At 71.7% G+C, this 113864-nt stretch carries 107 protein-coding genes and 3 pseudogenes (2 of these 110 cut by a window edge); 74 read left to right on the forward strand and 36 right to left on the reverse strand.

Features of this window, described 5'->3' with window-relative positions:
* Window positions 1-935, forward strand: the final stretch of a protein-coding gene (locus AC3CF1_RS25905; RefSeq protein WP_488451469.1) for an endonuclease/exonuclease/phosphatase family protein. Its footprint begins 994 nt before the window's first position; the window shows 935 of its 1929 coding nt (coding positions 995-1929); the start codon falls outside the window, past its left edge; it ends in the stop codon at window positions 933-935.
* Between the two features lie 25 nt (window positions 936-960).
* Here AC3CF1_RS25905 and AC3CF1_RS25910 read toward each other — a convergent pair whose 3' ends face one another.
* Genes AC3CF1_RS25910 through cofC form a run of 5 tightly spaced genes read right to left on the reverse strand, consistent with a single transcriptional unit; the run spans window position 961 to window position 6651 of the window.
* Window positions 961-1839 carry an NUDIX hydrolase gene (locus AC3CF1_RS25910; protein ID WP_088946575.1) on the reverse strand — a complete coding sequence of 293 codons (879 nt, stop codon included), beginning with the start codon at window positions 1837-1839 and terminating at the stop codon, window positions 961-963.
* On the reverse strand, window positions 1827-3347 hold the full coding sequence (locus tag AC3CF1_RS25915) for a CYTH and CHAD domain-containing protein (RefSeq protein ID WP_488451470.1): 1521 nt from the start codon (window positions 3345-3347) through the stop codon (window positions 1827-1829). The genes AC3CF1_RS25910 and AC3CF1_RS25915 overlap by 13 nt, the downstream gene beginning before the upstream one ends.
* 24 nt (window positions 3348-3371) lie before the next feature.
* On the reverse strand, window positions 3372-5726 hold the full coding sequence (locus AC3CF1_RS25920) for an RNA degradosome polyphosphate kinase (protein WP_354981178.1): 2355 nt from the start codon (window positions 5724-5726) through the stop codon (window positions 3372-3374).
* A 54-nt stretch (window positions 5727-5780) separates the two neighbouring features.
* Window positions 5781-5978, reverse strand: coding sequence for a cold-shock protein (locus tag AC3CF1_RS25925; RefSeq protein WP_030335323.1), 198 nt, complete (start codon window positions 5976-5978; stop codon window positions 5781-5783).
* A gap of 22 nt (window positions 5979-6000) precedes the next feature.
* On the reverse strand, window positions 6001-6651 hold the full coding sequence (cofC, locus tag AC3CF1_RS25930; RefSeq protein ID WP_488451471.1) for a 2-phospho-L-lactate guanylyltransferase: 651 nt from the start codon (window positions 6649-6651) through the stop codon (window positions 6001-6003).
* 127 nt (window positions 6652-6778) lie between these two features.
* On the opposite strand from cofC, the gene AC3CF1_RS25935 reads away from it, so the two are divergent.
* The 5 genes from AC3CF1_RS25935 to AC3CF1_RS25955 all read left to right on the forward strand — a co-directional run bounded on the left by AC3CF1_RS25935 (window position 6779) and on the right by AC3CF1_RS25955 (window position 11578).
* Window positions 6779-7516 (forward strand): lysophospholipid acyltransferase family protein, encoded by a 738-nt coding sequence (locus AC3CF1_RS25935; RefSeq protein ID WP_354981176.1) that lies wholly within the window; start codon window positions 6779-6781, stop codon window positions 7514-7516.
* A complete protein-coding gene (locus AC3CF1_RS25940) occupies window positions 7513-8520 on the forward strand; it encodes an NAD(P)H-dependent glycerol-3-phosphate dehydrogenase (protein WP_354981175.1) in 1008 nt (335 codons plus the stop codon). Before AC3CF1_RS25935 ends, AC3CF1_RS25940 begins: the two co-directional genes overlap by 4 nt.
* Window positions 8521-8528: 8 nt before the next feature.
* A complete protein-coding gene (locus AC3CF1_RS25945) occupies window positions 8529-9659 on the forward strand; it encodes a cystathionine gamma-lyase (protein ID WP_354981174.1) in 1131 nt (376 codons plus the stop codon).
* Window positions 9656-10444: a putative protein N(5)-glutamine methyltransferase gene (locus AC3CF1_RS25950; protein ID WP_354981173.1), complete on the forward strand. Its 789-nt coding sequence runs from the start codon at window positions 9656-9658 to the stop codon at window positions 10442-10444. Before AC3CF1_RS25945 ends, AC3CF1_RS25950 begins: the two co-directional genes overlap by 4 nt.
* A gap of 84 nt (window positions 10445-10528) precedes the next feature.
* Window positions 10529-11578, forward strand: coding sequence for an ROK family protein (locus AC3CF1_RS25955; protein ID WP_099851147.1), 1050 nt, complete (start codon window positions 10529-10531; stop codon window positions 11576-11578).
* A gap of 171 nt (window positions 11579-11749) precedes the next feature.
* Here the strand turns inward: AC3CF1_RS25955 and AC3CF1_RS25960 are convergent, their stop codons facing one another.
* Both AC3CF1_RS25960 and AC3CF1_RS25965 read right to left on the reverse strand, forming a co-directional pair.
* Window positions 11750-11950 (reverse strand): DUF397 domain-containing protein, encoded by a 201-nt coding sequence (locus tag AC3CF1_RS25960; protein WP_088946584.1) that lies wholly within the window; start codon window positions 11948-11950, stop codon window positions 11750-11752.
* Window positions 11951-11955: 5 nt separating this feature from the next.
* The gene (locus AC3CF1_RS25965) at window positions 11956-12801 is read right to left on the reverse strand and encodes a helix-turn-helix domain-containing protein (protein ID WP_141908195.1); all 846 of its coding nucleotides are present in this window, start codon (window positions 12799-12801) and stop codon (window positions 11956-11958) included.
* Window positions 12802-13079: 278 nt separating this feature from the next.
* Between AC3CF1_RS25965 and AC3CF1_RS25970 the strand changes: the two genes are divergently transcribed.
* Window positions 13080-13298 carry a hypothetical protein gene (locus tag AC3CF1_RS25970; protein ID WP_088946586.1) on the forward strand — a complete coding sequence of 73 codons (219 nt, stop codon included), beginning with the start codon at window positions 13080-13082 and terminating at the stop codon, window positions 13296-13298.
* A 195-nt stretch (window positions 13299-13493) separates the two neighbouring features.
* The gene (locus tag AC3CF1_RS25975) at window positions 13494-14594 is read left to right on the forward strand and encodes a D-alanine--D-alanine ligase family protein (RefSeq protein WP_088946587.1); all 1101 of its coding nucleotides are present in this window, start codon (window positions 13494-13496) and stop codon (window positions 14592-14594) included.
* Window positions 14595-14670: 76 nt separating this feature from the next.
* On the opposite strand, the gene AC3CF1_RS25980 is transcribed toward AC3CF1_RS25975, so the two are convergent.
* Window positions 14671-15330 carry a DUF3515 domain-containing protein gene (locus tag AC3CF1_RS25980; RefSeq protein WP_435794515.1) on the reverse strand — a complete coding sequence of 220 codons (660 nt, stop codon included), beginning with the start codon at window positions 15328-15330 and terminating at the stop codon, window positions 14671-14673.
* 9 nt (window positions 15331-15339) lie between these two features.
* Complete coding sequence (locus tag AC3CF1_RS25985; RefSeq protein ID WP_007456453.1) at window positions 15340-15573, reverse strand: Lrp/AsnC ligand binding domain-containing protein; 234 nt, start codon at window positions 15571-15573, stop codon at window positions 15340-15342.
* 96 nt (window positions 15574-15669) lie between these two features.
* Here AC3CF1_RS25985 and AC3CF1_RS25990 point away from each other — a divergent pair, with 96 nt between their 5' ends.
* Entirely contained in the window at window positions 15670-16659 is a 990-nt protein-coding gene (locus tag AC3CF1_RS25990) for a thiamine-phosphate kinase (protein WP_355160730.1), read from the forward strand.
* A gap of 29 nt (window positions 16660-16688) precedes the next feature.
* Window positions 16689-17150: a GNAT family N-acetyltransferase gene (locus AC3CF1_RS25995; RefSeq protein ID WP_355160731.1), complete on the forward strand. Its 462-nt coding sequence runs from the start codon at window positions 16689-16691 to the stop codon at window positions 17148-17150.
* A gap of 200 nt (window positions 17151-17350) precedes the next feature.
* Here AC3CF1_RS25995 and rpmB read toward each other — a convergent pair whose 3' ends face one another.
* Entirely contained in the window at window positions 17351-17542 is a 192-nt protein-coding gene (gene rpmB / locus AC3CF1_RS26000) for a 50S ribosomal protein L28 (protein WP_007456456.1), read from the reverse strand.
* A gap of 288 nt (window positions 17543-17830) precedes the next feature.
* On the opposite strand from rpmB, the gene AC3CF1_RS26005 reads away from it, so the two are divergent.
* Together AC3CF1_RS26005 and recG are read left to right on the forward strand one after the other, a co-directional pair.
* Complete coding sequence (locus AC3CF1_RS26005; RefSeq protein ID WP_354981170.1) at window positions 17831-19444, forward strand: DAK2 domain-containing protein; 1614 nt, start codon at window positions 17831-17833, stop codon at window positions 19442-19444.
* A complete protein-coding gene (recG, locus tag AC3CF1_RS26010; protein WP_099851154.1) occupies window positions 19441-21639 on the forward strand; it encodes an ATP-dependent DNA helicase RecG in 2199 nt (732 codons plus the stop codon). Before AC3CF1_RS26005 ends, recG begins: the two co-directional genes overlap by 4 nt.
* 129 nt (window positions 21640-21768) lie before the next feature.
* Here the strand turns inward: recG and AC3CF1_RS26015 are convergent, their stop codons facing one another.
* Window positions 21769-23277: a cell wall anchor protein gene (locus AC3CF1_RS26015; RefSeq protein WP_488451472.1), complete on the reverse strand. Its 1509-nt coding sequence runs from the start codon at window positions 23275-23277 to the stop codon at window positions 21769-21771.
* Between the two features lie 305 nt (window positions 23278-23582).
* On the opposite strand from AC3CF1_RS26015, the gene rsmD reads away from it, so the two are divergent.
* The 9 genes from rsmD (at window position 23583) to AC3CF1_RS26060 (ending at window position 31508) form a co-directional block, all read left to right on the forward strand.
* Window positions 23583-24146 (forward strand): 16S rRNA (guanine(966)-N(2))-methyltransferase RsmD, encoded by a 564-nt coding sequence (rsmD, locus tag AC3CF1_RS26020; RefSeq protein ID WP_088946594.1) that lies wholly within the window; start codon window positions 23583-23585, stop codon window positions 24144-24146.
* Window positions 24143-24625, forward strand: a complete 483-nt coding sequence (coaD, locus tag AC3CF1_RS26025) for a pantetheine-phosphate adenylyltransferase (protein ID WP_088946595.1) — start codon at window positions 24143-24145, stop codon at window positions 24623-24625. Before rsmD ends, coaD begins: the two co-directional genes overlap by 4 nt.
* A gap of 226 nt (window positions 24626-24851) precedes the next feature.
* Entirely contained in the window at window positions 24852-25349 is a 498-nt protein-coding gene (locus tag AC3CF1_RS26030) for an SPFH domain-containing protein (RefSeq protein WP_088946596.1), read from the forward strand.
* Between the two features lie 109 nt (window positions 25350-25458).
* Window positions 25459-26022 (forward strand): YceD family protein, encoded by a 564-nt coding sequence (locus AC3CF1_RS26035; protein ID WP_088946597.1) that lies wholly within the window; start codon window positions 25459-25461, stop codon window positions 26020-26022.
* 5 nt (window positions 26023-26027) lie between these two features.
* The gene (gene rpmF, locus AC3CF1_RS26040; protein WP_030335284.1) at window positions 26028-26201 is read left to right on the forward strand and encodes a 50S ribosomal protein L32; all 174 of its coding nucleotides are present in this window, start codon (window positions 26028-26030) and stop codon (window positions 26199-26201) included.
* 111 nt (window positions 26202-26312) lie between these two features.
* Window positions 26313-27299, forward strand: coding sequence for a hypothetical protein (locus tag AC3CF1_RS26045; protein WP_088946598.1), 987 nt, complete (start codon window positions 26313-26315; stop codon window positions 27297-27299).
* Window positions 27296-28216 (forward strand): ribonuclease III, encoded by a 921-nt coding sequence (gene rnc, locus AC3CF1_RS26050; RefSeq protein ID WP_247671329.1) that lies wholly within the window; start codon window positions 27296-27298, stop codon window positions 28214-28216. The genes AC3CF1_RS26045 and rnc overlap by 4 nt, the downstream gene beginning before the upstream one ends.
* Window positions 28209-29066, forward strand: a complete 858-nt coding sequence (gene mutM, locus AC3CF1_RS26055; protein ID WP_141908204.1) for a bifunctional DNA-formamidopyrimidine glycosylase/DNA-(apurinic or apyrimidinic site) lyase — start codon at window positions 28209-28211, stop codon at window positions 29064-29066. Before rnc ends, mutM begins: the two co-directional genes overlap by 8 nt.
* 222 nt (window positions 29067-29288) lie before the next feature.
* On the forward strand, window positions 29289-31508 hold the full coding sequence (locus AC3CF1_RS26060; protein WP_327649464.1) for an MMPL family transporter: 2220 nt from the start codon (window positions 29289-29291) through the stop codon (window positions 31506-31508).
* Window positions 31509-31725: 217 nt separating this feature from the next.
* On the opposite strand, the gene AC3CF1_RS26065 is transcribed toward AC3CF1_RS26060, so the two are convergent.
* Window positions 31726-32568 carry an endo alpha-1,4 polygalactosaminidase gene (locus AC3CF1_RS26065; RefSeq protein WP_488451473.1) on the reverse strand — a complete coding sequence of 281 codons (843 nt, stop codon included), beginning with the start codon at window positions 32566-32568 and terminating at the stop codon, window positions 31726-31728.
* Between the two features lie 117 nt (window positions 32569-32685).
* The gene (locus tag AC3CF1_RS26070) at window positions 32686-33834 is read right to left on the reverse strand and encodes a CAP domain-containing protein (RefSeq protein ID WP_488451474.1); all 1149 of its coding nucleotides are present in this window, start codon (window positions 33832-33834) and stop codon (window positions 32686-32688) included.
* 373 nt (window positions 33835-34207) lie between these two features.
* Here AC3CF1_RS26070 and AC3CF1_RS26075 point away from each other — a divergent pair, with 373 nt between their 5' ends.
* From AC3CF1_RS26075 to AC3CF1_RS26085, 3 genes are all read left to right on the forward strand, one after another.
* Window positions 34208-34402, forward strand: coding sequence for a hypothetical protein (locus AC3CF1_RS26075; RefSeq protein ID WP_007456482.1), 195 nt, complete (start codon window positions 34208-34210; stop codon window positions 34400-34402).
* Between the two features lie 358 nt (window positions 34403-34760).
* Window positions 34761-38375 (forward strand): chromosome segregation protein SMC, encoded by a 3615-nt coding sequence (smc, locus tag AC3CF1_RS26080; protein ID WP_488451475.1) that lies wholly within the window; start codon window positions 34761-34763, stop codon window positions 38373-38375.
* The gene (locus tag AC3CF1_RS26085) at window positions 38375-38995 is read left to right on the forward strand and encodes an HAD-IA family hydrolase (protein WP_488451476.1); all 621 of its coding nucleotides are present in this window, start codon (window positions 38375-38377) and stop codon (window positions 38993-38995) included. The genes smc and AC3CF1_RS26085 overlap by 1 nt, the downstream gene beginning before the upstream one ends.
* A gap of 13 nt (window positions 38996-39008) precedes the next feature.
* Here the strand turns inward: AC3CF1_RS26085 and AC3CF1_RS26090 are convergent, their stop codons facing one another.
* A complete protein-coding gene (locus tag AC3CF1_RS26090; RefSeq protein WP_488451477.1) occupies window positions 39009-39956 on the reverse strand; it encodes an SMP-30/gluconolactonase/LRE family protein in 948 nt (315 codons plus the stop codon).
* A gap of 77 nt (window positions 39957-40033) precedes the next feature.
* Here AC3CF1_RS26090 and AC3CF1_RS26095 point away from each other — a divergent pair, with 77 nt between their 5' ends.
* Entirely contained in the window at window positions 40034-41005 is a 972-nt protein-coding gene (locus AC3CF1_RS26095; RefSeq protein WP_488451478.1) for an ArsR/SmtB family transcription factor, read from the forward strand.
* 13 nt (window positions 41006-41018) lie between these two features.
* Here AC3CF1_RS26095 and AC3CF1_RS26100 read toward each other — a convergent pair whose 3' ends face one another.
* From AC3CF1_RS26100 to AC3CF1_RS26120, 5 genes are all read right to left on the reverse strand, one after another.
* The gene (locus tag AC3CF1_RS26100) at window positions 41019-41549 is read right to left on the reverse strand and encodes a DinB family protein (RefSeq protein ID WP_488451479.1); all 531 of its coding nucleotides are present in this window, start codon (window positions 41547-41549) and stop codon (window positions 41019-41021) included.
* Window positions 41550-41591: 42 nt separating this feature from the next.
* A complete protein-coding gene (locus tag AC3CF1_RS26105) occupies window positions 41592-42086 on the reverse strand; it encodes a universal stress protein (RefSeq protein ID WP_488451480.1) in 495 nt (164 codons plus the stop codon).
* A gap of 11 nt (window positions 42087-42097) precedes the next feature.
* The gene (locus tag AC3CF1_RS26110; RefSeq protein ID WP_099851178.1) at window positions 42098-43717 is read right to left on the reverse strand and encodes an MDR family MFS transporter; all 1620 of its coding nucleotides are present in this window, start codon (window positions 43715-43717) and stop codon (window positions 42098-42100) included.
* 144 nt (window positions 43718-43861) lie between these two features.
* Window positions 43862-44302 (reverse strand): MarR family winged helix-turn-helix transcriptional regulator, encoded by a 441-nt coding sequence (locus tag AC3CF1_RS26115; RefSeq protein WP_231927243.1) that lies wholly within the window; start codon window positions 44300-44302, stop codon window positions 43862-43864.
* A gap of 9 nt (window positions 44303-44311) precedes the next feature.
* Window positions 44312-46039: an alkaline phosphatase D family protein gene (locus AC3CF1_RS26120; protein WP_488451481.1), complete on the reverse strand. Its 1728-nt coding sequence runs from the start codon at window positions 46037-46039 to the stop codon at window positions 44312-44314.
* Between the two features lie 215 nt (window positions 46040-46254).
* On the opposite strand from AC3CF1_RS26120, the gene ftsY reads away from it, so the two are divergent.
* From ftsY to AC3CF1_RS26165, 9 genes are all read left to right on the forward strand, one after another.
* Window positions 46255-47442, forward strand: coding sequence for a signal recognition particle-docking protein FtsY (ftsY, locus tag AC3CF1_RS26125; RefSeq protein ID WP_088946610.1), 1188 nt, complete (start codon window positions 46255-46257; stop codon window positions 47440-47442).
* A gap of 6 nt (window positions 47443-47448) precedes the next feature.
* Window positions 47449-48312, forward strand: a complete 864-nt coding sequence (locus AC3CF1_RS26130) for an aminoglycoside phosphotransferase family protein (protein ID WP_488451482.1) — start codon at window positions 47449-47451, stop codon at window positions 48310-48312.
* 276 nt (window positions 48313-48588) lie between these two features.
* Window positions 48589-49998, forward strand: coding sequence for an ammonium transporter (locus tag AC3CF1_RS26135; RefSeq protein ID WP_488451483.1), 1410 nt, complete (start codon window positions 48589-48591; stop codon window positions 49996-49998).
* Between the two features lie 25 nt (window positions 49999-50023).
* A complete protein-coding gene (locus AC3CF1_RS26140; protein WP_172862163.1) occupies window positions 50024-50362 on the forward strand; it encodes a P-II family nitrogen regulator in 339 nt (112 codons plus the stop codon).
* A 16-nt stretch (window positions 50363-50378) separates the two neighbouring features.
* Window positions 50379-52655: a [protein-PII] uridylyltransferase gene (locus tag AC3CF1_RS26145; protein WP_488451484.1), complete on the forward strand. Its 2277-nt coding sequence runs from the start codon at window positions 50379-50381 to the stop codon at window positions 52653-52655.
* 477 nt (window positions 52656-53132) lie between these two features.
* A complete protein-coding gene (locus AC3CF1_RS26150) occupies window positions 53133-54296 on the forward strand; it encodes a sensor histidine kinase (RefSeq protein ID WP_488451485.1) in 1164 nt (387 codons plus the stop codon).
* The gene (locus tag AC3CF1_RS26155; RefSeq protein ID WP_354978966.1) at window positions 54293-54949 is read left to right on the forward strand and encodes a response regulator transcription factor; all 657 of its coding nucleotides are present in this window, start codon (window positions 54293-54295) and stop codon (window positions 54947-54949) included. Before AC3CF1_RS26150 ends, AC3CF1_RS26155 begins: the two co-directional genes overlap by 4 nt.
* 114 nt (window positions 54950-55063) lie before the next feature.
* Complete coding sequence (ffh, locus tag AC3CF1_RS26160) at window positions 55064-56626, forward strand: signal recognition particle protein (protein ID WP_088946615.1); 1563 nt, start codon at window positions 55064-55066, stop codon at window positions 56624-56626.
* Between the two features lie 65 nt (window positions 56627-56691).
* Window positions 56692-57771, forward strand: coding sequence for an amidohydrolase family protein (locus tag AC3CF1_RS26165; protein WP_328366248.1), 1080 nt, complete (start codon window positions 56692-56694; stop codon window positions 57769-57771).
* A gap of 167 nt (window positions 57772-57938) precedes the next feature.
* On the opposite strand, the gene AC3CF1_RS26170 is transcribed toward AC3CF1_RS26165, so the two are convergent.
* Window positions 57939-58541 carry a TetR/AcrR family transcriptional regulator gene (locus AC3CF1_RS26170; protein WP_099851194.1) on the reverse strand — a complete coding sequence of 201 codons (603 nt, stop codon included), beginning with the start codon at window positions 58539-58541 and terminating at the stop codon, window positions 57939-57941.
* 241 nt (window positions 58542-58782) lie between these two features.
* On the opposite strand from AC3CF1_RS26170, the gene proS reads away from it, so the two are divergent.
* From proS to AC3CF1_RS26230, 12 genes are all read left to right on the forward strand, one after another.
* Entirely contained in the window at window positions 58783-60189 is a 1407-nt protein-coding gene (proS, locus tag AC3CF1_RS26175; RefSeq protein ID WP_488451486.1) for a proline--tRNA ligase, read from the forward strand.
* Between the two features lie 83 nt (window positions 60190-60272).
* Window positions 60273-60920, forward strand: a complete 648-nt coding sequence (locus AC3CF1_RS26180) for a ribonuclease FAU-1 family protein (protein ID WP_488451487.1) — start codon at window positions 60273-60275, stop codon at window positions 60918-60920.
* 229 nt (window positions 60921-61149) lie between these two features.
* Window positions 61150-61680, forward strand: coding sequence for a 30S ribosomal protein S16 (gene rpsP / locus AC3CF1_RS26185; protein WP_488451488.1), 531 nt, complete (start codon window positions 61150-61152; stop codon window positions 61678-61680).
* The gene (locus tag AC3CF1_RS26190) at window positions 61655-61915 is read left to right on the forward strand and encodes an RNA-binding protein (protein ID WP_172862164.1); all 261 of its coding nucleotides are present in this window, start codon (window positions 61655-61657) and stop codon (window positions 61913-61915) included. The genes rpsP and AC3CF1_RS26190 overlap by 26 nt, the downstream gene beginning before the upstream one ends.
* Window positions 61915-62505 (forward strand): ribosome maturation factor RimM, encoded by a 591-nt coding sequence (gene rimM, locus AC3CF1_RS26195; RefSeq protein ID WP_141908221.1) that lies wholly within the window; start codon window positions 61915-61917, stop codon window positions 62503-62505. The genes AC3CF1_RS26190 and rimM overlap by 1 nt, the downstream gene beginning before the upstream one ends.
* 12 nt (window positions 62506-62517) lie before the next feature.
* Window positions 62518-63291 carry a tRNA (guanosine(37)-N1)-methyltransferase TrmD gene (gene trmD, locus AC3CF1_RS26200; protein ID WP_099851201.1) on the forward strand — a complete coding sequence of 258 codons (774 nt, stop codon included), beginning with the start codon at window positions 62518-62520 and terminating at the stop codon, window positions 63289-63291.
* 142 nt (window positions 63292-63433) lie between these two features.
* Entirely contained in the window at window positions 63434-63790 is a 357-nt protein-coding gene (gene rplS / locus AC3CF1_RS26205) for a 50S ribosomal protein L19 (RefSeq protein ID WP_088946622.1), read from the forward strand.
* A 181-nt stretch (window positions 63791-63971) separates the two neighbouring features.
* The gene (gene lepB, locus AC3CF1_RS26210; RefSeq protein WP_354981154.1) at window positions 63972-64841 is read left to right on the forward strand and encodes a signal peptidase I; all 870 of its coding nucleotides are present in this window, start codon (window positions 63972-63974) and stop codon (window positions 64839-64841) included.
* A gap of 10 nt (window positions 64842-64851) precedes the next feature.
* Window positions 64852-65487 carry a signal peptidase I gene (lepB, locus tag AC3CF1_RS26215; protein ID WP_354981153.1) on the forward strand — a complete coding sequence of 212 codons (636 nt, stop codon included), beginning with the start codon at window positions 64852-64854 and terminating at the stop codon, window positions 65485-65487.
* 54 nt (window positions 65488-65541) lie between these two features.
* Complete coding sequence (locus tag AC3CF1_RS26220; RefSeq protein WP_488452133.1) at window positions 65542-66075, forward strand: NUDIX hydrolase; 534 nt, start codon at window positions 65542-65544, stop codon at window positions 66073-66075.
* Entirely contained in the window at window positions 66069-66881 is an 813-nt protein-coding gene (locus AC3CF1_RS26225; protein ID WP_088946626.1) for a ribonuclease HII, read from the forward strand. Before AC3CF1_RS26220 ends, AC3CF1_RS26225 begins: the two co-directional genes overlap by 7 nt.
* The gene (locus tag AC3CF1_RS26230; RefSeq protein WP_007075222.1) at window positions 66878-67201 is read left to right on the forward strand and encodes a DUF2469 domain-containing protein; all 324 of its coding nucleotides are present in this window, start codon (window positions 66878-66880) and stop codon (window positions 67199-67201) included. Before AC3CF1_RS26225 ends, AC3CF1_RS26230 begins: the two co-directional genes overlap by 4 nt.
* 120 nt (window positions 67202-67321) lie before the next feature.
* Here the strand turns inward: AC3CF1_RS26230 and AC3CF1_RS26235 are convergent, their stop codons facing one another.
* Window positions 67322-68449 carry a sulfite oxidase gene (locus AC3CF1_RS26235; protein WP_488451489.1) on the reverse strand — a complete coding sequence of 376 codons (1128 nt, stop codon included), beginning with the start codon at window positions 68447-68449 and terminating at the stop codon, window positions 67322-67324.
* A gap of 161 nt (window positions 68450-68610) precedes the next feature.
* Here AC3CF1_RS26235 and AC3CF1_RS26240 point away from each other — a divergent pair, with 161 nt between their 5' ends.
* Together AC3CF1_RS26240 and AC3CF1_RS26245 are read left to right on the forward strand one after the other, a co-directional pair.
* Window positions 68611-69057: a DUF4240 domain-containing protein gene (locus AC3CF1_RS26240; RefSeq protein WP_488451490.1), complete on the forward strand. Its 447-nt coding sequence runs from the start codon at window positions 68611-68613 to the stop codon at window positions 69055-69057.
* Between the two features lie 119 nt (window positions 69058-69176).
* The gene (locus tag AC3CF1_RS26245) at window positions 69177-69887 is read left to right on the forward strand and encodes a murein hydrolase activator EnvC family protein (RefSeq protein ID WP_488451491.1); all 711 of its coding nucleotides are present in this window, start codon (window positions 69177-69179) and stop codon (window positions 69885-69887) included.
* Here the strand turns inward: AC3CF1_RS26245 and AC3CF1_RS26250 are convergent.
* The 4 genes and pseudogenes from AC3CF1_RS26250 to AC3CF1_RS26265 form a co-directional block, all read right to left on the reverse strand.
* Window positions 69808-70989 carry an aminotransferase class V-fold PLP-dependent enzyme gene (locus tag AC3CF1_RS26250; RefSeq protein WP_328366228.1) on the reverse strand — a complete coding sequence of 394 codons (1182 nt, stop codon included), beginning with the start codon at window positions 70987-70989 and terminating at the stop codon, window positions 69808-69810. The genes AC3CF1_RS26245 and AC3CF1_RS26250 overlap by 80 nt on opposite strands.
* Before the next feature lie 43 nt (window positions 70990-71032).
* Complete coding sequence (locus tag AC3CF1_RS26255; protein WP_354981151.1) at window positions 71033-72091, reverse strand: tyrosine recombinase XerC; 1059 nt, start codon at window positions 72089-72091, stop codon at window positions 71033-71035.
* Between the two features lie 295 nt (window positions 72092-72386).
* Window positions 72387-73598, reverse strand: a complete 1212-nt coding sequence (locus AC3CF1_RS26260) for a DNA-processing protein DprA (protein ID WP_354981150.1) — start codon at window positions 73596-73598, stop codon at window positions 72387-72389.
* Window positions 73595-74293 (reverse strand): annotated as a pseudogene (locus AC3CF1_RS26265) (ATP-binding protein); the annotation flags it as partial. The pseudogene AC3CF1_RS26265 and the gene AC3CF1_RS26260, both read right to left, overlap by 4 nt.
* A gap of 39 nt (window positions 74294-74332) precedes the next feature.
* Here AC3CF1_RS26265 and AC3CF1_RS26270 point away from each other — a divergent pair.
* The 8 genes from AC3CF1_RS26270 (at window position 74333) to AC3CF1_RS26305 (ending at window position 81863) form a co-directional block, all read left to right on the forward strand.
* Window positions 74333-74896 carry a helix-turn-helix domain-containing protein gene (locus AC3CF1_RS26270; RefSeq protein WP_488451492.1) on the forward strand — a complete coding sequence of 188 codons (564 nt, stop codon included), beginning with the start codon at window positions 74333-74335 and terminating at the stop codon, window positions 74894-74896.
* The gene (locus tag AC3CF1_RS26275; RefSeq protein ID WP_488451493.1) at window positions 74893-75084 is read left to right on the forward strand and encodes a hypothetical protein; all 192 of its coding nucleotides are present in this window, start codon (window positions 74893-74895) and stop codon (window positions 75082-75084) included. Before AC3CF1_RS26270 ends, AC3CF1_RS26275 begins: the two co-directional genes overlap by 4 nt.
* Entirely contained in the window at window positions 75081-75752 is a 672-nt protein-coding gene (locus AC3CF1_RS26280; protein ID WP_488451494.1) for a DUF2637 domain-containing protein, read from the forward strand. Before AC3CF1_RS26275 ends, AC3CF1_RS26280 begins: the two co-directional genes overlap by 4 nt.
* Complete coding sequence (locus tag AC3CF1_RS26285) at window positions 75749-77485, forward strand: type IV secretory system conjugative DNA transfer family protein (RefSeq protein WP_488451495.1); 1737 nt, start codon at window positions 75749-75751, stop codon at window positions 77483-77485. Before AC3CF1_RS26280 ends, AC3CF1_RS26285 begins: the two co-directional genes overlap by 4 nt.
* Window positions 77486-78773: 1288 nt before the next feature.
* Window positions 78774-79205 carry a hypothetical protein gene (locus tag AC3CF1_RS26290; protein WP_488451496.1) on the forward strand — a complete coding sequence of 144 codons (432 nt, stop codon included), beginning with the start codon at window positions 78774-78776 and terminating at the stop codon, window positions 79203-79205.
* 358 nt (window positions 79206-79563) lie between these two features.
* Window positions 79564-80436, forward strand: coding sequence for a hypothetical protein (locus tag AC3CF1_RS26295; protein ID WP_488451497.1), 873 nt, complete (start codon window positions 79564-79566; stop codon window positions 80434-80436).
* Window positions 80437-80613: 177 nt separating this feature from the next.
* Complete coding sequence (locus AC3CF1_RS26300) at window positions 80614-80907, forward strand: hypothetical protein (protein WP_488451498.1); 294 nt, start codon at window positions 80614-80616, stop codon at window positions 80905-80907.
* Between the two features lie 107 nt (window positions 80908-81014).
* A complete protein-coding gene (locus AC3CF1_RS26305) occupies window positions 81015-81863 on the forward strand; it encodes a hypothetical protein (RefSeq protein ID WP_488451499.1) in 849 nt (282 codons plus the stop codon).
* A 430-nt stretch (window positions 81864-82293) separates the two neighbouring features.
* On the opposite strand, the gene AC3CF1_RS26310 is transcribed toward AC3CF1_RS26305, so the two are convergent.
* From AC3CF1_RS26310 to AC3CF1_RS26330, 5 genes and pseudogenes are all read right to left on the reverse strand, one after another.
* Window positions 82294-82434: a hypothetical protein gene (locus AC3CF1_RS26310; protein ID WP_488451500.1), complete on the reverse strand. Its 141-nt coding sequence runs from the start codon at window positions 82432-82434 to the stop codon at window positions 82294-82296.
* 182 nt (window positions 82435-82616) lie between these two features.
* Window positions 82617-82706 (reverse strand): annotated as a pseudogene (gene thyX / locus AC3CF1_RS26315) (FAD-dependent thymidylate synthase); the annotation flags it as partial.
* Between the two features lie 356 nt (window positions 82707-83062).
* Entirely contained in the window at window positions 83063-84580 is a 1518-nt protein-coding gene (locus tag AC3CF1_RS26320) for a recombinase family protein (RefSeq protein WP_488451501.1), read from the reverse strand.
* A pseudogene (locus AC3CF1_RS26325) lies at window positions 84549-85520 on the reverse strand (YifB family Mg chelatase-like AAA ATPase); the annotation flags it as partial. The gene AC3CF1_RS26320 and the pseudogene AC3CF1_RS26325, both read right to left, overlap by 32 nt.
* Before the next feature lie 32 nt (window positions 85521-85552).
* Window positions 85553-85912, reverse strand: a complete 360-nt coding sequence (locus AC3CF1_RS26330; RefSeq protein WP_099851219.1) for a YraN family protein — start codon at window positions 85910-85912, stop codon at window positions 85553-85555.
* A 196-nt stretch (window positions 85913-86108) separates the two neighbouring features.
* Here AC3CF1_RS26330 and AC3CF1_RS26335 point away from each other — a divergent pair, with 196 nt between their 5' ends.
* The 8 genes from AC3CF1_RS26335 to AC3CF1_RS26370 all read left to right on the forward strand — a co-directional run bounded on the left by AC3CF1_RS26335 (window position 86109) and on the right by AC3CF1_RS26370 (window position 95139).
* On the forward strand, window positions 86109-87179 hold the full coding sequence (locus AC3CF1_RS26335; RefSeq protein WP_435794741.1) for a hypothetical protein: 1071 nt from the start codon (window positions 86109-86111) through the stop codon (window positions 87177-87179).
* 391 nt (window positions 87180-87570) lie between these two features.
* Window positions 87571-88476: a 30S ribosomal protein S2 gene (rpsB, locus tag AC3CF1_RS26340; protein ID WP_179782555.1), complete on the forward strand. Its 906-nt coding sequence runs from the start codon at window positions 87571-87573 to the stop codon at window positions 88474-88476.
* A gap of 133 nt (window positions 88477-88609) precedes the next feature.
* Window positions 88610-89437 (forward strand): translation elongation factor Ts, encoded by an 828-nt coding sequence (gene tsf / locus AC3CF1_RS26345; RefSeq protein ID WP_088946656.1) that lies wholly within the window; start codon window positions 88610-88612, stop codon window positions 89435-89437.
* A 161-nt stretch (window positions 89438-89598) separates the two neighbouring features.
* Window positions 89599-90366: a UMP kinase gene (gene pyrH, locus AC3CF1_RS26350; protein ID WP_088946657.1), complete on the forward strand. Its 768-nt coding sequence runs from the start codon at window positions 89599-89601 to the stop codon at window positions 90364-90366.
* An 83-nt stretch (window positions 90367-90449) separates the two neighbouring features.
* Complete coding sequence (gene frr, locus AC3CF1_RS26355; protein WP_488451502.1) at window positions 90450-91007, forward strand: ribosome recycling factor; 558 nt, start codon at window positions 90450-90452, stop codon at window positions 91005-91007.
* Window positions 91008-91399: 392 nt separating this feature from the next.
* Complete coding sequence (locus tag AC3CF1_RS26360; protein WP_354981148.1) at window positions 91400-92680, forward strand: phosphatidate cytidylyltransferase; 1281 nt, start codon at window positions 91400-91402, stop codon at window positions 92678-92680.
* Window positions 92681-92783: 103 nt separating this feature from the next.
* Complete coding sequence (gene rlmN / locus AC3CF1_RS26365; protein ID WP_488451503.1) at window positions 92784-93941, forward strand: dual-specificity RNA methyltransferase RlmN; 1158 nt, start codon at window positions 92784-92786, stop codon at window positions 93939-93941.
* A 31-nt stretch (window positions 93942-93972) separates the two neighbouring features.
* The gene (locus AC3CF1_RS26370) at window positions 93973-95139 is read left to right on the forward strand and encodes a DivIVA domain-containing protein (RefSeq protein ID WP_099851225.1); all 1167 of its coding nucleotides are present in this window, start codon (window positions 93973-93975) and stop codon (window positions 95137-95139) included.
* 85 nt (window positions 95140-95224) lie between these two features.
* Here the strand turns inward: AC3CF1_RS26370 and AC3CF1_RS26375 are convergent, their stop codons facing one another.
* Window positions 95225-95446, reverse strand: coding sequence for a DUF2631 domain-containing protein (locus AC3CF1_RS26375; protein WP_088946662.1), 222 nt, complete (start codon window positions 95444-95446; stop codon window positions 95225-95227).
* A gap of 199 nt (window positions 95447-95645) precedes the next feature.
* On the opposite strand from AC3CF1_RS26375, the gene AC3CF1_RS26380 reads away from it, so the two are divergent.
* Complete coding sequence (locus AC3CF1_RS26380; protein WP_488451504.1) at window positions 95646-97226, forward strand: Rieske 2Fe-2S domain-containing protein; 1581 nt, start codon at window positions 95646-95648, stop codon at window positions 97224-97226.
* Window positions 97227-97317: 91 nt separating this feature from the next.
* On the opposite strand, the gene AC3CF1_RS26385 is transcribed toward AC3CF1_RS26380, so the two are convergent.
* Complete coding sequence (locus AC3CF1_RS26385) at window positions 97318-98913, reverse strand: phytoene desaturase family protein (protein ID WP_488451505.1); 1596 nt, start codon at window positions 98911-98913, stop codon at window positions 97318-97320.
* 11 nt (window positions 98914-98924) lie between these two features.
* Window positions 98925-99764: a YhjD/YihY/BrkB family envelope integrity protein gene (locus AC3CF1_RS26390; protein WP_488451506.1), complete on the reverse strand. Its 840-nt coding sequence runs from the start codon at window positions 99762-99764 to the stop codon at window positions 98925-98927.
* Between the two features lie 51 nt (window positions 99765-99815).
* On the opposite strand from AC3CF1_RS26390, the gene AC3CF1_RS26395 reads away from it, so the two are divergent.
* The 3 genes from AC3CF1_RS26395 to AC3CF1_RS26405 all read left to right on the forward strand — a co-directional run bounded on the left by AC3CF1_RS26395 (window position 99816) and on the right by AC3CF1_RS26405 (window position 104432).
* Window positions 99816-100367, forward strand: a complete 552-nt coding sequence (locus AC3CF1_RS26395) for a GNAT family N-acetyltransferase (protein WP_488451507.1) — start codon at window positions 99816-99818, stop codon at window positions 100365-100367.
* 373 nt (window positions 100368-100740) lie between these two features.
* A complete protein-coding gene (locus AC3CF1_RS26400; protein ID WP_488451508.1) occupies window positions 100741-103464 on the forward strand; it encodes a CARDB domain-containing protein in 2724 nt (907 codons plus the stop codon).
* A complete protein-coding gene (locus AC3CF1_RS26405) occupies window positions 103437-104432 on the forward strand; it encodes a right-handed parallel beta-helix repeat-containing protein (RefSeq protein ID WP_488451509.1) in 996 nt (331 codons plus the stop codon). The genes AC3CF1_RS26400 and AC3CF1_RS26405 overlap by 28 nt, the downstream gene beginning before the upstream one ends.
* 155 nt (window positions 104433-104587) lie before the next feature.
* Here AC3CF1_RS26405 and AC3CF1_RS26410 read toward each other — a convergent pair whose 3' ends face one another.
* Window positions 104588-104995: a hypothetical protein gene (locus tag AC3CF1_RS26410; RefSeq protein ID WP_354981143.1), complete on the reverse strand. Its 408-nt coding sequence runs from the start codon at window positions 104993-104995 to the stop codon at window positions 104588-104590.
* A gap of 859 nt (window positions 104996-105854) precedes the next feature.
* Here AC3CF1_RS26410 and AC3CF1_RS26415 point away from each other — a divergent pair.
* Genes AC3CF1_RS26415 through ispG form a run of 4 tightly spaced genes read left to right on the forward strand, consistent with a single transcriptional unit; the run spans window position 105855 to window position 110186 of the window.
* Entirely contained in the window at window positions 105855-106499 is a 645-nt protein-coding gene (locus tag AC3CF1_RS26415) for a Uma2 family endonuclease (RefSeq protein ID WP_488451510.1), read from the forward strand.
* Window positions 106500-106542: 43 nt separating this feature from the next.
* Window positions 106543-107754, forward strand: a complete 1212-nt coding sequence (dxr, locus tag AC3CF1_RS26420) for a 1-deoxy-D-xylulose-5-phosphate reductoisomerase (protein WP_099851237.1) — start codon at window positions 106543-106545, stop codon at window positions 107752-107754.
* Window positions 107754-109004: a M50 family metallopeptidase gene (locus AC3CF1_RS26425; RefSeq protein WP_354981139.1), complete on the forward strand. Its 1251-nt coding sequence runs from the start codon at window positions 107754-107756 to the stop codon at window positions 109002-109004. Before dxr ends, AC3CF1_RS26425 begins: the two co-directional genes overlap by 1 nt.
* Before the next feature lie 9 nt (window positions 109005-109013).
* Window positions 109014-110186 (forward strand): flavodoxin-dependent (E)-4-hydroxy-3-methylbut-2-enyl-diphosphate synthase, encoded by a 1173-nt coding sequence (gene ispG, locus AC3CF1_RS26430; RefSeq protein ID WP_088946672.1) that lies wholly within the window; start codon window positions 109014-109016, stop codon window positions 110184-110186.
* A gap of 159 nt (window positions 110187-110345) precedes the next feature.
* Here the strand turns inward: ispG and AC3CF1_RS26435 are convergent, their stop codons facing one another.
* A complete protein-coding gene (locus tag AC3CF1_RS26435; RefSeq protein ID WP_488451511.1) occupies window positions 110346-110936 on the reverse strand; it encodes a PadR family transcriptional regulator in 591 nt (196 codons plus the stop codon).
* Between the two features lie 112 nt (window positions 110937-111048).
* Here AC3CF1_RS26435 and AC3CF1_RS26440 point away from each other — a divergent pair, with 112 nt between their 5' ends.
* Complete coding sequence (locus AC3CF1_RS26440; RefSeq protein ID WP_488451512.1) at window positions 111049-112389, forward strand: MFS transporter; 1341 nt, start codon at window positions 111049-111051, stop codon at window positions 112387-112389.
* Complete coding sequence (locus tag AC3CF1_RS26445; protein WP_210792180.1) at window positions 112319-113158, forward strand: GNAT family N-acetyltransferase; 840 nt, start codon at window positions 112319-112321, stop codon at window positions 113156-113158. The genes AC3CF1_RS26440 and AC3CF1_RS26445 overlap by 71 nt, the downstream gene beginning before the upstream one ends.
* Before the next feature lie 359 nt (window positions 113159-113517).
* On the opposite strand, the gene AC3CF1_RS26450 is transcribed toward AC3CF1_RS26445, so the two are convergent.
* Window positions 113518-113864: the final stretch of a DDE-type integrase/transposase/recombinase gene (locus tag AC3CF1_RS26450; RefSeq protein WP_354981520.1), read on the reverse strand. Its footprint extends 823 nt past the window's final position; the window shows 347 of its 1170 coding nt (coding positions 824-1170); its start codon lies off the right edge, out of view; its stop codon occupies window positions 113518-113520.

Consider the following 113864-nt stretch of genomic DNA (forward strand, 5'->3'; position numbering starts at 1 on the left):
GGGCGGTCGGGTACTACTCCGCCTACGACCTCGGTTACCCCAACGCGGCGGTGCCCGTGCTGGTGGCCGGGCTCGTCGCCGTCGTGGCGTTCGCCGCCCGTCCCGTCGTGCACCGGCTCCCCGGGCCGTTTCCGCCACTACGGGCCGCCGCCGCGGTCACCGCGCTGGCCCTGCTGGCGCCGGTGCTCGCCGACGACATCCCGGTGGCCAGCAACCGGGACGGCCCGCCGGAGCGGCTGACCGTGGTGGCCTACAACATCCGGATGGGTTTCGGGCTGGACGGTCGGTTCGACCTGCCCGGTCTCACCGAGGTCGTCGAACGGCAACGACCCGACGTGGTGCTGCTCAGCGAGGTGGACCGCGCCTGGCTGCTCAACGGTGGGCACGACACCCTGGACCTGCTGGCCGGCCGGCTCGGTATGCCGTACGTCTTCGGGCCGGCCGCCGACCCGGTCTGGGGTGACGCGGTGCTCAGCCGTTGGCCGATGCGCGACCCGCGCAGCCTCCCGCTGCCGGCCGTCGGTGCGCCCACCGGTGCGCAGGCCCTCGCCGTCACGCTGGACCTGGGTGACGGTGTCCGTACCGCCGTGGTCAGCACCCACCTGCAACCGCCACCGGGGCGGGGCCCTGTGGTGCAGGCCCGCGCGGTCGCGGACTTCGCCACCCGGTACGCGGCCGGCCGACCCCTGGTTGTCGCCGGCGACCTGAACACCGAGCCCGGCGACGAGGCGTACGCGGAGTTCACCGACGCCGGCCTGACCGACGCGTTCGCGGCCGCCCGACCGCTGGCGACCAGCCCGGCGGACGACCCGCGCCAGCAGATCGACCACATCTTCGTCTCGCCCGGCCTGACTCCCGGCGACCCGGTGGCGCCCCGCAGCACGGCCAGCGACCACCTGCCGGTCGCGGTGACCCTGACCCTCCCGCCCCGCTGAAACGCCCTACAGTCGGTCGACGGCCCTACAGGCGGTCGACGGCCAACAGGCGGTCGGCGGTGAAGGCAAGCAGCCAACCGCCGCCCTTGGGCGTCGTGAAGTCCTCGTCGGTGCGGCCGGTGAGCTGCTCCAGGGCGCCCGGCAGCACCTTGCCCTGGCTGCACACCGCCACCTGCCCACCGGCGTTGGCCAACTCCAGCAGCCGGGCGGCGGTGGCTAGGATCTGCTCGTCGCTCTGCTGGCCGGGCTGGGGTTCGTCCAGGTCGCCGCAGATCTCGATCGGCAGGTCGAGCAGCGCCGCCGCCGGGTCCAGTGTCTGCACGCACCGTCGCGGTGACGCCGACACCAGCCGGGACGGCCGGATCAGGGCGACCAGGTCGGCCAGGGCGCTCGCCTGGGCCCGTCCCTCGGCGTCCAGGGGCCGCCCGACGTCCGGGCCGGACCAGGTGGCCCGCTTGCCTGCGTGCGCGTGCCGGACCAGCGCGACAGTCGCGGTCACCGGCGGCAGCGCGGCGAACGCCGCCAGGACCTCGGCGTCGTGCGGGTAGCTGACCAACCGGATCGCGTCGTCCACCGCGAGCCAGCGCATGTCGTCCACCTCGGTGTCCGGTTGGAAACCGCCGCTGGCCACAGCGAGCATCGACCAGTAGTCGACGAGCTTGGCCTGCCCCTCGCTGCGGTATCGCACCGACGGCAGCCGGACCTGCGGTACGCCCCGCACGTCGGACTCCTCGGCCACCTCACGGACCGCCGCTGCCAGCGCGTGCTCACCCGGCTCCAGCTTGCCCTTCGGCAGCGTCCAGTCACCGTAGCGGGGGCGGTGCACCACACAGACGCGTACGCCGTCGGGGGTCGGCCGCCAGGCCACCCCGCCCGCCGCCCGGATGCCGATCACGGCAGCCAACTGGTCCGCCGTCGTCGGGTCGCCCGGTGCCAGGCGGCCGGTAGGAGGCCGCGTGTGCGGCGTACGGACCCGCGTTCCCGTTCGGCGAGCCGCCCGGCGGTGACCGCCAGCTCGTGGTCGTCCGGCCGCTCGGCGGCGATCTCCAACCAGGTGTCCGCCGCGACTGCCGCATCCTGGTGCTCGCCGAGCACGTCCTGCACCCGGGCAAGGGCGCGGGACAGTCGACGCGCACCCTTGCCGACCGTCGGTGCCACGGCGTTGACCGCGTAACGGGCCTGTTTGGCCTCCTTGCGAACGGCGTGCCAACTGTCGTCCGGCGACTGTGCGTCGAGCCCGTCGACCCCGTCCGGCCCGGCCAGCCGTGCCCACGGCCGGGCCACCAGCGCGGGCAGCGCCTCACCCGCGGGCGCGGCCGCCCTGCGGGTGAGCCGGGGCGCGCGGGCGGCCAGCACCAGGGAATCCACCAGGGCCAGGTAACGCGCGGAGCGCAGCGCCTCGTCGATGGCGGCGTGCGCCGTCCGCTGCCGTTGGGCGAGCACCTCGTCCAGCCGGTCCACCGCCCCCTGGTCGAGCGGGCTGAGCGGGTCGGCGTCGGCGGTGCGGCGCAGCCGTGCGCGCAGCACCTCGGCGTCGCGGGCCGCGCCGAGGACACCGGCCAGCCAGCGCAGCTCGTCACGCAGCGGACGGGACCACGTCTTGCGGAGCAGTGGCCTGAAGGTGCGCAGGTCACTGCGCAGGCGTCGACAGGCGACCCGCATCTGGTGCACGGCGGTGTCGCCACCGGCGGCCGGGGCGCGCAGCCGGACCAGTGGGTCGTGCGCCAGCAGCCGGCGGATCTCCTTGCGGACCGCTTCGGTCACCACGTCACCGGCGCTCGCCTCGGCGGTCAGCCCGGCCGGCGCGACCAGGTCCGGATCGGCCTGCGCCGTCTCGCCCAGCGCCCGTACGTGCTTCGGGGTGAACGACCCACCCCGGGCACCAGCCTCGCGCAGCACCGCGCCGATCCGGTCGAGCAACTCGCTGTCGCCGGCCTTGCGCTCCGCCTCCACCTCGCGGAACGTGTCGGTGGTGGCGCCGGAGTCGTCCAGGACGGTCACCCGGTCGTCCACCACCTCGGCGAGCACCGCGCCGGCCTTGTCACACACCTCGTACGCGTGCCGCACCGTCCGCACCACAGTCACCGGGGCCAGCGGCGCCCCCCGGTGCAGGACGGTGACCAGCTCCACCAGCTCCGGTGGTGGCCGCCCCTTCGGCCCTGGACGGGAGATCTCGTGCCGGACACCCGGTGTCCCGGTCGGCAGTTTCACCGTCCAGGGCAGCTCGTCGCCCTTGCGGTGGCGCAGTGAGGCACCGGCGCGGGCCAGCCGCAGGTCGACGGTGTCGAGATAGCGGGCGACCAGCGTCACCGGTGGCAGCGCCCGGACCCGACCCCCGGCCGGGGCCGTGGCGGTCAGGTCCGGCAGCACGTAGGCGTCGTCCACCTCGTACTTCTGCTCCTCCTCGACCATCAGCTCAGCCTATGCGCTGATCGTTCAGCCGGCCGTGCCACCGACGCGGCGCAACAACAGTTCCTGCAGATGCACCCGGGCGTTGTCGTCGGCGCTGGTCCGCCGGGTCCAGCTGCCGTCGCCGGCCAGCTCGAACGCGTCAACGTCCGGGCTCATCGCGGCGGTCAGCACGTGGTCCAGCTCGGCACGGGCGATCGGGTCGGTCACCTTCACCAGCGCCTCCACCCGACGGTCCAGGTTGCGGTGCATCAGGTCGGCCGAGCCCATCCAGAACTCCGCCTCGCCGTTGTTGCCGAAGCGGAAGACCCGCGAGTGCTCCAGGAAACGGCCGAGGATCGAGCGGACGCGGATGTTCTCCGACAGCCCGGGCACCCCGGGACGCAGCGTGCACATGCCCCGGATGAGCAGGTCGACGTGGACGCCGGCCTGGGAGGCCCGGTACAGGGCGTCGGTCACCCCCTCGTCGACCAAAGAATTGACCTTGAATTGGACCAGGCCGGGCATGCCCAGTCGGACGTGCGAGATCTCTCGCTCGATCCGCTCGATGAGGCCGGTGCGGATGCCCTGCGGGGCGACCAGCAACCGCCGGTAGGCGGTCTGCCGGCTGTAGCCGGTGAGGACGTTGAACAGGTCGGTGAGGTCGGCGCCGATCTCCGGGTCGGCGGTGAGCATCCCGAAGTCCTCGTAGAGTCGGGCGGTCTTCGGGTGGTAGTTGCCGGTGCCGATGTGGCAGTAACGGCGGATCTGGTTGCCCTCCTGGCGGACCACCAGCGCGGTCTTGCAGTGCGTCTTCAGGCCCACGAGGCCGTACACCACGTGGCAGCCGGCGCGTTCCAGCGTCCGGGCCCAGCCGATGTTGGCGACCTCGTCGAAGCGGGCCTTCACCTCCACCAGCACCACCACCTGCTTGCCGGCGGCGGCCGCGTCGACCAACGCGTCGACGATCGGGGAGTCGCCGCTGGTGCGGTAGAGGGTCTGCTTGATGGCCAGCACGTTCGGGTCGGCGGCGGCCTGCTCGATGAAGCGCTGCACGCTGGTCGCGAACGAGTGGTACGGGTGGTGCACCAGGATGTCCCCGTCGCGCAGTGTGGAGAAGACGCTGCGCGGCACCTCGCCCTCGGCGAGCCGGGGGTGGGTGGAGGGCACGAACGGTGGGTCCTTGAGGTCCGGCCGGTCGGCCTCGCCGTACACCTGCCACAGCGCGGACAGGTCCAGCAGTCCGGGCACCCGGAGTACGTCCTGGTCGTCCATGTCCAACTCGCGGACGAGCAGCTCCAGCACGTGGTCGGAGATGGACGCGGCCACCTCCAGCCGGACCGGTGGACCGAACCGCCGCCGGGCCAGCTCCCGTTCCAGGGCCTGCAGCAGGTCCTCGTCGCGGTCCTCGTCGACCTCCACCTCGGCGTTGCGGGTGACCCGGAACAGGTGGCACTCGACCACCTGCATGCCGCTGAACAACTGCCCCAGGTGCACCGAGATCAGGTCTTCCAGGGGCAGCATCCGCACGCCCGGCTGACCCCTGTCGACCCGGACGAAGCGGGGCACGTTGTTGGGCACCTTCACCCGCGCGAACAGCTCGGAACCGCCGTTCGGGTCGCGGACCGCCACCGCCAGGTTCAGCGAGCGCCCCGAGATGTACGGAAACGGGTGCGCCGGGTCCACCGCGAGCGGGGTCAGCACCGGGAAGATGTGCTCCCGGAAGTAGGTGCGCAGGCGTTCCCGCTCCGGGTCGCCCAGCTCGCCCCAGCGCAGGATGCGGATGCCCTCGTCGGCGAGCTTGGGCAGCACGTCGTCGACGAAGCAGGCGGCGTGCCGGGCACCCAGTGCCGCGGTGCGCTCGGCGATCAGCTCCAACTGGGTACGCAGGGGCAGCCGGTCCCCGCCGCGCACCGGCAGGCCGGCGGAGAGTCGCCGCTTCAGCCCGGCGATCCGCACCATGTAGAACTCGTCCAGGTTGCTGGCGAAGATCGCCAGGAACTTGGCCCGTTCCAGCAGCGGGGTGCGCTGGTCCTCGGCCAGGGTGAGCACGCGGGCGTTGAAGTCGAGCCAGGAGAGCTCCCGGTTGAGGAACCGGTCCTCCGGCAGCGGCGCCGGCGGCTCGTCGTCCTCGTCATCGGCGCCGGTCGGTAGGTCGCCGGGCAGGACCTGGTGGACGCCACCGGCGGTCGGGCCGGCAGCCTCGACGCTCGGCGTGGGGTCGAGGACCTCGTCCAGCCCGGAGGAGGCGGCAGCCGGGTCGTCGGCGAGGGTGTCGGCGCGGGCGGCGCTGGCCCTCTCCGCGCGGGACGGGCGGAAGCGGCCGTCGGTGCCGCGCGCGCGGGAGCCGTTGCGGAGGTCGGTGGTGGGCGGGTGGGCCGGTTGCTCGCGAGGGGTGCTCACACGCTCATAATCACCCGATTACGGTGAACGCAAAATGAACTTGGGCTCGCCGGCTCAGATCATCGTCGGCAATGTCACCCGGACGACCTCTCCGTCGGGATCGGTGTCGATGCGGACCCGCTGGCCTAGCCGGAGCAACCGCAGCCCGGAGGCGTCGAAGGCCCGCGCGGGGAAGCGCATCTCGGTGCCGTCGTCGAGCAGCAGCACACCGCTGCGTGTTGCCGCGTCATAGCTGGCCACCGTGCCCTGCATGCTGGCACCGTACACCCGGGGGTCACCCGGCGGAGCGGGCCGGACGGCTGGTGGCGGCGACGAGCGCGGCGGTGCGCGGCCCCAGTCCGAGCCGGGCGGCGGCGGCCAGGTCCGCGGCGGTGTCCACGTCCCGGCGCAGGCTGGGCCAGTCGCCGGTCAGGGGCAGTGCCCCGCTCGCCGCGTGCGCGAGCGCCGAGCCCACCCCGAAGCGAGGGTCCAGCGGCACACCCGGCGGGGCGGCGAGCAGCACAGTGCCGGTGCCGGGCGCGTCCGGCACGAACCGGCGTACCCCTTCCCGGCCGTTCTGCGCCGCGAGCAGCGCGCCGGCCAGCTCGGCCGGGCGCAGCGCCGGCAGGTCCGCGGTGAGCCCGGCCACCCAGCCGGCGGTGGTCCCGGCCGCGCCGTGCCGGAACGCCGCGTTCAGGCCGGCGTCCGGCCCGTCGGGCAGCACCCGCGCGCCGGCGCCCAGCCCCGCCGCCGCGACCCGGGCGTCGTCGGTGACCACCAGGACCTCGGCGACCGCCGGGCAGGCCAGCACCGCGCGGAGGGTGTCGGCCGCCAGGGCCAGCGCCAGCTCCTCGTGCGGTACGCCGGACAGCGCGCCCCGCAGCCGGCTCTTGGCAGCGGCCAGATGCTTCACCGGCACCACCACGGCCCACCTCGGCTGACTCACGCCCGCAATCCTGCCAGCCGCACGGCGGGACCCTCGCTGGCCGTACCGGGGGCGAGCAGGCATGATTTCCGCTGCGGGTGTCGCGGGCGGGATTCGCGGCGGGGTTGGGGCGCGACGAGGAGGCACAGTGGCACGGCGGAGGCTGGGGTTCTGGCAACGGTTCGCCGTGTGGCTGGTCAAGCCGGTGATGACCGTGTGGACCCGGCGCACCTGGCGGGGCCAGGAACACCTCGGCGGCGACGGTGGCGTGATCATCGTGGCGAACCACATCTCGCACGCCGACCCGCTGGTCTCCGCGCACTTCATCTACGACTCCGGGCGTTGGCCGCAGTACCTGGGCAAGGCCAGCGTGTTCCGGGTGCCGGTGGTCGGCTGGATCCTGCACCGGTGTTTACAGATCCCGGTCGAGCGGGGCAGCGTCGACGCGGTCCGCTCGCTGGACGCACTGGTCGCCGCGCTCGATCAGGGCGGTGCCGTGGTGATCTACCCGGAGGGCACCACCACCCGACAGCCGGAGCTGTGGCCGATGAAGGCCAAGACCGGTGCCGCCCGGCTGGCCCTGGCCACCGGCGCACCCGTCGTACCGGTGGTGATGTGGGGACCGGAGCGGATCTTCGACCCCCGGACCAGCCGCGTCAACCTGCGCCCCCGGGCCCCGGTGACCGTCGTCGCCGGAGACCCGATCGACCTGAGCCGGTGGGCGGACGCCCCGCCGACCCGGGCCACCCTCGAGGAGATGACGGACACCATCATGTTGCGGCTGCGGGACATGCTCGCCGAGATCCGTGGCGGCACCCCGCCGCCGCTGTGGGAACGACCGGCCCGGTCCTCCGTCCGGCACGAGCAGCAGGGCGACCTGGCATGACCGGCCACGTCGCGGTGCTCGGCGCCGGTTCCTGGGGCACCGCGTTCGCCAAGATCCTTGCCGACGCGGGGCGTGACGTGACCGTGTGGGCCCGCCGTGCGCCGGTTGCCGAGAGCATCCGGGCCGAGCGCCGCAACCCGGAGTACCTGCCCGACCTGCTGTTGCCCGCCCGGGTCACCGCCACCGCCGACGCGACCGAGGCGATCACCGGCGCGGAGCTGGTGGTGCTGGCGGTGCCGTCGCAGACCCTGCGCGGCAACCTCGCCGAGTGGGTCGGACACCTGCACCCCGACTCCACCCTGGTGTCGCTGATGAAGGGCATCGAGCTCGGCACCACCAAGCGGATGAGCGAGGTCATCGTGGAGACCGCCGGGGTCGCCGCGGACCGGGTGGTCGTCGTGTCCGGCCCGAACCTCGCCCCCGAGATCGCCGCCGAGCAGCCCGCCGCGACAGTCGTCGCCGGGACGAACAGCCACCGCACCGCGCTCGTGCAGGCGTCGATCCGGACGCCCTACCTGCGCCCGTACACCAACGACGACGTGATCGGCTGCGAGCTGGGCGGGGCGGTCAAGAACGTGATCGCCCTGTCGTACGGCATCGCCACCGCGATGGGTTTCGGCGACAACACCCGGGCCATGCTGATGACCCGAGGGCTGGCCGAGACCGCCCGGCTGGGCGTGGCGCTCGGCGCGGACCCGATCACCTTCGCCGGCCTCGCGGGAATGGGCGACCTCGTCGCCTCCTGCTCGTCCCCGCTGGCCCGCAACCGCACCTTCGGCGAGCACCTGGGCCGGGGCGAGACGCTGGAGCAGGCCCAGACGGCCACCCGGCAGACCGCCGAGGGTGTGAAGAGCTGCCTGGCGATTCGCGACCTGGCCCGCGCGCACGGTGTGGAGATGCCCATCACCGAGCACGTCGAGCGGATCTGCCACGAGGGGATGGACCCACGCCTCGCCGTGGAAGCCCTGATGAGCCGCACCGCAAAACCCGAGTCGTACGAGTGAGGAATCCGATGAGCGAGTTGGGAGACGGCACCCGCTGCGTACGCGCCGGCCTGCCCGAGCCGGCACCAGGGGACCCGTTCCTGCCCGGGCCGGTCTTCGCCGCGCCGTACCACCTCGACCCGTTCCAGGGCCAGGGCACGTCGCCGAACGGCTACGGTCGCCCCGACAACCCGACCCGGCGGCTCCTGGAGGCGGCCGTGGGCGAGTTGGAAGGCGGCGACTGCCGCGTCTTCGCCACCGGTCAGGCGGCCATCACCGGCCTGCTGCTCACCCTGCTGCGCCCGGGGGACACGGTGGTGCTGCCCTCCGACGGATACTTCCCGGTCCGGGCGTTCGCCACCGACGTGCTGGAGGGCATCGGCGTCCGGGTGCTGTTCGCGCCGACCGCCGGGCCGTACCCGTCGTTCGAGGGCGTCCGGCTGGTGCTGGTGGAGACGCCGGCCAACCCGGGCCTGGACGTGGTCGACGTGGCGGCCCTGGCGGAGAGGGCGCACGCCGCGGGCGCGCTGCTCGCGGTGGACAACACCACCGCCACCCCGCTCGGTCAGCGCCCACTGGACCTCGGCGCGGACCTGGTGGTCGCCTCGGGCACGAAGGCGCTCACCGGCCACTCCGACCTGCTGCTGGGTTACCTGGCCAGCCGGTCCACCGAGCTGATCGGGGCGGTGACGACCTGGCGTACGACCACCGGGGCGGTGCCCGGAGCGTTCGACGCCTGGCTGGCACACCGGTCGCTGGCCACCCTCGATCTGCGGCTGGCCCGGCAGAGCGCGAACGCCGCCGCGGTCGCCGACCTGCTGGCCGGCCGGCCGGACGTGACGGGCCTGCGCTGGCCGGGGCGGCCGGGCGATCCCGCGTACGCGGTGGCCTCGGTTCAGATGCGTCGGATGCCGGGGGTGCTCTCGTTCGACCTGGGTAGCGCCGACCGGGTGGGCCGGTTCATCGAGGCCGCCCGGCTGGTGGCGGCGGCGACCTCCTTCGGTGGCCTGCACACCACGGCGGACCGGCGGGAGCAGTGGGGCGACGACACCACACCCGGCTTCGTCCGGCTCTCCTGCGGTGCGGAGGACACGGCCGACCTGGTGGCCGACATCTCCGCCGCCCTGGACGCGGCCGGGTCGGTCCGAGGAGGCTCGTGACGTCAGCGCCCCTGGCCGACCGGTCCGCGCTCGTGGGCCGGCTGCGTGCCGCCGGCTGCGTGTACGCAGAGGACGAGGCCGACCTGCTGTTGGCCGCCGCGGACACCCCGGCGGCGTTGGCTGAGCTGACCGACCGCCGGGTGGCCGGTGAACCGCTGGAGTATCTGCTCGGCTGGGCCGAGTTCTGCGGGCTGCGGATCGCCGTCGACGCTGGCGTCTTCGTGCCGCGTGGGCGGACCGCGCTGCTGGTCGAGGTGGCAGCCGAACTGACCGGCCCGGCCCCGGCCGTGGCCGACCTCTGCTGCGGCTCCGGTGCCACCACCGTCGCGTTGGCGCACCGGCTCGCCCCGCGCTGGCTGGCCGGTGCCGACATCGACCCGGCGGCCGTGGCGTGCGCACGCCGCAACCTCGCCGGGCTGGACGCCGAGGTGTACGAGGGTGACCTCTTCACACCGCTGCCCCGGCAGTGGCGGGGTCGGCTGGACCTGGTGGTCGCCAACGCCCCGTACGTGCCGACCGACGCGGTGGCGCTGATGCCCGCCGAGGCGCGGCTGCACGAGGCCCCGGTGGCGCTCGACGGCGGGCCGGACGGGCTCACCGTGCTGCGCCGGGTGGGCGTCGGTGCCGCCTCCTGGCTGGCCCCTGGCGGACACCTGGTGGTCGAGGCCAGCGACGCCCAGGCGGACGTGCTCTGCGCGGCGCTCGCCGCCGCCGGGCTGGTGCCGAGCGTGCGACACGACGAGGACCTGGACGCCACAGCGGTGACCGCCCGCCGCCCCGACTGAGCCCGCTCGGGTGGCCGGGCGTAGCGGGGGAGGAGGGTTGGCACTAGCCTCGGCTCACACTCATGACGGCGGGAGGCGGTATCGGTGGGCAGCGCAGGTGTGCCGGTGGTCGTCGGGCTGGACAACGGCGGCACCAGCAACAACGCCACCGTGCTGACGGTGGATGGCCGCTTCCTGGTGGACGGGCTGTTGGAGATCCCCAGCGAGGTACGGGCCGGGCCGGAGGCGGCGATCGAGGCACTCGCCCAGGCGCTGGACGGCGCCCTGGCGCAGACCGGGGTGCCGCGCGACCTGGTCCAGGCGGTCGGGCTGGACACTCCGGGCCCCGCCAGCGCCGACGGCGTCATCTCGTCGCGGGGCTCCACCAACTTCTCCCAGCCGGCCTGGCGGGGCTTCGACGTCCGGGGCGCACTGGAACGACGGCTCGGCCTGCCGGTCGTCTATCACAACGACGGCAACGCGGCGGCGCTCTACGCCCACCACGTGCACTTCGGCGCCGACGCGATGGGCCGCTCGTCGGTCTCCGCGATCGTCGGCACCGGCCTCGGCGGCGGTGTGGTCGAGAGCGGTCGGGTGATCGCCGGTGCGGCCGGAATGGCCGGGGAGCTCGGTCACGTGCACATCCCGCTGAACGGGCTGCTCAGCCCGGGGCAGCAGGAACCCACCTGTGCCTGCGGCTTTACCGGTGACGTCGAGAGCGTGGCCTCGCTGACCGGCATCGAGCGCAACCTGCTGCCGTACTGGCTGACCCGCTACCCCGACCACCCGCTCGCCGCCGAGCCGTTGGCTCGGGCGGCCAAGCTGGTTCGCGGGTACGGCGAACGGGGAGACGCCCTCGCACGGGACCTCTTCACCCAGCAGGCGATGGCGCTGGGCCGGCTTTTCACCGTTGCGGCGAACTTCACCGACCCGCACGCGTACTTCGTCGGTGGCGGGGTGGTCGAGGCGGCACCGGAGTTCCGCGACTGGTTCCTGGCGACGGTCCGCGAACACACAGTGCTCCGCGAGGAGCAGGCCGCGGTGGCCACCTTCGCGCTGGTGCCGGACCGGGACATGGCCGGTGCCCGGGGCGTGGCGATCGCCGCGCTGGAAGCCCTGCGCGCCGTCCCGGAGCCCCGCCCGCTGGTCGCCTGAGCCCGCAGCACCTGGTCCTGGCACGCCTCGCTATACCGTGCCTGGGCCTGCCACGTCTGCGGCCTGGCCCGCCGCGCGCCCTGATCGGCGGCGCGGCGGGCGGTCAGCAGGGGGCAGTGCCCGGTCCGGGCTGCGGTGGCCCCAGGTCGGGTCAGCGGTGCGACGGCCTGGTCAGCGGCGAGGTGGCGCCTGAGCGAAGGCGGCCCAGGCGCCCGTTGCGAACAGCAGAGCCGGGCCGGCCGGGTCCTTGGAATCGCGGACGGCCACCAGCCGTGGCAGCGCGGCAACCTCGACGCAGGCACCCTCGTCGCCGCTGCGGCTGCTCTTGCGCCACGCCGCCGCGGCCAAGGCCGCTGTGATTGTCGGTGTCATCGGTCCTACCGTCCCTTCAGGACTGACAGGAGCATCTCGCGGCTGTCCGCCGGGCTGAGCGCCACGCTTCGGAGATGCTCCATGATCTTGGTGCAGGTACGCGTCTCGCCGGCCCGGTCGAGGATCATCTGACCTGCCACGGTCTCCACCGAGGCGATGATCGGGTCCTCCGGGTCGGCGAACTCCAGGATGTGCAGCGAACCCCGCGTGCCCCGGTGGTAGCCGGCGGAGAGCGGGATCACCTGGACGCTGATGTTGGGCAGCTCGGCCATCTTGACCAGGTGACGCAGTTGCCCGTCCATCGCCGACTTGTCGCCGACGGGACGCAGCAGCGCGCCCTCGTCGATGATCGCGTCGAAGATGGGCGGGTTGTCGGCGGTGAGCCGTTGTTGACGGTCCAGCCGGATCTTGACCCGTTGCTCCACCAGGTCGTCGCCCAGGGTGTGCGGCCCGCCGCGCATCACGCCACGGACATAGTCCGCGGTCTGCAGCAGGCCGGGCACCACCGAGGGCTCGAAGTTGGCGATGGCCGTCGCCTCGGCCTCCAGCGCGATGAAGTCGATCGTGCGCGGATCCAGCAGGTACGAGTACGACACCCACCAGCCCGGCTTGCGGGCGTCCTTCGCGAGCTGCACCGCCGCAGCCACCTCCTCGGCACCCACCCCGTACGACGTGAGCAGGGCGCGCACGGTGGCCGGGCTGATCAGGGTCTGGGCGTTCTCGTACCGGGAGAGGGTGCTGCGGGTGCTGTTGATCTCATCCGCCGCGGTTTCCAGCGTCAGGCCGGCGGCTTCCCGGTGATGGCGCAGGGCGATGCCGAGCCGGCGGGCGCGGGCGGTCTTGGGGGCCATGCATCGATGGTCGCACACATTTGCGGGAACGTCTGCATGAGAAAACGTCGATGAGAGTTGCATTCACGGCTGTACACGTGTCAATCTGTTACCGCGTCCTCACCGCCGGTTGTCGTGGCGACGGTGGTGGTGAGCGACCGGAGGGGATGGGGCGCGCGGCGATCGGGTTTCTCCCCCGTGCCCGATCGTCGCGTGCCGCCCCGCCATCCCGTCCCGCCGGAAGGAGACGACGTGCGAACCTGTCCGGAGCCCTCCGCCGTGCACCCGGGCGGCTGTCGATGACCCGCTTCCTCGTGGTGCTCACCGACGTGCGCCCCGTCGAGGGCATCGACCGCAACGAGAGGGTCGCACCCGAGCGGCGCCGACAGGTGGTCGGTGCCAGCAGTCGGGAGGCCGCCGACCGGATCGCCGGAGCGTTCATGGCGCTGGGCATGGTGCGGGCCGGCCGGCAACGGGTCAAGGTGATCGCGGTCGGTCGCCGGCACTCCCGGGACTGAGCAGGCCCAGGTCACCGGCCTGCGACACCGCGACTGTCCCGTCACGCACCGTACATCCTCTGTTGACCGATTGCCGTGTCGTGCTGTGGCTCGCCGGGTATCGCCTCGCCCTACCGCCACGCACAGTAAGGTCAACCGGGTGAGCGCCACCGGCGAGCACGACCAGCCGCAGTCGCGTACGAAGAGGTGACCGGAGTGACCACCCCAGGCAAGACCCGCGTGGCGATCGTGTTCGGCGGCCGCAGCCCGGAGCACGGCATCTCCTGCGTCAGCGCCGGCAGCGTCTTCGGCGCGCTCGACCCCGACGAGTTCGAGGTGGTGCCCGTCGGCATCACCCGGGCCGGCCAGTGGGTCCTGACCAGCGGAGATCCCGCCCAGCTCGCGATCAACGCCCGTCAGCTGCCGGAGATCACCGCCGACTCCGGCGACGACATCGTGCTGCGCGCCGACCCCACCGGCAACGGGCTCATGGTGCTCGACCCGACCGAGGGCCCCCGGGTGCTCGCCGACGTCGACGTGGTCTTCCCGGTGCTGCACGGCACGTACGGCGAGGACGGCACCATCCAGGGCATGCTGGAGATGGCCGGCATCCCCTACGTCGGGGCGAACGTGTTCGCGTCCGCAGCGGCGATGGACAAGGAGTTCACCAAGAAGCTCTGCGCCGTCGAGGGCATCCCGGTCGGCTCGTACGCCGTGCTGCGCAACGGCATGACGCTCAGCGAGCAGGACAAGGAGCGGCTTGGTCTGCCGGTCTTCGTCAAGCCGTCCCGGGCCGGGTCGTCGTTCGGCATCACCCGGGTCACCGACTGGGCGCAGCTCGACGACGCGGTCGCCGCCGCCCGGCAGTTCGACCCGAAGGTCATCATCGAGGCCGCGATCATCGGCCGCGAGGTCGAGTGCGGTGTGCTGGAGGGCGAGGCCGGCGGTGCGCCCGAGGCGTCCGTGCTGGCCGAGGTGCGGGTCGTCGCCGACCACGACTTCTACGACTTCGAGGCGAAGTACCTCGACGACTCCTGCGAGTACGACATCCCGGCCGGCCTGCCGGACAAGGTGACCCGCCAGGTGCAGGAGTACGCCGTCCGCGCGTTCACGGCGCTGGACTGCGCGGGCCTGGCCCGGGCCGACTTCTTCGTCACCCCCGAGCTGGACGTCTACCTCAACGAGATCAACACGATGCCCGGGTTCACCCCGACGTCGATGTTTCCCCGGATGTGGGCGGCCTCCGGCCTGGAATATCCGAAGCTGGTCAACCGCCTGATCCGCACCGCCCAGCGGCGCGGCGTCGGCCTGCACTGAGCCACCCGGCCCAGGAGCGTCAGCCAGCTGAGCCGCCCGGCCCCGCCCGACGTGCGTCAGGCGGCGCGGGATCGGGTCAGCGCTGGCAGCCGGACGGGATGGCGCCGCCGGAGGGCACTGTCGCCACGATCGTGCTGGAGATGGTCGTCAGCCACTGCAACGGCTGCTCGTAGGAGCGCGGGACACGCACCGTGATCAGCGTCTCCCGGTCGACAGTGCTGAGCACCGCCGCGTCGGCCCGCTCGGCCAGGTGCCAGCAGACCCGGTTCACCGTCCAGACCTCGTCGGTGCTGGGGAACTCCGGCTCGGTGCCGCCGCAGGCCACGGTGAGAGCGGGGTCTCCGTACGCCGCGTTCTGCTCCGGGCCGGCGGTGACCGGCCGCTGGGTCAGGTCGCGGATGGTCGCCGGCAGTTGGGAGAGCAGGGCCCGGCAGACAGTGGCCGGGCGGGCGGCCAGCGCCGGGGCGGCCATCTCCACCGGGGCGGTGGACTGCACCCGGGGAGTCGTCGCGGACGGGGTCGGCGCGGCCGCGGGTGCGCCCGGGCTGAGCTTGTTGAAGGCCAGCACGGCCACCAGCAGCGTGATCGGCAGCGCGATCACCGTGGCCAGTAGCGCGGCGCCGCGAATGGTCCGGTCCCGGCCGGCCGGCGCGGCGGCGGCGGTGTCGGCCGGGTCGCGGTTACCGTCAGCCGGCTCACGCGTCCGGTCGTCGTCACGTGCAGAGGAGGCCGTCATCTCGTCCACTTACAGCCGCACCACCGAACACGTGAGGGTGCGGGTGATGCCAGGCACCATCTGCACCTTGCTGACGATGAGCTTGCCGAGCTCGTCGACGGTGTTCGCCTCGGTGAGGACGACCACGTCGTACGGCCCGGTGACGGCGTCGACGCGCACCACGCCGGCGATGTCCGCGATGAGACCCGCCACGTCACGTGCGCGGCCGACCTCGGTCTGGATGAGGATGTACGCCTGTACCACGACTCGACCTCCGTCCGTCGCCGCCCGGGAGCGGCCCGAAGGGTGAAACTACCTTACGGACCAGGTCTGATCCCTATCGGTCGTCAAGGAGCAGCGGTGAGCGAGCACGGCGGAGCCGGGCAGCACGGGCAGAACGCCGGCAGTGGTGCCAGTGTGTCCGGGATCGGGGAGTTCGGGTTGATCGGGAAGATAACTGCCCGACTCTCGTTCGGGCCCACGACCCTGCTCGGCCCCGGCGACGACGCAGCGGTGGTGGCCGCCCCGGACGGCCGGGTGGCGGCCTCCACCGACGTGCTCGTCGACGGTCGGCACTTCCGGCGGGACTGGTCCTCGGCGCGCGACGTCGGGCACCGGGCGGCGGCGGCCAACCTGGCCGACATCGCGGCGATGGGCGCCACGCCGACCGCCCTGCTGGTCGCGCTCTGCATGCCGGCTGACCTGGAGACCGGCTGGGCGGAGGAGCTGGCCGACGGGCTCGCCGCCGAGGCGGCGACGGTCGGCGCCAGCGTCGTCGGCGGGGACATGTCGGCGAGCCCCACCCTGACCGTGGCGGTCACCGCGCTGGGCGACCTGGAGGGCCGCCCACCCGTGCTGCGCTCCGGCGCCCGTCCCGGTGACGTGCTCGCCCTGGCCGGGCGCAGCGGGTACGCGGCTGCCGGGCTGACCGTGCTCACCCGCGGTTTCCGCACCCCCCGCCTGCTGGTCGAGGCGTACCGGCGGCCGCAGGTGCCCTACCAGGCCGGCCCGCAGGCCGCCCGGCTCGGCGCCACCTCGATGATCGACGTGTCGGACGGGCTGCTCGCCGACCTCGGCCACGTGTCGGCGGCCAGCGGGGTGGCCATCGACGTGCGGCGGGACGCGTTCGAGGTGCCCCGGCAGATGGCTGACGCGGCGCAGGCACTCGGCGTCGACCCGTACACCTGGATCCTGGCGGGTGGCGACGACCACGCGCTGGCCGCGACCTTTCCCCCGACGGTCGTACTGCCGCCGGACTGGCGGCCGGTGGGCCTGGTCACGGAGGGTGCCGGGGTGACGGTCGACGGCGCGCCCCACGACGGCCCGACCGGCTGGGACCATTTCCGGTGAGGCCTGGGGCCCGCCGTACCCTGGACACCGTGAGTGAGATCGAGATCCGGACGGTGCGGTTCGACGCACCGGTGGCACAGCAGTTGATCCAAGCCGCACTGGCCGACCTCGGCGCCCGCTACGGCGGCACCGGCGACGACACCCCGGTGGACGCGACCGAGTTCGAGCCGCCGGATGGCGCGTTCCTGGTCGCCTACGTGGCGGGCGAGCCGGTCGGGTGCGGTGGCTGGCGCAGCCACGGCGCGGACACCGCGGAGCTGAAGCGGATGTACACGGCCCCGGCTGCGCGTGGGCGGGGCGTGGCCCGCACGGTGTTGGCGGCCGTCGAGCGCTCGGCCCGGGAGCAGGGCCGCAAGCGGGTGGTCCTGGAGTGCGGGGACAAGCAGCCCGAGGCGATCGCGATGTACAGCTCCGCCGGTTACGAGCGGATTCCGAACTTCGGCTTCTACAAGGACGCGGAGGGCTGCGTCTCCTTCGGCCGCACCCTCTGACTCCGTTGCGGTGATCGACTCGGGTTTCTTGAAGTCGGGCTGTCCGCAGCGCCGGACACCCCGACTCCCGGAAAACCGAGTCGATCAAGGCGGCACGCCACAGCTCAAGTAGCACAGCTCAGGCGGCGACCGGACGCGACAGAGCCGGCGGACCTCAGGGTCCGCCGGCTCCGCCGTACGAGAAGGTGGGTGCTACCGCGTCAGGCGCGGGTGACCTTGCCGGCCTTGATGCACGAGGTGCAGACCTGCAACTTCTTGGTGTTGCCGCCACCGGCCGGGGTACGCACCGACTGGATGTTCGGGTTCCAGCGGCGGTTGGTCCGCCGGTGCGAGTGGGACACGTTGTGGCCGAAGCCCGGTCCCTTGCCACAGACGTCGCACACGCTAGCCACGGGATACTCCTGGGATTGATACGTTCATGGGGTCGCCGGCAGGTGCTGCCCGGGCAACCTGGTCAGGTTACCCGATGACTCGCCGACCCGGCCAACCGGCCCGGTCCGGCGCTCGCCCGTGCCCCGGCTTGTGCCTGGTCGTGGGCCCGCCCGCCCGTGGGTGGGACCGGCCCGGCGGCAAGGGTACCGGAGGAGTTCGCCCGTGTTACGGCCACCGCCGGAGCGGTGCGCGGGGGACACGCGGGACGAGTCCGACGCGTGTCGGTGCGCGCCAGTAGGCTTCTGGCCGTGCTGGACACCCTCGACGCCGCCGCGGTCCGCCGCTGGTGTGCGAGCGGGTTGGCCGCGCTCAAGCGTCACCAGGGCGAGATCGACCAGCTCAACGTCTACCCGGTGCCCGACGGCGACACCGGCACCAACCTGGTGCTCACCCTCACCTCGGCCCAACAGGCCCTCGCCATGAACCTGGACACCCTCCCCGACAGCGGGCCGACCGCGCACGGGCACGCGCTGCGGCTGATGGCGCAGGGCGCGCTGCTCGGCGCGCGGGGCAACTCCGGGGTGATCCTCTCGCAGATCCTGCGGGGGTTCGCCGACGAGGTCGCCGGGGTGCCGGCGGTGCGCGGTCGGGAGTTCGCCGCCGCGCTGCGATCCGGCGCCGCCGCGGCGTACACCGCGGTTGCCCGGCCGGTCGAGGGCACAGTGCTCACGGTGGTCGCGGCGGCGGCCACGGGCGCCGAACGGGCGGACAGCGACGACCTGCCGGCGGTGGTCCGCGCCGCGGCCCGGGCCGCCGCCGAGGCGCTCTCCCACACCCCGGAGCAACTGCCGGCGCTGGCCCGCGCGGGCGTGGTCGACGCGGGTGGCCGAGGGCTGTGCGTGCTGCTCGACGCCCTGGTCGCGGTGCTCACCGGGGAGAGCACCGCTCAGCCCGCGCCGACGCCGCGCTCCGCCCGACCGGCGGCCACCGTCGCCCGGGAGACCGGTTCCGACGAGTACGCGTACGAGGTGCAGTTCCTGCTCGACGCCGGGGCGGAGGCGGTCGACGGGTTGCGACGGGCGCTGGACGCGCTGGGGGATTCGCTGGTCATCGTCGGCGACGGGCGTGAGCCCGAGGGCACCTGGAACGTGCACGTGCACGTCAACGACGTGGGCGCCGCGGTCGAGGCGGGGGTCGCCGCCGGTCGCCCGTACCGGATCTCGGTGACCCGCTTCGCCGACCAGCCGGAGCCGCCCTCGGGCCCGGTGACGGCCGGGCGGGCCGCGGTGGTGGTCGCCACCGGCGGAGGCATCGCCGAGTTGTTCGCCGCCGAGGGCGCCACAGTGGTGCCGGGCAACCCGTCCACGGGTGAGCTGCTGGACGCCGTGCGCAGCACCGGCGCGGCCCGGGTGGTGGTGCTGCCCAACGACGCCAACACCGAGGCGGTGGCGAGCGCGGCGGCCCGCGAGGCCCATCGGCACGGCATCAAGGTCAGCGTGGTGCCGACCCGATCGCCCGTGCAGGCGCTGGCCGCCCTCGCGGTCCGCGACGGCGACCGCCGCTTCGAGGACGACGTGATCGCGATGGCCGAGGCGGCCGGCGCCTGCCGCTACGCCGAGGTCTGCCACGCCAGCCGGGAGGCGCTGACCGTCGCCGGCCCGTGCCGTCCCGGCGACGTGCTGGCACTGGTCGAGGGGGAGGTGCACCTCATCGGCACCGACCTCACCGACACCTGCGCCGCCGTGGTCGACCGGATGCTCGGCGGCGGTGGCGAGATGGTCACCCTGCTGGCCGGGGCGGACGCCCCGGCCGGGCTCACCGATGCCGTCCGCGCGCACGTCGCGAGACGCTGGCCGTTCGTCGAGGTGCACGCGTACCCGGGGGGCCAGCCGTTTTATCCGCTCCTGGTAGGGATCGAATGAGCGAACCAGCCACGGTGGACACTCCGCTGAAGAAGCTGGTCGGGGACAAGACGGCCAAGGCGCTGGCCACGCACCTCGACCTGCACACCGCGGGTGACCTGGTCTACCACTTCCCCCGTCGCTACGACGAGCGCGGCGAGCACACCGACATCCGCTCCCTGGACGTCGGCGAGCAGGTCACCGTGCTGGCCCAGGTGCAGCGCACCGCGGTGCGCCCGATGCGGCAGCGGCGGGGCAACCTGCTGGAGGTGACCGTCGGCGACGGCTCCGGCGGGGTGCTGACACTGACCTTCTTCGGCAACCAGGCATGGCGCGAACGGGAGCTGCGCCCCGGCCGGTGGGGGCTGTTCGCCGGCAAGGTCACCGAGTTCCGGGGCAAACGGCAGCTCAACGGCCCGGAGTACGTCCTGCTCGGCGAGGGTGGCGACGGCGAGGCGGCGGTCAGCGACGAAATCGAGGAGTTCGCTGGCGCGCTGATTCCGGTCTACCCGGCCGCCGCGGCCGTGCCGACCTGGGTGATCGCGCGCTGCGTGCGAGTCGTTCTGGACACGTTCACCCCTCCGGACGATCCACTGCCGGGCACCGTGCGCGCCAGCCGCAAGCTGGTCGGGTTGGGCACCGCGTTGACCGAGATCCACCGGCCGTCCAGCAAGGAGGAGCTGCACCGGGCGCGGCGGCGGCTCAAGTGGGACGAGGCGTTCGCCGTCCAGCTGACCCTTGTGCAGCGCAAACACCGGGCAGCCGACTGGCCGGCGCGGCCCCGCCCCGCACGGTCAGGTGGGCTGCTGGACGCCTTCGACGCCCGACTGCCGTACGAGCTGACCGCCGGTCAGCGCGACGTCGGCGTGGAGATCGCCGCCGATCTGGCCGCGCCGCACCCGATGCACCGGTTGTTGCAGGGCGAGGTCGGCTCGGGCAAGACCGTGGTGGCGCTGCGGGCGATGCTCCAGGTGGTCGACGCGGGCGGGCAGGCCGCGCTGCTGGCGCCCACCGAGGTGCTGGCCGCCCAGCACTACCGCGGCATGCTCGACCTGCTCGGGCCGCTCGGGCGGGCCGGCGAGCTGGGTTCCGCCGAGCACGCCACCCGGGTCGAGCTGGTCACCGGCTCGCTGGGCGCTGCCGCCCGACGGCGGGCCCTCGGTGAGGTCGCCAGCGGCGCCGCCGGCATCGTGCTCGGCACCCACGCCCTGCTCTACGAGGGGGTCGACTTCGCCGATCTCGGCCTGGTGGTCGTCGACGAGCAGCACCGTTTCGGTGTGGAGCAACGCGACGCTCTGCGCTCCAAGGCCGACCAGCCGCCGCACGTGCTGGTGATGACGGCCACCCCGATCCCACGAACGGTCGCGATGACCGTCTACGGCGACCTGGAGGTCTCCACCCTCTCCCAGCTGCCCCGGGGCCGGTCGCCGATCGCCTCGCACGTGGTTCCCGCCGCCGAGAAACCTGCCTACCTGGACCGGGCCTGGCGTCGACTGCGCGAGGAGGTCACGGCCGGCCACCAGGCGTACGTGGTGTGTCCTCGGATCGGTGAGGGGCCGGCCAGCGAGGAGGAGCCGCCACCGGTGGACGACAACGGCCGCCGGCCCCCGCTGGCGGTCACCGAGGTGGCCCCGCTGCTGGCCGAGGGGCCGTTGCACGGGCTGCGGATCGGGGTGCTGCACGGCCGCCTGCCGGCCGACGAGAAGGACGCGGTGATGCGCTCCTTCGCGGCCGGTGACCTGGACGTGCTGGTGGCGACCACCGTGATCGAGGTCGGCGTGGACGTGCCGAACGCGACCGTGATGATCGTGCTGGACGCCGACCGCTTCGGTGTCTCCCAGCTGCACCAGCTCCGTGGCCGGGTCGGCCGGGGCTCCGCCGCCGGGCTCTGCCTGCTGGTCAGCGAGGCGGCCGAGGGTTCGTCGGCGCGCGAGCGGCTGGATGCGGTGGCGTCCACGAGCGACGGCTTCAAGCTCGCCGAGCTGGATCTGGAGCAGCGCCGCGAGGGTGACGTGCTGGGTGCCACCCAGTCCGGGCACCGCTCACACCTGCGGTTGCTGTCTCTGAAACGCGACACGGAGCTGATCCGCGACGCCCGTGCCGAGGCGATCACCCTCGTCGAGGACGACCCGGAGCTGACCCGCAATCCCGCCCTGGCCGCCTCGGTGGCCGCGCTGGTGGACGAGGACCGCGCGGAATACCTGGAGAAGGGCTGACGGTCGCCCGGTCCGTGATCCCTCCGGTACAACCGATCTCGAATCGGCCTGACGCCTCAGTCAGCCGAAACGGACCGAGGGCGCGTCGACCGGATGGTCGACGCGCCCTCGGGTTCAGCGCAGGTCAGGTCAGGCGGTGAAGGTCACCCGACGCCGACGGGCGATGACGAAGAGCACCGCGCCCGCGATGAGCAGGGCGATCGCGCCAGCGGCGATGCCGCCTGCCGCCGCACCGGTGACCGGAAGGCCCGGCTCCTCGCCGCCGGCGCCACCGCCACCGCAGTTGCCCTCCGGCGTGTAGACGGCTTCCATCTCCAGGTCCAGCTCCGGCAGCGCGACGAGCGCCGTCTCGTCCTTACCGGCCTTGAAGGTCACCGTCTCCGACGCGCCGGCCGCGACCGTACGGGTCTCGGTCTTGCCGCCGTAGGTGAACGCCGCCTTGACCGGGAGCCCACCCTCGGGGTTGGTCACGGTGAGGGCGAAGTCCTTGCAGTCGGCCTTGGTGGTGACGGCCGGCAGCGGGCAGTCCTCGGGGCGCTGCCACGAGTAGGTGCCCTTCTCGATGACCTTGCCGTCGACCAGCACCTCGATCTTGCCGGCGTTGGCAGCCGGCACCACGATGCTGCTGTCAGCCTTGCCAGCCGCGACGGAGACCTTCTTGGAGAAGCCGTTCTCGCCCTTGACCTCGAACTCGACGGCGTACTTGCTGATCTTGCCGTCGTTGCTCAGCGAGACGGCGACCGAACCGTCGCAGTTGGACGCGAAGGTCGAGGCCGGGGTGACGCAGCTCTTGTCGCCGCCGTTGTACCAGCCCTGCGGGCCCTTGGACCGGTTACCCGGAGCGCCCGGCGAGCCCAGCTTCTTGTTGTCGTAGCGCTTGCCGCCGTCGACCAGCTCGCCGATGACCTCGTCCTTACCGCCCCAGATCAGGTCGACCTGGGTGTGGCAGTCCGGGATCTCGACGTTCAGCTTGATCTCGGTCTGGGTGCCACCGATCCAGTTGCTGTCCGGCGTGCCGTACACGTACTGCGGAGTGGCGAACTGCGGCCGGGGCGCGAAGTACGACACCAGCGTGAACCACTGCTTGCCCTCGCCGCAGAGCGGCAGGTCACCGTCGAGCTTTACGGTCGCGGTGCCCTTCGGGCCGTCGAAGGTGTGGCTGTACTTGGCCTTGTTGACGTCCACGCACTTCGGAGTCGGCGCGCAGGACCCGTCGGCGGCGAGATTGATGCTGCCGTCGTTGGTGGCTTCCTTGCCGTTCTTCTTCCACTTGCCGAACACCGTGAGCTTGGCGTTGGCGGTGTCGCCCGGCACCCGCTGGACGGCCGTGATGGTGCCGGCCTTGGGGATGACGGAGCCCTGCAGCGGGACCGCCTTGGCGCCTTCCACGGGCACTGTGACGTCGGTCGACGGCGTCGCGGTCACCTGCTTGAGGGTCACGGCCTTGTCGCGCTCGCTGTTCTCCACCTTCCACGTGATCACACGCTCGCCGGAGAGCCGGTCACACTCGGCGGTGGCGGTGATGGTGGTGTGGTGCGCGCTGGCTGGGGCGGCCACCGCGACTGCCCCGGTGAGGCCGATGAGGGCGGCTCCCAGGATGGCCAGCGGTCGCTGTAGCGACAGCTTGGGACGGATCACGGGTACTCCTGGAGTGCTGAAGCGTCAGGGGTGTGGCACGGGAGTGACAGTGGACGGTCACTGCACGTCCGATCGGAGAGGCGCCCTCCCGCACCGTGAGCCGGTGGTTTGCCGCCGGCACCCGGCAGACCCTAGCGAGATCGCCGGTCGTGATACAGCCCTCAGGATTTGCTAAGGCGAATGTTATGAATCCGAGATCATTGATATACGAGAAGTGATCATGTGGTCGCCGTACCGGTGCTGACGCTGTCGGCAGCCCGGTCCGACGGGTCGCGTAGCGTCGCGGGCATGAGCAGGAGGAGACCGTGACCCGGATCGTGGCCGGGACGCTTGGCGGCCGGCGGATCGCCGCGCCCCCCGGTGCCGGCACCCGACCCACCTCCGACCGGGTCCGGGAGGCGCTGTTCAGTGCCGTCGAGGCCGAGGTCGACCTCGACGGCGCCCGCTTCGCCGACCTGTACGCCGGCTCCGGAGCGGTCGGGTTGGAGGCGCTCTCCCGCGGGGCCGCGCACGTGCTGCTGGTCGAGTCGGACGCGCGGGCGGCCCGGGTGATCCGGGAGAACGTGGCGGCCCTGCGTGCCGGCCCCGCCGCCCGACTGGTCACCGGCAAGGTGGCGACGGTGCTGGCCGCCGGTCCGGACGGTGGGCCGTACGACGTGGTCTTCGCCGACCCGCCCTACGCCGTGCCGGACGCGGAGATCACCGCGCTGCTGACCACGCTGGTCGACGGCGACTGGCTGGCGCCGGACGCGCTGGTGGTGGTGGAGCGGTCCCGGCGGACCAGGGAGTTCGACTGGGTGGACGGGATCACCCCGGAGCGCAGTCGCCGTTACGGCGAGACCACCCTTTGGTACGGTCGCCGATCATGAGACGTGCGGTGTGCCCCGGTTCGTTCGACCCGGTCACCAACGGACACCTCGACATCATCGGGCGGGCCAGTCGGCTCTTCGACGAGGTGATCGTCGGTGTGCTGATAAATCAGTCGAAGAGTGGCCTGTTCACCGTCGAGGAGCGGATCGAGATGCTCCGCGAGGTGACCTCGTCGTACGGCAACGTGCGGGTCGAGTCGTTCCGAGGGCTGCTGGTTGACTTCTGTCGGGCCCAGCAGGCGAGTGTGCTGATCAAGGGTCTGCGGGCGGTCAGCGACTTCGACTACGAGTTGCAGATGGCCCAGATGAACATCGGGCTGGCCGGCGTCGAGACGCTCTTCATGCCGACCAACCCGCTCTACTCGTTCCTCTCCTCAAGCCTGGTCAAGGACGTGGCCAAGTGGGGTGGCGACATCTCCGCGCACGTCCCCGACCTGGTCCGTGAGGCCCTTCAGGCCCGGCTCGGCCCCCGTCCCTGACACCCCCCACCCGGCGGTCCTGCCGCTTCGGTCGCCGTGACGCCCCTTTTGCGGAAAATTGACGCAGGCGTGTGGGCAGGGTGGGCGCGGTGTGACGATGTCGCGACGCGCCGGTTTGGGGCGGATGGGCCCGGTGTGGGGCCGGCACGACATGATTGGTGGCGCGGGGAACGGCCGTAGCCCGCATCATGGAGGTCGGCCGAAGAACGACAGGAGTGAGGTACCGGTGGACCCGCTCGATCGCATCGACGAACTGATCGCCATGGTGGAGCAGGCCCGCTCCGTCCCGATGTCGCGTAACAACTGCATGGTCGACCGGGGTGAGATGATCGCGGCCCTCGACGAGATGCGCGCCGACCTCCCCGCCGACCTGCGTCGCGCCGCCGCTCTCCTGGAGGAGCGCGACAAGATCATGGAGGCCGGCAAGCGCGAGGCGGACCGGATCATCAGCGAGGGTGAGGCAGAACACGCCCGCCTGGTCTCGGTGAACGAGATCACCGTGTCGGCCGAGCACGAGGGTGCCCGGATCATCGCCGAGGCCCGGGCCGAGGCGCAGCGCCTGCGTGAGGAGGTCGACGACTACGTCGACACCGCGCTGGCCAACTTCGAGCAGTTCCTCACCCGGGCGCTGGCCTCGATAGAGCGCGGCCGGGACAAGATGCACGCACTGCGGGAGATCGGCACCTTCGCTGGGGATGAGGCGGAACGCCCGCTACCCTTCTGAGCGGCACCTCACCAGCCGACTTCTCAGGCGGGCGTCGCCCCCGGTTCGACGGTCCGGCGGTCGTCCAGGTAACCTTTTTTGTCGGCCTCTCACCGGCCGGAGTCTGACTATGCCCAAGCACTCGCCATCGACACTCAACCCCAGGTCGCCGTTGGTCCTCGACACGAGGGACCTCCCGCGCCGCCCTGGCGCGTTGCGTGAAGTCCGGCGGGTCGTGCCGGCACCGGCGGACCTCGGTGTGGAGTTGATCGGCGTGCCGGAGGGCGCGGACCTCGACCTCGATCTGAGGTTGCAGTCGGTGTCCGAGGGCGTGCTCGTCTCCGGGACCATCACCGGTCCCGTTCAGGGCGAGTGCGGCCGTTGCCTGCGCGAGATCAACGACTCGATGGGCGTGACGATCCAGGAGCTGTACGCGTACGAGGACAGCACCACGGACGCCACGACCGACGAGGACGAGGTGGGCCGGATGCAGGGCGATCTGATCGACCTGGAGCCGGCGCTGCGGGACGCGTTGGTGCTCACGCTGCCGACCAACCCGCTCTGCCGGGAGGACTGCCCAGGACTGTGCCCTGAATGTGGGGCGCACTGGGACGATCTGCCGGCCGACCACAGTCACCAGCAGATCGACCCGCGTTGGGCGGGCCTGTCGCAAATGACCGTTACAGAGGAGTAAGAACCGTGGCCGTCCCGAAGCGCAAGATGTCGCGCAGCAACACCCGGTCCCGCCGGGCGAACTGGAAGGCGACCGTGGTCGCGACCGTTGCGTGCCCGCAGTGCAAGTCCCCGAAGCTGCCGCACGCCGCCTGCTCCGTCTGCGGCACCTACAACGGCCGCCAGGTTCTCGAGGTCTGACCTGGACGCCGAGTGACGCCCCCGACCCCAGGTCGGGCGGCGCGCGCATCCTGGCATTCGCCCGGTGCCCCGGCTCCCTCCGACGCCCGGCCCACTCCGGCCGGCGTCCCGGTGGAGCCGGGCACCGCGCGGATCGCCGTTGACCTCCTCGGCGGGGACGACGCTCCCGCCGTCGTGGTTGACGGCGCTCTGCGGGCCATGCGCGCCGACCCTGACCTGCACCTGCTCCTCGTCGGCCCGACCGAGGTCGCCGACGGGATGATTGCTGCCCTCGATCCGGCGCAACGTGCCCGGATCACTGTGCGGCCCGTCCGCGATGTCGTCGGTATGGCCGACCACCCCAGTGCCGCCCGCGCGGAGAGCACCGTCCGGGCCGCGGTCACCGCCGTTCGCGACGGCACCGCCGACGCCCTGGTGTCCGCCGGTGCCACCGGTGCCACCGTCACCGCCGCCGTCCTCGGCCTCGGCCGTTGGCCGGAGATCCGCCAACCCGCCCTGGCCGCAACCCTGCCCGCCGTGGCCGGGCCTGTCGTCCTGCTCGACGTCGGCGGCTCCCTCGAACCCCGCCCGGCCACTCTCGCCCGCCACGCCGTGCTCGGCGCCGCGTACGCCGCGGTGGCGCACTCGATCGCCGCGCCGCGGGTCGGCCTGCTCTCGGTCGGCACCGAGGCCGGCAAGGGCGACCGGGTCCGCCGGGCCACCGACCCGTTGCTCGCCGTCGAGCCGCTCCCCGGCGGGGCGCGCTACGTCGGCCTGGTCGAGGGGTACGACGTGGCCCTCGGCGCGCGCGCCGATGTGGTCGTCACCGACGGCTTCACCGGTAACGTGCTGCTCAAGGCCATCGAGGGCGCGTACGCCATGGCTGGCGGCCCTCCCAGCGGGGGTGGCGCGCCCCGCGCGGCCGCCCTGTTGGGCGTTGCGGGGACTGTGGTCGTCTGCCACGGTTCCGCCCGCGCCGACGACGTCGCCTCCGGCATAGCTCTCGCCGCTCACCTGTGGCGGCGGCGCGCCACCGATCTGGTCTCCGCGTTGCTCGACGGCGACGCCGCGACGGACCGCACCGACCGTTCCACCGACACCGAGGTACGCACATCATGAGCAACGACAAGCGGCGGCGGGCATCCGTCGGTCACCTGGAAGCCGCCTTCGGCGTGAGCCTGGAACCCGAGCTGCTGCAGCGTGCGCTGACCCACCGCTCGTACGCGTACGAGAACGGCGGGTTGCCCACCAACGAGCGGCTGGAGTTCCTTGGCGACTCGGTGCTCGGCGTGGTGATCACCACAGCGCTCTTCCACAACCATCCGGACCTGCCCGAGGGGCAGCTGGCCAAGCTGCGCGCCAGCGTGGTCAACATGAGGGCCCTCGCCGACGTGGCCCGTGGTCTGGGCCCGGACGGCCTCGGCGCGTACCTGCTGCTCGGCAAGGGCGAGGAGACCACCGGCGGCCGGGACAAGGCGAGCATCCTCGCCGACACGCTGGAGGCGCTGCTCGGCGCGATCTACCTCCAGTACGGGTTGGACACGACGGGGATCGTCATCCACCGGCTCTTCGACCCGCTGATGGCGGAGTCGGCCGGCCGGGGCGCCGCCCTGGACTGGAAGACCAGCCTGCAGGAGTTGACGGCGGCGCTCGGGCTCGGCGTCCCGGAGTACCGGATCGAGGGCACCGGCCCGGACCACCTGAAGACGTTCACCGCCTGGGTGGTGGTGGCCGGCAACCGGTACGGCGGCGCCGAGGGGCGCAGCAAGAAGGAGGCCGAGCAGCGGGCCGCCGAGGCCGCCTGGCGGACGCTCGCCGAGCAGAACGGCCAGAACGACGACGGTCAGGACGGGCGGGCCGGCGACGGGCGCGAGGACCAGCCGGTCGACCGGGGCGGCTCGGCCGACTCCGACGAGCCGTTCGGGCCGTTGGAGCGCGCTGAGCGGGCGGCCCAGGCCGAGCAGGCCGACCATCTGGCGCAGGCACTGCCGGCCGGGGGTGCCGACGGCCACGAGACGGGGTCACGGGGTGCCTGAGCTGCCCGAGGTGGAGACCGTCCGGCAGGGGCTGGCCCAGTGGGTCGTCGGCCGCCGGATCACCTCGGTCGAGGTCCGTCACCCGCGTGCGGTCCGCCGGCACATCCCGGGTGACGTGCACTTCGCCGACGTGCTCGCCGGCCGGACGGTGCTCGACGCCCGCCGTCGCGGCAAGTACCTGTGGCTGCCACTGGACAGCGGCGACGCCATCATCGGGCACCTCGGGATGTCCGGCCAGATGCTGCTCCAGCCACCCGGCACCACCGACGAGACCCACCTGCGGGTCCGGTTCCGGTTCGCCGACGACGGGCCGGAGCTGCGCTTCGTCGACCAGCGCACGTTCGGCGGGCTCTCGGTGAGCGAGGGCGGCGCCGAGCTGCCCGACGAGATCGCGCACATCGCCCGCGACCCGATGGACCCGGAGTTCTCCGACGCGGAGTTCGTCGCCGCGCTGCGCCGCCGGCACACCGAGGTGAAGCGGGCCCTGCTCGACCAGACCCTGATCTCCGGGGTGGGCAACATCTACGCCGACGAGGCGCTCTGGCGCGCTGGGCTGCACGGCGCCCGACCCACCGACGCGCTGACCGGCCCTGCCGCGCAACGCCTGCTCGGCCACGTCCGCGACGTGCTCGGCGAGGCGATCAGACAGGGCGGCACCAGCTTCGACGCCCTCTACGTCAACGTCAACGGCGAGAGCGGCTACTTCGACCGGGCGCTGAACGCGTACGGCCGCGAGGGTGAGCCGTGCCGGCGGTGCGGCGCACCGATCCGACGCGAGGCTTTCATGAACCGGTCCTCGTACAGCTGCCCGCACTGCCAGCCACGGCCCAGGGGTTCCCTTCGGGGATGACCCGGAGCCGACTCCGGGGTGGTGCCGGCGGGTCGCGGCCGGCCGCTCCGGGCTGGACCCTGGCGTACGTCCCGATATCGGGCTGACGCCCGCCGAACCGACCCCCGCGCGCCCTGCGGTGATTCCGGGGTGCGCCGGGGCCGATCCCCGATGTGACCGCCTCGTCACGCACCTAACGTCAGCACCGATCACTGGGGGGCTGACGTGACAGGGGGAGTCGGAATGAGGAAAAGACCGGTGACGGTGCGGCTGGCGCGGTGGAGCGCCGAGCACCCGTGGCGGGCGCTCGCGATGTGGGCGGTGTTCGTGGCGGTGTGCTTCGTCGGCGGCAGCGCCGCCGGTCTCAACGAGGCCACCAGCGGCGACCAGGCGATCGGCGAGACGGGGCGGGCCGGCCTGATCGTGGACGCCGCTGACTTCGACGACCCGGCCGTGGACAACGTCCTCATCACCTCCCGGGGTGGTGCGCTGGACGAGGCGGCGGCCCGGGCGGCGGCCGACGACGCGGCGGCCCGGCTGCGCACTGTCGTCGGGGTCGCCTCGGTGGGCCAGCCGGTCACCGCCCGGGACGGCTCGGCGCTGCTGCTGCCGATCACGATGTCCGGTGACCCGGAGACGGCCTCGGAACGGGTGCAGCCGTTGCGCGACGCCACCGCCGGCGTGCAGGCCGAGCACCCGCAGTTGCGCGTCGAGCAGGTCGGCGGGCCGTCGATCGGACAGGCCCTCGACGACACCCTGGGCAAGGACTTCAAGCGTGCCGAGCTGCTCAGCCTGCCGGTCACCCTGGCGATCCTGATCATCGCGTTCGGGGCGCTGATCGCGGCCAGCGTGCCGGTGCTGCTGGCGCTCTCCTCGGTCGCCGCCGCGATGGGTCTGTCCACTCTCGCCTCACACCTGGTGCCGGCCACCGACACCACCGCTCCGGTGATCCTCCTGATCGGCATGGCGGTCGGGGTCGACTACTCGCTGTTCTACATCCGTCGGGAGCGGGAGGAACGTGCCAAGGGCCGATCCGGCCTCGACGCCGTGGAGATCGCCGCGGAGACCTCCGGACACGCGGTGGTGGTCTCCGGCTTCGCGGTGATCATCTCGATGGCCGGGCTGCTGCTCGCCGGCGACGTGGTCTTCTCGTCCCTCGCCGTGGGCTCGATCCTCGTGGTCGCCGTCGCGGTGACCGGTTCGCTGACCGTGCTGCCCGCCCTGTTGGCCAAGCTCGGCCGCTGGGTCGACCGGCCCCGGGTGCCACTGCTCTGGCGGCTGACCGCGCCGCGCACCGGCCGGCACGGCGAGCCCCGCAAGCCCCGGCTCTGGCCCGCGGTGCTCCGGCCCGCGCTACGCGCTCCGGTGGTGACGCTGGTCATCTCGGTCGGGTTGCTGCTCGCGCTGGCAGCCCCGGCGCTCGGCATGAAGCTGAAGTTCCCCGGCATGGAGGACCTGCCCCGCACCACGCCGGCCATGCAGGCGTACGACCGGCTCACCGCCGCCTTCCCGAGCACCGGCACCAATCACGTGGTGGCCGTGCGGGCGCCGGCCGAGCAGGCCGACCGGGTTCGCGCCGCCCTCACCGAACTGTCCACCCGTGCCGCCGGCGATCCGTTGTTCGCTCCGGTCGAGGCGGACGGTCCGAAGATCGAGGTGTCGGCCGACCGGCGGGTGTCGGTGCTGGACGTGGCCACCCCGTACGCCAGTCGGGACGACCGGTCGGTGCAGTCACTGGAGAAGCTGCGCGCGGACCTGGTCCCGGCGGAGCTGCGGGGCATCCCCGGCATCGAGTACGCGGTCGGCGGCAGCGTGGCCGACAGCGAGGACTACGCCGCTCACGTCCGGCAGAAGTTGCCGCTGGTCATGGGCTTCGTGCTGGTGTTGACCTTCCTGGTCATGGTGTTCACCTTCCGGTCGGTGGTGATCGCGGCGAGTTCGATCGCGCTGAACCTGCTCTCCGCCGGCGCCGCGTACGGGCTGCTGGTGCTGATCTTCCAGGGTGAGTGGGCCCAGGGGTTGCTCGGTTTCACCTCGATGGGCGCCATCGTGTCCTGGCTGCCGCTGTTCCTCTTCGTGGTGCTCTTCGGCCTCTCGATGGACTACCACGTCTTCGTGGTGAGTCGGATCCGCGAGGGGATCCGGGCGGGGATGCCCAACCGCGACGCGGTGTCCTACGGGATCACCTCCTCGGCCGGGGTAGTGACCAGCGCCGCGATCGTGATGGTCGGGGTCTTCTCGATCTTCGCCACGCTGAGCACGATCGACATGAAGCAGCTCGGCATCGGCCTCGCGGCGGCGATCCTGCTGGACGCCACGATCATCCGGGGCGTGGTGCTGCCGGCGCTGATGACCATGCTGGGCGACGCCAACTGGTGGGCCCCGCGCTTCCTGCGCCCGCGTCCGGCGCCCGCGCCGGCCGACCCGCCGGCCCCCGCCCCTGAGCTGGTGCCGGTGCCCTGACCCCATCCGGAAACGGCCCACGCCGTCCCCGCCCCGCCGCTCGCCGTTCTTGCCCCTTGATCAACTCCGGTTCATTGATGTCGCGGTATCCCAGGCCGCCTGATACCGCGACATCATGAAAGGCGAGTCGATCAAGGGGCGGAGGCGAGCGGTGGGGGGAGCGGCGGGGCGGCGAGGCCGGGCCACGGCCACAGCCACGGCCCGGCCCACAGCCGTGTCAGGGCAGGGGGCAGGCTTCCCGCCAGGCGTCCAACGCACGGTCCTTCCGGATCGACGCGAAGCCGTAGCCGACGGTGGTGACGCAGAACTCGTCGGTCGAGCTGGCGTACTCCACGTGGAAGACCGGTTTGCCGGCATCGACGAACGGCAGCAGCTTGGCGCACTGGCCCAGCCGGACGCACTCCTCGTTGACGACGAAGTCGAAGTCCGGGGCCAGTGCGGCGAGCTGGGGCACGTCGTTGACCAGCCCGGGGGAGAGGCTCAGCGAGCGGGCCAGCTCGGCCAGCCGGCGGTTGAACAGCAGTTGGTCGTCGAAGTCGAGTGGGAAGCCGGTGCGGGACGCGTACCCGTCGGCGTCGGCGAGCGCCACCGCGCCGAAGCCCTTGCCCCGGCAGAGTCGGAAACGGTCGGCCAGCACCGGCTTGAGCGCGTCCCAGCTCCGCACGTCCAGCCACCGGCTGTCGGGCCGACGTCCGGTCGAGCCCTGGACGATGTCCGGGAACCGGCTGGCGTCCGGGTCGGCGGTGCGGACCGACCCGACGTGCACCTGGCAGATCAACCGGCGGTCCCGCGAGCGCAGGTCGGCGGTCTGTTCGGTGGTGGTGACCACCGGGTCGAGCAGGAAGACGTCTGCTTCCACCGTCGGGTCGAGCGGGCCGCTGAGCTGCCACTGCCACTGCCAGGTGCGGGCCGCGGCGGCCGGCCACGCGGTGGGCGCGCCGGGCGGGGTCAGCTTGGCTCGGCACCCGTACGCCGGCACGACCAGGAGGAGCGCGACGCCGGCCGACAGGACGCGGCGCAGTGGGCGTACGGCGACGTGTCGCCGCGGCCGGATCCACATCGGCAGCTCCCGGGTCCCGGACGGCCCATCGCCGCCCGCACCGGTACGCCGCCCCGCACCCTCGGCCCGACGTACCTCACCGGGTCAAACGAGCGCGGGGGCGCGGACGACGCGCGGTCAGCGCGGCGCGGCGAAGACCTGCGTCCAGTACGGCCCGTTGCTGCTGGCGATGCCGACGCCGATCTCGGTGAACGCGCAGTTCAGGATGTTGGCCCGGTGGCCGGAGCTGTTCATCCAGGCATCCATCACCGCGGCCGGGGTCTTCTGGTTCCAGGCCACGTTCTCGCCGTAGGTGCGCCAGGTGTAGCCGACCCGGTTCAGGCGGGTGCCGGCGTCGCTGCCGTCGCTGCCGGTGTGCGACATCTTCTGGTGGTCGGCCTGGTCCTGACTGTGCTTCTGGGCGGCGGTCATCAGCTTGGCGTCGATGCTCAGCGCCTTGCAGCCGGCCTTGGCCCGCTCGGCGTTGACCAGGTTCACCACCTCGCGGGCCTGGGCGCTGACGGTGCCGCTGGAGCCGCTGGAGCCGCTGTTCGTGTTCGGCGCGGTGCTGCGCTCGACGCTGCGGCGCGACGCGGCGGTGGTCCGTGACGCCGCCGGGGTCGGCTTGACGACCTTGCTCGGCGAGGGGCTCGGCTGCACCGGGCTGGGCGTCGCAGACGCGGAGGGTGCGGCCAGGGTGTCGATGGCCGGCTGCTCGGCCGGGGCCTCCGTCGCGAAGGTGTCGTCGACGGCGGTTGGCTGACTGCCCCCGTTGTCTCCGCCGGGCAGCGCGAGCGCGCCGACGCCGAAGCTCACCACGAGGGTGGCCGCTGCGGCAGCGCCTCCGATCATCAGTGGCTTGCGCCAGCGGCGGGGAGAGCGGTGCCGGCCCTCGCCGGGCCGGCCGGTCACGCCGACGCTCGTCTCCGGGTCGCCGTCGGTGCGCCAGCCGCCGGTGGTCTCCGCGTCGGTGTCCGGGTGCCAGCCGCCGGTGGGGTCCTCGACCGGGCGGCTGTTGGCCCAGGCACCGCTCCCGCCTTCCGGGCCGTGGGCCGGCCAGGTGGCGGTGTGGGCGTCGGCCGAGTCGACAGGTGTCGCCGCGTCCGACTGCCAGCCGGTGGCGGGCTGCTCCGGGTGCCACTCGTCGCCGGGCTGATCGGAGTTGTCACCGAACAGGTAGGCCGAGCGGGGCTCCGGGCGGTCGTGCAGCCAGGCCGGCTCGTCGGTCGGCCGTTCGACGCGCCGGGGTGCGCCGTTCGGGTCCATCGGGTCGGTCCAGCCGTACACGCCTATGCCTCCAGGGGTCGGTTGCGGGCCGGGGTGACGCTACGGCGCGGCCCCGAGCTGCGGCAACGTGGCTAAGGAAGAGTTAAGGGGAAGTCGGACGCGAGGGGGCGGACTTCCGGAAATCCGGGCGTACAGTAAAGGTGTCCGGACAGAGAGTGTCCGTGCCTTGAAGGCAGCCCCCCGACAAGTGGACAGGTCGACGTGGAGATGATCTACGGCCTGCGAGAACTTGACGAAGGAGGGGGTTTCGGCTCAATATATAGGTGTCGCCAGTCGCGCCCGGTCATGCCCAGATACAGCCTGGAATGACAGTCGCGTACTTAATGGGCGCGCGTTGGCCGGCCTTTCCGGCAGCGCATATCAAGGAGTCAGCATGGCGAAGGCCCTCTACGGCCACGTAGGTGCAGCGCCCGACCGGCGTCTGCTCGACGAGGTCACCCGACTGCGTGCCAGGGTGCAGGCACTGGAGTTCGAGATCACGCGTCTGCGTGCCGACAACGATCGGCTCGCGGCGGCTGCGGCGGAGGCGGACGATCTGCTCCGTCTGGCCGAGCCGGCGCTGACCTGATCTCCACCTCGACAAAACTGAATCGCACTATCGCAAAAAGCGCGCCGACACGTTCTGTGCCGGCGCGCAACACTGTCCGGTTCCTTTCGGGCCGACGATTTGTGATCTTGTGGTCGGTCGCACGGGAACCGTCCCGGCCGCATCCGAATAGCGCGCCCACGGATAAGCCGATCATGAACTGCTCTCGCCATTATCGGGGCCATCGGAACAACAGCGCGGTGGTGCCTCGCGCCCTCGACGCACACGACCCGGGGCGGGTCGCGTGCTCCTCCGCTCCCACCACCGGGTTAGTCTGCGAGTTCACCCAGGTCCCCAGAGCCGGCGACGGTACGGCGGCCACCGGACGAGGATCGAGAAGGTGTATCTCAAGAGCCTGACGGTGAAGGGCTTCAAGTCCTTCGCCTCCGCCACGACGTTGAAGCTGGAGCCGGGGATCACCTGTGTGGTGGGCCCGAACGGCTCCGGCAAGTCCAACGTCGTCGACGCCATCGCCTGGGTCCTCGGCGAGCAGGGCGCCAAGGCCCTGCGCGGCGGCAAGATGGAGGACGTCATCTTCGCCGGCACCGCCGGCCGGGCGCCACTGGGCCGCGCCGAGGTCACCCTCACCATCGACAACACCGACGGCGCGCTGCCGATCGAGTACACCGAGGTCTCCATCACCCGCCGGATGTTCCGCTCCGGCGAGAGCGAGTACGAGATCAACGGCAACACCTGCCGGTTGCTCGACATCCAGGAGTTGCTGTCCGACTCCGGCATCGGCCGGGAGATGCACATCATCGTCGGGCAGGGCCGACTCGACGGCATGCTGCACGCCAAGCCGGAGGACCGGCGGGCGTTCATCGAGGAGGCGGCCGGCGTCCTCAAGCACCGCAAGCGCAAGGAAAAGGCGCTGCGCAAGCTCGACGCGATGCAGACCAACCTCAACCGTCTGACCGACCTCACCGCTGAGCTGCGCCGTCAGCTCAAGCCACTGGGCCGGCAGGCCGAGGTGGCTCGCCGTGCCGCCGCCATCCAGGCCAACCTGCGCGACGCCCGCCTGCGTCTGCTCGCCGACGACCTGGCCACCCTGCGCACCACTCTCGATCGGGAGATCGCCGACGAGACCGCGCTGCGCGAGCGGCGTGAGCAGATCGAGGGCGAGCACGTCGAGGTGCAGGGCCGGCTCGGCGAGCTGGAGGCCGCCCTCGCGGAGGACGCGCCGCTGCTCGCCGCCGCCCAGGACACCTGGTACAAGCTGTCCGCCCTCCAGGAGCGCTTCCGCTCGATCGAGCAGTTGGCCCGGGAACGGCTGCGGCACCTCAGCGCCAGCGGCGACGACGAGCGGCCCGGCCGCGACCCGGACCAGCTGGAGGCCGAGGCGGAGCGCGTCCGCGAGCAGGAGGAGGAGCTGCGCGGGGCACTCACCGACGACCAGATCCGGCTGGCCGAGGCGGTCGAGCACCGCCAGGAGCTGGAACGGCAGCTCGCCGCCGCCGAACGGGAGCTGGTCGCCGCCGCCAAGGCCATCGCCGACCGCCGGGAGGGGATGGCCCGGCTCACCGGGCAGGTCAACTCGGCCCGCGCCCGGACGACCAGCGCCGGCGAGGAGATCGAACGACTCGCCGCCGCGCACGCCGACGCGCTGGGCCGCGCCGAGCAGGCGCAGGCCGACCTGGACGCGGTGGCCGCCCAGTCCACCGAGGCCGACCGGGACAACGCGGACCTGGACGCCCGGCACGCCGAGGCGGTCGCCGTGCAGGAGCGGGCGCAGGCCACCGTGCGCTCGCTGTCCGACGCCGAGCGGGCGGCGGAGAAGGACGCCGCCACCTGGAAGGCACGGGAGGAAGCGCTGGCGCTCGGGCTGCGCCGCAAGGACGGCGCGGGAGCGCTGCTCGCCCGGGCCGGCGACGTGCCCGGCCTGCTCGGCAGCCTCGCCGGGCTGCTCACCGTCGCGCCCGGCCACGAGGCCGCGCTGGCCGCCGCGCTCGGCGGTCTCGCCGACGCGGTCGCCGTCAGCGGGGTGGACGAGGCCGTCGAGGCGATGCGCCTGTTGAAGATCTCCGACGCCGGCCGGGCCGGCCTGCTCGTCGGCAGCCCGGCGGGGCCCGGCATGACCGGTTCCGCCGACGCGCTGCGCCCGAAGCTGCCCGACGACGCCCGGTGGGCGCCCGACCTGGTGGAGTGCAGCGCCGAGCTGCGTCCGGCCGTGCACCGGGCACTGCGCGACGTGGCGCTCGTCGACGATCTCGCCGCCGCCGCCGACCTGGTCGCCAGCAACCCCGAGCTGCGGGCGGTCACCCCCGACGGTGACGTGGTCGGGGCGTACGCGGCGGCTGGTGGGTCGGCCAAGGCCCCCAGCTACATCGAGGTGCAGGCCGCCGTCGAGGAGGCCCGCGCCAACCGGCTCACCGCCGAGCGCACGGGCGTGGAGCTGCGCGACCAGCTCGTCGAGGCGCGCGCCGAGGTGGCCGCCGCCAAGGAGGCCGTGCAGCACGCCGCCGCCGAGAAGCGTGAGGCGGAGAGCCACCGCAACGCCGCCGCCCGCCGGCTGGCCGAGCTGGGCGCGGCGGCCCGCTCGGCGAAGGCGGAGACCGACCGGCTCGGTGAGTCCCGCTCCCGCGCCGAGGCGGCTCGACAACGGGACCTCACCGCACTCGCCGAGCTGGAGGAACGGCTGCGGTTGGCCGAGGAGACCCCGGTCGACGCCGAGCCGTCCAGCGAGGAACGGGACCAACTCGCCGCGATGGTGCCGCAGGCCCGGCAGAACGAGATGGAGGTCCGGCTCGCCGTGCGTACCGCCGAGGAGCGGGTCTCCTCGATCGCCGGTCGGGCCGACTCGCTGGCCCGGCAGGCCACCGCGGAGCGGGCCGCCCGGGAGCGCGCCGCGGCCCGGCGGGCCGCGCGCACCAGGGGTGCGGGCATCGCCCGGGCCGTCGCCGGCGGCGCCCGGGAGGCGCTCACCCGGCTCACCACCTCGATCGCGACGGCCGAGGAGCACCGCGACGCGGTCGCCCTGGAACGCGCCGCCCGTGAGGCGGAGCTTCAGGAGGTACGCGGGGCAGCCAAGCGTCTCGGCGCGGAGCTGGAGCGGCTGACCAGCCAGGTGCACCGTGACGAGGTGGCCCGCGCCGAGCAACGACTGCGCATCGAGCAGTTGGAGGCGAAGGCCGCCGAGGACTTCGGGCTGGACGTGGAGACGCTGGTCGCCGAGTACGGCCCCGCGCAGCCCGTTCCGCCGACCCAGGTCGACGTCGCGACGGCCGAACGGGACGGCCTGCCGGTGCCCGAGCCGGTGCGCTACGAGCGGCCGGTGCAGGAGAAGCGCGCCGCCAAGGCGGAACGCGAACTGGCCCTGCTCGGCAAGGTCAACCCGCTCGCGCTGGAGGAGTTCGCCGCGCTGGAGGAGCGCTTCAAGTTCCTCTCCGAGCAGTTGGAAGACCTCAAGGCCACCCGTCGGGACCTGCTCACCGTGGTCAAGGACGTGGACGAGCGGATCCTGGAGGTCTTCGCCAGCGCCTTCGAGGACACCGCTCGGGAGTTCGAGCAGGTGTTCACGGTGCTCTTCCCCGGCGGCGAGGGCCGGCTGATCCTCACCCAGCCGGACGACCTGCTCACCACCGGCGTCGAGGTGGAGGCCCGCCCGCCGGGCAAGAAGATCAAGCGGCTGTCGCTGCTCTCCGGCGGCGAGCGGTCGCTGACCGCGGTGGCCATGCTTGTGGCGATCTTCCGCGCCCGGCCCAGCCCGTTCTACATCATGGACGAGGTGGAGGCGGCCCTCGACGACGTCAACCTGGGCCGGCTGATCCTGTTGCTGGCACAGTTGCGGGAGAAGAGCCAGCTGATCGTCATCACGCACCAGAAGCGGACGATGGAGATCGCGGACGCGCTCTACGGGGTCACCATGCGCAGCGGGGTCACCCAGGTGATCAGCCAACGGCTCAACCGGGCCGACGAGGACGACCAGCGGCACGGCCGCGGCGAGGAGAACGGGTAGTGGCTCGGGAACGCGCGACGGCGCTCCTGCTGGACTTCGACGGCGTACTGCGCCGGTGGGATCCGGCGGTGGCTGCCGGTGTCGAGCGGGAGTACGGCCTGTCCGAGGGGGTGCTCGGCGAGATCGCCATGCAGTGGGGCCGGCTTCAGCCGGTGCTCACCGGCCAGGTCAGCCACGCCGAGTGGGTGAGCAGCGTGGCCGACGCTCTCGCCGAGCCGGCCGGTGGCCCGGACCGGGCCCGGGCAGCGGTGGAGCAGTGGCAGCGCTACCGGGGTGAGGTGGACACCGAGGTGCTCGACTTCGTCCGCGAGGTACGCGCGGCCGGGATCACTGTCGGGCTGGGCACCAACGCCACCGACCTGCTCGACGCCGACCTGGCCGCCCTCGGTCTGGTCGGCGAGCTGGACGTGGTGGTCAACTCCTCCACCCTCGGAGTGCACAAGCCCGCCCCGGAATACTTCCAGGCCGCCTGCCAGGCCCTGGCCACCCCGCCGGCCCGGGTGCTCTTCGTCGACGACGAGGACTGGGCCGTACGGGGTGCCCGCTCCGCCGGACTGTCGGCGCACCGCTGGGGCGGCCACGCCGACCTGCGTTACCTGCGGGCGGCTCTGAACCACTGAGCCGCGCCGCCTCTCAGCGCAGCCCGGGGACCTCGGTCACCGTGAACGGTGGCGCCGGCGCGGTCGCGTTGAGCTGGCTGTTGACCCACAGCAGCCGGTCGTGGTCGCGGGCCAGGGTGGTCGGGGACTGCTCCAGGCCGGCGGTGTGGGACTGCCGGACCACCCGGGCAGCCCGAAGGTCGCCGTCCAGCACCGCCAGGTTGACCGCGAAGCGGTACCCGCCAGCGGGATCGGGGAAGTTGACCACGCCGTAGAGGCGGTCGCCCTCCAGCAGCAGCCCGTCGGCACCGAGCTGGCCACCCGACACGGAGACCTCGCTGGCCGTGGCGTCGGCGAGGTCGATGCGCCACAGACGCTCGCTGCCCGGCTCGCCGGTGCCCTGGTCGGCCACGAGCGCGAGCCGACCGTCGGCGGTGGCGACGATGCCGTTGAGGAAACCGGGGACGGCCGGGAACCCGGACGGCAGCAGCCACGGTGCGAGCGGGCCGACGCGTCCGCCGTCCAGCGTGGCCCGCCAGATCGTGCCGCTGGCCGAGTCGGTCACGTACACGGCATGGTCGGTGATAACCAGGTCGTTGAGAGCCGCACCGGTCCCCGCGCTCCGCTTCGCCAGCAGGCGGCCGTCCGGGTCGTACACGAAGAGGGTCGCGGTGTCGTAACCGGCCACGAAGATCCGGCCGGCGCGATCGACGTGGACCCCGGCGGCGCGGGTCCGCCCGTCCGAGCCGGCGGGGAGGAACGGGCGCAGCCACCGGTGCCGGACGTCGCCGCGGTAGACGGCGCCGGTGGCGACGCTGGTGACGTACATGGTGCCGGTGCGGGTGACGGCGATGCCCTCGGGCAGCACCCCCGGCTCGCCGGAGACGACGTACGTGTCGGGACGCGCGACGGCGTGCGCTGGCGCTCCCGAGGTGCCGGTGAGCACGACCAGGCTGGTGGCCAGGACAAGGAAGATGTTCATGGGCCGAGGATTCCGGTCCGGTCGCAGCCTGCTCCATGCCCTTTCAGGCAGGGCCGAAGGGTGGCTAGCGTCGGCTCATGCTGACGTTGCAGCTCACCGCGACGGATCTGAGCCGCACCGTCCTGCGCTCCGAACCCGCGGTGCTGCTGGAGCTCGGGGCGGCCGGCCAGCGGCTGTTCGAGGCCGCACCGGAACACCTCACGGTCTGGCGGGCACGCACCCGGGCGGCGCTGCGCCCGGAGATGCGCCCGTACCTCGACCTGTGCCGGCTGCCCTGGTGGTTTCCGGACTTCCTCACCCCGCCAAGCCTCGGCGGCGACCTGCCGGCCGCCCTGGAGGAGGTGCTGGCCACCCCGACGGCGACGCTGGCGGCGGAACTGCGCCCCCGGATCGCCGCCGGCGACCTGCCGGCCCGGGTCGGTGCCCTCGCCTCCGGCGAGACGGCCGCCCGGCAGCGACTGAGCGCGGCGATGCGGGCGTTCCACCAGGTCGCGGTCGCGCCGTACCAGGACACGATCACCGCAGCGGTCCACGGCGACCGGGCCGTGCGAGCACACACCATGGTGGACGCCGGGATCGACCGTGTCCTGCGTGACCTGAGCCCGTACCTGTTCTGGAAGCCGTACGGCGAGCGGTATGAGCTGTCGTACGAGTGTGGATTCGCCAACGGAGTCACCCTGGCCCCGGCCGGCCGGGGCGTCACGCTGGTGCCGTCGTACCTGCTGCCCCGACCCTGCGTGCTGGACGACCCGGCCGGCCCGATGGTGCTGGCCTACCCGATCCGGCCCACCCGACGGGCGCTGGTGAGCAGCAGGCCTCTGGCCGACCTGCTGGGGCGCACCCGAGCGGCAGTGCTGGGTGCGATCGCCGACGGCCCGAGCACCTCACAGGTGGCCCGGACGGTCGGCATCTCCCTCGCCTCTGCCAGCCAGCACGCCACCGTCCTCCGGTCGGCCGGGTTGGTCACCACCCGCCGGGCGGGCCCGGCGGTGCGACACACGCTCACCCCGCTGGGAGAGCATCTGCTCCGGGCCGGGCGCCCCGGCTGACGAGGGCAGCGGGTCAGTCGCCGGTGACGCCGTCGATTCGTTCCCGGATCAGGTCGGCGTGGCCGTTGTGCCGGGCGTACTCCTCGATCATGTGCAGGTACGCCCAGCGCAGGCTGAAGGTGCGTGTCCCGTCGCTGCGGGTCAGCATGAACGTCTCGTCCAGGGACCGGCCCTCGGTGGCCGCCCGTGCCGCTTCGACCTCGGCTCGGAAGGCGGCGAAGGCGGCCTCCGCGTCGGCGCCCGCCGCAGCGTGGAAGTCGGCGTCGATGTCGGTGGAGTAGTCGAAGAGGCCGGGCAGGTCCTGGCCGGCGAAGCGTTGGCGGAACCAGGAGCGCTCGACGTCGGTCATGTGCAGGACCAACCCGAGAAGGCTCAGGCTGGACGGCTCGACGCTCGCCGTGCGCAACTGCTCGGCGGTCAGGCCGGCGCACTTGTGCAGCAGGGTGTCGCGGTGGTGGTCGAGCCAGCCCTCCAGCATGGTGCGCTCATCTGCGACCAGAGGCTCGTGGCTGCGGTCGATCTCCGGTGCTCTCCATGTCGTCATCGGGTCATCCTGCGGCTCGGGTACGACAGCCGCGACCGGTTATCAGGGCACCACGACGACGGGCCACCGGCCGGTGCGGACCAGACGGCTGGCGACCGAGCCGACCAGCCGGTGACCGGCCTGCTCGGACGCGCCCACCACAACCATGTCGGCCTGGAACTCGTCCGCCGCCGAGCACAACTCCCCGTACGCGTCACCGCGCCGGGACAGGAAAGTCAGCGGTACGCCCAGTTCCTCGGCCCCGCGGCGGCACTCCCGGCGCAGCTCGGCGGCCAGCTCGTCGTGGGTCCGCTGCACCGCGCCGGCGTCCATTCCCGGCATCAGGGCGGTCAGCCCGCTCGTCGAGCTGACGTAGACCACCACCAACGCGGCACCCTGCCGGCGGGCCAGGCCGGCGGCGTACCAGCCGGCCCGCTCGGAGGTGCGGGTGCCGTCGATGCCGACCAGGACCACCCGGGGCCCGTCCGTGCCGCGTTCGAACGGCAGCGGGCGGGTCCGGGGGCCGTACTCCTCGCGGTCCGGTGCTCCCACGCTCATGGCTGGCTACCTCACCTCTGCTCGCCGGTGCGGACCACGGCGGCACCAGCGCCGGCCGCGATGGTTGATTCCTGCTCGACCTCGGTGCCGACCGGAGAGCTGCTGTGCTGCCGCAGCGGCACCTCCTTGATGAAGCTCACAGCGATCAGTGCGATCAGCGCGAAGGGGGCTGCGGCCAGGAAGATGTCGCCGGCGCCGTGGCCGTACGCGCTCTCCACCACGGCCCGGATCGGCCCGGGCAGGGTGTGCACGTCGGGCAGGACACCACCGCTGCCCGAGCCGGACGCGGCGATCCCGAGCCGGCCGAGGCCCTCAGCGGTGTAGCCCGTGACCTTGTGGGCGAGCACCGCGCCGAGCACGGAAACGCCGATCGCGCCGCCCAGGCTGCGGAAGAACGCAACCGTCGAGCTGGCCACGCCGAGCTCGTGCGTGCCGACGGTGTTCTGCACGGCGAGGACCAGGTTCTGCATGGTCATGCCCAGGCCGATGCCGACCAGCGCCATGTAGACGCTGAGCAGGGTGAAGCTGGTGTCGGCCCGGAGCGTTCCCATCAGCGCGAAGCCGGCGGTGAGCAGCGCCGTACCGATGACCAGGAACCTCTTCCAGCGGCCGGTACGGGTGATGATCCGTCCGCTCAGCGTGGAGGAGACCAGCAGACCGAGGATCATCGGCAGTGTCATCAGGCCGGACATGGTCGGGCTCTGGCCGCGGCTGATCTGGAAGTACTGGCCGAGGAAGACCGAGGCGCCGAACATGCCCACGCCGACCGCGATGCTGGCGACGACGGCCAGGGTGATGGTGCGGTTGCGGAACAGCCGCGGCGGGATCATCGGCTCGGCGGCCCGGGTCTCGACCCGGATCGCCAGCGCGCCGAGCACCAGGGCACCGACCACCATGACGGCGCTCTGCCAGGAGGCCCAGGCGAACTGGCCGCCAGCGAGCGAGACCCAGATCAGCAGCAGCGAGACGGCTGCGGTGATCAGCGTGGCGCCCCACCAGTCGATCTGTGCCTTCCGCTTGATCACGGGCAGGTGCAGGGTCTTCTGGAGCACGACCAGCGCGGCGATGGCGAACGGCACGCCGACGTAGAAGCACCAGCGCCAGCCGAGCCAGGAGGTGTCCACGATCACACCGCCGATCAGCGGGCCGCCGATGGTGCCGACGGCCATCACAGCGCCGAGGTAGCCGCTGTAGCGGCCCCGCTCGCGTGGCGCGATCATGGTCGCCATGATCACCTGGGCCAGCGCGGTGAGGCCGCCGGCGCCGATTCCCTGGAGCACCCGGCAGGCGATCAGCTCACTGGTGCCCTGTGCGGCCCCGGCCAGCACCGAGCCCAGCACGTAGATCCCCAGGGAGATCTGGACCAGGAGTTTCTTGCTGGTCAGGTCCGCGAGTTTGCCCCAGATGGGGGTGGTCGCGGTGGTCGCGAGCAGGGCTGAGGTGACCACCCAGGTGTACGCGGACTGGCTGCCGTGCAGCTCGGTGATGATCCTCGGCAGCGCGTTCGAGACGACCGTGGAGGAGAGGATCGCGACGAACATGCCCAGCAGCAGGCCGGAGAGGGCCTGCAGGATCTGCCGGTGCGTCATGTCGACGCCGGTCGCCCGTGGGGGCGCTGTCGCCTGGGTCATCGTTGCTGCCTCCGGAGGGAGTCGAGGTGAAGCGACGGGGGCGGTTTCGCGAGGGTCGCCTGAGAGTTGCCTGAGGCAACCGTATATTTGGTTGCCTGAAGCAACAACCTGACGGAGCGGTGCGCTATTCCCCGTCTCAGAGCGCTACTGCCAGGAGTCGTTGAACCGGCCCAACAGCCGGGCGAACTCCTCGACGTCCCGGGCCGGCCAGTCGTTGAGCGTGCGGAGCAACTCTCCCACCCGCGCAGACCGGGCTGCGTCGAACCGGCGCTGACCCTCCTCGGTGAACGTGATCTGCGCGGCCCGTCGGTCGCTCGGGTCGGGGTCGCGGTAGACCAGGCCGAGGACCTCCAGGGCGTTGATCTGTCGGCTCAGCGTTCCCTTGCCCACACCGAGCCGCGCCGCCAACTCGGTCAACCGGATCGACCCACTGCGCCGCAACCAGAGCAGCAGCCCGTAGGTGTTCGGCTCCAGGTTCGGATGCACCTCGCGGGCGATCTCCCAGGAAACCGCCCGCCCACGGCGCAGCAGGGCGGTCAACTCGTGCTCGACCGCCCGGATCGGTTCTGGCAGGTGCTCGTCCACGCGTAGAGACTACGGCGAGGTCGGCCGTGCGGCGGCCGAGAGTCGGCGCCGCATCACGGGGCGTAGGTGGCCTTCCTTCGTGGTGCCCTCGATGACCACGTCAGCCCTGCGCCCCTCATGCGTCAGGGTCGCGACCGCGTTGCCGAAGTAGGGGCCGGCCAGCTTGCGCCACCGCACCCCCGGCCGCCGGACACCCGCGGAGCGAGCCAGCGCCCGGGTGGCACCGGCCGGACCGGCCGACCAACCGAGCCGCATCAGCGGACGGATGCCTGCCGGCACCTGGTTGTGGATCGGTGAGCAGGTGAGCTGGTGCACGGGTGTGACCACCGCCGGGTCGCCGAACCGGGCCCGGGCCACGTACGAGTGGTGCACGTCCCCGGAGAGCACGCTGATCGACGCCGGCGGGGCGTACGCCGGGCCGGCGCCGACCCGCGCGCCGGACTCCCGGGGGGTGCCGGTGCCGATGCGGGTGAAGGTCTCCGCCATCGCCTCGAAGGATCGCCGGAACGCCGCCCAGTGCTCCAGGTCCAGTGCGCGGCGCAGCTTCTCCGCCCCGCGGGCCACCCAGGGACGACGCGAGTCCGCCAACTTCTCGTTCCACGCCTCGATGTGGTGGATGCCCTGCGGCAGCAGCCAGGGCAGTGAGGCGCCGACCACCAGGTGGTCGTAGACCCCGTGCGCCTGGTCGAGGAACCAGGACCACTCGCCCGGCGGCAGCATCGCCCGGCTGCCCGGGTCGAGCACCCGGCTGCACCTGTTGTCGAGCATGACCAGCCGGGTCCGGCCCAGGTCCAGTGCGTAACTCCACTGGTACTGCACCGCGCGCCAGCGCTCGGTGTCGTGCGCCACGTCCGACTCCTGGTCGACCCGGTGCCCGAACTCGCGCAGCACACCGGTGGCGTCTTCGGCGGCGGCGACCTTCGCGAAGACCGGGTCGGCGGCGATCTCGTCCGGGGAGAGGTTGCCGAGGTGCTGGTAGACCCAGTACGAGGCGAGCCCGCTGCCGATCCGCTCCTGCCACCACGGCTGCTCGCGCATCTCGGCACGCCACGCAGCCGAGGTGTTCCAGTCATCGATGATCTCGTGATCGTCGAAGATCATCACGCTCGGCACGGTGGAGAGCAGCCAACGGATCTCCGGGTCACGCCAGGACTCCAGATAGAGCTTCGTGTACTCGTCGAAGCTCACCACCTGGTCGGCCGGGGCGCCCTTCGGACGCCGCCGGCGCCGACGAAGCAGCCGGCGCACCGTGGGCGAGGTGACGTCGGCGTAGACCTGGTCACCGAGCAGCACCAGCAGGTCCGGCGGCGGGTTCGCCTCCGGGTCGGCCATCAACCGTCGGGCGTACGCGTCCAGCGCGTCCGGTGGCAGCTTGCGGGTCGTGGAGTGCTGGGTGGTCTCGCGGCACGAGCCGAAGATCAGGTTGACCGGCTGGTCCCGGTCGTCGGCGGCCCGGGTGCGGATCACGCTCGGCGGGAAGCCGCTGCTCGGCACCGGCCAGACCACCTCGTCGTCGACGAGCACCTCGTAGGTGGTCGCGCTGTCCGGGGTGAGCCCCTCCACCACCACGAGGGCGTAGTGGTGGTCGTACGCCGAGAAGGTGGGCGCGGTGCCGGTGGCGCCGTCGGCGGTGCGGACGGTGACCACGGCGGGCGCGGCCGTCTCCACCCAGACGGTCGCTCGGGTGTCCACCACTCGCCGCAGGAGTGGGCCGATGAGGAGGTGTGCGGCGGGCATGCGGCCGAGCCTACCGCCGGTTCCCGGCACCGGCCTGGTGCGGTGGCTGAGACTCCGGGCACCGCTCGGGGTGCGGTGGCTGAGACTCCGGGCACCGCTCGGGGTGCGGTGGTTGAGACTCCGGGCACCGCTCGGGGTGCGGTGGCTGGGACTCCGGGCACGGCTCGGGGTGCGGTGGCTGGGACGCCGCCGCCCGCATCTGACAGGATTCCGGCATGGCCGAATATCTCGTCCTCGCTCTGGTCCTGCTCGGTGTGTTGATCGCCGGCACAGTAGGGCTGGTCGTGCCGCGCCTGCGGCGTCGGCCCGAGCCCCCGCTGCCGCACACCGAGGTCGACACCAGGGCCGAGGAAGATCTCGCCGGCCCGCCGGTCGAGGCACCGGAGTCCGAACTGTCCACCGGCGTCCTGGTCGAGCCACCGCCGGTCATCGAGGCGCCCGCACCGGTGGAGGTGCCCGAGCCGACCGCCGGGCGGCTGGTCCGGCTCCGCTCGCGACTGTCCCGCTCGCAGAACGTCTTCGGCAAGGGCCTGCTCGGCCTGCTCGCCCGCGACCACCTCGACGAGGACGTCTGGGAGGAGATCGAGGACAGCCTGATCACCGCCGACGTCGGCGTCGACGCCACCCGCGACATCGTCGACCGGCTTCGTGAGCGCACCCGGGTGCTCGGCACCCGTTCGGCGTCCGAGTTGCGGGCACTGCTCGCCGCCGAGCTGGTCAACGCGCTCGACCCGAGCCTGGACCGCTCGTTGCGGACCGCCCCGAAGGACGGCGTGCCGGCGGTGGTCCTCGTCGTCGGCGTCAACGGCGCCGGCAAGACCACCACCTGCGGCAAGATCGCCCGGGTACTGGTCGCCGACGGCCGTACCGTGCTGCTCGGCGCCGCGGACACCTTCCGGGCCGCCGCCGCCGACCAACTGGAGACCTGGGGCTCGCGCGTCGGCGCGGAGACCGTCCGGGGGCCCGAGGCCGCCGACCCGGCCAGTGTCGCCTTCGACGCGGTCAAGCGCGGCATCGACACGGGCGTGGACACCGTGCTCATCGACACCGCCGGCCGCCTGCAGAACAAGGTCGGCCTGATGGACGAGCTGGGCAAGGTCAAGCGCGTGGTGGAGAAGCAGGGCCCGATCGACGAGACACTGCTCATCCTGGACGCCACCACCGGCCAGAACGGCCTGGAGCAGGCCCGGGTCTTCACCGAGGTGGTCAACGTGACCGGCGTGGTGCTGACCAAGCTCGACGGCACCGCCAAGGGCGGCATCGTGATCGCCGTGCAGCGCAAGCTCGGCATCCCCGTGAAGCTGGTCGGCCTCGGTGAGGGCAAGGACGACCTGGCCCCGTTCGACCCGGCGCAGTTCGTCGACGCGTTGCTGGGGACCGAGGCCACCGGACGGGACGCGTAGTCTCGGGTGTCCAGCGACAAACGCGCATACGCGGGCTGGCGTGACCCCGGCCACCCCTCGCAGCGCCTCGGGAGACCGTACGTGACTTCGCAGGAGATCCCGCTGCACGGCGGCAACGTGAGCACCGTCGTCCGCGTCGGTGACACGGTCCGCCGCAACGCCGGGCCGTGGACACCGTCCGTGCACGCCCTGCTGCGGCACCTGGAGTACGTGGGCTTCACCGGCGCACCCCGGGCGCTCGGCATGGACGAGCGCAACCGTGAGGTGCTGTCGTACCTGGAGGGGGAGTGCGGGGAATACCCGCTCGCCCCGCACTGGGTGACCGACGAGGCGCTGGTCACCGTCGCCACCATGCTGCGGATGTTCCACGACGCGCAGTACGGCTTCACCCCGCAGCCGGGGGCGGTCTGGCGCTCGTTCGGGCCCCCGCCACCGGACACCGAGGTGATCTGCCACCACGACGCAGCGCCGCACAACGTGATCTGGCGGCCGGACGGCACCCTCGGGCTGATCGACTTCGACCTCGCCTCACCCGGCGCGCGGATCTACGACGTGGCGTACGCGGCCTGGACCTGGGTGCCGATCTTCGCGGACCGTGACTCGATCACGCTCGGCTGGAAGCACCCGGACCGGCCGCGCCGGCTCCGGCTCTTCGCCGACGCGTACGGGCTGATCCCGCGGGACCGGCACCGGCTGATCCGGACCATCCGCAAGCGGATCGTGGACCACGTCGAGGGCATCCGCCGGATGGCCGCCGCCGGTGAGCCGGCGTTCGTCCGGATCGTGCACAAGGGCCACCTGCGCCGACCGATGCGCGATCTGCGGCTGCTCGACTACGAGCGGCACGCACTGGAGAACGCCCTCCGCTGACCGTCGACCGCTCGATGCTCGGCCGGTCCCGTCAAGCGGACCGGTCGATGGGCCTGGCCGGTCAGCCATCGACGTCCACCGTCCGAACGATCCACCATTGTCCATGCCGCCGACTGTGCGGACTTCGTGACACGTACGAAACAACCCGTCACGAAACGGAAACCCGCCCGGGACCCTGTGTGAAACAGCCGGCCGCGAAGCTTCCGCGCAACCGGCCTACGGGCGACGCTGCCCCGGAAAGCCGCGAAGGAGGAATTCACCCTTTAGGAGGCCAGCGTGCCTGAAGCACCGACGATCGACGGCGCCAACACCACGTGGCTGCTGGTTTCGACCGCGCTCGTGCTGCTCATGACCCCGGGACTGGCGCTGTTCTACGGCGGCCTCAACCGGGCCAAGGGCGTACTCAACATGATGATGATGAGCTTCTCCGCTATCGGGCTCATCTCTATTCTGTGGTGGTTCTACGGATTCAGCGTCGCCTTCGGGACCGACGTGAACGGCTTCTGGGGCGACCCGGGCGCGTACCTCGGCACCAAGACGTTCCTCGCCGAGACCGACCTGTGGGGTGCCACGGCGGAGAACCCCAGCGGCATCGGGGTCCCGCTCTACGTGTTCATGGCCTTCCAGATGGTCTTCGCGGTGATCACCGTCGCGCTGATCAGCGGTGCCATCGCCGACCGGGCAAAGTTCGCCGGCTGGCTGCTCTTCGCCTTCGGCTGGGCCACCCTGGTCTACTTCCCGGTCGCCCACTGGGTGTGGGGCGGCGGCATCATCGGCGCCGACATCCACGCCCTGGACTTCGCCGGTGGCACCGCGGTGCACATCAACGCCGGTGCGGCGGCCCTGGCCGTGGCTCTGGTGCTCGGCAAGCGGCTCGGTTGGCCGCGTGAGGGCATGAAGCCGCACAACATCCCGCTGGTCGCGCTCGGTGCGGGTCTGCTGTGGTTCGGCTGGTTCGGGTTCAACGCCGGCTCCGAGCTGACCGTCGACTCGGTCGCCGGCCTCGCCTTCATCAACACCCAGCTCGCCACGGCGGCGGCGGTGCTCGGCTGGATCGCGGTCGAGTGGGTCAAGACCCGTAAGCCGACGATGGTGGGCGCCTCGTCCGGCGCCGTCGCCGGCCTGGTCGCCATCACCCCGGCCTGTGGTTTCATCGCCCCGTGGGCGGCCGTCCTGCTCGGCATCGTCGCCGGCGCGGTGTGCGCGCTCGCCGTCAGCCTCAAGTACAAGCTCGGCTACGACGACTCGCTCGACGTGGTCGGCGTGCACTTCGTCGGTGGTTGGATCGGCTCGCTCTGGCTCGGTCTCTTCGCCACCAACTCGGTCAACGCCGCGATCAGCGACGTGGTGGGCGCCTCCGACGGTCTCTTCTACGGCGGTGGCGCGACCCAGCTCGGGCGGCAGGCCCTCGCCGGCCTGATCGTCACCGTCTGGTCCTTCGGCATCGCCTGGGTGCTGGCCTTCGTCATCGAGAAGACGCTCGGCTTCCGGGTCAAGGGTGAGGACGAGGTCGAGGGCATCGACATCGCCGAGCACGCCGAGAGCAGCTACGACCTGTCCCCGGCCGGTGGTGGCACGGGCAGCGCGTTCGCGATGGCCGGTATCGGCACCCCCGGTGGCGGCACGAGTGGTGCCAAGCCGCCGGCGGAGCCCGCCGAGACGGTCAGCGAAAAGGTCGCCGGTTAACGTTCCTGGGATGGAGGGGTTGGACATGAAGCTGGTGACCGCAGTCATCAAGCCGTACCAACTGGACGCGGTGAAGGAGGCCCTGCACGCCCTCGGGGTGGCCGGGCTGACCGTCAGCGAGGTTCAGGGGTACGGGCGCCAGAAGGGGCACACCGAGGTCTACCGGGGTGCTGAATACACGGTCGAGTTCCTGCCCAAGATCCGGGTGGAGGTGCTCACCGACGAGATCGACGTGGACAAGGTGGTGGACGCCATCGTCGGGGCGGCCCGCACGGGCAAGATCGGTGACGGCAAGGTCTGGGTCACCGGTGTCGAAGAGGTCGTCCGGGTGCGTACCGGCGAACGCGGCCTAGACGCCCTCTGATCGCGCAACGACCGACATGACCTCGTTGATCAAGAAGAACGCGTCAGGACACGCCGGTGACGGTGACGCGAACCTCTTGATCAACGAGGTCGTCGGCGTTCCCGGGGGGATCGGGGAGTCCGCCCGGCTGGGGCGGGCGAGCGCTTACGACACCTTTCTGCGAGGGCTGCTGCCTTCGCGGGAGGGGGTCGCGCTGATCGCCGTCGGGGGGTTGGGGAGGCGGCAGTGCGCCCCGTACGGCGACCTCGACCTGGTCCTGCTGCACGCCGGGGTGCCCGGCACCGACGAGTTGGCTGCCTCGGTCTGGTACCCGATCTGGGACGCCGGCCTACGGCTCGACCATTCGGTACGCACCGTTTCCGAAGCACTCTCGGTGGCCCAGGACGACGTCAAGGTCGCCCTCGGGCTGCTCGACGCCCGGCTGGTGGCGGGCGACCAGACGTTGGCCGACGCGCTGATCCGCACCGCCGCCGACCACTGGCGGCGCACCGCGGTCCGGCACCTGCCCGGCCTGCGGGCGGTCACCGAAGCACGCTGGCAGGCCCACGGTGAGCTGGCCTTCCTGCTGGAGGGCGACCTGAAGGAGGCCGCCGGCGGTCTGCGCGACGTCGGGCTGCTGCGAGCGATCTCCGCCGCCGGCATCACCGACGCGCTGCGCCCCGCCGTACGCGCCGCCCACCTGCGCCTGCTGGACACCCGGGACGCCCTGCACCAGCAGGTCGGCCGCCGGGTCGACCGGCTGGTCGCCCAGGAACGAGACGGTGTGGCCGCGCTTCTCGCGCTGGAGGACGGCGACGCCCTCCTGCGACGGGTCGCCGGTGACGCCCGCACGGTCAGCCACGCCCTGGACGACGCGTTCCGTGCCGCCGACCGGCTGCGATCCGGCCGGTCCCGAGGGGGCGGCGCTCCCCCCGCGCGCCGCCCGGTGGCGCGCGACGTGGTCGAGCACGACGGCGAGCTCGTGCTGGCCCGTACGGCGATCGGGGCTCGCCCCGATCCGAGCCTGTCGCTGCGGGTGGCCGCCGCGGCGGCCACGACCCGACTCCCGATCGCCCGGGCCACCTGCGAATGGCTGGCGGCGTACTGCCCGCCACTGCCCGCGCCCTGGCCGGCTGATGCCCGGGCCGCACTGACCACCCTGCTCGGCGCCGGTCCCGGCCTGGTGCCCGCCTGGGAAACCTGCGACCGGTACGGACTGGTCGACAACTGGCTGCCCGAATGGACCCGGCTGCGCAGTCTGCCGCAGCACAACCCGGTGCACCGCTACACCCTCGACCGGCACCTGGTGCAGACCGCTCACGAGGCCAGCCGGCACGCCCGTGAGGTGGAACGGCCCGACCTGCTGCTCCTCGGCGCTCTCCTGCACGACATCGGCAAGGGACTTCCCGGCGATCACAGCACCGTCGGGGTGCCCGTCGCCCAGGCGGCGGCGACCCGGATCGGTCTGCCCCCAACCGAGGTCGAGCTGATCGGCACGCTGGTCCGGTTGCACCTGCTGCTGCCCGACGTGGCCACCCGCCGTGACCTGGCCGACCCGGTCACCATCGCCTCGGTGGCCGAGTCGGTGGGGGACACCGGCACCCTCGACCTGTTGCACGCGCTGGTCCGCGCCGACGCGGCGGCGACCGGGCCGGCGGCCTGGTCGGACTGGAAGGGCCGACTCGTCGCCGAACTGGTCGGTCGGGTCCGCACCGCGCTGGACACCGGCGTACTGCCCGAACCGCCCACCCCGGACCCGGCGCTGCTGGCCGGGCCCCTGCCGGTCGTCCACCTGACCGGCGACCGGGTGTCGGTCGCTGCGGCCGACCGGCGGGGCCTGCTCGCCACGGTCGCCGGCTGCCTGGCGCTGCACCGGCTGGAAGTGATCTCCGCGGATGCCTCCGTGGTCGACGGCCGTGCCCTGGTCGAGTGCCGGGTCCAACCCCGCTACGGTCTCCCGCCCGACCCGGTCCCGCTCCGCGCCGACCTCCGTCGGGCGGTCGGCGGCGACGTGTCGGTCACCCAGCGGCTGCGGGGTAGGGCTCTTGCCGCCCGCGGCGGTGGGGCTGCTCCCCGGGTCGTCTGGCACCGCGAGGCGGCCACCAACGCCGTGCTGCTGGAGTTGCGCGCCGCCGACGCCGCCGGGTTGCTCTACCGGGTCGCCTGCGCGCTCGACGAGGCGGGCGCTCTGGTCCGCGCGGCCCGCATCTCCACTCTCGGCGCCGACGTGGTGGACGCCTTCTACCTGGTCGGCGGCTGGCCGGACGACGCCACCCGGGCCCGCCTGGAGGCGGCCGTCCTCGCCGCCGTCTGACCTACGGCGACACCGCCGGCGGTTGCTGTCCGGCTGCGGCGTGCTGCACGGCCTTGCCGCTTCGCCGACCTGCTGCCTTGCTGCCTGGCCGGCTTGCCGCCTTGCCGCCTTGCTGCCTCGCCGCCTTGCTGCCTGGCCGACGAGTGCGGCCCGGTGCTGCTCGGCCGTTTGGCCGCCCGTGCCAGCCGGTCACCCCCGCGAGCGTGATGCCCCAGAGTCATCTTGATGCCTCACAGTCATCAGGCTCATGCGGGTGTCCGCTGCCGCTGCCGCTGCCGCTGCCGCTGCCGCTGCCGCTGCCGCTGCCGGTGGCGGATGGGGTGCGGGGTGCGGTCGGGAGTGTCATCAGGATCGTGAGGTGTCCGCCGCCAACGCGGCGCGATCGAAGGCCCGGTGCACGGGTACGTCCGGGGGCGTAGGTGCGGTGCCGCTCGTGGACGCACGTCAGGTGGCCTCGGCGCGGGCAGAATGACGGCCATGCGAGGCAGCGGGCGGTGGCGGTGGCCGGAGGTGGCGGCAGACGCCACGCTGGCTCTGGTGCTGCTTGGGTTCGGGCTGCTCGCCACAGGTCTGGCCGGGGACAACCAGCCGGGGTCGACGCCGGTGGACGCCGCCAGCCGGGTGCTGATCGCGGTCGCCGCGCTCGCTCTGCTGTTCCGCAGGCACGCCCCGATCGTCACCCTCGCCGTGGTCACCGTGGCCACGGCGACGTACCTGGTGTTCGGCTACCCGTACGGGCCGATCCTGGTCGCGTTCCTCATCGCGGTGTACACCGTGGCGGTGCGACTGCCGGTGCGCCCGGCGGCGCTCGCCCTTGGCAGCGCGTTCGTCCTGTTGTTGGCGCACGTCTTCTGGTCCGAGGGTCCGGCGCCCGGCTGGGGCGGAGTGCTGCCCGCGTCGGCGTGGGTGGTCGTACCGTTCGCGGTGGGGGTCGTGGTGCGGGTCAACCGCGAGACGGCCGCGCGCAGCCGGGCCGAGGCGGCCCGCGATCGCGCCGAACAGGCCCGGCGGCAGGCCGACGAGGAGCGACTGCGCATCGCGCAGGAGGTGCATGACGTGGTGGGGCACGGGCTTGCCGCGATCAGCATGCAGGCGGAGATCGCCCTGCACCTCCTGCCGAAACGGCCCGAGCAGGCGGAGACCGCGCTGACCGCGATCAGCCGGACCAGCCGGGAGGCGCTGGACGAGCTTCGGGTCACCCTCGGTGCGGTGCGGCAGGGCGCCGAGCGAGGCCCGGTGCCCGGTCTGGCCCGGCTCCCGGCGCTGCGCGACCGGCTCGCCGGGGCCGGACTCGCCGTCGACCTGCGTGTGACCGGCGACGCTCGGGACCTGCCGGCGGCGCTGGACCTGACCGCGTACCGGGTGGTGCAGGAGGCGTTGACCAACGTGCTGCGTCACGCGGGGGTGGCCAACGCGGAGGTGCGCGTCGACTACCGCGCCGACGAGGTGACCGTCGAGGTCACCGACGAGGGCACCGGCGTGCGGCGGGGCGGAACGGATCTGGTCGACGACGAGAGTGGGCACGGTCTGGCCGGGATGCGGGAGCGGGTCGCGGCGTTGGGCGGACGGTTGGCCGCCGGGCCGCGCCCCGACGGCGGATTCCGGGTGTACGCCCGGCTGCCCGTGGGGCCCACCACGTGATCCGGGTGCTGGTCGCCGACGACCAGGACCTGGTCCGACTCGGTCTGCGCGCGCTGGTGGAGAGCGAGGACGACCTCGCGCTCGCCGGCGAGGCGGCCGACGGTTTGCAGGCGGTCGAGCTGGCGCGGCGGGTTCGGCCGGACGTGGTGCTGATGGACATCCGGATGCCCGGCATCGACGGCATCGAGGCGACCCGGCGGATCGTCGCGGACCCCGACCTGACCGGTACGCGGGTGGTGGTGCTGACCACCTTCGAGCTGGACGAGTACGTCTTCGACGCGCTGCGGCACGGCGCGAGCGGGTTCCTCACCAAGGACACCCGACCGGCCGAGCTGCTGCGCGCCATCCGGTTGGTCGCCGAGGGGGAGGCGCTGCTGTCGCCGTCGGTGACCCGTCGGGTGGTGCGGGAGTTCGCCACCCGACCGTCGCGGGTGCTTCGTCCGCACCCCCGGCTGGACGCGCTGACCGATCGGGAGCGCCAGGTCGTCGGTCTGGTCGGGGAGGGCCTGAACAACGAGGAGATCGCCGCCCGGTTGGTGGTCAGCCCGGCGACCGCGCGGACCCACGTCAGCCGGGCGATGGGCAAGCTGGGAGCCCGGGACCGGGCCCAGCTCGTCGTGTTCGCGTACCAGTCGGGGTTGGTGTCGGGGTGAGGCCCGGGCCGGGCGACAGCGGCCTTGCGGCGGGGCGGTTACCCTAGCGGTGGCCGGACTCCGCAGTGCCGGCCGCGTTGTGCCCGCCGGAACACTGACAAACGGGATGTTCGCGTGTTTGACACCTTGAGTGACCGCCTGTCCGGGATCTTCACCAAGCTCCGCGGCAAGGGGCGGCTCACCGACGCCGACATCGACGCCACCGCGCGCGAGATCCGCCTCGCGCTGCTGGAGGCGGACGTCGCGCTGCCGGTGGTCAAGGGCTTCATCGCGGCCGTCAAGGAGCGGGCCCGCAGCTCCGAGGTCTCCCAGGCGCTGAACCCGGCCCAGCAGATCATCAAGATCGTCAACGAAGAGCTGATCACCGTGCTCGGCGGCGAGGGCCGGCGGCTCCAGTTCGCCAAGCAGCCGCCGACCGTGATCATGCTGGCCGGTCTCCAGGGTTCCGGCAAGACCACCCTGGCCGGCAAGCTGGCCCGCTGGCTCAAGGGCCAGGGACACCAGCCGCTGCTCGTCGCCGCCGACCTCCAGCGCCCCAACGCCGTCGGGCAGCTCCAGGTGCTCGGTGGCCGGGCCGGTGTCGAGGTGTACGCCCCGGAGCCCGGCAACGGCACCGGTGACCCGGTGCAGGTGGCGCGCGCCTCGATCGAGCACGCGAAGCGGGCTGCCCGCGACATCGTCATCGTCGACACCGCCGGCCGCCTCGGCATCGACGCCGAGATGATGCAGCAGGCCGCCGACATCCGCGACGCGGTCCAGCCGGACGAGGTCATCTTCGTCATCGACGCGATGGTCGGCCAGGACGCCGTCCGCACCGCCGAGGCGTTCCGCGACGGGGTCGGCATCACCGGCGTGGTGCTCTCCAAGCTCGACGGCGACGCTCGCGGTGGTGCCGCCCTGTCGGTGCGCGAGGTCACCGGGCAGCCGATCCTCTTCGCGTCCACCGGTGAAAAGTTGGAGGACTTCGACGTCTTCCACCCCGACCGGATGGCCAGCCGGATCCTCGGCATGGGCGACGTCCTCACTCTGATCGAGCAGGCCGAGCAGGCCTTCGACTCCGATCAGAAGGAGAAGATGACCGCCAAGCTGATGGGCGGCGAGCAGTTCACCCTGGAGGACTTCCTCGACCAGCTCATCGCGGTCCGACGGATGGGCCCGATCGCCAACGTGCTGGCCATGATGCCGGGCATGGGGCAGATGAAGGACCAGCTCGCCGAGCTGGACGACACCCACTTCGACCGGGTCACCGCGATCATCCGGTCGATGACCCCGGGCGAGCGGACCAACCCGAAGATCATCAACGGCTCCCGCCGGGCGCGTATCGCCAACGGCTCCGGGGTCACCGTGATGGACGTCAACCAGCTGCTCAACCGCTTCACCGACGCGCAGAAGATGATGAAGCAGATGGGCGGCATGATGGGCCTGCCCGGCGGTGGCCGGCGCAAGGCGACCAAGTCGCCGAAGAACAAGCGCAAGGGCACCAAGGGTGGCGGTCGGCCGCGTACGGGAGCGGGTGCCGGAGCCGGGATGCCGGGCGGCTTCCCGGGTGGCATGCCGCAGCTGCCGCCGGGGATGGACCCGAACGACCTCGCCGGTGGCCAGGGCCTTCCGCCCGGCTTCAAGCTCCCGAAGATCGACTTCAACAAGCTCGGCAAGGGCGACAACCGCCCCCGCTGACGTCCGTGCCGGTCGAGGGCGACCTGCTCGCCCCCGACCGGGCGTGATCGGGTAGGACTGTGCGCATGGCTCTTCACGTGCGCGGTGTGCTGCTCCCCGACGACGAGGTCCGGGATCTCTGGCTGGTTGGGGACCGGGTGACCTTCACCCCGGTGCCCGGTGCGGAGACGGTCGTCGACGGCGGCTTCGTCCTTCCGGGGTTGGTCGACGCGCACTGCCACATCGGCATCGCCCGAGGCGGCGCCCCGATCACCTCACTCGACCAGGCCCGCGAGTTGGCCCACATCGACCGGGACGCCGGCGTGCTGGCGATCCGCGACGCCGGGTCGCCGTACCCGTACCCCGAACTCGACGACGAGCCCGACCTGCCGCGACTGGCCCGCGCCGGCCGGCACGTCGCGCCGCCGAAGCGCTACCTGCGGGACATCGGCGTGGAGGTCGACGCCACCGACGTGGCCGCGACGGTGGCCGCCCAGGCGCGGGCCGGCAACGGCTGGGTCAAGCTGGTCGGCGACTGGATCGACCGGGGTGTGGGTGACCTCGCGCCGGCCTGGGACGCGGACACCCTCACCGCGGCCGTCCAGGCCGCCCACGCCGCCGGGGTACGCGCCGCGGTGCACACCTTCTCCGAGTCGGCGGTCGAGATCATGGTGCGGGCCGGGGTGGACTCGGTGGAGCACGGCACCGGGCTCAGCCTCGACCTGATCGACGAGATGGCCCGGCGGGGCACGGCACTGATCCCCACAATGATCAACATCGCCACCTTCGGCGGCATCGCCGAGCAGGCGAGGGGCAAGTTCCCCGGGTACGCGGAGCACATGCTCGCACTGCGCGACGGTTTCCCCGAGGTGGTGCGCGCCGCGTACGAGGCGGGGGTGCCGATCTACGTGGGCACCGACGCCGGAGGCGGCATCGACCACGGCCTCGCCGCCGAGGAGATGCTGCTGCTGCACGAGCAGGCCGGCATGGCGCCCATCGACGTACTCGCCGCCGCCTCCTGGGGCGCCCGACAGTGGCTGGGTTTCCCCGGCCTGGTCGAGGGTGGCCTCGCCGACCTGACCGTCTACCCCGAAGACCCCCGCCGCGACCTGCGCGTCGTCCGCGCCCCCTCCCGCACGATCCTGCGCGGCCAGGTAGTGCGCTGACCCCGCGCCGTGCCCCCCCGACGCGCCGCGCCCCGGCCAGGGGAGGCAGCAACATCGGGGATGTTGCTGCCTGCCGCGCGCCGGAGGCAGCAACATCCGGGAAGTTGCGCGGGGCGCGGCGCCGCTCGGCGGTGCGGGTGCGGGGGAGTGCGGCGCGGCGGGCGGGGTCAGCGGGCTGGGCGGATGGCGGCGCTGAAGAGGTGTACGGCCAGGTCGGCGAGGGCCGTGGCGGTCTGGTCGATCGGCGCGCGGGGGAGCACGATGTGGCTCACCACCAACCGGACGATCGTGTCGGCGGCGAAGGCCAACGCGGCCTGGTCCGCTCCGGGAAGGTGATCGCCGGCCCACTCGATGAGCGCCCCGGACGCCTCGGTGAGCACCACCTCGGCCCGCGTGGTGAGGTACGGAAGCAGCTCGTCCGAGCCGCCTCGGGCACTGGTCAGGATGGCCTTGACCAGCGGGTTGTCGGCTGCCGTGGCGAGGGTGTGCGCGATCGCGGCGTACGCGCCGGTCCGTACGTCGGTCCCGTGCGCGAGCAGGGCGGCACGGACGTCGCCGACGAAGCGGTCCACCTCGCGGCGGGCGAGTGCCTCGGCCAGCCCGGCCTTGTTGCCGAACTCGTTGTAGACGGTCTGCCGGCTCACTCCCGCCGTGGTGGCCACGCCGCCCATCCGGACCGCGTCCCAGCCGGCGGCGATGGTCTGCGCGCGGGCGGCATCCACGATCGTGTCGCGCAGCCGCTGACGCGGCGAGTCCGTCGTTGCAGTCATGATGGTCGAATTCTAGGGGCCGCGCGGCCTGCCCGCCCAGAGCGCATGGCCCGCCCGCCCGGCGTGCGCCACCGGCCGGCCAGCGAACGCCGTCGAGGCGCCCACCGGCCACCGTCGAGTTGTCCAGCGCCGTCACCACCGCCGCCGCGAGCGTGCGCAACAGCCACCAGAAGGGGCTGCGACACGGCGCTGCGGCTCCCGGGCGCGGTGTCGCCCCGCGTGACGCATAGGATGTGCGGTCATGGCACGCGTGCTCACTCCCCGTGCGGAGGATTTCCCCCGCTGGTACCAAGACCTGATCGCCAAGGCAAAGCTGGCCGACAACGGCCCGGTTCGCGGCACCATGGTCATCCGACCGGCCGGCTACGCCATCTGGGAGCGTATGCAGGCCGAGATGGACGCCCGGATCAAGGCGGCGGGTGCGGAGAACGCGTACTTCCCGCTCTTCATCCCGGAGAGCTACCTCAAGCGTGAGGCCCAGCACGTCGAGGGCTTCTCGCCGGAGCTGGCGGTCGTCACCCACGGTGGTGGCAAGCCCCTGGCCGAGCCGATCGTGGTGCGCCCCACCAGCGAGACGGTCATCGGCGAGTTCATGGCCAAGTGGATCGACTCGTACCGGGACCTGCCGCTGCTGCTCAACCAGTGGGCGAACGTGGTCCGGTGGGAGCTGCGTCCGCGGCTCTTCCTGCGTACCAGCGAGTTCCTCTGGCAGGAGGGGCACACCGCGCACGCCACCCGCGAGGACGCCCGGGCGTACGCGCGGAAGATCCTGCACGAGGCGTACGAGGACCTGATGGTCAACGTCATCGGCATTCCGGTGGTCGTGGGCCTGAAGACGACGCGCGAGCGGTTCGCCGGGGCGACGGCCACGTACACCTGCGAAGGCATGATGGGTGACGGCAAGGCGCTGCAGTTGGGCACCAGCCACGAGCTGGGCCAGAACTTCGCCAAGGCGTTCGACATCAGCTACTCGTCCAAGGAGGGTGGCCGGGAGCACGCCTGGACCACCTCCTGGGGCACGTCCACCCGGATGCTGGGTGGCCTGATCATGGCGCACGGCGACGACAACGGTCTGCGCGTGCCGCCGAGGCTGGCCCCGATCCAGGCGTACGTCATGATCGTCAAGGACGGCGAGGGTGTCGCCGAGACGGCGGCCAAGCTGCGCGACGGCCTGCGTGACGCCGGTGTCCGGGTCGCGCTCGACGACCGGACCGACACCGCCTTCGGCCGCCGGGCCGTCGACGCCGAGCTGCGTGGCTATCCGGTACGCGTCGAGGTCGGCCCCCGGGACCTGGCCGTCGGCAACGCGACGGTGGTGCGCCGCACCGACGGCTCGAAGTCCCCGACGCCGGTGGCCGACGTGGTCGCCGCTGTGCTGGCCGCGTTGGAGACGGACCAGCAGGTGCTGCACGACCAGGCGTTGGCCAACCGCGAGTCGCGCACGGTGGAGGTCGCCACGCTGGCGGAGGCGATCGAGGCCGCCGCGAACGGCTGGGCACGGGTGCCGTGGTCGGCGGTCGGCGTGGCCGGCGAGGCCGAGGCGAACGGTCAGGGCGTCACGGTGCGCTGCCTGCTGCGCGCCGACGGCTCGGTACCGGACTCCGAGGACGAGCCCGACCTGATCGCCATCCTCGCCCGCGCCTACTGAGGTGTAGGGACGCTTGGGCCGGCGCGCCTGGGCATCCTTCTCCACGCCGGCGGCAGAGGAAGAACAACCCGAAGGTGGGTGCGGTGCGCTTCGAGCCGGGTCGGTTGATCATGCATCGGAACGTGCGGCACGGTCGGATCGGGTGGGTCCGGCCGGGCCGCGTGGTCAGCGACGACGACCGGGGTCTGCTGGTGTGGATCGCCCGGGACTCCCCGGTGGCCCACGAGGTGACCGAGGCCGGGCTGGGGATGCGGGCGATGCCGTTCGCCCAGTGGATCTCGTCGTCGTACCGCTTGGCGCACGGGCGCTGGAACGGGCCGCCGCTGCTGAAGTTCCTGCCCACCGGGGCGGCGCACTCCGTCTGGTGGTTTCGCGACGCGCAGGGCCGGTTCGCCAACTGGTACGTCAACCTGGAGGAGCCCGGTGTCCGCTGGGACGACGGTCCGGTGGCCGGCGTCGACGTGGTGGACCAGGACCTGGACGTGGTGGTGCGACCGGACCTCAGCTGGGACTGGAAGGACGAGGACGAGTTCGTCGAGCGGCTCGCCTTCGGCGACGCCTACTGGGTGACCGACGAGAAGGCGGTCCGCGCCGAGGGGGAGCGGGTGATCGCGCTCGCCGAGGCCGGCGAGTTCCCGTTCGACGGCACCTGGTGCGACTTCACACCCCCGCCAGACTGGGACGTACCGGATGAACTTCCACCTGGATGGGACCGTCCGCCAGTGCGCTGACAGGTGTCCCGCGTCACCGGTGACGCGGTGTCCGGGTCCGATGCGTGCGATCGGCATCGGATCTGGCAGAATGGGTCGCTGGTATCCGGCGCGCGTCCGGCGCCCTCTAACCCGGGCACGTCGCTAGTCCACCGAGTAGTCTCCGGCCCAACCCCACGGGTCCGGTCGGCGCTCACCCATGCACACCGCCCGCACGGGCCGGTGAGATCGCAACAGGAGCGAAACAACTGTGGCCGTAAAGATCCGGCTCCTGCGGATGGGCAAGATCCGCAACCCGCAGTACCGCATCGTCATCGCCGACTCGCGCACCAAGCGTGACGGTCGGGCGATTGAGTTCGTCGGGATTTACCAGCCGAAGGAAGACCCTTCGATCATCGAGGTCAAGTCGGAGCGGGTCCAGTACTGGCTGTCCGTCGGCGCTCAGCCGAGCGAGGCGGTGCAGCGGCTGCTGGAGCTGACCGGTGACTGGCAGAAGTACAAGGGCCTGCCGGCCCCGCCGCCGCTCCTGGTCGCCCCCGAGCGGGCCGACCGCAAGGCTGTGTACGAGGCTGAGTCGAAGGCCGCCGCCGGGCTCGCCCCGGAGACGCCGGCCAAGCCGGCCAAGAAGGCCGCCAAGACCGCTGAGGCTCCGGCCGAGGCGCCCAAGGCTGAGGCTCCGAAGACCGAGGCTCCGGCTGAGGCTCCGAAGACCGAGGCTCCGGCTGAGGCTCCGAAGGCTGAGGCTCCGGCCGCCGCTGCCGACGCCGGTGAGCAGGCCTGACATGCCTCTGCGTCCGGCGTTGGAGCACCTGGTCAAGGGCATCGTCGACCACCCGGACGACGTCCGGGTGCGGATGGTCGATTCCCGTCGGGGCAAGCGGCTCGAAGTCCGCGTGCACCCCGAGGACCTCGGCACGGTGATCGGGCGGTCCGGCCGGACCGCCAAGGCGCTGCGCCAGGTGATCGGCTCCATCGGCGGGCGCGGGGTACGCGTCGACATCGTCGACTCGTACTGATGCAGCTCGTCGTTGGCAGGATCGGCAAGCCGCACGGCGTCCGCGGTGAGGTCACCGTGGAAGTGCGGACCGACGAGCCCGAAGCACGGTTCGCCCCCGGCACAGTGCTGCGCACTGAGCCGGGGGCGATGCCCCCGCCCGTTTCCCCGCGCAGCGAGCTGGGGGCGACGCCCGCTCCGGCGGACGAGCCCGGCGTTCCGTTCCGCGTTCCGGCGGAGCTGACCATCGAGGAAGCCCGCTTCCACCAGGGCCGGGTGCTGATCGCGTTCGCTGGGATCCCGGACCGCAACACCGCAGAGGCGCTGCGCGGCACCCTGCTCGTGGTGGACAGCGCCGATGTGACCCCGCCGGACGACCCGGAGGAGTTCCACGACCACCAGCTCGTCGGGCTGGCCGTGGTCACCCCGACCGGTGAACGGCTGGGCGAGGTGGCCCGGATCGACCACGCGCCGTCCTCGGACCTGCTGGTGCTGCGACGCCCCGAGGGACGTACCGCGTTGATCCCGTTCGTCCGGGCGATCGTCCCGGAGGTCGACCTGGCCGGTGGACGTGTGATCGTCGACCCGCCAGCCGGACTGCTCGATCTCTAGGATCACCCCGCTATGCGCGTCGACGTCGTGTCGATCTTTCCGGAATACTTCGCCCCGCTCGACCTGTCGCTGATCGGGCGGGCGCGGGCCAACGGCGTACTCCAGCTTGCCGTGCACGACCTGCGGACCTGGACCCACGACGTGCACCGCACCGTCGACGACACTCCCTACGGCGGCGGGCCGGGGATGGTGATGCGTCCGGAGCCGTGGGGTGAGGCGCTGGACGCGCTCGCGCCGGCCGAGGCCCCGCCACCCCGGTTGCTGGTGCCGTCGCCGGCCGGTGCCCCGTTCACCCAGGCCATGGCTCACGAACTGGCCGCCGAGTCGCATCTGCTCTTCGCCTGCGGCCGGTACGAGGGCATCGACCAACGCGTTCTGGCGCACGCCGCCACCCGGATGCCGGTCACCGAGGTCTCGCTCGGTGACTACGTCCTCTTCGGTGGCGAGGTCGCGGTGCTGGTGATCCTGGAGGCGGTCACCCGGCTGCTGCCGGGGGTGCTGGGCAACGCGGGCTCGCTGGACGAGGAGTCGCACGCGCACGGGCTGCTGGAGGCGCCGATCTACACCAAGCCGCCGAGCTGGCGCGGGCACGACGTGCCCGAGGTGCTCCGCTCCGGTGACCACGGCAGGATCGCCCGTTGGCGGCGCGAGGAGGGGCTCCTGCGCACCGCCGCCCGCCGTCCTGACCTGCTCGCCGCGCTGCCCGCCGATCGGCTCGACAAACGGGACATCGCGGCCCTGGACCAGGCCGGATTTCAGCTGCCGGCGGGGGATGTGGCAAAGTAGGGGGGTTGCCGCATCCGTCCGCGCCCGCGGGCGGCTGCGAGGATCCCCGACCGGGGTCGGCCCGCCGACATCACCCGAGGATCAGAATCACCCACCCGCGCACCGAGTGACGGTGCGCCGTGAGCCTTACGAGGACGCAGCGATGAACATCCTGGACGCCCTTGACGCCCAGTCGAAGCGGACCGACCTTCCCGACTTCCGGGCCGGTGACACCGTCAAGGTGCACGCCCGCGTCGTCGAGGGCAACCGGTCCCGTGTCCAGATCTTCCAGGGCGTCGTGATCCGCCGCCAGGGTGACGGTCTGCGCGAGACCTTCTCGGTCCGCAAGGTCAGCTTCGGCGTCGGCGTCGAGCGGACCTACCCGATCAACGGCCCGGGCATCGACCGGATCGAGATCGTGACCCGCGGTGCCGTGCGCCGCGCCAAGCTCTACTACCTGCGCGAGCTGCGCGGCAAGAAGGCCAAGATCAAGGAGAAGCGGGAGAAGCAGCCCAGCTGACTTCCCGCTCACCACGCCGCCTGAGCTGTGCGTATGCCGTACCGACCAGACCGCACTACCCTGGTCGTACGGGCGCAGCGAGGCGGCGGCCCCGCCCACGTGGCGGGCAGCCGTCCACTACCGCCCGTGGAGCCTCGACGAGGCTCCCGGGCGGTAGTGCTTCTGTGGACCGGGGAGTGGCGTGGTGCAGACGCTTGACGAGGACGGCACCGTCGATCCGTGGCGCCGGCGGGCTCGCCGTACCCGCCGCCAGATGCCTCTCTGGCAGGAGCTCCCGCTGCTGCTGGTGGTCGCGTTCTGCCTCGCGGTGCTGATCCGCACCTTCCTGCTCCAGGCGTTCTTCATCCCGTCCAGCTCGATGGAGGACACGCTCCTCATCGGGGACCGGGTGCTGGTCAACAAGGTCGTCTACGACGTACGCGACCCGCAACGCGGCGAGGTGGTGGTCTTCCGGGGCACCGACCGCTGGGCGCCGCAGGTCGACGAGCAGCCGGCGCCCGGCGTCGCCGGCAAGCTCACCCGCACCGTCGGTGACCTGGTCGGGGTGAGTCGCCCCGGCGAGAAGGACTTCATCAAGCGCGTGATCGGTCTCCCCGGCGATCGGGTCAAGTGCTGCGACAGCCAGGGTCGGGTGACCGTCAACGGCACGCCGCTCAACGAGCCGTACGTGCTGCGGGACTCCCCGCTGGACCTGCCGCCCAACCCGGCGGAGTGCCGCTCCCGGCGCTTCGACGAGGTCGTCGTACCGCCCGGTCAGATCTTCGTGATGGGTGACCACCGCGAGGTCTCGCAGGATGCACGCTGCCAGGGCCCGGTGCCGATCGACAACGTGGTCGGCCGGGCCTTCATCGTGGTCTGGCCCTCGTCGCGGTGGACTTCGCTGTCGGTGCCGTCGACCTTCGACGACGTGTCCGCGCCGGCGACGGCGTCCCCCGGCGCACCCCCGGTGCAACCGACCCCGCAGGGCGGTGTGCTGCTGATACTCCCGTTGGCAGCCGCACTGCGTGGTTCCCGCGCGTTCCGGTCGGTGGCGTCCAGTTCGGCAACGTAGGCTCCTTGGCGTGATTGACGAGCAGACCGACAAGCCGCGCAGCTCCTTCTGGAAGGAGCTGCCGATCCTGCTGGGTGTGGCGATCCTGGTCGCGGTGCTGGTCCGCGCCTTCGTGCTGCAGACCTTCTTCATCCCCTCCCCGTCCATGGAGAACACTCTCAAGATCGACGACCGGGTGCTGGTCAACAAGCTGGTCTACGACTTCCGATCGCCGCACCGCGGCGAGGTGATCGTGTTCAAGGCTCCGACCGCCTGGAGCGGCAACCCCGACGGTGAGGACTTCATCAAGCGGGTGATCGGCGTCCCGGGTGACCACGTGGTCTGCTGCGACCCGGAGGAACGGCTGATGATCAACGGCAAGTCGTTGGACGAGCCGTACATCTTCTCGATGGACGGCATCCGCGACAAGCCCGCCGATCAGGAGTTCGACATCACCGTGCCGAAGGGCCGGCTGTGGGTGATGGGCGACCACCGCTCGGCTTCCGGCGACTCTCTGGAGCACTGGCAGCAGTCCGGGCAGAACATCACCGAGGCCACGATCCCCGAGGACGACGTCGTCGGTCGGGCGTTCACCGTCTTCTGGCCGGTGGGTCGGGCCACCTGGCTGACCGTGCCAGACCAGTTCGACGGCATTCCCAAGCCGTAGGCCGCCCGGGGCGTGGGCGATCCGCCGCCGGTCTGGCAGGCTGGGGCGGTGACCGTGAGCGCGAGGAGTGAGCCTGCGAGCCCCGCAGCCGCGAGCAGTGCCGACCGTGCCTTTACCCCTCGACGCGCCGCCCGCGTGCTGCTCGTCGACGCGGCCGGCCGGGTCCTGCTGTTCGAGGGCTTCGACCCGGCCCGACCAGGGCACCGCTACTGGTTCACCCCCGGCGGTGGGCTCGACCCGGCGGAGTCCCCGGCAGCCGGCGCGGCACGGGAGCTGGCCGAGGAGACCGGGTTGCGGCTCGACCCGGCCGAGTTGGGCGAGCCGGTCTGGTGCGACACGACCGAGTTCACGTTCGACGGCACCTGGTACCGCCAGGAACAGGACTTCTTCCTTTTCCGGGTGCAGTCCTGGCAGGTGGACACCACGGGCTTCAACGACATCGAGCAGCGCAGCATCGCCGATCACCGCTGGTGGCTTCCCGCCGAGTTGGCGGCCAGCGGTGAGCGGTTCTATCCCCCCGAGCTGCCCGTCCTGCTGACCCGGCTGGGGCAGTCGACCGGCGCGGGCCAGGGCGAGGCGTCGTGCTGACCCCGCCGCGCACCGTCGTGCGCCGCGAGGCCGGCCTGTACGCCCTGGAGCGAGCGCTCCAGCGGCGCGGCTTCCGGCACGTCGCCGGCGCGGACGAGGCGGGCCGGGGCGCGTGTGCCGGTCCGCTGGTCGCCGCCGCGGCGGTGCTGCCCGAGGGGCGGCGTGGCGAGATCGAGGGGCTGGCCGACTCGAAGCTGCTCACCCCGGCGAGCCGGGAACGGGTGTACGCGGAGGTGGTGGACCGGGCACTGGCGTACGCCGTGGTGGTCATCCCCGCGGACGAGGTCGACGCCCGGGGGCTGCACGTGTGCAACCTGGCGGCGATGCGTCGGGCGCTCGCCTCCCTCACCACGCGCCCGGAGTACGTGCTGACCGACGGCTTCGGCGTGGACGGCCTGGGCGTGCCCGGCCTGGCGGTGTGGAAGGGTGACCGGGTCGCGGCGTGTGTGGCGGCGGCCAGCGTGCTCGCCAAGGTCACCCGGGACCGGATCATGGTGGAGCTGGACGGGGTGTTCCCGGCGTACGGCTTCGCCGAGCACAAGGGTTACATCACCCCGGAGCACTCCGCTGCGCTGCGGGAGCACGGGCCGTGCCGGGAGCACCGGTTCTCGTACGTCAATGTCGCCGCGGTCTCCGGCCGCGACGGCCGGCCGCCGCGGGCCCGACGGCCCGGCGGCCACGCGCTGGAAGAGCCGATGGAGCGCTCCTGGGCGTCAGGGGGTACCGTCGGCGTGGCGTTGGGCGAGCAGCCTCGGCCTCCGGCGCCGGTGGGGGAAGATGTGGCCATGGAAGGCGGAGTGCGATGAGCGCGGAAGATCTCGAGAAGTACGAGACCGAGATGGAGCTGCAGCTCTACCGGGAGTACCGCGACATTGTCCGCCAATTCTCGTACGTGGTGGAGACGGAACGTCGGTTCTACCTGGCCAACCAGGTCGACCTGCACGTGCGCAACTCCGACGGCGAGGTCTACTTCGAGGTCGAGATGCACGACGCCTGGGTGTGGGACATGTACCGTCCTGCCCGCTTCGTGAAGAACGTCCGGGTGATGACCTTCAAGGACGTCAACGTCGAAGAGCTGGAGAAGCCCGACATCTCGCTGCCCGCCGACTCCGGCTTCGGCGGCTGACCGCACCCGCGCCGGTCGGCCGCACCACGGGCCCCCCACCCGCGGTGTGACCCCCGCTGCCGATCACTCGGCCGGCACCAGGTCACTGGGCCGGCACCTCTTCACTGGGCCGGCACCTCTTCACTCGGCCGGCACCACGACCTCGACCCGCTGCACCAGGTTGTTGGCGAAGCCGCCACGGTTCCACGGCTGCTCGACCGGCTGGGTGCGACCCGACGCGTCGGTCGCCCGGGCACCGAGCACGTGCCGGCCCGGCGTGGCGGACCACTCGTAGCGCCACCGCCGCCAGGCGAAGTCGCCGCCGTCCGCCGGGTCCAACTCGGCCGGCACCCAGCTCTGCCCACCGTCGGTGGTGACCTCCACGGAGACCACCGGCGCGTGCCCCGACCAGGCCCGACCGTCCACCGTGCACGGCCCGGGCCGCAGCACCCGGCGGCGGGACATGAAATCGGGGAAGCCGGGCGGGCGGACCAGCGCGCGGGGTTCGATCCGGGTGACCGGAACGCCCGGGTCGTCGGCGTCGGTGCGCACCCGGTACGCGACGGCGTTCTGGTAGCCCTCGAACTGCTCGGTGCGGATCTCGACCGACTGGAGCCACTTCACGTGCGCCATGCCGTACCAGCCGGGCACGATCAGCCGAAGCGGGGCGCCGTGCTGCGGCAGCAAGGGAGCGCCGTTCATCTCGTACGCCAGCAGCACCTCCTCGCGCAGCGCGTCGGCGACCGGAAGGGCCCGCTGGTAGTCCTGCTCGACCCCACGCTCGACGCCGTGGTCCGCGCCGGTGAAGACCACGTCCACCGCGTCCGGCCCGAGGCCCGCCTCCCGCAGCAGCGGAGCGAGGGGGGTGCCGGTCCACTCGGCGTTGCCGACCGCCTCGACCAGCCAGGGCTGGCTGACCGGCCGGGGGTGCAGCAGGGCTCGCCCGTTGCCGGCGCACTCCAGGGTCACCTGCTGGGTGACCCGTGGCCGCTCACGCAGGTCGGCGAGGGTGACCGTCAGCGGGCGGTCCACCGCGCCGCCGATGGTCAGCGTGTGCGCCGCCGGGTCGACGTCCGGGATGTCGTAGTGGATCAGCAGGTAGTGCAACCCGGCCGGGGTGACGTCGTAGCGCAGCGCCTCCAACGGGATGCCGTGGTTGCGGGCGGCGAGCTGCAACTCCTCGGCGCTGATCGCCTCGTCCGGCTCCGCGAGCCGGGACGGGCCGCTCACGTCGGCCACCGTCGGCGTCCGGTCATCGACAGTGGTCATGCCTGGGCCTCCCCGGTCCACACGGCGGCACCCGCCGTACGCGGACCAGCCTAGGCCCTCCCTGGCAGCACGAACATGGCCCGGGGGACGGTGGGGTGAGGTCAGCGGGGGAGGAGGAGACTGGCGCGGGTTCGGCCGAACAGTCCCGGTGGAGGCTCCCAGTGCTCGCAGATGAGGAATTCTGGCGGCTCGTCGACATGCTGGGCGGCCAGCCCGAGGTCCAGGACGACCGTCCGTACGAGCGGTTGACCTCGGTGCTGTCGGAGCAGCCGGTGGAACGGATCATCGACTTCGCCGAGGCGCTCGCGTTCAAGCTCCACCAACTGGACCGTCGGGTGCTGGCCCAGGCTGTCCTGCCCGGCGCCGACCGACTGTCCGATGACGACTTCCTGTATGCGCGGTGCGCGGTGGTGGTGGCGGGACCAGCGGCGATGGCAGCCGTGCTGGCGGATCCCGCAGCGTTCGAGCGTTTCACCACCGTCGAGGCCGCTCATGCGGAATCGATCCTCGACGTCCCCTCCGACGCCTACCAGAGGGCGACCGGGAAGGAGTGGGACCACGTCGAGGAGTACGACTACGAGACCGGCTCGAACGAGCAGTGGTGGTGACCTGACCGGCCGTAGCAGATCATCGGCATCGCTGGGTGGTCGTCCACAGGAGCTCCGGTTGTCCACAGGTCCGCAGGCCGGGGCGGCGGACGACCCGGCTTCGGCCGGAGGCTGCCGTCATGCGACCCCGATCCGTCCCGCGCACCGGCCCGGTCCGCCATGCCGGGCTGCTCCGCGCCGCGCTTGCCCTCGCGCTGATCGTCCAGCTCTGCGGCTTGGTCGAGGCGACACCCCGCGAACCACCGACGCCGGCCGTGCCGGTCGCGGCGGCCCTGCCGTCCGCCCCGCAGCCCGCCGGGCGGTTCCGCTGGCCGGTCACCGGGGCGCCTCGTCCGGTACGCCGATTCGACCCGCCGCCCCGGCCGTGGCTGCCCGGTCACCGGGGCGTCGACCTGGCCGCGCCGGCCGGAACGGTGATCCGAAGCGCCGGTCCGGGCACCGTGCTCTTCGCCGGTCTGGTGGCCGGGCGACCGGTGATCACCGTGGGGCACGCCGACGGGCTGCGAACCACCCACGAGCCGGTCCGACCGGCCGTACGTCCCGGCCAGCAGGTCACCGCCGGCACGCCGCTGGGCGAGCTGCTGCCCGGACACCCGGGTTGCCCGGCCGCGGCGTGCCTGCACTGGGGCCTGCGCCGGGGCACGGACTATCTGGACCCGCTGGCACTGCTCGGCCTCGGCCCGGTGCGACTGCTGCCGGTCAATGAGGCCGGCCCTCCGCTGCCGGTCCGTGGGACCGGCCTCGGCGAGGTCAGCGCTGGGCGAGCAGGGCCGGCAGCCGCACGGCCAGCCGCTCGTACTCGTCGGCGGTGTTGTAGACCTGACCGGTGAGGCGCAACCACCCCCGGCCGTTCCAGCTCATCACCGCCACCTCGGCGGCGAGCCGTTCGCCGATCCGCGCCTGCAGCGCCCGCGCCGCGTCGATGGTGGCGGCCAGGCCGGCCGGCAACGGAATGAGGCGCAGAGACACCTCCGGCCCGCCGGGGTCGGGCAGTTGGGCGGGAGGCACCCCCAGCGCGTCCGCGACCACCCGCTGGCCGTACGCGGCGAGCGCGGCGTTGTGCGCCCGCACCCGGTCGACGCCGAGACTGCGCAGCGTGAACAGGCCCGCCGGAGCGGCCAGCCAGGACGTGTAGTCGAGGGTCGCCTGCCACTCGACCCGGGCCGGGAAACCAGACTCCTGCTCCCAGGACACCACCAGCGGCTCGATCCGGTCCCGCCACTGCGGTGCCACCGCCAGCAGGGCGGTCCCGCGCGGGGCGTACGCCCACTTGTGCAGGTTGCCCACCCAGAAGTCCGCGCCGATGCTGGCCACCGTCGTGGACAGCATCCCCGGGGCGTGTGCGGCGTCGACCAGGACCGGTACGCCGTGTTCGCGGGCCACCCCGACGATCGCGGCGGTCGGGAAGAGCTTGGCCGTAGCCGAGGTGAGCTGGTCGACGACGAGCACCCGGGTCCGACCGGGGCGCAGGCCAGCGCGGATGATCTGCACGAGCTGCTCGTCGCTCGCGGCCAGCGGGATCGGCAGCACCCGGCTGACGGCTCCGGTGCGACGGCACTCGCGCTGGATGGCCAGGCTCACCGCCCCGTACCCGTGATCGGTGCTGAGCACCTCGTCGCCGGATTGCAGACCCAGCGACTGGAGCACGACGGCGACGCCGGTCGTGGTGTTGCCCACCAGGGCGCTGCCGTCGGGGTCGGCACCCAGGAACCCGGCGAGGTGCCGGCGGGTGTGCGCGATCCGGTCGACCAGGCCCTGGGTGAAGAAGCGCAGCGGGTTGGCCTCCATCTCGTCACGCAGCCGCTGCTGGGCCCGCTGCACCCCGATCGGGACCGCGCCGAACGAGCCGTGGTTGAGGTGGCTGACCGCCGGGTCCAGGGAGAAGAGCAGGCGGGCGCCCGGAATGGGTTCAGGGGGCTGCGGGACGCTCACGTGATGATCGTAACCGCCGGGGCCCCCGCCCTCCGGCCCTTGATCAGGCGCGCGGGTGGGCCTGACGGTAGGCGGCACGCAGCCGCTCCACCGAAACGTGCGTGTAGATCTGCGTGCTGGCCAACGACGCGTGGCCGAGCAGCTCCTGCACGGCCCGCAGGTCCGCGCCGCCCTCCAGGAGGTGGGTGGCCGCCGAGTGGCGCAGACCGTGCGGGCTCGTCCGGGGCAGGCCGGCGGCCTCGGCGTACGCACCGACGATCTGACGGGCCGTCGTCGGGTTGAGTCGGCCACCCCTGGCACCCAACAGCAGCGCGTCCCCGGAGCGGGCACCCACCAACGCCGGACGGCCCCGGCGTAGCCATTCGTCCAACGCCCGCTGTGCGGGCACCCCGTACGGCACCGCGCGCTCCCGTCCGCCCTTGCCGAACACGCGGATCACCCGTCGGCCGTGGTCGACGTCCCCGACGTCCAACCCGCACGCCTCGCTGACCCGTACACCGGTGGCGTAGAGCAGCTCCAGCAGCACCCGGTCACGCAGCGGCACGGCCTCGGCCTCGGCCGTCTGCGCCGCGCCCGGTGCCGGCCCGGGAGATGGGTCGGTGGGAGCTGGGCTCACGGACGGCGTCGACCGCACCGGCGGGTCGGTGGGAGCTGGGTCAACGGGCGGTGCCTGCCGTGCTGGTGCCTCGACCAGGGCGGCGGCCTGGTCGGCGCGTAGGACGCTGGGCAGCTCGCGGTGCGCACGCGGGCTCGCCAGTGCCGCACCGACGTCGGCGGAGAGCAACCCGGCCCGGTGCGCCCATGCGCTGAACGCCCGTGCCGACGCGGCCCGGCGGGCCAGCGAGGTGCGGGCCGCGCCGGTGGTGCGTTGCTTCGCCAGCCAGCTGCGCAGCACCGACAGGTCCAGCTCGGCCAGGTCGACGCAGCCCATCCGGACGGCGTGGTCGAGCAGCGAGACAAGATCGGTGACGTACGCGCGGACGGTGTGCGCCGACCGGTTACGCACCCGGGACAGGTGCTCGGCGAAGTCGTCGACGGCGTCACGCAGCTCGGGCGGTAGCGCATGGTGCATGGCCCGGGTGCCCCGGTCCGGCCGGCTCATCGTGGCCGCGTCGACTTGCGGACCGGTCCATCGGCCCCGGCACCTCCACTGGCAGCTGGCACGGCACCAGCCTACGGCCGAGCGACGAGGGTCACCGGCCCCCACGGTGCCGGTGTTCGTCGGGCCTCGACTATCGCCGGTTGGACCTCCTGATCACCACCACCACCAGGCCGGCAATGAGCACGGCGGACGTGAAGAGACAGCACAGCACCGTGATGTGCCACGGCTTGACAGCACCCATGACCGGGCACCGTACCGGTAGGAGCGACATCTGGGTGCCCCCGCGCTGGCGCCCTCAGGCCGACCCGGATGTCGTCGCCGCCGTCGTGCGCTTCGGTCGGGAGGGCGGGATGAGGGCGTAACCGCCGTTGCGACGAACCACCATGGACAACTCCTCCAGGAGAGACAGCTTGCGCAACGCGGTCCGCAGGTCGACACCCGCGCGGGCGGCGAGGCGGTCCACGCCCATCGCGCCTCGCCGCGGCAGCGCCTCCAGCAGTGACCGCGCGTCGTCGTCGAGCGCGTCGGCGGGCCGTTGCGGGCCGCGCGTCAACGGAGCCAGGTCCGCGCCGATCCGGCCCACCTCCTCAAGGACGTGCGCCAACCCGGTGACCAGCCGGGCCTTGGGGAACTCGCGGAGGAACTCGTGCGCGCCGACGGACATCGCCGAGGTCACCGGCCCAGGCACCACCATGGCCACCCGGTTGGTGTGGATGGCTCGCCGCGCGGTCTGCGTCGCGCCACTGCGTGCCGACGCCTCCACCAGGACGGTGCCCCGGGTGCCTGCGGCGATCACCCGGTTGCGGATCAGAAACCGGGGCCGCAGGGGTTCGGCACCGGGCGGCCACTCGCTGACCAGCAACCCGGTGTCGGCGATCCGGTCGAAGAGTGCGGCATTGCCCATCGGGTACGGCCGGTCCAGCCCACAGGCGAGCACCGCGACGGTCAGGCCACCGGCGTTGAGGGCACCCCGGTGGGCGGCGGCGTCGATGCCGAACGCGCCACCGGACACGACCGTCCAGTCCCGCTCGGCGAGCCCGTAACCCAACTCGGTCGCGACGTGCTGCCCGTAGCCGGTGGCCGCCCGCGCCCCGACCACGGCCACCGAACGATCCAGGGCCTCGCCCAACGGCCAACTTCCGCGTACCCAGAAGCAGAGCGGCGGGGCGGTCTCCACGTCCACCCGGCGGGTGACATCCGGCAGGCGCAGGTTGGCCAGGACCGCGACCTGGGCTGGCCACTCCTCGTCGTCCGGCGTGACCAGGCGTGCTCCGAGCCGGTTCGCGCGCTCCAGCGCCTCGGCCGCCACCGCCCGGGCGTCGCCGGCCGCCGTCCGGGCGGCCACCGTGCTGTGCAGCCAACCGTCCGGGCTGCCGCCGTCGAGCAGCAGGTCCAGGGTCGCCACCGGGCCGTGCCGTTCGACCAGTCGGTGCACCGCGCGGGTGCCCGGCTCGGCCAGCCAGGTCAGGGCGACCCGGGCCTGCCGCCGTTCGTCGTCGGCGCTCATGTCGCTTCTCCCGTCCGGAGTTGGATCGCTTCCCGCACGTCGTCCAGGTCCGGCCGATCCCGGCCGTCCAGATCAGCGATGGTCCAGGCCATCCGAATGACCCGGTCGAAGCCACGCGCCGACAGCGAGCCGGAGTCGAGCCGGCCCCGCAGTTCGGCGGTGACCCGGGCGGGCAGCCGCCACGGCGGTCGGCGCAGGTGCGGGCCGTCCACCTCGGCGTTCACCCGCCGGCCGAGACCGGCCCAGCGGGTGGCCGCAGCCTGCCGGGCCGTTGCCACCCGGGCGGCGACCGTCGCCGACGGCTCGGTGTCGCCCTCGGGTGCCAGCAACTCCGCCGCCCGCACCGGCATCAGCCGAACCTGTACGTCGATCCGGTCGAGCAGCGGCCCGGAGAGCCGGCCCAGGTAGCGGCGGCGGACCAGCGCTGTGCACTCGCAGTGCGCGTCGCCGGACGGCTTCGCACACGGGCACGGATTGGCGGCAAGCACCAGTTGGGTCCGGGCCGGGTACACGGTGCCGCCCCCGCTGCGACTCAGCTGGATGCGACCGTTTTCCAGTGGTTGGCGCAGGGCCTCCAACGCGCCCTTGCTGAACTCGGGGGCCTCGTCGAGGGAGGCGAAGACACACCACAAATGAAGATGCCCCGGCCGAGTGCTGGAACACCGACCGGGGCCGACGGAGAAAGGGCCTCCGCCATGTCTGAGCTTACGCGTTACCTGGGCGGCGCTGCTGCCGTGAAAGACGCGCTGCGTGCCTCGCACGACCTCAAGCCGACCGAGCGTCTCGTGCTCGTCGCGATCGTGGCGCACTCCAACGCCGAGGGCGAGGCGTGGCCGTCGGTCGCCACCGTGGCCGACTACGTCGGCTGCTCTGAGCGGACCGTGCAACGCGCCCTGCGCCGCCTCGTCGAGGTCGGCCGCCTGGTCGTCCGCAAGGTCGCGAACATCGCGACTCGGGTCTATCGGCTCGTCGTCGGCGGGGGCGACACCACGGCCGTCGGGGGCGACACCACGGCGCGCGGAGGCGACATCGAGACCGCCGGGGGCGACACGCAGGACGTCACCCGAAGTTCATCCGAAGCCCACAAGAAGACCGAAGCGCGCTCCGCGCGTGACTGGCGTCGGTTCATCCCTAAGAGCAAAAACGCGAACCCCTCGGCGAGGCCGTACCCGTTCCCCGAGCGTCGAGGCGCGGCCCTGCCGCCCGCCGCCGGCACTGAGCGGTGCCCGCGCCACATCGGGCAGTCCATCGCGCACTGCGCCCCGTGCCGCAGCGAGCGCCTCGGCGGTGCCGCGTGACCACGACCGCCGCCTACGCCCTCGCCGCCGTCCTGCTGGGCGGCCCCGCCGCGATGCTCGCGCCGTTCGCCGTCGCCCGTCGCCTCGTCGACCGCCACGCCGACGAGGCCGGCCCCGCTATCCGTTCCGCCGGTCGTGACGACCTCAACCCTGCCGCCGTTCGCGCCATCGCGAAGGAGACCCGATGAACCTCACGACCTTTACCGCTCGCGCGTCGGCCGCCCTCGTCGCCCTGGTCGCCGGCTACTCGTCTTTCTCGCACATCGCGCACGTCGCCCTGCGCTACGGCGAGCGGCCCGAGGTCGCCTACGCCCTACCGTTCGCCATCGACGGGCTGCTCGTCGTCGCGACAACGGCGATGCTCGACGACAAGCGGAACCGTCGTCGCGTGCGCTGGTCGGCGCGTGTCGCGTTCGTGTTCGGCGTTGTCGCGTCGCTCGCTGCCAACGTCGCGAGCGCCGCGCCGTCGGCCGGGGCGCGTGTCGTCGCCGCCGTCCCTGCTGTCGCCCTGCTGCTCGCCGTCGAGGTGCTGTCGCGTGTCGGCCGCCCCGTCGCGACGCCCGCCGCCGACGTCGCCCAGGTCGCCGAGGTGACGCCCGAGCCCGTCGCCCAGGTCGCCGAGGTGACGCCCGAGCCCGTCGCCCAGGCCGTCGAGGTGACGCCCGAGCGTCGCCCGGGTCGCGACGTCCGCTCGGCGCGCCAATCGGCCGCCGACGCTATCCGCGACGCCGCCGCCGCTGCTGGCGCGACGCCCGCCACTGTCGCCGCCGCCCTGGGCGTCAGTGTCCGTACGGCGCAGCGTCACTGGCCGCGCCCGACTGTCGCGACGCCCGGTCTCGTGGCGGTGTCGGCATGACCGAGCTAGAGCGCGCCATCCGTCGTCTGCGTCGCCGTCACAGCGTCTCCCGCGTCGCCTATCGGTACGTCGCCGGTCGCCCCCTCGACGGCCGCGACGGGCACCCGTACCGGCAGCGTGGCGCGGGCCGCCTCGCGGGCTGGCAACGACAGCTCGTCCGCCTGGGCGTGCCCGCCGTCGCCGCCCTCGCCGTCGCCCAGCCCGAGCAGACCGGCGGGGGCGTCGCCGCCGTCGCCGCCGTCGCCGCGTATCGCGTGCGGCGCCGCATCACCATGCGTCGATTCGACCGCGAATACGTGACGCCGACCCTCGCCGCCCTCGCGCCGGCCCTCGGTCTACAGACCGGCGTGCGCTTGCACGTCGACCCGACCCTCGGCAACCTCACGCCCCGACTCGCGAAGCCGCTCAGCCCCGCCGAGGTCGCCGCGCGAGCGTGGTACGGCGAGCACGTCGAGCCCGTCGTGCGGTGGCTTCCTGAGCGCGCTCAGCGGGCCGCCTGGACGGTGCAACGGGCCGCGCGGCCGATGACGTCGCGCCTCGACGTATTCCGCCGGCCCGGCGAGCAGCTCGGCCCACGTATCGAGTTGACCGCCGAGACGCCATATCTCACGCGTGAGCAACGTCAGCTCGTCTCGTCGATCGTCAGCAGCAAAATCCCCGTGGCCGACCTCGTCGAGACCTGGGCAATGGTCGGTCCGCGGGTAACCGCTACGTGGACCGTGCGTAAGCGTCCGCCGGCGCGAGTCGGTCTCGCCCAGGTCGTCGAGCACCTGCCGCGCTTGGCTGAGTACGAGTTTTTCCTCGGCCTCGGCGCGGGAGACAAGCCCGTCACGATCAGCCTGCGCGACGACTCGCCTCACATCGCTGTATCGGCCGGAACGGGCGCGGGTAAATCCGTGCTTGCCGAGCTGCTCGCGGTGCAGGTTCTCGCCCGAGGTGGGCGCGTCGTCATCCTCGACCGCAAGGGGTCGCACCGCTGGGCGATCGGCCTCGACCGTGTCGACTACTGCTCGCGGCCCGAGCAGATGCACGAGGCCCTCGTGCGCCTGGCCGTGCTCGCCGACGAGCGGAACACGCTCGCGATGCACGAGGCCGACGACTGGGATTGCGGGCCGCGCGTGCTCGTGATCTGCGAAGAATTGAACGCGACCATCGGTCAGCTCGCGAACTTCTGGGCCGAGGCGCGCGGGAGGGGCGAGCCGAAGCGGTCGCCGGCCATCTCCGCGCTCGCCGATCTGCTTTTCATGGGCCGCAGCGCGAAAGTCAATGTGCTCGCGGTCGCCCAGATGCTGACCGCGCGGGCGATCGGCGGCCCCGAGGCCCGCGAAAACTTCGGCGTTCGCCTGCTCGCACGCTACACGTCCAACGCGTGGAAAATGCTCGTGCCCGAGGCAGCCATGCCTCGCGCCTCGCGCACCCTCGGCCGCTGGCAACTCGTGATCGGCGGGCAGGCGACCGAGACGCAGGTCGCTTACCTCACCACCGCCGAGGCCCGCGCCGTCGCTTGTCCCCGGTCGCCGGAGACATCGCAGGCCGAGGGCCTATCAAGCCCTGCCGCCGACTTCCTGACCCTGCGGGAGGCCGCCGAGGCGGGCGTCGTGCCGTGGTCCTACGGCGCGGCGAAAAAGAGGCTTCAGCGGCGCGTCGGGGCCGTCCCGACGCCGCGAGGCAAGCGAGGCACCGCCGATCTCTACGCCCGCGACGACCTCGCCGCCTGGGCGGGCATCTCGTAGCGGAGACCGGGGGCGGCGACGGTGCCACCCCCGGTCCATCAGCCACCCGACGAGGAAAATCTCCGTCACGGTGGCGGACATATCTCGCTCTCGGTGTAGGTCTAGGCCTACACTCGTCGTATCGTCCGCCTCGTTACAACTCGTTACAACGAGGCGGCGCGATACGAAGGCCGCCGCCTGGGCGTGGAAACTTCGGCGACGGCTTGATGCTGGTGGAGATGGGTCTACCTACCTGTTGGGTTAGGTAGGCCCGCCCCCGGATGAGTCGGTCAGGATCACGACCAACATCACCACGTAGTAGATGATCTTCAGTGCGGTTGCTGTTGCGTCGCCCGCTTTTCTCAACCAGTCGGCGTTGAATCGCGGACCACGGCCCGACAAACGGGCCTGATGTTTTCCCACTTACCACCCTCCCAAGGTCCGGGGACTACGGACCTTCCGTCGTCCCCGCGCGCGCTGGGGACGTGCTGTGGGAGGTGTGAGCATCTTCAATCTATCCGGCAGGCCGGCATGAACCCGAGCAACGCCCTCGTCGTACCTCCTTGTCCTCAGTGGAGACGCTACAGGCGCGGGGCCGGTACTCGGACCCAACCTGTAGGCGACTTACAGCCGTGCAACTACTACATACGGTCCGCCCTTCGGCGAGATCGGTCAAGCCGGCCGGCGTGCCCGGCGCGTCACGGACCATTCCGGGCTTGACGGACTTCTCGTCGCCGCCTGAACACCTACGGACCGCTGGGCCGACTTGCAGAGTGACCCCAGAGCGACGACCCGAGGAGTGCCCGCCGTGACCGACACCGACTCGGAGCCACCAATACCCAGGCCCGCGACGGCGGGCCGCCGAGCATGACCGAAGAGCGCCTCGTCGAGCAGCCCGCAAGGGCCGCCCGGCGGGGCGCTCTTTGCGTTGCGGTGAGCTGCTCGTCGACCTGGGCGCGGGCGAGGCGGGCGACGCCGTGAGCGGCGCGGGGAAGGGCCGAGCAGTGGGGGGCACTTTTGACGAAGTTACGTTGCAACCGCTCTCTATATAGGTGCTAAAGCTTCTTCTTCTCTCTCTCCTTTAACATCTATAGAGGGGGCGGTGTGAACGTAACTTCGTCAAAACTGCCCCCTCATCGGGTCGCCCTGGGCGTCGCCGCCGCGCCTACCGCCATTCGACAGGACGAGATCGCACGGGGTCGGTTCGCAAGCGTCTATAGGCACGCCCCGCGCTGCGGAAAACGCGCGACGCCGCGTGCCTGAGAAACGAGGCCGCACCGCCGGCCCCCGCCCCCGAATCGAGACCGCCATGGAAACTCTGCTTCCCGAGCCATGCCCAGTTTGCGGCGAACGCCTTACCTACTCAGGTAAAGGCCGCCGCCCGAGCTTCCATCCCGCGTGCCGCCGCGCTCAGAAGACCGACGACATGCGCCGTTACCGCGAGCGCGACGCCGCGCCGCCGGTCGAGGTGCCCGAGTACGTGCGCGAGGCCGCCGCCCGCCGCGCTGCTCGCCCCCGCGTCGAGGTGCGGCACGCCGTCGACGACTGGCTACCCGACGTCGCCGACCTCGCCGCAGAAGTGCACGGCGAAGGCATCGCAGTTTTCAGCCTTGGCGCTCACGGATTCGTGCCTGACGCATACTGCGAACGGACCGCCGGCCGTCGCGATAACGACCCTGCTGCGCAATGGATTGCTGAGAATCACCCCGACGCGCTACACGATTTCCCGGCGAACTACTGAGCCGCCGGCTGTGGCCGTATCACTGACATATGGAGGGGCTTTCTCTCCTGCTCCTCGGGCGGACCGGTTGCTTGCGGTCAGGCGACCCCGCCCGAGTTGAGCGTGCGGGGCCGGCCGTCCTGTTGCGGGGTCGCGACCGGCCCCGCCCTTTCTTGGATCTCTCACCGATAGCAAACACACAAGGAGGTGCCGCCGTGCACCACTGCGGATACTGCGAGACGCCGATTCCCGACGACGCGAACCCTCGACGTCGGTACTGCACGAGTAGCCACCGCGTGATGGGGCACTACAAGCGACGCCGCGAAGAGCTACAGCGCCTGCGCGCGGTCGTTGCCGACCTGGGCGATGAGGAACGCGCATGACCGCCGACGAACCACGACCACCAAGCAGGGCCGTCGCCGACCTCGCCGAGCAGCTCCTACCGCTCGCCCACGAGTTCTACACGCGACGGCCGCACGTGGACACCGGTTATTCCTATCTGCTCGGCGGTCGCGAAACCGCGCAGCTCGACGCGAACGCCGTTTCGACCTACCTCGTCGAGCCTCTGATCCTGCCCGCGTTCTTTCTCGCCGAAGACGACGACCTCGGGCAGGCCCGAATCGTGCGGCGCCGCATCGATGACCCGCACTTTGCCGACCCGATCAGCCGCGCGGAGTTCGCCGCGCTGGTGTGCGACCTACTCGCCGCGCTGCCCGATCCGCCGGCCGTGCCCAGCCTGCTCGCCCAGGCCGTGAACGACACGCGCGCCCTTGCCGCGTACGCCTGCTCGGGCCGCCCTCGACGCAAGGTCGCGAAGTGGGTCGCGCACGTCGTCGACAACGTGCTCTGCGCGATGGAAGACGAAGGCGAGCCCGACGATGTCGAAGTGATCTGGCGCGCATCGATGCGCAGCGCCGACGCCAACGCGAAGCGGACCGACACGATCGCCGCCCGGCGTGCAGCCAAGGCGACTGCTGCCGAGCAGGCCGCCGCCGCAGCGGGCGAATTCATCGCCGCGCTCCCGCCCGGTCGGCACGAGGTGCCGCAGGCCTGGAGCGGCTACGCCGCAGCCACGCCCGCCGCAGAGCGCCTCGGTAAGCACGCGTTCCTCGCGCTCGCCCGCGAGCAGCTCGGCGAACCGCGCAAGGTCCGAGGCGTGCGCTGCTGGGCCGTGCCCGCGCCCGACCTCGCCCCGGTCGTGCAGCTCGACTCACGTCGCCCGCTGCGCCGCGAGCTGCTCGCCGCCGCGTAAGGCGTCTCACGCACCAATCCCATACCCCTCGTCGTCCCTGGCGGTCGCGACGAGGTCGAGCACGCCCTCGGGCCGTCCTCCCGCGCCGAGGCCGCGCCCGTCGGACGACTCGACGAGGCGCGCCTCGGCCCGGTTCAAACCCGCCCGCCGCCCGACCGACCGGAAAGAGACCACGCGATGACCTCGCCCGCCCCTGACGACGCCCTCGCGGTCGCCGTCGCCACGCTTTGCGCCGAGGGCGAGGGCAGCTATCGACGCCCTCGCGTGCCATTCCTGCGCCGCATCCGCGCGTCGTTGCCGGCCGATCACCCTGCCGCCGCGCTCGACGACGACGCCCTTGAGGCAGCCATGCACAAGCTGCGGCCGTACCTCGCCGACACGTACCGCGTCGACTTCCGTCGCAGCGTCGACCCCGGCCGTGGCGTGCGGTTGACGTCGCGACTGATCCGCCGATATCGCCCTGCCGCTTAACCCGCACTGCCCTCGGCCGCCCGCCCGGCGTGCCGGACCGCCCCTGAAAGGAAACGCCCACAATGACCAGTAACTATGCCCCGCCGACCAACGGCGACCGCCCCGAAATGCTGCCGCGCGAGGTCGACCCGTCCGCGCCGCTCGCCGACCGTGTCGCCCAGGCGCGCGCGATGGTCGAGCGCCGCGATGCCGGGCCGCAGATGCGTGAGCCGCGCCCGGATGAACTGCCCGACGGTGGCATCGTCGGTATGACGGAGAAGTACCGCGCCGAGTTCATCGCGGCCCCCTGGTCGCGGGACTCGTCCTGGGAGAGCGCCACGACCGCGTACGCCGCGATGGGCGTCGCCGCCGACGCCATCCGCGACGCGATGGACACCGCCGACGCGATCATCGCCGACGAGGTCACCTGGCCGGGCTACCGCGTCAAGAAGTACGGCGAGAATCTGACCGCGACCGACGAGGCCGTGCGAGAGGCCCTCGACGAGGCCGATACTGCGCTCATGGTCGCCGAGGCGACCGCGACGACCGAGGCGATGCCGAAGGTCGACAAGGCCGACAAGCAGGCCGCCGATGCTCGGGCTGCGCGGATGCTCGGCAGCATCAAGAACAGGGCCGAAATGGTCGGTCTGTTGAACACTCTCGCCGCTCGCGACGACGCCGTCGGTGCGCTCGTGACCGACCGGGCGTGGATGGACGATTACCTGCTCGGCGCTGGGTACGACGCCGAGCACCGCGAAGCCCTGCGCAAGCAGGCGACCATGGTCGCGCTCGCTGCTGCTGAGTCGTCGGGAGACACGAAGCGGGCTAATGCCGCTCGCGCGGTCAAGGCTGTAAAGGCTGGCCGTCAGGGCCTTATCGCCCTGCGTACAGGCTGGGGCGTTGCCCGGCCTCGGCTCGCGTCTCGTGCCGAGCGCGAGATCCCGCATGTGCAGCTCGTCTCGCGCATCTCCCGCTGAGCACACCGCCGGGGGCGGGCAGTCACCGCGACTGCTCGCCCTCGACCTCGGGCAGTGAGGCCGCAGCTCACTCTGTGTAATCGTCGAGGCCCCACCCCCTGGGGGCGGGGTCCCAAACGTGCAGGTCGCCGAACCGCTGGAGAGGCGTCTCTTTGGTCGGCCAGGTTCAAAGATTCCGAGTGACCCATCGACAGTCACTTTGCGTTACCCATTTCGCGGGCTTCGACTCAACGAACACGCCCTCTAAGAAGTGCCGGTAGTTGATGAGCTCGTTGGTGAACTTCTTGTGCAGGTTCATGGCCCCCGCCGCGATGAACTCTTGCGCGAGTCACAGCCCTCGGGGCCGGGGAATCGCCGCACCGCCAACGTCGGGCATGAGAATCCCTCGGCCGCCGGAGCTGTCCGGGTCGACCGAGGGCCTCCTCAGCCGCTAGCGGCGTCCGACGAGCTGATTCAGCACCGTGAGGACCCCCACGGCGACGAGGGCCGGGGCTGCGGCTTTCGGGTACTCCAGGACCACGAAGCCAGCGAGAAGCGCCGCCACCAGCAGCGAGAGACCTCTGGGCGACACGTCACGGTTTCCAGGATCCTTCTTAACCTCATCCGTGTTACGACGTACTCTTCTCAAGACGGGCCTCCTTGTTTCTTCTTGTCGGAAGGGCTTGGCGACTTCGTTATCTGCACTCGTTGGCGCGAGTGCTGCTCACGACGGCACCCGTTGGCGCGGGTGCCGTCGTCGTACTAGCCGGCGTCCTGGCCGTCCTCGGCGTCGGTCGACCACGGCACGTTGTCCGGGGCCGCGAACTGGGTCCACGCGATCAACTTGACCTGGGGCTGCACCATCTCCGGCATACCCGCGACCCTACTGCCAGCTATGGACAACACCGAGCCACGCGCGCCCAATGGCTTCGACCACGACGTCGGTTGATCGTCCTAAGGGGATAGGCGTTTACGCGCGGCTTCGCGTCGCCCGCAGCTCAGGACCAGGCTTGGGTTGCACGGTGCCCGGCGCTCTCTCGGTGACGTCGGGGCCGTACCGAACCTACTGCGGCTCGTATATCTTCTCGACGACGCGCAGGTAGAGCGGGTTGCTTACCGCCCCTGCCGAGGTCGGCTGTGAGGGCGCACCATGCCGGCCAGCTTCGCTGCCGCGCCTGAGCGCTCCGCCCGCGCCCTCGTCAAAACGGCGCGCCAACGGGTTAGAGCAGCGCTTCCTCAGCCGCGATCTCGGCGAGGCGCTGCGCCTCTGGGTCGTCGAAGATGCCGATTTTGAAGTGCACCTCGGGGTCGTTGCCGCGCCGCCCGGTCTCGCGCACGACGTAGACCCGCACCCCTGCCGAGCGAAGCAAGTCGCGTCGCCCCTCAGGGTCACGCGCCCAGACGTCCCGGAACGTCTCGCCAGTCGGTTCGTCGACCCATCGGTCAGGCGTCTCGGGCATCTCCCGCAGCGCCGCAATGTGCTGCTCGTGCTCCGCCATCCGAGCGATGACGGCTTGCTCGGCGGGGCCGCCCGACGGGATCACTTCGAGCCGCTCGACGAGGCGACCGAGTGCTATCTCGGTCTCCGCGATTTCCTCGGCGTGCGACTCCCCGGGTACGAATATCCGCCGCATAACCTCGAAGTGCCCGAGGTGACGCAGAAACTCGGCCTCGACGTACGCCTCTAACCACTCGGCCGACGCGCCGCCGTTGTGGCATCCGACACCGCCGACGGCCTTACTCGCGCAGCGGTAGTACCGCCGTGACCGTCCCGGGTAGACGTACATCGGCCGGTCATTGGCGCAGATGCCGCAGTACGCCACCCGCAGCAGCAGAGCGCCGTTTACACGGGGGCGCGGCTTCCGATTTTTCGCCCGGTCGCCTAGCTCGCGCTGAAGCGCCGCCCACTCGTCGCCCGTGAGGATCGGCTCTGCCCGGCGCACGCGCCGACCCGCGTCGTCGACGACCGGTCGCCCGTCTTCGGTCACGAGATACCCGCGCAGCGTCTCGCTGCGGAGCATCTTCGAGAGGTTGCCGACGCGCCATTGCGCGCCCTTCGGCTCTTTCCCGGCGCGTGCCCGCTGGACGTCGAGCGACGTCGGCACGCCGCGACGGTTGAGGTCGGCGACGACCGAGTTGACCGAGGCCCCGTCAAGGATGCGCCGGACGACGTCGCGCATGACCTCGGCCGCGTCCTGGTCGACGTCGAGCACGTAGCCGGCACCGTCTGGGTTCGGCACGGCCCGGTAGCCCATCGGCACGAAGCCGCCCCGGTGACGTCCGACCTTCGTGAGGTGCTCGTAAGAGCCCTTCGTGCGTTCCTTGATCGCTTCGAGTTCGCCCTCGGCGAGCATGGCGATCATCTGGGCCATCATGCGGCCCATCGGCGTCGAGAGGTCAAATCCCTCGGTGACCGAGACGAGCGTGCGGCCCGTCTCCCGCGTCCAGTCGAGCAGCCGCGCGAAGTGCAGTACGCGGCGCGCGACGCGGTCCGTCCGCCACGAGGCGACGATGTCGAACGGCGCACGCTCGCCGCGCAGCCAAGGCCCCAACTCGGGCCGCTCCCAGGGATCGACTGAGGCGCTCACGCCCAGGTCTTCGGCCCATCCGACGATCGTGTGACCATGGGCGTTCGCCCAGCGTTCGACCGTCTCCCGCTGCCGCGCCGGGCTGGTCGTTGCTTCCGTCTCCCGCGACAAGCGGATGACCCCGAGAACTCTCACGCGCGGAGCGTACACGTAGGCGTGTTAGTCTCTGCTTGGCTTCGTCCAGGAACAGCACCCCGCGGTGTGCCAGCGACACCGCGCCGGGCCGGGCCAACCCCGAGCCTCCACCGACCAGCGACGGCACTGTCGCGGTGTGGTGCGGCGCCTGGAACGGCGGGCGACGCAGCAACCGGCCGCCCGGCGGCAGCAGCCCGGCAATCGAGTGCAGCGCCGTGACCTCCAGCGCCGCGTCGTCGTCCAGCTCGGGCAGGATCGACGGCAGTCGTTCGGCCAGCATCGTCTTGCCGGCACCCGGAGGGCCGAGCAGGGCCACGTGGTGCCCGCCGGCGGCGGCGACCTCCAACGCGCGTCGGCCCAGCTGCTGCCCGGCGACATCGGCGAGATCCAGTCCGTCGTCCAGCGGTGCCGGTACGGCCGTCGGAGGCTCGATCAGCGGAGTGCCGTCGCGAACGAAGGCGACCAGCCGGTGCAGGTTGTCCACCGCTCGCACCCGTACCCCCGGGATGACCGCGGCCTCGGCGGCGTTGCCGACCGGCACGATCACCCGCCCGACGCCGGCCTGGGCCGCGGCGGCGACCATCGGGAGCACGCCGCGCACCGGTCGGACCGTCCCGTCGAGCCCCAACTCGCCGAGGACCACGACCCCCTCCAGGGGGAGCAGCGGCAGTTCACCGGAGCCGCCGAGTAGCGCCGCGGCGATGGCGAGATCGAAGGCCGAGCCGAACTTCGGCAGCGTGGCGGGCAGCAGGTTGAGGGTGATCCGCCGGTTGGGCCAGCGCTGGCCGGAGTTGACCACGGCGGCGCGGACGCGGTCGCGGGCCTCGTGCAGGGCGGTGTCCGGTAACCCGGAGATCACCACCGCCGGCAGGCCGGCGGCCAGGTCGGCCTCCACCTCGACCAGGTGACCGGTCACCCCGACCAGGCCCACAGAGAGCACCTTGGCGTAGCTCATGGCGCCGTCACCGATCCTTGGGAGCGCGCATGTCAGAACGCGCCCTTGAGGTGGTCGACCTGCGCCGGGCCGGCGTCGGGCAGCCGCACCGACAGCACGTCGAAACGCACCTCCTCGGCGGTCGTGCCGGTCTCGGTCAGCCAACGGGCGGCGAGCCCTCGCAGCCGGCGGGCCTTGGCCGGCACGACCGCCTCGGCCGGGGTGCCGAAGTTGTCGCCCCGGCGGGTCTTCACCTCGCAGAAGGCGAGCACTGGCCCGTCCCAGGCGATGATGTCGATCTCCCCGGCCGCGCAACGCCAGTTTCGGGCGATCGGGCGCAGCCCTGCCTCGGTCAGGTGCCGGGCGGCACACCGCTCGCCGTACGCGCCGACCGCCTGGTTCCGATTCGTCATGGCCGGCACGGTGCCCGCCAGAGGGCGCGTTTCGCGACCCCGGTGACGGCCCAGCTGTGGACGACGGGTGTCCTGTGGACAACCGGACGATCATGCCCCGATGTGCTACGACGACATCCTGGACAGGTTGCGCCTGCATTGTCGCTGAGCTGGGGCCGGATGGCGCGCGGGCTGCCGGTCGCATACGGTGCCTGACGTGGACGGACGACGGAGCTTTCCGGAAGATCAGGAGTCGCGCTGGTACCCCGATGAGCGGGGTCGCGGTTACGGCGAGTCGGAGTGGCGCGGCACGGGCGAATCGCGGTACGGGGACACGGAGGTTCCCGAGCAGCGCGGCCCCGACGAGGGTCGCTCCGTCGAGGACACCGGCGTCGGCCGCCGCCGGGAGCCGGACTCCGGTCGCTTCGGCGCCGTCGATGCGAGCGGCCGCTTCGGTACGCCTGAGTCGGACTCGGGTCGGCTGAGCGCGGTGGACGCGGGCCGGTTCGGCGCCCCCGAACCGGACTCGGGCCGCTTCGGTGCCGTGGAAGCCCCGCCTGGTCGGTTCGGCGCGGGTGAGCCCGAATCGGGACGGTTCGGTGCGGTTGACCCGTTGAGCGATGCACGATCGGAAGCGGACGGTTACCGGGCGACCCGCTCGCGGAGGGCTGACCGGGACCCGTCGGAGGTCTCCGGTGAGCTGCCCGGTCGACGGGCCGCCCGCGAGTCGACCGGGCTTGGTTCACCGCTGACCACCGGCCTGCCGGAGGCCACCAGGGACGCCCTGCCGGCGTCCGACACGTCCGCTGCCGCGCTCGCCGACCAGGTGCGTCCCGCCCCGCTGGCTGGCTACCCGATCATCGAGCCGAGCCGGGGCGGTGACACGCCACACCCGCTGGAGATGCCGACCGGCCCGATGCCGGGGATCGGTCCCCGCCCGGACCTGCCCGCGACGGAGCCGTCGACGTACCCCCCGGTGGCTGACGGCGTCTACCGGACCCGCCGGCCGGTGCTGGCCGTACTCTTCGCTCTGCTGGTGTTGATCTTCGAAGTCCCCGCGCTGCGGGTGCTGCTGGCGGGCGTGACCGGCGACCCGGTGGACGCCGGGAACGTGGTGGTGGGTATCGCCCTGGTCGCCGGGCTGCCGATCTTCGCGACCGGGCTCTACGGGCTCCGGACCGGCGGTCTGGCGCTCTCCGACGGTGGTCGGGGGTGGCTCCGCCCGCCCACGGCCTACCTGACGGTCGGGCTGGTGCTCTTCCTCGCGGCCGCGCTCGCTGTCGGCTGACCCGTCGAGCGCCGCCAGCTGTGCGTGGCGCTGCCTGCCGCGTCTTGATCGACTCGGCTTTCAGGAAGTCGCGGTGTCCGGATGGGCGCGAAGCCGCGGTTTCCAGGAAACCGAGTCGATCATCGCCGAACGCGCCGCCCCGCCGTGCGCCCGCCGCGCAACCCGCGCACTTCGCACCCCGGGGCGGCTGAACGGGCGAGGGGCGTACACTGGCCAACTGGCGACCGCCTCGTGCGGTCGACCTCGCGCGCCCTCTTCACGAATCGTCGTGGAGCGACGGCCTCCCTGGTCCCGATCTTGATCGGGTCCACCATGGGTCGGCGACCAGGCGCCAGGACGCCCGGCCACCGGCCGGGCGTGACAACCAGGGATCTTGAGGAGTACCCCAACCATGGCCGTCGTGACCATGCGCCAGCTGCTGGAGAGCGGTGTCCACTTCGGGCACCAGACCCGGCGCTGGAACCCGAAGATGAAGCGCTTCATCATGACCGAGCGCAACGGCATCTACATCATCGACCTGCGCCAGACCCTCGAGTACATCGAGAAGGCGTACGAGTTCGTGCGTGGGACCGTCGCCGAGGGTGGCAGCATCCTGTTCGTCGGCACCAAGAAGCAGGCCCAGGAGGCGATTGCCGAGCAGGCGACCCGGGTCGGCCAGCCGTACGTCAACCACCGCTGGCTCGGTGGCATGCTGACCAACTTCCAGACGGTGTACAAGCGGCTCCAGCGGATGAAGGAGCTGGAGGGCCTGGGTGACCTCAGCGGCACCGCCGCCGGTTACACCAAGAAGGAGACCCTGCAGCTCTCCCGCGAGAAGATCAAGCTGACCCGCACCCTCGGTGGTCTGCGGGACATGCAGAAGCTTCCCGCCGCGGTCTGGATCGTCGACACCAAGAAGGAGCACATCGCCGTCGACGAGGCCCGCAAGCTGGGCATCCCGGTGATCGCGGTGCTGGACACCAACTGTGACCCGGACGAGGTCGACTTCCCGATCCCGGGCAACGACGACGCGATCCGCTCGGCGGAGCTGCTGACCAAGGTCGTCGCCGCTGCCGTCGCGGATGGTCTGATCGCACGTTCCGGCCGTCGCCGGGGCAACGACGAGAAGCCCGAGGGTGTCGCGAGCGACGAGCCGCTGACCGAGTGGGAGCGCGAGCTGCTGGAGCCGAAGAAGGCCGACGAGTCGGCCGCCCCGGCCGAGCAGCCCGCCGCTGCTGCCGCCGAGCAGCCCGCCGCCACCCCGGAGCAGCCGGCGCAGGCCGCCACCGAGCAGCCGGCGGCAGCCACCGCGGAGTGATCGCACCGTCGCTGCCCGCCGTCCGTTTTCGCGAACGGCGGGCAGCGACGGTACGCCGGGCACGATCCGCCCGGATCCGGGTAACCGTCACCTCTGACCATCCACACGCCGTCTCAACACCGAAGAGAGAGCCATGTCCCAAATCACCGCCGCGGACGTCAAGAAGCTCCGCGACCTCACCGGCGCCGGCATGATGGACAGCAAGAAGGCGCTGACCGAGGCCGAGGGCGACTTCGACAAGGCCATCGAGATCCTGCGCGTCAAGGGCGCCAAGGACGTCGGCAAGCGGGCCGGTCGTACGGCCGCCAACGGCCTGGTCGCCCACTCCGGCAAGGCGCTGCTCGAGCTCAACTGCGAGACCGACTTCGTCGCCAAGACCGAGTCGTTCATCGCGCTGGCCCAGCAGCTGGTCGAGCACGGCGAGCGCGCCGGCGTGAACACCGCCGAGGAGCTGCTCGCCACCGAGCTCGACGGCAAGGTCGTCGCGGACCTGATCCAGGAGCAGTCGGCCAAGATCGGCGAGAAGCTGGTGCTCAACCGGTTCGCCCGGGTCGAGGGCACCACCGCCGTCTACCTGCACCGCAAGGCCCAGGACCTGCCGCCGGCCGTTGGTGTGCTGGTGTCGTACACCGGTAAGACCGACGAGGCTGGCGACGCCGACGCCCGTGGTGTGGCCATGCAGATCGCCGCGATGCGGCCGAAGTACCTGACCCGGGACGAGGTTCCGGCTGAGGTCGTCGAGTCCGAGCGGCGCATCGCCGAGCAGACCGCCCGCGAGGAGAACAAGCCCGAGGCGGCCCTGCCGAAGATCATCGAGGGTCGGGTGAACTCGTTCTTCAAGGACTACGTCCTGATCGAGCAGTCGTCCGTCGCTGACAACAAGAAGTCGGTGAAGCAGTTGCTGGCCGAGGCTGGCATCGAGGTCACCCGCTTCGTGCGGTTCGAGGTCGGCCAGGCCTGAGCCGTCACCGGGCGCCGTGGGCGCCCGTGGGCAGAAGACGTCGACGAGGAGGCCGCCGGTGTACGTGACAGGCACCGCGGCCTCCTTGTCACATAGGGTCGGCAGCGGCAGGTTCGCGGTACGCGCCGCACGGGGCGTGCGCGTGGGGAAGGGCGGGGCGGATGACGCAGGTTGTGAGTGACCGGACGCTGGCGGTGGACGATCCGACGGCACCGCCGCCGGGACGCGCCCGCCGGGTGGTGCTGAAGCTCTCCGGTGAGGTGTTCGGCGGCGGCGCGATCGGCGTCGACCCGGACGTCGTCCAGGCCATCGCCCGGCAGATCGCCACCGTGGTCCGTCGCGGCGTGCAGGTCTCCGTGGTGGTCGGCGGCGGCAACTTCTTCCGCGGCGCGGAGCTGCAGAAGCGCGGGATGGACCGGGCCCGCGCCGACTACATGGGCATGCTCGGCACCGTGATGAACTGCCTCGCGTTGCAGGACTTCCTGGAGAAGGAAGGCATCGAGACGCGGGTGCAGAGCGCCATCACGATGGCTCAGGTCGCCGAGCCGTACATCCCCCTGCGGGCGATCCGGCACCTGGAGAAGGGCCGTGTGGTCATCTTCGGCGCCGGTGCCGGGATGCCGTACTTCTCCACCGACACGGTGGCCGCCCAGCGGGCTCTGGAGATCCGGGCCGACGTGGTGCTGATGAGCAAGAACGGCGTGGACGGCGTCTACACCGCCGACCCGCGGATCGACCCCACCGCCAGCAAGCTCGACTCGATCACCTTCTCCGAGGCGCTGCGCCGCAACCTGCGGGTGGCCGACGCGGCGGCGTTCAGCCTCTGCATGGAGAACGGCCTGCCGATGCTGGTCTTCGGCGCGCAGGGTGACGACACCATCATCCGCGCTGTGGGTGGCGACAAGATCGGCACCCTGATCACCGCCTGAGCCCCGCCGACGGCGACGGCAGCGGCGGTCCTGACGACTTTCAGCAGAGCCCACCACGAGCACAGAAGGAGGCGAGGAGACCGGTGATCGACGACACCCTCCTCGAGGCCGAGGAAAAGATGGAGCGTGCGGTTGAGCACGCCAAGGAGGAGTTCGGCGCCATCCGTACCGGTCGCGCCAACGCCGCCATGTTCTCCAAGGTCATCATCGACTACTACGGCACGCCCACGCCGCTGACCCAGATGGCGTCCATCGCGGTGCCCGAGCCGCGGATGGCCATCATCAAGCCGTACGACAACTCGCAGATCAATGCGATAGAGAAGGCGATCCGCGACTCGGACCTTGGGGTGAACCCGAACAACGAGGGCAACCAGTTGCGCATCCTGCTCCCGCAGATGACCGAGGAGCGCCGCCGCGACATGATCAAGGTGGCCCGGCACAAGGGCGAGGAGGCCAAGGTGGCGATCCGCAACGTCCGCCGCCGTGGCAAGGAAGAGCTGGACCGGATCGTCAAGGACGGTGAGGCCGGCGAGGACGACGGTCGCCGCGCCGAGAAGGAACTCGACGACCTGACCCAGCGCTACGTCGCCAGCATCGACGACCTGGTCAAGCACAAGGAAACCGAACTGCTCGAGGTGTGACCGTCCGCCCGTCGCTCGGGTGAGATGCGCCGAGGCCCGACCCCCACCGGGGCCGGGCCTCGTGTCGTACGTGAGCGGGGAAGCCGGACGGTCCTGAGGCTCTTCCCGGATCGTGCGGGAGACGAGTCGGATCATGACTGCGGTCTGCGTACCGGATGGGTGGGTATCGCTCGGCGACGGCCCGCCGGCCACTGGCGATGTCGATCGCCGTGCCTCGTCCGCCGTGCCGATCCGGCGGGTGCAGTAGGCTCGGCAGGATTCCCGGCCACCGGGCGGTGAACACCGGGAATCGACCGACCGTCGGGGCGGTCAATCGGAGGAACATCGCGCGTGTAGGGGATGCTTGTGGTCTTGCGTCATGTGGTGGTTCTCGCGCCTCGTCGCGGTGCGTGATGTCCCACCCCGACCCCTACGGCAGCGAGCCTCGCGGCTGGGACCGCGCCGAGCGCCCGGTGGCACTGCCGTGGCCCGAGCAGGACCTGGAGGCCGGCCAGTGGAGCCGCCGTCCCACGGCCGGCCCTGAGCTGTACGCCGACCCGCACACCCGGCCGTACGCGGACCCGAACCCGTACGACGAGCGCGGCCGGGCCGTCCGCCCGGACGACCGGGACCGTTTCGACGACCGCGACCCTCGCGAGGACGACGAGCCCGGCCGTTACGACGGCCCGCAACCATTCGACGGACCGGTCCGCTACGACGACGACGCCGGTTACCCGACCGCGCAGCTCGCGCCCATCGGGGCCGAGATCGCACCGGACCCGGAGCCGGTGATCGAGCCGGAGCCGCCGTCCGGTCGGCGGACGAAGGGCCGACGCCGGGCCAGTGTCGATCGACCGGCCACCCAGCAGTTGGGCACCGGGCGTGCCGGCCGCAACCTGCCGGCGGCGATCGGCGTGGGGCTCGGCCTCGGCGCGTTGATCGTGGTGCCGCTGGTGGTCTACCCGTTGGCGTTCCTGCTGGTGCTCGCCGGTGCCGTCGCCGTCGGCATGTGGGAGATGGCCCGGGCGGTCCGACGCAGCGGCGCGCACCCGCCGTTGGTGCCGCTGATCGCCGGTGGCGTGCTGACCGTGGGCCTGGCCTGGTTCGCCGGCCCGGACGCGCTCAGTCTGGGGCTGCTGGTCACCGTGCTGGGCACCATGATCTGGCGGCTGGGTGACGGGCCGGCCGGCTTCCAACGGGATCTCACCGCCGCCACCCTGATCGCGGTCTACGTGCCGTTCCTCGCCGGGTTCGCGGCGTTGCTCGCAGCGGCCCCCGACGACGGCCCACTGCGCATCCTGGCCACGCTGATCGCGGTGGTCCTCTCCGACACCGGTGGGTACGCGGCCGGCGTCTCCTTCGGGCGACACCCGATGGCCCCGTCGATCAGCCCGAAGAAGTCCTGGGAGGGCTTCGCCGGCTCGGTCACGGCGGCGGCCCTGGGCAGTGCGCTGCTGTTGTGGCTGATGTTCGAGGTGGCCCCCTGGTGGGGTGCGGTGTTCGGGGTGGCCGTCTCCTGCGCGGCGGTCCTCGGCGACCTGGCCGAGTCGATGATCAAGCGGGATCTCGGCGTGAAGGACATGAGCAACCTGCTGCCCGGCCATGGCGGTCTGATGGACCGGCTGGACTCGATCCTGTTCGCGGTGCCGACGGCCTACCTGCTGCTGGCCGTCTTCGTGCCGGTGGTGAACTGAGGCATGATCACGGCGTTCCGGTCATCTGGCTGCGGCGGTCGCCGCCCGTTCGACACCTCCGCACCGGCACCTGCCGCCGACGGCGTGACACACTAGACCAGCCATGACGAGCCTGCCGTTGATCCCCGCCATCTCGGGCGCCACCGCCGCGCGCCGAGCCTCCATGCCGCCGAAGCACCTCGCCGACCTGGACCTGGCCGGCCGCCAGGCGCTGGTCACCGAGTTGGGTGAGCCCGCGTTCCGCGCCAAGCAGGTCTCGAATCACTACTTCGGGCGGCTGGTCCGCGACCCGCAGGCCATGACCGATCTGCCCGCGGCGACCCGGGAGCGGCTGTCCGAGCAGCTCATGCCCACCCTGCTCACCCCGGTGCGCGAGCTGGCGTGTGACGACGGCGCGACCCGTAAGGCGCTCTGGCGGCTGCACGACGGCGCTCTGGTGGAGAGCGTGCTGATGGGCTATCCGGACCGGGTGACCGTCTGCATCTCCAGCCAGGCGGGCTGCGGGATGGCCTGCCCGTTCTGCGCGACCGGCCAGGCCGGGCTGACCCGCAACCTGTCCACCGCCGAGATCGTCGACCAGGCCGTGTACATGGCCGGCGTGGCGGCCTCCGGCGCGGTGGTCGGCTCCCCGCCGCGGCTGTCGCGTGTCGTGTTCATGGGCATGGGTGAGCCGTTGGCCAACTACAACCGTGTGATCGGTGCGATCCGTCGCCTGGTCAGCCCTGCTCCGGAGGGGCTCGGCCTGTCCCAGCGGCACATCACCGTTTCCACGGTCGGCCTGGTTCCGGCCATCCGCCGACTGGCCAGCGAAGACCTCTCAGTGACCCTTGCGCTGTCGTTGCACGCGCCCGATGATGATCTGCGCGACGAACTCGTGCCGGTGAACCAGCGCTGGAAGGTAGCCGAGGTGCTGGACGCAGCGTGGGACTACGCCGCCCGGACGGGCCGTCGCGTGTCGATCGAGTACGCGATGATCAAGGACGTGAACGACCAGCCGTGGCGAGCCGACCTCCTTGGGCGGCTGCTGGCCGGCAAGTTGACCCACGTGAACCTCATTCCACTCAATCCGACGCCGGGCAGCCGCTGGGACGCGAGCCCGAAGCCGGTTGAGCGGGAGTTCGTCCGGCGGTTGCGCGATGCCGGGGTGTCCACCACCGTACGGGACACCCGAGGTCGCGAGATCGACGGCGCGTGTGGTCAGCTCGCCGCCGCCGAGGACAACGACACCTTCACCGACCGCGCCGGAGAGGCACCGGCGTGACCGGGCGTGGCGAACGAGACCAGGAGACATAGTGGCGAGTCAGGGTCAGCGTTTCCGGCGCAAGGCGCTCCGCCGGGGATACAAGGTCGACGAGGTGGATGCCTTCCTCGACCGGGTCGAGGCGACACTCGACGGCCGACAGGTCGGCGCGCCGGTGGCCTCCCAGGAGGTCCACGACGTCGTCTTCCGGGTCCGGTTCAACGGCTACGACGAGTGGCAGGTCGACCTGCACCTGGACCGGGTCGAGCGGCAGTTGGCCGAGCTGGAGGAGCGCAACAGCGCCGGGCGCGGTGGCGACCCCCGAATGGGTGACCGGATGGGCCCACCGGACCGGATGGGGCCGCCGATGCGCGATGAGCGGGGCATGGTCCCGCAGCCGATGCCGCCCCGTCCGATGCCCGCGCAGGCCGGCCCGCCCGACCGCTACGGCCGCTACGACGAGCCGACCGGTGCCTTCGCCGGTGGGTACGACGCCCCCCGCGGCGGTTACGACGCGCCGCGCGGCCCGGCCGGCCCTGGCCCGATGGGCCCCGGCGGTCCGATGGGCCCCGGTCCGATGGGTGGCCACGGCGTTCCGCCGCGCGGCCTCCCCGCCGGCCCCTCGGGTTACGGCCAGGACGACCAGCGCTCGCCCGGTGGTTACGGCCAGGACGACCAGCGCTCACCGGGTGGGTACGGCCCGGACGACCAGCGCTCGCCCGGCGGCTATCCGCCGGAGGAGCCGCGCTTCGACGGCTTCGAGGCCGGGCGACACGGTCGGGCCGACATGACCGCCGAGATCCGGATGCCGGAGCGGGACCTGCGCGACATGCGCCGGGGCCCGGCCGGTCCGCCGCAGCTGCCTCAGCAGGGCATCGGTGGCCCGCCGATGGCCGGCCCGCCCGCCGTGGCCGGCCCCCCGATGGGCGGCCCGCCGATGGGTGGTCCGCCGATGGCCGGCCCGCCCGGCAGCGATCTGTACCGGGTCGACCAGATCCGCCGCAGCTTCCAGGTGCGCCGGTTCGGCAGCGGTTACGACCCGGACCAGGTGGACCGGTTCTTCGAGACCCTGCTCGGCGGCATGCAGCGCCGCAACCCGATGCCGGTCGACCCGAAGGACCTGGACACGCTCCGGTTCGGGCTGGTGCCCGGCGGCTACTTCGAGGCTGAGGTCGACGCCGCGCTCAAGGACGTGCAGGACATTCTCTTCGGGCGCTGACCCCGACGCGTACGGACGAGGGCCCGTCCCCCGGGTGGGGGCGGGCCCTCGGCGTCGTCGGCCGGTCGTCCGGCGGTCGGTCGGGTCAGGAGCGCAGACCGTTGCGCCGAAGCACGATGTCGCCGATCACGATGATCAGCAGCAGCGCGGCCAGGCCGATCAGCCAGAGGTCCTCGACCCTGCCCTCGTGGTTGCCGCAGATCATCGCCAGCAGCGCCAGTGCGGACAGCACGGCGCCGATCTGCCCGGCCTTGCGGTGCCCGGGCTTGTGCTGGTCTGGCGACGTTACCGGCTCGCTTCCTGCCACTGTCGGTCCTTCCCTCGCGATCGGATCTTTGGTTAGTCTGGCACGCCTCCTGCTCGGCGCGGCGGGGTGGGGGTTTCCCGGCCGTCAGGCCCTGCCCACCCGGGGCCGAACGGCACTACCGGCGTCGCGGGGCGGCGGTCAGACTCCCTCCGGTAGCGTTTGGCGTACACCTGATTGTCTGTTTGAGGGGGACTGTGCGGTGCGAGTGACCGGAACCGGGCACGCCAGCATGCGGATCGACACGGCCGCGGGCAGCATTCTGTGCGACCCGTGGGTCAATCCGGCCTATTTCGCCTCGTGGTTCCCGTTCCCGGACAATTCCCTGCTCGACTGGGAGACTCTGGGCCAGGTCGACTACCTGTACGTGTCCCACCTGCACCGGGACCACTTCGACGCCAAGCACCTGCGGGACTTCATCTCCAAGGACGCCACGGTCCTGCTCCCCGAGTTCCCCACCTCGGAGATGGAGGACGAGTTCCGGGCGCTTGGCTTCACCAAGTTCCTGAGGGCGCCCAACGAGCAGGTCGTGGAGCTGCCCGGCGGCCTCAAGGTCATGATCCAGGCACTGACCAGCCCGACCGACGGACCGATCGGCGACTCGTCGCTCTGGGTCGAGCACGACGGGGTGCGGCTGCTCAACCAGAACGACGCCCGCCCCACCGACCTGAGCGTCTTCGCCGAGCTCGGGCACGTGCACGCGCATCTGCTCCAGTTCTCCGGCGCGATCTGGTACCCGATGGTCTACGAGCTGCCGCAGGCGGCGAAGACCGCGTTCGGCAAGCAGAAGCGTGACCGGCAGTTCGACCGGACGTGGCGCTACATCGACGACCTGAAGGCCGACCACGTCTTCCCGATCGCCGGTCCGCCGTGCTTCCTCGACGACGAACTGTGGCAGTTCAACGACATCCACGGCGACGAGGGCAACATCTTCCCCGACCAGTCCGTCTTCCTGGCGGAGTACGCCAAGGTCGGCGGCACCAACGGCATCGTGCTGCTGCCGGGCAGCGTCGCCGAGGTCACCACCGAGGGCGCGAGCACCACTCACCCGGTGCCGGTGGAGGAGTTCTTCGCGAACAAGGTCGCCCACCTGGAGGAGATGCGGGACCGTAAGCGCCCGGTCATCGAGGCCGAGAAGGCGTCGTGGCGGCACCCCGAGGTGGACGTCCTCGGCGAGATGAAGCGCCGCATCGAGCCGCTGCTGGACGAGTCGATCTACCTCGCCAAGGGCGTGGGTGGCCCGGTCCGCTTCGACCTGGTCGGCTACGACGGCGAGAGCGTCGAGTCGATCGTGGTGGACTTCCCGGGCAAGGAGGTCCGGCCGTACGCCGACGAGAAGGTCCGCTACCGGTTCCGTACCGAGCGGTCGCTGATCGAGCACCTGCTCTTCATCGACGAGGTGGACTGGGTCAACTCGCTCTTCCTGTCCTGCCGCTTCTCGGCGGCCCGGATCGGCCAGTACAACGAGTTCGTCTACGCGTTCTTCAAGTGCCTCTCCGAGGAGCGTCTCCAGTACGCCGAGGGCTGGTACGACGAGCACGAGCGCAGCACCGACGCCGAGGACATCACCCTGGGCGACTGGGTGGTGCAGCGGCGCTGCCCGCACCTGAAGGCGGACCTGACCCGGTTCGGCATCGTCGACGGTGACCAGCTCACCTGCCAGCTGCACGGCTGGCGCTTCGACCTGCCCAGCGGCCGTTGCCTCACGAGCGTCGGCCACAAGGTGAGAGCCCACCGGGTGGACGCGGAGACCCCGGCTCCCGCCGGCGAAGCGGTGATCTGACCCGCCTCGTTGATCATGAAGTTATTGCCCCGACACGCCGCCACGGCAGGCAATAACTTCATGATCAACGCACTTCTGCGGTAGGTCGGGGTCAGCGGCCCAGGTCCGTGAGGATTCGGCGGGCGGCGTTGTGGCCGGCTGCGCCGATGACGCTGCCGGCCGGGTGGCAGCCGGCGCTGCCGGCGTACACGCCGTCGATGCCGGTGGCGTAGGGCATCCGGTCGGTGAACGAGACCGTGTTGTCGACGTGGTGGATGTGCCCGCCGGTGATGCCGAAGTGTTTCTCGATGCCGGGCGGGGGGAGCGGCACCGCGTCGGCGATCAGGTCACCGGTGCCGGGGGCGTACCGCTCGACGATCCCGACGAGTCGGTCGACGTAGCCGGGCAGTGCCGCGTCCCAGGTCGTGCCGGCCAGCTCGTAGGGGACCGACTGGACGAAGAGCGCCGACGAGTGGTGCCCGGCGGCGTCGGAGAGCGACGGGTCGACGGTGGTGTGCAGGTACCACTCGATGGTCGGCTCCGCCGGCAGTCGCCCGGCCTGCACGTCCGCCCACATCGAGCGCAGCGCGGTCATCGGCGACGTGTCGTCCCCGCCGACCAGCGACGCGGAGCCGGGCAGCAGGTGGATGGTCGAGCCGAACGGGCTCGGCGTGTCGGCCGGCAGGCAGGAGAACCGGGGCAGCCCGGTGAGCGCCAGGTTGAGCTTGAGGGTGGTGCCGGGGCGGCGGACCGCTGCCATCCGTTCGCCGAGCGGCGCCGGGAGCGCTCCGTCGGGCAGCAGGTCCATCAACCGGTACGGGTCACACGCGCCGAGCACCACCTTGGCGGCGACCTGTCGGCCGTCGGCCAAAACCACTCCGCTCGCCGTGCCGCCGTCGAGGGTCACCGCACTCACCGGCGTACCGGTCAGGATTGTCGCCCCGGCGGCGCGGGCGGCCTCGGCGAACGTCCGTGAGACAGTGCCCATCCCGCCCTCGGCGATCATCCAGGTGCCGCCGGAGTCGGGCAGCCGGCACATGTTGTGCACGAGGAAGTTGTGGCCCGTGCCGGGGTCGTCCGGGCCGGCGTTGAGGCCGGACAGCCCGTCGGTGACCGCGTACATGCTGACCAGCAGCTCGGAGCGGAACTCGAACCGGGCCAGGTAGTCGGCCACCGAGCCCTGCACGAGGTCGACGAAGACCTGCCGCAGCGCCGGTCGCACGTGCCGCTCGGCGGTCTCCTGGACGCTCAGTGGCTCCGCCAGCCAGGCCGGGGCGAGATCCTCGCGCAGCGCGGCCAACTCGGCCTGCATGGCGTCGTCGGCGGCCACGTCGGCGGGGGAGAAGAACTCCGCGAGCTGCGCCCGGGTGGCTGCGGTGTCGCTTCCGAAGAGCAGGTACGGCGAGCCGAGGCCACCCGGCGTGGGCAGGAAGTAGTGCGGGTCGCGGCGCAGCACCGGGATCCGGACGTCGAGCGTGGCGAGCAGTTCCGGTGGCATCAACCCGAGCAGGTACGAGCCGGTGGAGTGCCGCAGCCCCGGCACCTTCGGGAACGGGTTCTCGGTGCGGGTCGCGCCGCCGATCACGTCGGCCGCCTCCAGCACCAGGACGTCCAGACCGGAGCGGGCCAGCAGGACTGCGGAGACCAGGCCGTTGTGCCCGGCACCGACGATCACGACGTCGGCGCGGGCCGGAATCTCACTGCTCATGCCGCCGCAGCCTAGTCCGTGGCGCCGGTGCGCTGGGCGCGCCAGCGGGAGAGGGTCAGGGTGGCGGAGTAACCGGCCAGGACGATTACGTGGAACATGTAGAGCCACAGGAGCACGGCCACGCCGGCGCCGATCTCGTCGAAGCCACCGAACGGCACTCCCAGGTCCAGGGGGAGCGAGGCGAAGAGCACGAAGCCGTGCAGGAAGCCGGAGAGGTTCGCCGCGGTGAACGACCCGATCCCGAGCGTGGAGAGCCAGTCCGGGGAGGCCGACCCGACGACCCGGAACACCCACACCAGCACCGGCGTGAGCACCAGCCAGACCGCCAGGAACGACAGCACCACGCCCAGCGCGCCGACCCAGCCACCCTGACGGACGAGACGGGTGGTGAGCGGGAGTGCCAGCAGGATCGACAGCAGCAGCGCGGGGGCTGGCGCGAGCAGCGGCAGCAGGAGGATCCGACCGCGCCAGCCGACCAGGTGCTCGTCGGAACGGGGTGCCGCCACCGAGACGAACGCCCGGCGCAGCCCCTCGCCGTACAGGGACGCGGGCAGCAGCGAGGCCAGAGCCAGCAGCGGGGTCAACTCCACCCCGGCGTTGACCAACGCGTCCACCGCGCGGGGTGCGCCGATCGCTGTGGGCAGGGCTTCCACGGCGTACGAGGTGAGCCGGCGTACCCGGTCGGCTCCGGCGACCAGGGAGGTGAGCCAGATCGCCAACAGGGCGACCGGCACCACGGCGATCGCGCCGTAGAAGGTGATCGCGGCGGCGTGCAGTGACAGGTCCCGCCCACGTAGCGGGCGGAACGCGGCCCGGGTGATCCGCCTCGCCTGCTGCCATCCGCTGCCCATCGTGGTCCCTTTCCCTGTCGTCGGGGCCGCCACTCCTTAAGATCGCGGGTCATGACTGTTGTCACCACCGAACGCCTCATCCTGCGCGATTGGACCGACGATCCGGCTGATCTGGCCCGGATCTACGACATCTACTCCCGCCCCGAGATCACCCGCTGGTTGGGCGCGGCACCGGGTCTGCCGCTGACCGACCCGAGCGAGGCCATCGATCGGCTGCGCATCTGGCAGGCCCGGCACGCCGCCGACGGAGGCCGGTACGGCACGTGGGCGATCGAGGTGCGCGAGACCGGGCTGGTGGCGGGCACAGTGTTGCTCAAGCGGCTGCCGGGAATTCCGGAGACGCAGCTCACCGAGGACATCGAGACGGGCTGGCACCTGCATCCGGACTCGTGGGGTCACGGCTACGCCACCGAGGCGGCCCGTGCCCTCATGGCGCGGGAGTTCGCCGCCGGCACCTCGGAGATCTACGCGGTCGTGTCGCCGGGCAACGAGCCGTCGATGGCGGTCTGCCGGCGACTCGGCATGGAGCACGTGGGCCGGCGCACCGAGTGGTACGGCGGTGAGGAATTGGAGACCTTCGTCCGAGCGGCGCCGACCGCCTGAGCACCCGGGCACCTCCGTGCTCGTGCGGTGAGCCCAACGCGTTGCGAACCCTGATGCCGGTGAGTCGTTCTGACGACTCACCGGCATCACTGTTGTGTCGACGGGCGCACGCCACAGCGAAGCGGCGACGGCCCGCAGGACGCGCATGCCCATAAATAGTCACGGTGGTCGAAGTGTTGACGCTCCCGTAGCACGTCAGTAACCTCTGGGCAAAGTAGCGCAAGATTTTGACAAAGACGTGCGCGATTTAACGCATGCTATCGGAAGATTCAACGGGCTCCTTGGAGGGGCCCGTTGATGGTCGTCCCACCGCCGCACCCCCACCCCCGTGGTCAAGCCGCCGCGGCAGCCGTCCCCGACGACAAGGACAGTGATGAGACGAACGAATCTGTTCAGGATGGTGGCGGCGGCAGCCGCGGCCACGCTGATCGCCACGGCAGGGGCCACCGCCCTCGCGAACCCCGCCGGTGCCGCCCGCCCCGCCGACACGGCGGCCGCGCCGAGCGCCGGCGTCGCCGCGGCGGCCACCAACCTCGCGCAGGGCCGGCCCACCCAGGAGAGCGGCCACGCCGACGTCTACGACTCGTCGAAGGTCGTCGACGGCAACGCGGGCAGCTACTGGGAGAGCGTCAACAACTCCTTCCCGGAGTGGGTCCAGGTCGATCTCGGCTCATCGCAGAGCGTCAACCAGGTCGTACTGAAGCTGCCGACCTCCGGTTGGGGCACCCGGACGCAGACGTTGAGCGTGCAGGGCAGCGCCAACGGTTCGTCGTTCACCGACCTGGTCGGGTCCCAGACGTACACCTTCAACCCGGCGAGCGGCAGCACGGTCACCATCAACTTCGGTCAGACCTCCACCCGCTACGTGCGGATCACCATCACCGCCAACAGCGCCTGGCCGGCCGGGCAGCTCTCCGAGCTGGAGGTGTACGGCAGCGGCGGCACCACCCCGGACACCACAGCGCCGAGCGTCCCCGGCAACCTCTCGTACACCCAGTCGGGCACCACCATCAGCCTCAACTGGGTGGCCTCGACCGACAACGCGGGTGGCAGCGGTATCGCCGGCTACGACGTCTACCGCAACGGCGCGTTCCTCCAGTCCATCGGGAACGTGACCACCTTCAACGACACCCAGCCGACGACGGCCACCGTGTCCTACCACGTCCGGGCGCGCGACGCCGCTGGCAACCTCTCCGGCAACAGCAACACCGTGACCCGGACCGGCAGCAACCCGCCCGCCTGCACCAACGTGGCGCAGGGCAAGAGCATGACGGCGAGCGGCTCCACCTTCAGCTTCACCCCGGACAAGGCCAACGACGGGCAGCTCACCACCTACTGGGAGGGCGCGGCGAGCTACCCGCAGAACCTGACCGTCGCGCTGGGTGCCAACCACTCCATCTCCGGCGTCACCGTCAAGCTCAACCCGGACCCGGCCTGGGGCACCCGTACCCAGACCATCCAGGTCCTCGGTCGCGACCAGGCCTCGTCCTCATACACCAGTCTGGTGTCGGCGGCGACCTACCAGTTCGTCCAGGGCACCAACGTGGTGAGCATCCCGGTCACCGCGACCACCGCGGACGTGCAGTTGCGCTTCACCGGCAACACCGGCGCCCCGTCCGGCCAGGTGGCCGAGTTCGAGGTGTGCGGCACGCCGGCGCCCAACCCGGACCTGGTCGTCAGCTCGGTGACCTGGTCGCCGACCTCGCCCAGCGAGGTCTCCCCGGTCACGCTCTCGGCCGTGGTGCGCAACATCGGCTCCGCCGCCGCCGCGGCGACCACTGTGAACTTCAGCCTGGCCGGCGCCGTCGCCGGCAGCGCCACGGTGGGCGCGCTCGCCGCGGGCGGCTCGACCACCGTGTCGTTCAACGCCGGCACCCGGCCGATGGGCAGCTACGCCGTCTCGGCGGTGGTCGACCCGGCGAACACAATCGTCGAGCAGAACAACAGCAACAACAGCTTCACGGCGGCGTCGCCGCTGGTGGTCACGCAGGCGCCCGGCCCGGACCTGCAGGTGCTCAGCATCGCCTCGAACCCGCCGAACCCTGCGGTCGGCACGTCCGTCACCTTCACCGTGGCGGTCCGCAACCGTGGCACCACCGCGACCGGCGCGACCACTGTCACCCGGTTGGTGGTGGGCAGCACCACGCTCAACACCAGCACCGCCTCGATCGCGGCCGGCGCGACGGTCAACGTGGCCGTCACCGGCAGTTGGACCGCCACCAGCGGAGGTGCCACCATCACGGCCACGGCCGACGCGACCAACGCGGTGACCGAGACCAACGAGACCAACAACGGGTTCAGCCAGTCGATCGTGGTCGGGCGCGGCGCAGCCGTCCCGTACGTCTCGTACGAGGCGGAGACCGCTCGCTACCAGGGCACGCTGCTGGAGCCCGACGCGCTGCGGACCTTCGGCCACACCAACTTCGCCAGCGAATCCTCCGGCCGCAGGTCGGTACGGCTCAACAGCACCGGCCAGTTCGTCGAGTTCACCTCGGCCAACCAGGCCAACTCCATAGTGGTGCGCAACTCCATCCCGGACGCGCCCGGTGGTGGCGGCATCGAGGCGACCATCAGCCTCTACGTCAACGACGTCTTCTCCCGGAAGTTGACACTGTCGTCGCGGCACAGCTGGCTCTACGGCAACACCGACGGGCCGGAGGCGCTGACCAACACCCCGCAGGCCGACGCCCGACGGCTCTTCGACGAGTCGAACGCGCTGCTGGCGCAGTCGTACCCGGCCGGCACCCGGTTCAAGTTGCAGCGCGACTCGGGTGACACCGCCTCGTTCTACGTCATCGACATGATCGACCTGGAGCAGGTGGCACCGGCGGCGAGCCAGCCGGCCGGCTGCACCTCGATCACCTCGTACGGTGCGGTCCCGAACGACGGGCTCGACGACACCGCCGCCATCCAGCGTGCGGTGACCGACGACCAGAACGGCGTCATCAGCTGCGTGTGGATCCCGGCCGGGCAGTGGCGGCAGGAGCAGAAGATCCTGACCGACGACCCACTGAACCGGGGCACGCACAACCAGGTCGGCATCAGCAACGTCACCATCCGGGCGCCGGCATGTGGCACTCGCAGCTCTACACGCTGACCGAGCCGCAGAACGTGGTGGGTGGCATCAACCACCCCCACGAGGGCAACTTCGGCTTCGACATCGACAAGAACACCCAGATCTCCGACATTGCGATCTTCGGTTCCGGCCGGATCCGCGGCGGTGACGGCAACGCCGAGGGCGGCGTCGGTCTGAACGGTCGCTTCGGCACCGGCACCCGGATCAGCAACGTGTGGATCGAGCACGCCAACGTGGGTGTCTGGGTGGGCCGCGACTACGACAACATCCCCGACCTGTGGGGGCCGGCCGACGGGCTGGAGTTCACCGGCATGCGGATCCGCAACACGTACGCCGACGGCATCAACTTCAGCAACGGCACGCGCAACTCGCGGGTGTTCAACTCGTCGTTCCGCACCACCGGTGACGACGCGCTCGCGGTCTGGGCCAACCCGTACGTGAAGGACCGCAACGTCGACATCGCCCACGACAACCACTTCGTCAACAACACCATCCAGTTGCCCTGGCGGGCCAACGGCATCGCCATCTACGGCGGCTACGACAACTCGATCGAGAACAACCTGATCTACGACACGGCGAACTACCCGGGCATCATGCTGGCGACCGACCACGACCCGCTGCCGTTCTCCGGCACGACGCTGATCGCCAACAACGGGCTCTACCGCACCGGTGGCGCCTTCTGGAACGAGGACCAGGAGTTCGGGGCCATCACGCTCTTCCCCGCCACCAGGGACATCGTCGGCGTCACGATCCGCGACACCGACATCATCGACTCCACGTTCGACGGCATCCAGTTCAAGAACGGCGGCGGCAACATGCCGAACGTCGCCATCACCAATGTGCGGATCGACAAGCCCAACAACGGCGCCGGCATCCTCGCGATGAGCGGCGCGCGCGGCAACGCCAACCTCACCAACGTGACAATCACCAACTCGGCCGACGGCAACATCGTCATCCAGCCGGGCTCGCAGTTCGTCATCAACCCCTGATCACCACGTTTTCCAGGAAGTCGGGGTGTCCGCAGTACGCGGACACCCCGACTTCCGTAAGCCCGAGTCGATCAAGCCTGTGCGTCGCGGAGACACCGCCGCAGTGCCGGCAATGCCACGGCCGCGGCGGCCAGGCCGACGCGGGCCGGCCCCGATCAGGCGGTTGGCACCGGCGCCAGGGCTGCCGCGAGCTCCTCGGCGTTCTTCTTGTCCACCCGCGGGAAGGTCAGGCTGACGCCGTCCCCCGTACCGCCGAAGGCGAGGCGGAGCAGGCTCACAAGGCCCATCTTCGCCTCGGCGAGCTCGACGTGTTCCCGGGGCACCTCACCGAGAACGCCGGTGCCGGGCCCGCCGAGGAAGGTCTGCGGCAGAAAGATCAGCCGCTGGTCGGTGAGCACGACGAACTGCTTCTTGGTCCGCGCCAGCGCGGCACCCGTCGCACCGGCAGCAGCCTGGATCAGCCCCTGAGCGACGGCCGTCCCGAGCCGACTGGCCGAGAAGCTTCCGACCATCGCCCGGGTCGCGGTGACCGGCCGTTCCCCCGGCTTCAGGATCGGCGCCACCCGCTCGAACGCGCGGGCCTGGAGTTTCTGGTTCAGGGTGTTCCCCCGTCTGTGATCGTGATCGCCGCTGATGTTACGGAGCAGGCCACGGCGGGCTATCCGTCGATCAGACGCATGATCATGACGCTCGGACGGCAACGGGCCCCGAGCGAACCGCGTGTTGGCCAACTGCGCCTCCCCCACAGTCCTGGACCTGGCCGACCCGGCACAGTCCAACGGGTACGCGTACGCCCACAACAACCCGGTGACCCACTCGGACCCGACGGGTCTGTCGTGTGGATGAGAACGAGGCATCGTTTGTCGCAGCACTTGCAGGCGGAAGCACGCCGGAACAGGCTGCACGGATGACCTGGACCGGAAGAATGGCTCAAAGGCATGGCTTCACGAAGCTGTCGCATGTAGATCAAGAGGTATCTGGCGGGGCGCCCGTTCGGCTACAGTTCGGCAGGCCGTGATGCCTGTTGCGGGAGAGTGGCGTCATATGTTTCGCGCGTCGATTGATTCTGGTGGCGGCCTAGTTGATATTGCTCGCATAATCAGGCTTCATGGAGAGCCTGGTCAGTACATTCAGGCGGCAGCAGCATTGCGGCAAGAGTTCGGATTCAAGATTGTTGAAGCCTTGGCTGTTGTGGGTTGGGCTGAGGGGAACGACGACAGTGAAGCATCTCTGTTGGAAACGTGCCGCAAGATACGAACCGGAATAAGATAGCTCCATTAACCCGGGCGACGTGCTCGGCGTAGCGTCTCCTGACGAGGGTTGTCCTTGCGGACGCCGGACTGGGTGTGCGACGACGCACAGCTGAGGCTGCGGTGGCTAGGCTGAGCTGAGCAGAATGTTCCGCTGAGGGGGTGAGCCCGGATGGCCCAGGCCGCGTTCGCGCCGGAGCCGGCGCCGCAGCACACCGAGCCGTCGTTCGACGTGCTGCGGTGGCACGACGAGCCGTGGACCGCACAGCTCGCCCTCGACCTGTTGCCGGAGACCAACGGCCCCAAGGTTGAGGTCCTGAGCGGAAGCGTGATCGTGACACCACATGCCGGGTACGACCATCAGGACGCGGAGCTGGACCTCGCCTATCTCCTCAAGCAGGCGGCGCGTCGCGCGAAGCTGTGGCTCTATCTTGAGGCGAACATCGTCTCGGGCGAGGATCTCTTCATTCCGGACATCGTCATTCTCGACGCTCCGGGTGGCGGTCGAACGACGATGGACATCGGGCACGCCGTGCTTCTGGGGGAGATCGTCTCCCCCGGAAACCGGCGCAAGGACATCATCGACCGCCCACGTGAGTACGCCGCTGCCCGCGTGCCCTTCTTTCTCCGGGTTGACCTGCGCAATCGGGTGCCCACCATCGCGTTGTACGAGCTGACCGAGGGGGAGTACCGCCCGGTGGCTGCCGCTGCGGCGGGGACGCGCTTCGTCATGCGGGAGCCGTTCGAGTTCTCCATCGATCCGGCCGACCTGCTCGGCGAGGAGGCGCTGCCGGACGCGTCGGACGGGGACGCCTGAGGCTCCCAGCGGGTGTGCAGCGGGGGTGGGGAAGAATGGCCTCGTGACTTCCCCCCGCGACCTTGTCCTGCTCGGGTCCACCGGCTCGATCGGCACGCAGGCCATCGACATCGTTCGGCGTAACCCCGACCGGTTCCGGGTGGTCGCCGTGGGTGCGGGCGGCGGCAACGTCGAGCTGCTCGCCGCGCAGGCCCTCGAACTGGGCGTCGAGGCGGTCGGGGTGGCCAAGGCGTCCGCCGCGCAGGACCTGCAACTCGCGTTCTACGCCGAGGCGAGCCGGCGCGGCTGGGCCACCGGCGACTTCAAGCTTCCCAAGATCGTGGCCGGCCCCGACGCCATGACCGAGCTGGCCCAGTGGCCGTGCGACATCGTGCTCAACGGGGTGGTCGGCTCGCTGGGCCTCGCTCCTACGCTGGCCGCGCTGCGTGGTGGTCGTACCCTCGCGTTGGCCAACAAGGAGTCGCTCGTGGCCGGCGGCCCGCTGGTCAGGGCCGCGGTGACGCGGCCGGGGCAGATCGTCCCGGTCGACTCGGAGCATTCGGCGCTGGCCCAGTGCCTGCGGTCCGGGACGCGCGGTGAGGTGCGCCGGTTGATCGTCACGGCCAGCGGCGGCCCGTTCCGGGGTCGGCGGCGCGACGAGTTGACGCAGGTCACACCCGAGCAGGCGCTCGCGCACCCGACCTGGAACATGGGGCCCGTCGTCACGATCAACTCGGCCACCATGGTCAACAAGGCCCTTGAGGTGATCGAGGCGCACGAGCTGTTCGACGTGCCGTATGCCGACATCACAGTGATGGTGCACCCGCAATCGGTGATCCACTCCATGGTCGAGTTCGTCGACGGGTCGACGATCGCCCAGGCCAGCCCACCGGACATGCGGCTGCCCATCGCGCTGGGCATCGGCTGGCCGGACCGGGTGCCGGAGGCGTCCAGGGCGGTGGACTGGACGGCCGCGCACACCTGGGAGTTCGCGCCGCTGGACGACGAGGCGTTCCCGGCCGTCGCGCTGGCCAAGGCCGCGGGGGAGGCCGGGCGTTCCCGTCCGGCGATCTACAACGCGGCGAACGAGGAGTGCGTCGCGGCGTTCGTGGCGGGCCGGCTGCCGTTCCTCGGCATCGTCGACACCCTCGAACGCGTGTTGGAGGACGCTCCGGACTTCGACGAACCAGGTACCGTCGAGGACGTGCTCGCTGCCGAGTCGTGGGCACGCGCGCACGCGCAGGAGATCATCGCGGGTTCGGTGGAAGGAGCTTGATGTCGTACCTGCTCGGGGTGGTCCTCTTCGCCCTGGCCATTCTCATCTCGGTGAGCCTGCACGAGGCGGGTCACCTGTTGACCGCCAAGGCGTTCGGGATGAAGGTCACGAAGTTCTTCGTCGGTTTCGGCCCCACCATCTGGTCGTTCAAGCGCGGCGAAACCGAGTACGGCGTCAAGGGCATTCCGCTCGGCGGCTTCTGCAAGATCGTCGGGATGACCCCGCAGGACGACGACGTCGAACCGGGCGACGAGTCGCGGGTGATGTGGCGCTACCCGGTCTGGAAGCGGACGATCGTGATGGCCGCAGGGTCGATCACGCACTTCGCGCTCGCCCTGATCACGATCTGGATCCTCGCCGTCTCCGCCGGCCTGCCCAACCCGGACTTCCCGACCACCGACGCGCAGGCCCGCCAGGAGCCCGCGGTCATCCAGCTCAGCGATTGCGTGGTCCCGGAGAACGCGGTCCGCGCGTGCACGAGCGCAGACGCGGCCAGCCCTGCCGCGCAGGCGCAACTGCGCAACGGTGACCGGATCACCTCGGTCAACGGCACGCCGGTCAACTCCTACGGCGACCTGCTCACCACGCTGCGCGGGCTCAAGCCGGGCGACACCGCGCAGATCGCGTACGTCCGCGACGGGCAGCCGGGCAGCACCAGCACGGTGCTCGCGCAGACCCAGCGTCCGCCGCTGGACAACCCGACGGGTGCCGCCGCGCCGGTGGCCGCGCTCGGTGTCGGGCTCGTCCCCAGCACGCCCACCCGCGTGACGTACGGGCCGGTCGGCGCCTTCGGCGCCACCGCCGACTTCACCGGTGAGCTGGCCGTCGGCACCGTGAAGGCGCTCCAGCGCCTCCCGCAGAAGGTCCCCGCCCTGTGGACCGCCCTCACCGGCGGCGAGCGGGACGTCGACACCCCGATCAGTGTGGTCGGCGCCAGCCGACTCGGCGGCGAGGCGGTGGAGAACAACGCCTGGCTGGTCTTCTTCATGCTCTTCGTGTCGCTGAACTTCTTCATCGGCGTGTTCAACCTGCTGCCGCTGCTCCCGGTGGACGGCGGCCACATCGCCATCGCCTGGTTCGAACGGGCCCGCTCCTGGGTCTACGCGCGGATCGGGCGGGCCGACCCCGGCCGGGTGGACTACCTCAAACTGATGCCCTTCACGTACGTGGTGATCCTGATCGGTGGCGCGTTCACGCTGCTGACCATCGCCGCGGACGTGGTCAACCCCATCACGCTCTTCTCAAGGTGAGTGCCTGAAGTGACCGCTATCAGTCTCGGTATGCCAGCCGTGCCGCCCCCGCCGCTCGCTCCCCGTCGGGCCAGCCGCCAGATCATGGTCGGTTCGGTGCCGGTCGGCGGCGGTGCGCCGGTGTCGGTGCAGTCGATGACCACGACCCTCACCTCCGACATCAACGCCACCCTCCAGCAGATCGCCGAGCTGACCGCGTCCGGCTGCCAGATCGTCCGGGTGGCCGTGCCGTCCCAGGACGACGTCGAGGCGCTGCCCGCGATCGCCAAGAAGTCGCAGATCCCGGTGATCGCCGACATCCACTTCCAGCCCAAGTACGTCTTCGCGGCGATCGACGCCGGCTGCGCGGCGGTCCGGGTCAACCCCGGCAACATCCGCCAGTTCGACGACAAGGTCAAGGAGATCGCCCGCGCCGCGGGGGCGGCGGGGGTGCCGATCCGCATCGGCGTGAACGCCGGCTCGCTGGACAAGCGGCTGCTGTCCAAGTACGGCAAGGCCACCGCCGAGGCGCTCGTCGAGTCGGCGCTGTGGGAGTGCTCGCTGTTCGAGGAGCACGGCTTCCGCGACATCAAGATCTCGGTCAAGCACAACGACCCGGTCGTGATGATCCGCGCGTACCGGCAGCTCGCCGAGCAGTGCGACTACCCGCTGCACCTCGGTGTCACCGAGGCCGGCCCGTCCTTCCAGGGCACCATCAAGTCGGCGGTCGCCTTCGGCGCCCTGCTCGCCGAGGGCATCGGCGACACCATCCGGGTGTCGCTGTCCGCCCCGCCGGTCGAGGAGATCAAGGTCGGCAACCAGATCCTGGAGTCGCTGGGCCTGCGCGAGCGGGGCCTGGAGATCGTCTCCTGTCCGTCCTGCGGGCGGGCCCAGGTCGACGTCTACAAGCTCGCCGAGGAGGTCACCGCCGGTCTGGAAGGGCTGCCGGTGCCGCTGCGGGTCGCCGTGATGGGCTGCGTCGTCAACGGTCCCGGCGAGGCCCGCGAGGCCGACCTGGGCGTCGCCTCCGGCAACGGCAAGGGCCAGATCTTCGTCAAGGGCAAGGTCGTCAAGACGGTGCCCGAGGCGCAGATCGTGGAGACGCTGATCGAGGAGGCGCTGCGGATCGCCGACGAGATGGGCGCCGAGCTGCCCGAGGAGCTGCGCGGGCTGATCACCGGTCCGACGGTCACCGTGCACTGATTTCCAGTTGGCAAAAGCGGCCGTTCCCTCGGGGGAACGGCCGCTTTTGTTGCATCCCGGCCCGTCGGTGCGGGGCGTGGTTGGTGTGCGGTGGATGCGGCTCGCGTCACTGCGGGCTCGCGTCACTGCGGTTTCGCCTCGCGGTGGTGCGGGCTGGTGTCACTCGGATTCGGCGAGGATCGCGTACAGCTTGCGCCGCGTCTCGTCGAGCACCTGGGCGGCCCGCTCACGCTGGTCGTCGGTGCCGTTCATCATGACCTGTCGTAGCGCGTTCATCGCCTGCGCGCCGGAGTCGCGGATGTCGTGCCAGCTGCTCACCGTGCCCTGGGCGACGTCCGCCCACGCCGGGGTCTGCGCCGCCTCGGTGGCCTCGGCCTGACCGGCCTCGGTGACCGTGAACCGCTTTCGTCCGCCGCCGGACTCCTCCGTGCTGGCGACGATCACGCCCTCGTCCTCCAACAGTTGGAGGGTGGGGTAGATCGAGCCCGGGCTCGGCCGCCACGCGCCGCCGGTGCGGGAGTCGATCTCCTGGATCATCTCGTAACCGTGCATCGGCCGCTCGGTGAGCAGAGCCAGCACGGCCGCCCGGACGTTGGGGCGTCGGCCCCGACCCCGTCCACGGCCCCGACCGCCCCAGGGGCCGCCGTGTCCGTGCTCGCCGTCGCCGTGCGGGCCGGGCGGAACCGGCGGGAAGCCGAACCCACGCATCCGAGCCTCGTGCATCGGGTGGTGCTGTCGATGGAACCTCATCGGGTTCTCCCTCTCTTCGTACTGTCGCTGATGCATCAACGATATATCGGCAATGCATCGCCGACAAGTGGCTCTTTACAAACCGTACGTACGTCTTGTTAGGGTGTCGGTCATGCGCCTGCTTCCCCCACCGGGCCCGGCCCGGGTCCTCACCGTCGGCACCCTGGTCAAGACCGTCGGGCGTGGCCTGTGGCTCGTCGCCAGCGCGCTCTTCCTGACCCGGTCGGTCGGCCTGTCGGCGACCCAGGTGGGCATCGGCCTGACCATCTCGGCCCTCGTCGGCGTGCTGGCCAGCACACCCAGTGGCTACCTGGCCGACCGCGTCGGCCCGCGCGGCGTACAGGTCGGCGCGTTGTTCGCCGCCGGCACCCTCACAGTCGGCCTCATCGCCGTCCGGTCGTTTCCCACCTTCGTGCTGGTGGGAGCCGCCACGGCGCTCGCCGACGCGGTTGAGCGCGGTGCGCGGGGCGCGCTGATCGCCGGGGCGATCCCGGCCGACCAGCGGGTACGCACCCGCGCCTACCTCCGGGCCACCACCAACGTCGGGATCTCCGTCGGCGCGGTCCTCGGTGGCTTCGCCATCGCCGCCGACACCCGCACCGGATACGTCGTGCTGATCCTGGCCGCGGCGGCGGCGTCGCTGGCCGCAGCGGTGGTCTTCATCCGACTGCCCAGCATCGCCCCGGTCGCCGCCCCCGCGCACGGCCCTCGACTGGTCGCCCTGCGGGACCGCCCGTTCCTTGCCTTCACCCTGGTCGACGGGCTGATGTCCATGCACTTCAGCCTGCTCACCATCGCCCTGCCGCTGTGGATCGCCGGGCACACCCGGGCGCCCGTCTGGATGATCTCCGCGTTGACGCTGGTCAACACCGTGCTGGTGGTGCTCTTCCAGGTCCGCACCGCGGGCACCGCTGCCACCCTGCCCGGAGCCGCCCGTGCCGCCCGTCGAGCGGGGGTGGCCATCGCCCTGGCCTGCGTACTCTTCGCCGCCAGCGGCGCACTGCCCACGGCCGGTGCCGTCGGCCTGCTTGCCTGCGGTTCGGTCGCCCACGTGACCGGGGAGCTGTGGCACTCCGCCGCCGGCTGGGGGATCTCCTTCGGCCTCGCGCCAGCAGACGCCCAGGGCCAGTACCAGGGGGCGTACGGCATGGGCTACGAACTGGGCAAGATGCTCGCGCCGGTGGTGGTGACCACCCTCGCGCTCGGCTGGGGCGTACCGGGCTGGTTTGTGCTCGGTGGCCTGTTCCTCCTGCTCGGGGCACTGGTGCCACCGGTCGTCCGATGGGCTGGGCGAACCCGGCCGCTCAGTGAGCCGACAGAGCAGGTGCCAGCCTTGTCACTCGACCGGCGGACCGGGGGGTCGATCTGGCAGGCTGGGAGTCGTGCTGACGGTGCCGGTACGCCAACTGGGGGAATCGGAGCGCCGCGCGGTCGAGCGACTACTCGACCATGACCCGTTCGCGGGCGCGCAGGTCGCCGAACGGATCGCCGCGCGCGGCCTCTCGTGGTGGCGGGCCGAGGGCAGAATCCTGGGGTACGGGGCACGGCGCAACCTCGAATCGCTGTGCTGGCTCGGCGGCAACCTGACGCCGGTGCTGGCGAGCGACGCCGCGGTGGCCGCCTTCGCCGACCTGCTCGCGGGCGAGGAGCGGTTGTGCTCGTCCATCGTCGGTCGGGCCGACGCAGTGCTCGGGCTGTGGGACCGGCTCTCCGACACATGGGGGCCAGCGCGAGACGTCCGCCCCAACCAGCCGCTGCTGGTCGCCGACTCCCTGCCACCCGTACCGGCCGACCCGGAGGTACGCCAGGTCCGCTCCGGCGAGGTCGACCGGCTCTTCCCCGCGGCAGTGGCCATGTACACCGAGGAGGTCGGCGTCTCCCCACTGGCCGAGGACGCCGGGCGCAGCTACCGCCGGCGGGTCAACGACCTGGTCCGCGCCGGTCGGGCGTACGCCCGCTTCGTCGACGGCAAGGTCGTGTTCAAGGCCGAGCTGGCCGTGGTGACCAAGCGGACGGCGCAGGTCCAGGGCGTCTGGGTCGCACCCGAGTGGCGCGGCCGAGGGATCGCCACAGCCGCCATGGCAGCCGTCGTCCGCGACGCGTTGCTGCGGGTCGCCCCCACTGTCAGCCTCTACGTCAACGACTTCAACCTTCCGGCCCGCCGGGTCTACGAACGCTGCGGCTTCCAGCCGGTCGGCACCCTCGCCACGGTCCTCTTCTGACCCTGGCCGGGCGCCCTGTGCCGAGCGCGGGTGCCGCACCGGCCACCGGCACCGGGTGCGGGGCGCCACGTATGCCGCACTGGACACCGGACGCCGCGTGCTGCGCCGTGCGCCGTGTGCCGGCTGCCGCCTGCCGCCTGCCGGGTGCCGCGTGCCGGGTGCCGCACCGCCCCGCCCGCACCTGGGCCGCGCGGATCTGCCGAGTCCCCGCGGCCCCGGCGCACCCCTGCCGGGTCCCGAGGGGGGCGATCTCTGCCGCTTCGCAGGTAGATCTTGGACACTTTCCGTTAGCGGCTAACTGTCGTGTCCCGAGACATGTGTCAAGGGGAAGTCCCGATAGATGTGTCATGAGTTGTTGATCAGGCTGCTCGGGTGAGGCTGATGTAGGTCCGGTCGGGGGTGAGGTGGAAGTGGCCGAGGGGTTGTCCGTCGCGGTTGTAGATGGTGATTCGGTTTTGGTCGCGGATGGCGGTGACGGTGGCGCCGGCGTGGGTGGTGCCGACGCTGGTGCGGTGCCCGGCGACGGTGATGGCGCCGGTGCTGCCTACGAGGCAGCGGTGCAGGGTGGCGTCGGTTTGCCTGGGCAGGCTGGTCGGCCCGCCGAGGCTGGGCGCGTCTGTCCAGGCCTGGGCGGGGGTGGCGCGTCGCGGCAGGGCGCTGTGGCGTCGTTCGGTGTTGTAGTAGCGGCGGTAGGCGTCTAGCAGGT

Source organism: Micromonospora sp. MGP-C2, assembly GCF_057766525.1.

Excerpts from the sequence above, each read along its gene's own strand:
- trmD (WP_099851201.1), top strand. The coding sequence starts at position 62,518 with ATGCGCGTCGACGTCGTGTCGATCTTTCCGGAATACTTCGCCCCGCTC.
- rnc (WP_247671329.1), top strand. The coding sequence starts at position 27,296 with ATGAGCAACGACAAGCGGCGGCGGGCATCCGTCGGTCACCTGGAAGCC.
- AC3CF1_RS25980 (WP_435794515.1), bottom strand. The coding sequence starts at position 15,330 with ATGACGGCCTCCTCTGCACGTGACGACGACCGGACGCGTGAGCCGGCT.
- AC3CF1_RS26065 (WP_488451473.1), bottom strand. The coding sequence starts at position 32,568 with ATGTGGATCCGGCCGCGGCGACACGTCGCCGTACGCCCACTGCGCCGC.
- recG (WP_099851154.1), top strand. The coding sequence starts at position 19,441 with ATGAGCGAACCAGCCACGGTGGACACTCCGCTGAAGAAGCTGGTCGGG.
- AC3CF1_RS26165 (WP_328366248.1), top strand. The coding sequence starts at position 56,692 with ATGGCTCTTCACGTGCGCGGTGTGCTGCTCCCCGACGACGAGGTCCGG.
- AC3CF1_RS26280 (WP_488451494.1), top strand. The coding sequence starts at position 75,081 with ATGAACCTCACGACCTTTACCGCTCGCGCGTCGGCCGCCCTCGTCGCC.
- AC3CF1_RS26330 (WP_099851219.1), bottom strand. The coding sequence starts at position 85,912 with ATGACGAATCGGAACCAGGCGGTCGGCGCGTACGGCGAGCGGTGTGCC.
- rlmN (WP_488451503.1), top strand. The coding sequence starts at position 92,784 with ATGACGAGCCTGCCGTTGATCCCCGCCATCTCGGGCGCCACCGCCGCG.
- AC3CF1_RS26075 (WP_007456482.1), top strand. The coding sequence starts at position 34,208 with ATGGCGAAGGCCCTCTACGGCCACGTAGGTGCAGCGCCCGACCGGCGT.
- AC3CF1_RS26360 (WP_354981148.1), top strand. The coding sequence starts at position 91,400 with ATGTCCCACCCCGACCCCTACGGCAGCGAGCCTCGCGGCTGGGACCGC.
- AC3CF1_RS26435 (WP_488451511.1), bottom strand. The coding sequence starts at position 110,936 with ATGAGGTTCCATCGACAGCACCACCCGATGCACGAGGCTCGGATGCGT.
- AC3CF1_RS26400 (WP_488451508.1), top strand. The coding sequence starts at position 100,741 with ATGAGACGAACGAATCTGTTCAGGATGGTGGCGGCGGCAGCCGCGGCC.
- AC3CF1_RS26095 (WP_488451478.1), top strand. The coding sequence starts at position 40,034 with ATGCTGACGTTGCAGCTCACCGCGACGGATCTGAGCCGCACCGTCCTG.
- rplS (WP_088946622.1), top strand. The coding sequence starts at position 63,434 with ATGAACATCCTGGACGCCCTTGACGCCCAGTCGAAGCGGACCGACCTT.
- AC3CF1_RS26285 (WP_488451495.1), top strand. The coding sequence starts at position 75,749 with ATGACCGAGCTAGAGCGCGCCATCCGTCGTCTGCGTCGCCGTCACAGC.
- AC3CF1_RS26110 (WP_099851178.1), bottom strand. The coding sequence starts at position 43,717 with ATGACCCAGGCGACAGCGCCCCCACGGGCGACCGGCGTCGACATGACG.
- AC3CF1_RS25925 (WP_030335323.1), bottom strand. The coding sequence starts at position 5,978 with ATGCAGGGCACGGTGGCCAGCTATGACGCGGCAACACGCAGCGGTGTG.
- proS (WP_488451486.1), top strand. The coding sequence starts at position 58,783 with ATGGCACGCGTGCTCACTCCCCGTGCGGAGGATTTCCCCCGCTGGTAC.
- AC3CF1_RS26170 (WP_099851194.1), bottom strand. The coding sequence starts at position 58,541 with ATGACTGCAACGACGGACTCGCCGCGTCAGCGGCTGCGCGACACGATC.
- AC3CF1_RS26100 (WP_488451479.1), bottom strand. The coding sequence starts at position 41,549 with ATGACGACATGGAGAGCACCGGAGATCGACCGCAGCCACGAGCCTCTG.
- AC3CF1_RS26035 (WP_088946597.1), top strand. The coding sequence starts at position 25,459 with ATGCCCAAGCACTCGCCATCGACACTCAACCCCAGGTCGCCGTTGGTC.
- AC3CF1_RS26385 (WP_488451505.1), bottom strand. The coding sequence starts at position 98,913 with ATGAGCAGTGAGATTCCGGCCCGCGCCGACGTCGTGATCGTCGGTGCC.
- rpsB (WP_179782555.1), top strand. The coding sequence starts at position 87,571 with ATGGCCGTCGTGACCATGCGCCAGCTGCTGGAGAGCGGTGTCCACTTC.
- AC3CF1_RS25960 (WP_088946584.1), bottom strand. The coding sequence starts at position 11,950 with ATGACACCGACAATCACAGCGGCCTTGGCCGCGGCGGCGTGGCGCAAG.
- AC3CF1_RS26255 (WP_354981151.1), bottom strand. The coding sequence starts at position 72,091 with ATGAGCCGGCCGGACCGGGGCACCCGGGCCATGCACCATGCGCTACCG.
- AC3CF1_RS25945 (WP_354981174.1), top strand. The coding sequence starts at position 8,529 with ATGAGCGAGTTGGGAGACGGCACCCGCTGCGTACGCGCCGGCCTGCCC.
- AC3CF1_RS26260 (WP_354981150.1), bottom strand. The coding sequence starts at position 73,598 with ATGAGCGCCGACGACGAACGGCGGCAGGCCCGGGTCGCCCTGACCTGG.
- AC3CF1_RS25915 (WP_488451470.1), bottom strand. The coding sequence starts at position 3,347 with ATGGTCGAGGAGGAGCAGAAGTACGAGGTGGACGACGCCTACGTGCTG.
- AC3CF1_RS26090 (WP_488451477.1), bottom strand. The coding sequence starts at position 39,956 with ATGAACATCTTCCTTGTCCTGGCCACCAGCCTGGTCGTGCTCACCGGC.
- AC3CF1_RS26245 (WP_488451491.1), top strand. The coding sequence starts at position 69,177 with ATGCGACCCCGATCCGTCCCGCGCACCGGCCCGGTCCGCCATGCCGGG.
- coaD (WP_088946595.1), top strand. The coding sequence starts at position 24,143 with ATGAGACGTGCGGTGTGCCCCGGTTCGTTCGACCCGGTCACCAACGGA.
- AC3CF1_RS26140 (WP_172862163.1), top strand. The coding sequence starts at position 50,024 with ATGAAGCTGGTGACCGCAGTCATCAAGCCGTACCAACTGGACGCGGTG.
- AC3CF1_RS26230 (WP_007075222.1), top strand. The coding sequence starts at position 66,878 with ATGAGCGCGGAAGATCTCGAGAAGTACGAGACCGAGATGGAGCTGCAG.
- AC3CF1_RS26295 (WP_488451497.1), top strand. The coding sequence starts at position 79,564 with ATGACCGCCGACGAACCACGACCACCAAGCAGGGCCGTCGCCGACCTC.
- AC3CF1_RS26425 (WP_354981139.1), top strand. The coding sequence starts at position 107,754 with ATGTCGTACCTGCTCGGGGTGGTCCTCTTCGCCCTGGCCATTCTCATC.
- tsf (WP_088946656.1), top strand. The coding sequence starts at position 88,610 with ATGTCCCAAATCACCGCCGCGGACGTCAAGAAGCTCCGCGACCTCACC.
- AC3CF1_RS26145 (WP_488451484.1), top strand. The coding sequence starts at position 50,379 with ATGACCTCGTTGATCAAGAAGAACGCGTCAGGACACGCCGGTGACGGT.
- AC3CF1_RS26440 (WP_488451512.1), top strand. The coding sequence starts at position 111,049 with ATGCGCCTGCTTCCCCCACCGGGCCCGGCCCGGGTCCTCACCGTCGGC.
- AC3CF1_RS26415 (WP_488451510.1), top strand. The coding sequence starts at position 105,855 with ATGGCCCAGGCCGCGTTCGCGCCGGAGCCGGCGCCGCAGCACACCGAG.
- ftsY (WP_088946610.1), top strand. The coding sequence starts at position 46,255 with ATGGCCGAATATCTCGTCCTCGCTCTGGTCCTGCTCGGTGTGTTGATC.
- rimM (WP_141908221.1), top strand. The coding sequence starts at position 61,915 with ATGCAGCTCGTCGTTGGCAGGATCGGCAAGCCGCACGGCGTCCGCGGT.
- AC3CF1_RS25965 (WP_141908195.1), bottom strand. The coding sequence starts at position 12,801 with ATGGCCCCCAAGACCGCCCGCGCCCGCCGGCTCGGCATCGCCCTGCGC.
- pyrH (WP_088946657.1), top strand. The coding sequence starts at position 89,599 with ATGACGCAGGTTGTGAGTGACCGGACGCTGGCGGTGGACGATCCGACG.
- AC3CF1_RS26305 (WP_488451499.1), top strand. The coding sequence starts at position 81,015 with ATGCTGCCGCGCGAGGTCGACCCGTCCGCGCCGCTCGCCGACCGTGTC.
- AC3CF1_RS26060 (WP_327649464.1), top strand. The coding sequence starts at position 29,289 with ATGAGGAAAAGACCGGTGACGGTGCGGCTGGCGCGGTGGAGCGCCGAG.
- AC3CF1_RS26405 (WP_488451509.1), top strand. The coding sequence starts at position 103,437 with ATGTGGCACTCGCAGCTCTACACGCTGACCGAGCCGCAGAACGTGGTG.
- AC3CF1_RS26150 (WP_488451485.1), top strand. The coding sequence starts at position 53,133 with ATGCGAGGCAGCGGGCGGTGGCGGTGGCCGGAGGTGGCGGCAGACGCC.
- AC3CF1_RS26235 (WP_488451489.1), bottom strand. The coding sequence starts at position 68,449 with ATGACCACTGTCGATGACCGGACGCCGACGGTGGCCGACGTGAGCGGC.
- AC3CF1_RS26395 (WP_488451507.1), top strand. The coding sequence starts at position 99,816 with ATGACTGTTGTCACCACCGAACGCCTCATCCTGCGCGATTGGACCGAC.
- AC3CF1_RS26300 (WP_488451498.1), top strand. The coding sequence starts at position 80,614 with ATGACCTCGCCCGCCCCTGACGACGCCCTCGCGGTCGCCGTCGCCACG.
- AC3CF1_RS26120 (WP_488451481.1), bottom strand. The coding sequence starts at position 46,039 with ATGCCCGCCGCACACCTCCTCATCGGCCCACTCCTGCGGCGAGTGGTG.
- AC3CF1_RS25940 (WP_354981175.1), top strand. The coding sequence starts at position 7,513 with ATGACCGGCCACGTCGCGGTGCTCGGCGCCGGTTCCTGGGGCACCGCG.
- AC3CF1_RS25970 (WP_088946586.1), top strand. The coding sequence starts at position 13,080 with ATGACCCGCTTCCTCGTGGTGCTCACCGACGTGCGCCCCGTCGAGGGC.
- AC3CF1_RS26290 (WP_488451496.1), top strand. The coding sequence starts at position 78,774 with ATGGAAACTCTGCTTCCCGAGCCATGCCCAGTTTGCGGCGAACGCCTT.
- AC3CF1_RS26390 (WP_488451506.1), bottom strand. The coding sequence starts at position 99,764 with ATGGGCAGCGGATGGCAGCAGGCGAGGCGGATCACCCGGGCCGCGTTC.
- AC3CF1_RS26105 (WP_488451480.1), bottom strand. The coding sequence starts at position 42,086 with ATGAGCGTGGGAGCACCGGACCGCGAGGAGTACGGCCCCCGGACCCGC.